The organism is Comamonas serinivorans (genome assembly GCF_002158865.1).
Lineage (GTDB): Bacteria > Pseudomonadota > Gammaproteobacteria > Burkholderiales > Burkholderiaceae_C > Comamonas_E > Comamonas_E serinivorans.
In genome coordinates, this window is sequence record NZ_CP021455.1 from 2,783,610 (window position 1) to 2,896,753 (window position 113,144).

Annotated in this window: 100 protein-coding genes and 1 pseudogene (2 of these 101 cut by a window edge); 52 read left to right on the plus strand and 49 right to left on the minus strand. The window is 68.0% G+C overall.

Going from position 1 to position 113,144, the window contains the following annotated elements; all coding sequences use genetic code 11:
* The 5 genes in view from CCO03_RS11720 to CCO03_RS11740 are tightly spaced (at most 54 nt apart) and all read right to left on the minus strand, a layout consistent with a single transcriptional unit that may run on beyond the window.
* On the minus strand, positions 1 to 2,252 hold the 5' end (the start) of the coding sequence (locus CCO03_RS11720) for a hybrid sensor histidine kinase/response regulator (RefSeq protein WP_087281238.1). 4,183 nt of this gene lie to the left of the window's left edge; only the first 2,252 of its 6,435 coding nucleotides appear in the window; it begins with the start codon at positions 2,250 to 2,252; its stop codon lies beyond the left edge, outside the window.
* A gap of 54 nt (positions 2,253 to 2,306) precedes the next feature.
* Positions 2,307 to 4,529 (minus strand): methyl-accepting chemotaxis protein, encoded by a 2,223-nt coding sequence (locus CCO03_RS11725; protein WP_087281240.1) that lies wholly within the window; start codon positions 4,527 to 4,529, stop codon positions 2,307 to 2,309.
* An 18-nt stretch (positions 4,530 to 4,547) separates the two neighbouring features.
* Positions 4,548 to 5,072 (minus strand): chemotaxis protein CheW, encoded by a 525-nt coding sequence (locus tag CCO03_RS11730; protein ID WP_087281242.1) that lies wholly within the window; start codon positions 5,070 to 5,072, stop codon positions 4,548 to 4,550.
* A 1-nt stretch (position 5,073) separates the two neighbouring features.
* Complete coding sequence (locus CCO03_RS11735; RefSeq protein WP_087281244.1) at positions 5,074 to 5,439, minus strand: response regulator; 366 nt, start codon at positions 5,437 to 5,439, stop codon at positions 5,074 to 5,076.
* A gap of 1 nt (position 5,440) precedes the next feature.
* Positions 5,441 to 5,842 (minus strand): response regulator, encoded by a 402-nt coding sequence (locus CCO03_RS11740; RefSeq protein WP_087281246.1) that lies wholly within the window; start codon positions 5,840 to 5,842, stop codon positions 5,441 to 5,443.
* A gap of 191 nt (positions 5,843 to 6,033) precedes the next feature.
* Between CCO03_RS11740 and thiD the strand changes: the two genes are divergently transcribed.
* From thiD to CCO03_RS11820, 16 genes are all read left to right on the plus strand, one after another.
* The gene (gene thiD, locus CCO03_RS11745) at positions 6,034 to 6,966 is read left to right on the plus strand and encodes a bifunctional hydroxymethylpyrimidine kinase/phosphomethylpyrimidine kinase (protein ID WP_236903790.1); all 933 of its coding nucleotides are present in this window, start codon (positions 6,034 to 6,036) and stop codon (positions 6,964 to 6,966) included.
* Positions 6,967 to 7,113: 147 nt separating this feature from the next.
* Positions 7,114 to 8,412 carry a glutamate-1-semialdehyde 2,1-aminomutase gene (hemL, locus tag CCO03_RS11750; RefSeq protein WP_087281248.1) on the plus strand — a complete coding sequence of 433 codons (1,299 nt, stop codon included), beginning with the start codon at positions 7,114 to 7,116 and terminating at the stop codon, positions 8,410 to 8,412.
* Between the two features lie 69 nt (positions 8,413 to 8,481).
* Positions 8,482 to 9,654, plus strand: a complete 1,173-nt coding sequence (locus tag CCO03_RS11755; protein WP_087281250.1) for an alpha-hydroxy acid oxidase — start codon at positions 8,482 to 8,484, stop codon at positions 9,652 to 9,654.
* 267 nt (positions 9,655 to 9,921) lie between these two features.
* A complete protein-coding gene (locus tag CCO03_RS11760) occupies positions 9,922 to 10,281 on the plus strand; it encodes a hypothetical protein (protein WP_087281252.1) in 360 nt (119 codons plus the stop codon).
* Positions 10,282 to 10,429: 148 nt separating this feature from the next.
* Positions 10,430 to 11,641 carry a Y-family DNA polymerase gene (locus CCO03_RS11765; RefSeq protein ID WP_087281254.1) on the plus strand — a complete coding sequence of 404 codons (1,212 nt, stop codon included), beginning with the start codon at positions 10,430 to 10,432 and terminating at the stop codon, positions 11,639 to 11,641.
* Between the two features lie 451 nt (positions 11,642 to 12,092).
* Positions 12,093 to 14,246 carry an SdrD B-like domain-containing protein gene (locus tag CCO03_RS11770; protein ID WP_157667656.1) on the plus strand — a complete coding sequence of 718 codons (2,154 nt, stop codon included), beginning with the start codon at positions 12,093 to 12,095 and terminating at the stop codon, positions 14,244 to 14,246.
* A gap of 109 nt (positions 14,247 to 14,355) precedes the next feature.
* Positions 14,356 to 14,979, plus strand: coding sequence for a hypothetical protein (locus CCO03_RS11775; RefSeq protein WP_087284609.1), 624 nt, complete (start codon positions 14,356 to 14,358; stop codon positions 14,977 to 14,979).
* Between the two features lie 3 nt (positions 14,980 to 14,982).
* Positions 14,983 to 15,546: a hypothetical protein gene (locus tag CCO03_RS11780; protein ID WP_157667657.1), complete on the plus strand. Its 564-nt coding sequence runs from the start codon at positions 14,983 to 14,985 to the stop codon at positions 15,544 to 15,546.
* Entirely contained in the window at positions 15,543 to 16,031 is a 489-nt protein-coding gene (locus tag CCO03_RS11785; RefSeq protein WP_087281259.1) for a hypothetical protein, read from the plus strand. The genes CCO03_RS11780 and CCO03_RS11785 overlap by 4 nt, the downstream gene beginning before the upstream one ends.
* Entirely contained in the window at positions 16,028 to 16,858 is an 831-nt protein-coding gene (locus CCO03_RS11790) for a fimbrial biogenesis chaperone (RefSeq protein WP_236903791.1), read from the plus strand. Before CCO03_RS11785 ends, CCO03_RS11790 begins: the two co-directional genes overlap by 4 nt.
* Positions 16,855 to 17,550 carry a hypothetical protein gene (locus tag CCO03_RS11795; protein WP_157667658.1) on the plus strand — a complete coding sequence of 232 codons (696 nt, stop codon included), beginning with the start codon at positions 16,855 to 16,857 and terminating at the stop codon, positions 17,548 to 17,550. The genes CCO03_RS11790 and CCO03_RS11795 overlap by 4 nt, the downstream gene beginning before the upstream one ends.
* Before the next feature lie 154 nt (positions 17,551 to 17,704).
* On the plus strand, positions 17,705 to 18,820 hold the full coding sequence (locus CCO03_RS11800; RefSeq protein WP_087281264.1) for a branched-chain amino acid ABC transporter substrate-binding protein: 1,116 nt from the start codon (positions 17,705 to 17,707) through the stop codon (positions 18,818 to 18,820).
* Positions 18,821 to 19,033: 213 nt separating this feature from the next.
* A complete protein-coding gene (gene livH / locus CCO03_RS11805) occupies positions 19,034 to 19,954 on the plus strand; it encodes a high-affinity branched-chain amino acid ABC transporter permease LivH (protein ID WP_087281266.1) in 921 nt (306 codons plus the stop codon).
* Positions 19,951 to 21,225, plus strand: a complete 1,275-nt coding sequence (locus tag CCO03_RS11810; RefSeq protein WP_087281268.1) for a high-affinity branched-chain amino acid ABC transporter permease LivM — start codon at positions 19,951 to 19,953, stop codon at positions 21,223 to 21,225. Before livH ends, CCO03_RS11810 begins: the two co-directional genes overlap by 4 nt.
* The gene (livG, locus tag CCO03_RS11815; RefSeq protein ID WP_087281270.1) at positions 21,222 to 21,986 is read left to right on the plus strand and encodes a high-affinity branched-chain amino acid ABC transporter ATP-binding protein LivG; all 765 of its coding nucleotides are present in this window, start codon (positions 21,222 to 21,224) and stop codon (positions 21,984 to 21,986) included. The genes CCO03_RS11810 and livG overlap by 4 nt, the downstream gene beginning before the upstream one ends.
* An 11-nt stretch (positions 21,987 to 21,997) precedes the next feature.
* Positions 21,998 to 22,699, plus strand: a complete 702-nt coding sequence (locus CCO03_RS11820; RefSeq protein ID WP_087281272.1) for an ABC transporter ATP-binding protein — start codon at positions 21,998 to 22,000, stop codon at positions 22,697 to 22,699.
* A gap of 434 nt (positions 22,700 to 23,133) precedes the next feature.
* On the opposite strand, the gene CCO03_RS11825 is transcribed toward CCO03_RS11820, so the two are convergent.
* The 3 genes from CCO03_RS11825 to CCO03_RS11835 form a co-directional block, all read right to left on the minus strand.
* Positions 23,134 to 23,463 carry a hypothetical protein gene (locus tag CCO03_RS11825; protein WP_087281274.1) on the minus strand — a complete coding sequence of 110 codons (330 nt, stop codon included), beginning with the start codon at positions 23,461 to 23,463 and terminating at the stop codon, positions 23,134 to 23,136.
* Between the two features lie 757 nt (positions 23,464 to 24,220).
* Positions 24,221 to 25,468: an alpha-hydroxy acid oxidase gene (locus tag CCO03_RS11830; protein ID WP_087281276.1), complete on the minus strand. Its 1,248-nt coding sequence runs from the start codon at positions 25,466 to 25,468 to the stop codon at positions 24,221 to 24,223.
* A 268-nt stretch (positions 25,469 to 25,736) separates the two neighbouring features.
* On the minus strand, positions 25,737 to 26,417 hold the full coding sequence (locus CCO03_RS11835) for a Fe2+-dependent dioxygenase (protein ID WP_087281278.1): 681 nt from the start codon (positions 26,415 to 26,417) through the stop codon (positions 25,737 to 25,739).
* 147 nt (positions 26,418 to 26,564) lie between these two features.
* Here CCO03_RS11835 and CCO03_RS11840 point away from each other — a divergent pair, with 147 nt between their 5' ends.
* From CCO03_RS11840 to CCO03_RS11865, 6 genes are all read left to right on the plus strand, one after another.
* Positions 26,565 to 27,212 carry a PepSY-associated TM helix domain-containing protein gene (locus CCO03_RS11840; protein ID WP_087281280.1) on the plus strand — a complete coding sequence of 216 codons (648 nt, stop codon included), beginning with the start codon at positions 26,565 to 26,567 and terminating at the stop codon, positions 27,210 to 27,212.
* 54 nt (positions 27,213 to 27,266) lie between these two features.
* Complete coding sequence (locus CCO03_RS11845; protein ID WP_087281282.1) at positions 27,267 to 27,851, plus strand: DUF2271 domain-containing protein; 585 nt, start codon at positions 27,267 to 27,269, stop codon at positions 27,849 to 27,851.
* A 52-nt stretch (positions 27,852 to 27,903) separates the two neighbouring features.
* Positions 27,904 to 28,719, plus strand: a complete 816-nt coding sequence (locus CCO03_RS11850) for a DUF4198 domain-containing protein (RefSeq protein WP_087281284.1) — start codon at positions 27,904 to 27,906, stop codon at positions 28,717 to 28,719.
* A 153-nt stretch (positions 28,720 to 28,872) separates the two neighbouring features.
* Positions 28,873 to 30,135 (plus strand): FAD:protein FMN transferase, encoded by a 1,263-nt coding sequence (locus tag CCO03_RS11855; RefSeq protein ID WP_157667659.1) that lies wholly within the window; start codon positions 28,873 to 28,875, stop codon positions 30,133 to 30,135.
* Positions 30,132 to 31,520: an NADPH cytochrome P450 oxidoreductase family protein gene (locus CCO03_RS11860; protein ID WP_087281286.1), complete on the plus strand. Its 1,389-nt coding sequence runs from the start codon at positions 30,132 to 30,134 to the stop codon at positions 31,518 to 31,520. The genes CCO03_RS11855 and CCO03_RS11860 overlap by 4 nt, the downstream gene beginning before the upstream one ends.
* A 118-nt stretch (positions 31,521 to 31,638) precedes the next feature.
* Positions 31,639 to 32,214 (plus strand): acyloxyacyl hydrolase, encoded by a 576-nt coding sequence (locus CCO03_RS11865; protein ID WP_157667660.1) that lies wholly within the window; start codon positions 31,639 to 31,641, stop codon positions 32,212 to 32,214.
* A 159-nt stretch (positions 32,215 to 32,373) separates the two neighbouring features.
* Here CCO03_RS11865 and hslO read toward each other — a convergent pair whose 3' ends face one another.
* Positions 32,374 to 33,369: an Hsp33 family molecular chaperone HslO gene (gene hslO, locus CCO03_RS11870; protein WP_087281291.1), complete on the minus strand. Its 996-nt coding sequence runs from the start codon at positions 33,367 to 33,369 to the stop codon at positions 32,374 to 32,376.
* A gap of 133 nt (positions 33,370 to 33,502) precedes the next feature.
* A complete protein-coding gene (locus CCO03_RS11875; RefSeq protein ID WP_087281293.1) occupies positions 33,503 to 34,030 on the minus strand; it encodes a gamma carbonic anhydrase family protein in 528 nt (175 codons plus the stop codon).
* A gap of 92 nt (positions 34,031 to 34,122) precedes the next feature.
* On the opposite strand from CCO03_RS11875, the gene CCO03_RS11880 reads away from it, so the two are divergent.
* From CCO03_RS11880 to CCO03_RS11915, 8 genes are all read left to right on the plus strand, one after another.
* The gene (locus tag CCO03_RS11880; protein ID WP_087281295.1) at positions 34,123 to 35,028 is read left to right on the plus strand and encodes a ferritin-like domain-containing protein; all 906 of its coding nucleotides are present in this window, start codon (positions 34,123 to 34,125) and stop codon (positions 35,026 to 35,028) included.
* A 130-nt stretch (positions 35,029 to 35,158) separates the two neighbouring features.
* Complete coding sequence (locus tag CCO03_RS11885) at positions 35,159 to 36,541, plus strand: glycosyltransferase family 2 protein (RefSeq protein WP_236903792.1); 1,383 nt, start codon at positions 35,159 to 35,161, stop codon at positions 36,539 to 36,541.
* Complete coding sequence (locus tag CCO03_RS11890; RefSeq protein WP_157667661.1) at positions 36,538 to 37,434, plus strand: bactofilin family protein; 897 nt, start codon at positions 36,538 to 36,540, stop codon at positions 37,432 to 37,434. Before CCO03_RS11885 ends, CCO03_RS11890 begins: the two co-directional genes overlap by 4 nt.
* Positions 37,431 to 38,441, plus strand: a complete 1,011-nt coding sequence (locus CCO03_RS11895) for a hypothetical protein (RefSeq protein WP_087281301.1) — start codon at positions 37,431 to 37,433, stop codon at positions 38,439 to 38,441. Before CCO03_RS11890 ends, CCO03_RS11895 begins: the two co-directional genes overlap by 4 nt.
* The gene (locus CCO03_RS11900; RefSeq protein WP_087281303.1) at positions 38,438 to 40,384 is read left to right on the plus strand and encodes a polysaccharide deacetylase family protein; all 1,947 of its coding nucleotides are present in this window, start codon (positions 38,438 to 38,440) and stop codon (positions 40,382 to 40,384) included. Before CCO03_RS11895 ends, CCO03_RS11900 begins: the two co-directional genes overlap by 4 nt.
* The gene (gene wecB / locus CCO03_RS11905) at positions 40,381 to 41,538 is read left to right on the plus strand and encodes a non-hydrolyzing UDP-N-acetylglucosamine 2-epimerase (protein WP_087281305.1); all 1,158 of its coding nucleotides are present in this window, start codon (positions 40,381 to 40,383) and stop codon (positions 41,536 to 41,538) included. The genes CCO03_RS11900 and wecB overlap by 4 nt, the downstream gene beginning before the upstream one ends.
* Before the next feature lie 59 nt (positions 41,539 to 41,597).
* Positions 41,598 to 42,422 (plus strand): YaiO family outer membrane beta-barrel protein, encoded by an 825-nt coding sequence (locus CCO03_RS11910; protein WP_157667662.1) that lies wholly within the window; start codon positions 41,598 to 41,600, stop codon positions 42,420 to 42,422.
* Positions 42,423 to 42,431: 9 nt separating this feature from the next.
* Positions 42,432 to 43,244 (plus strand): hypothetical protein, encoded by an 813-nt coding sequence (locus CCO03_RS11915; protein ID WP_087281309.1) that lies wholly within the window; start codon positions 42,432 to 42,434, stop codon positions 43,242 to 43,244.
* Between the two features lie 72 nt (positions 43,245 to 43,316).
* Here the strand turns inward: CCO03_RS11915 and CCO03_RS11920 are convergent, their stop codons facing one another.
* From CCO03_RS11920 to CCO03_RS11960, 9 genes are all read right to left on the minus strand, one after another.
* Positions 43,317 to 44,858, minus strand: coding sequence for an acyl-CoA synthetase (locus tag CCO03_RS11920; protein WP_087281311.1), 1,542 nt, complete (start codon positions 44,856 to 44,858; stop codon positions 43,317 to 43,319).
* A 102-nt stretch (positions 44,859 to 44,960) separates the two neighbouring features.
* Positions 44,961 to 45,884 carry a Dyp-type peroxidase gene (locus tag CCO03_RS11925; protein WP_087281313.1) on the minus strand — a complete coding sequence of 308 codons (924 nt, stop codon included), beginning with the start codon at positions 45,882 to 45,884 and terminating at the stop codon, positions 44,961 to 44,963.
* A 117-nt stretch (positions 45,885 to 46,001) separates the two neighbouring features.
* Positions 46,002 to 46,595, minus strand: a complete 594-nt coding sequence (locus CCO03_RS11930; protein ID WP_236903793.1) for a nucleotidyltransferase family protein — start codon at positions 46,593 to 46,595, stop codon at positions 46,002 to 46,004.
* Between the two features lie 25 nt (positions 46,596 to 46,620).
* Positions 46,621 to 47,514: a 3-hydroxyisobutyrate dehydrogenase gene (gene mmsB, locus CCO03_RS11935; RefSeq protein ID WP_087281317.1), complete on the minus strand. Its 894-nt coding sequence runs from the start codon at positions 47,512 to 47,514 to the stop codon at positions 46,621 to 46,623.
* A 70-nt stretch (positions 47,515 to 47,584) separates the two neighbouring features.
* Positions 47,585 to 47,872, minus strand: a complete 288-nt coding sequence (locus tag CCO03_RS11940) for a GNAT family N-acetyltransferase (RefSeq protein ID WP_087281319.1) — start codon at positions 47,870 to 47,872, stop codon at positions 47,585 to 47,587.
* Between the two features lie 40 nt (positions 47,873 to 47,912).
* Positions 47,913 to 48,344, minus strand: a complete 432-nt coding sequence (locus tag CCO03_RS11945) for a TfoX/Sxy family protein (RefSeq protein ID WP_087281321.1) — start codon at positions 48,342 to 48,344, stop codon at positions 47,913 to 47,915.
* A gap of 6 nt (positions 48,345 to 48,350) precedes the next feature.
* Positions 48,351 to 48,911 carry an MOSC domain-containing protein gene (locus CCO03_RS11950; protein ID WP_087281323.1) on the minus strand — a complete coding sequence of 187 codons (561 nt, stop codon included), beginning with the start codon at positions 48,909 to 48,911 and terminating at the stop codon, positions 48,351 to 48,353.
* A 52-nt stretch (positions 48,912 to 48,963) separates the two neighbouring features.
* Positions 48,964 to 50,130: an acyl-CoA dehydrogenase family protein gene (locus CCO03_RS11955; RefSeq protein WP_087281325.1), complete on the minus strand. Its 1,167-nt coding sequence runs from the start codon at positions 50,128 to 50,130 to the stop codon at positions 48,964 to 48,966.
* A gap of 115 nt (positions 50,131 to 50,245) precedes the next feature.
* A complete protein-coding gene (locus CCO03_RS11960; protein ID WP_087281327.1) occupies positions 50,246 to 51,769 on the minus strand; it encodes a CoA-acylating methylmalonate-semialdehyde dehydrogenase in 1,524 nt (507 codons plus the stop codon).
* 129 nt (positions 51,770 to 51,898) lie between these two features.
* Between CCO03_RS11960 and CCO03_RS11965 the strand changes: the two genes are divergently transcribed.
* The 3 genes from CCO03_RS11965 (at position 51,899) to CCO03_RS11975 (ending at position 54,821) form a co-directional block, all read left to right on the plus strand.
* The gene (locus CCO03_RS11965) at positions 51,899 to 52,804 is read left to right on the plus strand and encodes a LysR family transcriptional regulator (RefSeq protein ID WP_087284615.1); all 906 of its coding nucleotides are present in this window, start codon (positions 51,899 to 51,901) and stop codon (positions 52,802 to 52,804) included.
* Between the two features lie 254 nt (positions 52,805 to 53,058).
* Positions 53,059 to 53,886 (plus strand): proteasome-type protease, encoded by an 828-nt coding sequence (locus CCO03_RS11970; protein ID WP_087281329.1) that lies wholly within the window; start codon positions 53,059 to 53,061, stop codon positions 53,884 to 53,886.
* A gap of 86 nt (positions 53,887 to 53,972) precedes the next feature.
* The gene (locus tag CCO03_RS11975) at positions 53,973 to 54,821 is read left to right on the plus strand and encodes an alpha/beta hydrolase (RefSeq protein ID WP_087281331.1); all 849 of its coding nucleotides are present in this window, start codon (positions 53,973 to 53,975) and stop codon (positions 54,819 to 54,821) included.
* A gap of 391 nt (positions 54,822 to 55,212) precedes the next feature.
* Here the strand turns inward: CCO03_RS11975 and CCO03_RS11980 are convergent, their stop codons facing one another.
* Positions 55,213 to 59,118 carry a DUF3683 domain-containing protein gene (locus tag CCO03_RS11980; protein ID WP_087281333.1) on the minus strand — a complete coding sequence of 1,302 codons (3,906 nt, stop codon included), beginning with the start codon at positions 59,116 to 59,118 and terminating at the stop codon, positions 55,213 to 55,215.
* Between the two features lie 289 nt (positions 59,119 to 59,407).
* Between CCO03_RS11980 and rpoH the strand changes: the two genes are divergently transcribed.
* The gene (rpoH, locus tag CCO03_RS11985; protein WP_087281335.1) at positions 59,408 to 60,349 is read left to right on the plus strand and encodes an RNA polymerase sigma factor RpoH; all 942 of its coding nucleotides are present in this window, start codon (positions 59,408 to 59,410) and stop codon (positions 60,347 to 60,349) included.
* Positions 60,350 to 60,671: 322 nt separating this feature from the next.
* On the opposite strand, the gene CCO03_RS11990 is transcribed toward rpoH, so the two are convergent.
* A complete protein-coding gene (locus CCO03_RS11990) occupies positions 60,672 to 61,955 on the minus strand; it encodes an MFS transporter (RefSeq protein ID WP_087281337.1) in 1,284 nt (427 codons plus the stop codon).
* A gap of 733 nt (positions 61,956 to 62,688) precedes the next feature.
* On the opposite strand from CCO03_RS11990, the gene CCO03_RS11995 reads away from it, so the two are divergent.
* Positions 62,689 to 63,666: a Bug family tripartite tricarboxylate transporter substrate binding protein gene (locus CCO03_RS11995; protein WP_087281339.1), complete on the plus strand. Its 978-nt coding sequence runs from the start codon at positions 62,689 to 62,691 to the stop codon at positions 63,664 to 63,666.
* Between the two features lie 422 nt (positions 63,667 to 64,088).
* On the plus strand, positions 64,089 to 65,426 hold the full coding sequence (locus CCO03_RS12000) for a hypothetical protein (protein WP_169717469.1): 1,338 nt from the start codon (positions 64,089 to 64,091) through the stop codon (positions 65,424 to 65,426).
* 522 nt (positions 65,427 to 65,948) lie between these two features.
* Here the strand turns inward: CCO03_RS12000 and CCO03_RS12005 are convergent.
* From CCO03_RS12005 to rph, 6 genes are all read right to left on the minus strand, one after another.
* Complete coding sequence (locus tag CCO03_RS12005; RefSeq protein WP_087281343.1) at positions 65,949 to 66,263, minus strand: hypothetical protein; 315 nt, start codon at positions 66,261 to 66,263, stop codon at positions 65,949 to 65,951.
* Positions 66,264 to 66,875: 612 nt separating this feature from the next.
* The gene (locus CCO03_RS12010) at positions 66,876 to 67,595 is read right to left on the minus strand and encodes a Crp/Fnr family transcriptional regulator (protein WP_087281345.1); all 720 of its coding nucleotides are present in this window, start codon (positions 67,593 to 67,595) and stop codon (positions 66,876 to 66,878) included.
* A 233-nt stretch (positions 67,596 to 67,828) separates the two neighbouring features.
* A complete protein-coding gene (gene hemW, locus CCO03_RS12015) occupies positions 67,829 to 69,064 on the minus strand; it encodes a radical SAM family heme chaperone HemW (protein WP_236904134.1) in 1,236 nt (411 codons plus the stop codon).
* A gap of 115 nt (positions 69,065 to 69,179) precedes the next feature.
* Positions 69,180 to 69,800, minus strand: a complete 621-nt coding sequence (locus CCO03_RS12020; RefSeq protein ID WP_087281349.1) for a non-canonical purine NTP pyrophosphatase — start codon at positions 69,798 to 69,800, stop codon at positions 69,180 to 69,182.
* 364 nt (positions 69,801 to 70,164) lie between these two features.
* Positions 70,165 to 70,833, minus strand: a complete 669-nt coding sequence (locus CCO03_RS12030; RefSeq protein ID WP_157667663.1) for a DUF2625 family protein — start codon at positions 70,831 to 70,833, stop codon at positions 70,165 to 70,167.
* A 108-nt stretch (positions 70,834 to 70,941) separates the two neighbouring features.
* On the minus strand, positions 70,942 to 71,673 hold the full coding sequence (gene rph / locus CCO03_RS12035; RefSeq protein WP_087281354.1) for a ribonuclease PH: 732 nt from the start codon (positions 71,671 to 71,673) through the stop codon (positions 70,942 to 70,944).
* 187 nt (positions 71,674 to 71,860) lie between these two features.
* Between rph and CCO03_RS12040 the strand changes: the two genes are divergently transcribed.
* The 3 genes from CCO03_RS12040 to CCO03_RS12050 all read left to right on the plus strand — a co-directional run bounded on the left by CCO03_RS12040 (position 71,861) and on the right by CCO03_RS12050 (position 74,778).
* Positions 71,861 to 72,691 (plus strand): amino acid ABC transporter substrate-binding protein, encoded by an 831-nt coding sequence (locus CCO03_RS12040; protein WP_087281356.1) that lies wholly within the window; start codon positions 71,861 to 71,863, stop codon positions 72,689 to 72,691.
* 652 nt (positions 72,692 to 73,343) lie between these two features.
* Positions 73,344 to 73,997 carry an amino acid ABC transporter permease gene (locus CCO03_RS12045; protein WP_087281358.1) on the plus strand — a complete coding sequence of 218 codons (654 nt, stop codon included), beginning with the start codon at positions 73,344 to 73,346 and terminating at the stop codon, positions 73,995 to 73,997.
* Entirely contained in the window at positions 73,978 to 74,778 is an 801-nt protein-coding gene (locus CCO03_RS12050) for an amino acid ABC transporter ATP-binding protein (protein ID WP_269466882.1), read from the plus strand. The genes CCO03_RS12045 and CCO03_RS12050 overlap by 20 nt, the downstream gene beginning before the upstream one ends.
* Before the next feature lie 297 nt (positions 74,779 to 75,075).
* Here CCO03_RS12050 and CCO03_RS12055 read toward each other — a convergent pair.
* The 6 genes and pseudogenes from CCO03_RS12055 to CCO03_RS12080 all read right to left on the minus strand — a co-directional run bounded on the left by CCO03_RS12055 (position 75,076) and on the right by CCO03_RS12080 (position 81,753).
* Positions 75,076 to 76,226: pseudogene (locus CCO03_RS12055) on the minus strand (ABC transporter substrate-binding protein).
* 63 nt (positions 76,227 to 76,289) lie between these two features.
* Positions 76,290 to 78,161 carry an AMP-dependent synthetase/ligase gene (locus CCO03_RS12060; RefSeq protein WP_087281360.1) on the minus strand — a complete coding sequence of 624 codons (1,872 nt, stop codon included), beginning with the start codon at positions 78,159 to 78,161 and terminating at the stop codon, positions 76,290 to 76,292.
* 2 nt (positions 78,162 to 78,163) lie between these two features.
* Positions 78,164 to 78,937, minus strand: a complete 774-nt coding sequence (locus CCO03_RS12065) for an ABC transporter ATP-binding protein (protein WP_087281362.1) — start codon at positions 78,935 to 78,937, stop codon at positions 78,164 to 78,166.
* On the minus strand, positions 78,934 to 79,776 hold the full coding sequence (locus CCO03_RS12070) for an ABC transporter ATP-binding protein (protein ID WP_087284619.1): 843 nt from the start codon (positions 79,774 to 79,776) through the stop codon (positions 78,934 to 78,936). The genes CCO03_RS12065 and CCO03_RS12070 overlap by 4 nt, the downstream gene beginning before the upstream one ends.
* A 7-nt stretch (positions 79,777 to 79,783) precedes the next feature.
* Positions 79,784 to 80,860 carry a branched-chain amino acid ABC transporter permease gene (locus tag CCO03_RS12075; protein WP_087281365.1) on the minus strand — a complete coding sequence of 359 codons (1,077 nt, stop codon included), beginning with the start codon at positions 80,858 to 80,860 and terminating at the stop codon, positions 79,784 to 79,786.
* A 17-nt stretch (positions 80,861 to 80,877) separates the two neighbouring features.
* A complete protein-coding gene (locus CCO03_RS12080; RefSeq protein ID WP_087281367.1) occupies positions 80,878 to 81,753 on the minus strand; it encodes a branched-chain amino acid ABC transporter permease in 876 nt (291 codons plus the stop codon).
* A gap of 434 nt (positions 81,754 to 82,187) precedes the next feature.
* Here CCO03_RS12080 and CCO03_RS12085 point away from each other — a divergent pair, with 434 nt between their 5' ends.
* Positions 82,188 to 82,655 (plus strand): PaaI family thioesterase, encoded by a 468-nt coding sequence (locus tag CCO03_RS12085; protein ID WP_087281370.1) that lies wholly within the window; start codon positions 82,188 to 82,190, stop codon positions 82,653 to 82,655.
* 219 nt (positions 82,656 to 82,874) lie between these two features.
* Here CCO03_RS12085 and queF read toward each other — a convergent pair whose 3' ends face one another.
* The 3 genes from queF to yaaA all read right to left on the minus strand — a co-directional run bounded on the left by queF (position 82,875) and on the right by yaaA (position 85,535).
* The gene (gene queF, locus CCO03_RS12090) at positions 82,875 to 83,720 is read right to left on the minus strand and encodes an NADPH-dependent 7-cyano-7-deazaguanine reductase QueF (RefSeq protein ID WP_087281372.1); all 846 of its coding nucleotides are present in this window, start codon (positions 83,718 to 83,720) and stop codon (positions 82,875 to 82,877) included.
* A gap of 130 nt (positions 83,721 to 83,850) precedes the next feature.
* Positions 83,851 to 84,744, minus strand: a complete 894-nt coding sequence (locus CCO03_RS12095) for a 2OG-Fe(II) oxygenase (protein ID WP_087281374.1) — start codon at positions 84,742 to 84,744, stop codon at positions 83,851 to 83,853.
* Positions 84,741 to 85,535, minus strand: coding sequence for a peroxide stress protein YaaA (gene yaaA, locus CCO03_RS12100; protein WP_087281377.1), 795 nt, complete (start codon positions 85,533 to 85,535; stop codon positions 84,741 to 84,743). The genes CCO03_RS12095 and yaaA overlap by 4 nt, the downstream gene beginning before the upstream one ends.
* A gap of 499 nt (positions 85,536 to 86,034) precedes the next feature.
* Between yaaA and CCO03_RS12105 the strand changes: the two genes are divergently transcribed.
* The 3 genes from CCO03_RS12105 (at position 86,035) to CCO03_RS12115 (ending at position 87,937) form a co-directional block, all read left to right on the plus strand.
* Entirely contained in the window at positions 86,035 to 86,592 is a 558-nt protein-coding gene (locus CCO03_RS12105) for a cytochrome b (protein ID WP_087281379.1), read from the plus strand.
* A 121-nt stretch (positions 86,593 to 86,713) separates the two neighbouring features.
* Positions 86,714 to 87,283: a YceI family protein gene (locus CCO03_RS12110; protein ID WP_087281381.1), complete on the plus strand. Its 570-nt coding sequence runs from the start codon at positions 86,714 to 86,716 to the stop codon at positions 87,281 to 87,283.
* Between the two features lie 69 nt (positions 87,284 to 87,352).
* Positions 87,353 to 87,937 (plus strand): YceI family protein, encoded by a 585-nt coding sequence (locus tag CCO03_RS12115; RefSeq protein WP_087281383.1) that lies wholly within the window; start codon positions 87,353 to 87,355, stop codon positions 87,935 to 87,937.
* 108 nt (positions 87,938 to 88,045) lie between these two features.
* Here the strand turns inward: CCO03_RS12115 and CCO03_RS12120 are convergent, their stop codons facing one another.
* Positions 88,046 to 88,966 carry a LysR family transcriptional regulator gene (locus tag CCO03_RS12120; protein WP_087281385.1) on the minus strand — a complete coding sequence of 307 codons (921 nt, stop codon included), beginning with the start codon at positions 88,964 to 88,966 and terminating at the stop codon, positions 88,046 to 88,048.
* A gap of 101 nt (positions 88,967 to 89,067) precedes the next feature.
* Between CCO03_RS12120 and CCO03_RS12125 the strand changes: the two genes are divergently transcribed.
* Both CCO03_RS12125 and CCO03_RS12130 read left to right on the plus strand, forming a co-directional pair.
* Positions 89,068 to 90,582: an MFS transporter gene (locus CCO03_RS12125; RefSeq protein WP_087281387.1), complete on the plus strand. Its 1,515-nt coding sequence runs from the start codon at positions 89,068 to 89,070 to the stop codon at positions 90,580 to 90,582.
* Positions 90,583 to 90,746: 164 nt separating this feature from the next.
* The gene (locus CCO03_RS12130; protein WP_087281389.1) at positions 90,747 to 93,707 is read left to right on the plus strand and encodes a valine--tRNA ligase; all 2,961 of its coding nucleotides are present in this window, start codon (positions 90,747 to 90,749) and stop codon (positions 93,705 to 93,707) included.
* Between the two features lie 534 nt (positions 93,708 to 94,241).
* On the opposite strand, the gene CCO03_RS12135 is transcribed toward CCO03_RS12130, so the two are convergent.
* Positions 94,242 to 94,478: a hypothetical protein gene (locus tag CCO03_RS12135; protein WP_087281391.1), complete on the minus strand. Its 237-nt coding sequence runs from the start codon at positions 94,476 to 94,478 to the stop codon at positions 94,242 to 94,244.
* 736 nt (positions 94,479 to 95,214) lie between these two features.
* Between CCO03_RS12135 and CCO03_RS12140 the strand changes: the two genes are divergently transcribed.
* Positions 95,215 to 96,216 (plus strand): Bug family tripartite tricarboxylate transporter substrate binding protein, encoded by a 1,002-nt coding sequence (locus tag CCO03_RS12140; RefSeq protein ID WP_087281393.1) that lies wholly within the window; start codon positions 95,215 to 95,217, stop codon positions 96,214 to 96,216.
* A 56-nt stretch (positions 96,217 to 96,272) separates the two neighbouring features.
* Here CCO03_RS12140 and CCO03_RS12145 read toward each other — a convergent pair whose 3' ends face one another.
* The gene (locus tag CCO03_RS12145) at positions 96,273 to 96,464 is read right to left on the minus strand and encodes a type 2 periplasmic-binding domain-containing protein (protein WP_087281395.1); all 192 of its coding nucleotides are present in this window, start codon (positions 96,462 to 96,464) and stop codon (positions 96,273 to 96,275) included.
* 452 nt (positions 96,465 to 96,916) lie between these two features.
* On the opposite strand from CCO03_RS12145, the gene CCO03_RS12150 reads away from it, so the two are divergent.
* A complete protein-coding gene (locus CCO03_RS12150; protein ID WP_087284621.1) occupies positions 96,917 to 98,536 on the plus strand; it encodes a phosphoethanolamine transferase in 1,620 nt (539 codons plus the stop codon).
* Between the two features lie 26 nt (positions 98,537 to 98,562).
* On the opposite strand, the gene CCO03_RS12155 is transcribed toward CCO03_RS12150, so the two are convergent.
* On the minus strand, positions 98,563 to 99,465 hold the full coding sequence (locus CCO03_RS12155; protein WP_087281397.1) for a LysR substrate-binding domain-containing protein: 903 nt from the start codon (positions 99,463 to 99,465) through the stop codon (positions 98,563 to 98,565).
* Positions 99,466 to 99,540: 75 nt separating this feature from the next.
* Here CCO03_RS12155 and CCO03_RS12160 point away from each other — a divergent pair, with 75 nt between their 5' ends.
* From CCO03_RS12160 to CCO03_RS12175, 4 genes are all read left to right on the plus strand, one after another.
* Positions 99,541 to 100,704 (plus strand): MFS transporter, encoded by a 1,164-nt coding sequence (locus CCO03_RS12160; RefSeq protein WP_087281399.1) that lies wholly within the window; start codon positions 99,541 to 99,543, stop codon positions 100,702 to 100,704.
* 95 nt (positions 100,705 to 100,799) lie between these two features.
* On the plus strand, positions 100,800 to 101,549 hold the full coding sequence (gene dkgB, locus CCO03_RS12165) for a 2,5-didehydrogluconate reductase DkgB (RefSeq protein ID WP_236904136.1): 750 nt from the start codon (positions 100,800 to 100,802) through the stop codon (positions 101,547 to 101,549).
* A 150-nt stretch (positions 101,550 to 101,699) separates the two neighbouring features.
* Positions 101,700 to 102,566, plus strand: a complete 867-nt coding sequence (gene bla / locus CCO03_RS12170; protein ID WP_087281401.1) for a class A beta-lactamase — start codon at positions 101,700 to 101,702, stop codon at positions 102,564 to 102,566.
* A 74-nt stretch (positions 102,567 to 102,640) separates the two neighbouring features.
* Entirely contained in the window at positions 102,641 to 103,363 is a 723-nt protein-coding gene (locus CCO03_RS12175; RefSeq protein WP_157667664.1) for an alpha/beta fold hydrolase, read from the plus strand.
* Between the two features lie 33 nt (positions 103,364 to 103,396).
* On the opposite strand, the gene CCO03_RS12180 is transcribed toward CCO03_RS12175, so the two are convergent.
* From CCO03_RS12180 to CCO03_RS12210, 7 genes are all read right to left on the minus strand, one after another.
* Positions 103,397 to 104,188 carry a crotonase/enoyl-CoA hydratase family protein gene (locus CCO03_RS12180; protein ID WP_087281405.1) on the minus strand — a complete coding sequence of 264 codons (792 nt, stop codon included), beginning with the start codon at positions 104,186 to 104,188 and terminating at the stop codon, positions 103,397 to 103,399.
* A 96-nt stretch (positions 104,189 to 104,284) separates the two neighbouring features.
* On the minus strand, positions 104,285 to 105,292 hold the full coding sequence (locus tag CCO03_RS12185) for an acyl-CoA dehydrogenase family protein (protein WP_087281407.1): 1,008 nt from the start codon (positions 105,290 to 105,292) through the stop codon (positions 104,285 to 104,287).
* An 83-nt stretch (positions 105,293 to 105,375) separates the two neighbouring features.
* The gene (locus CCO03_RS12190; RefSeq protein WP_087281409.1) at positions 105,376 to 106,533 is read right to left on the minus strand and encodes an acyl-CoA dehydrogenase family protein; all 1,158 of its coding nucleotides are present in this window, start codon (positions 106,531 to 106,533) and stop codon (positions 105,376 to 105,378) included.
* Entirely contained in the window at positions 106,530 to 107,786 is a 1,257-nt protein-coding gene (locus tag CCO03_RS12195; protein WP_087281411.1) for a CaiB/BaiF CoA transferase family protein, read from the minus strand. The genes CCO03_RS12190 and CCO03_RS12195 overlap by 4 nt, the downstream gene beginning before the upstream one ends.
* Positions 107,783 to 108,778 carry a Bug family tripartite tricarboxylate transporter substrate binding protein gene (locus CCO03_RS12200; protein WP_087281413.1) on the minus strand — a complete coding sequence of 332 codons (996 nt, stop codon included), beginning with the start codon at positions 108,776 to 108,778 and terminating at the stop codon, positions 107,783 to 107,785. The genes CCO03_RS12195 and CCO03_RS12200 overlap by 4 nt, the downstream gene beginning before the upstream one ends.
* Before the next feature lie 51 nt (positions 108,779 to 108,829).
* Complete coding sequence (locus tag CCO03_RS12205; protein WP_087281415.1) at positions 108,830 to 109,831, minus strand: Bug family tripartite tricarboxylate transporter substrate binding protein; 1,002 nt, start codon at positions 109,829 to 109,831, stop codon at positions 108,830 to 108,832.
* A gap of 54 nt (positions 109,832 to 109,885) precedes the next feature.
* The gene (locus CCO03_RS12210; protein ID WP_236904138.1) at positions 109,886 to 110,332 is read right to left on the minus strand and encodes a MaoC family dehydratase; all 447 of its coding nucleotides are present in this window, start codon (positions 110,330 to 110,332) and stop codon (positions 109,886 to 109,888) included.
* 218 nt (positions 110,333 to 110,550) lie between these two features.
* Between CCO03_RS12210 and CCO03_RS12215 the strand changes: the two genes are divergently transcribed.
* Entirely contained in the window at positions 110,551 to 111,462 is a 912-nt protein-coding gene (locus CCO03_RS12215) for a LysR family transcriptional regulator (RefSeq protein ID WP_087281419.1), read from the plus strand.
* 267 nt (positions 111,463 to 111,729) lie between these two features.
* Here the strand turns inward: CCO03_RS12215 and adk are convergent, their stop codons facing one another.
* Both adk and kdsB read right to left on the minus strand, forming a co-directional pair.
* Positions 111,730 to 112,386, minus strand: coding sequence for an adenylate kinase (adk, locus tag CCO03_RS12220; protein ID WP_087281421.1), 657 nt, complete (start codon positions 112,384 to 112,386; stop codon positions 111,730 to 111,732).
* 157 nt (positions 112,387 to 112,543) lie between these two features.
* A protein-coding gene (gene kdsB, locus CCO03_RS12225; RefSeq protein ID WP_087281423.1) for a 3-deoxy-manno-octulosonate cytidylyltransferase crosses the window boundary here: on the minus strand, positions 112,544 to 113,144 show its 3' portion. Its footprint extends 176 nt past the window's final position; only the last 601 of its 777 coding nucleotides appear in the window; its start codon lies beyond the right edge, outside the window; the stop codon is at positions 112,544 to 112,546.

Consider the following 113,144-nt stretch of genomic DNA (forward strand, 5'->3'; position numbering starts at 1 on the left):
GCTTCCCCGAACTCGTTGAGGCCCACCATGCGCGAGCTGCCCTTCAGGGTGTGGAAGGCGCGGCGCAGATCGCCCAGCAGGTCCTGGTCAGACGGGGCATCGGTCAGCGCGACCACGGCAGCCTGCCCTTGGGCCACGACGTCGCGGGCCTCGTCCAGGAAGATGTCCTTGAGGTCCTCGTCCTCGATGTCTTCGGCCGGCGCCGTGGCAGCCGACAGCGGCGCCGGTTGCGTCACCGGTGCCGTCAACTGCTCCACCTTCTCCAGGGCCTGAGCCAGGGCTTCCGGGTCGTCCAGCGCCGCCGCCTTTGCCGCCTGCTGGGCGCTCGCTGCCAGCTCGGGCTGATCGGCCAAGGCCGCTTGCTGGGCCAGCGCCTCCAACCCCGCGGGACTCACATCGGTGAGCGCGGGCACGTCCGGCACCCGCAAGTCCTCACCGCCATCGTCTGCGTCGTCGCCATCGACCTCGCGCCCCATGATGGCGCGCAGCTCGCCCGACTCGGCATCGAACACGAACAGCTTTTTGGCCAGGGCATGCTGGTAGTTCAGCATGTCCACCATCAAGCCCAGCACGCCCATGCTGTTGCCCAGGGATTCGATCTGCGCCGGGCTGGCCAGACCGGTCAGGTCCTGGTCCTGCGCCTTGCGCTCTTCGGCCTCGGCGATGAAGCCGTCGACCACGTGCCGCATGTGTTCCACGGCCTGTGCGGCCTGGTTCACGCCCAGCACCGACAGCACGCCACGCATCTGCGTGAGCAGCGGCGAGACCTCCGTCAGCTGGCCCACCTCGGTGGGGTTGCGCAAGAACTGGTCCAGGTGGCCTTCCACCTCATCGAGGTTGGCGCGCAACTCGCCCACCACGGTGCCCATGGTCTGGCGGTCGCTGACCCGGCGGTACAGCTCTTCCATCCACCCTGCGATCGGCAAGGCGTGCTGGCCCTCCTGCACGGTGTGCAGGCGTTCTGCCAGTTCCTCGGTGCGGCCCTGCAGGCGCGGATCATCGAGGTCGAAGTCATCGAACGTGGCCTCCAGAAACAGCACCACCGTGGCCACTTCCATGGCCAGCTCGGCATCGGGCGCCGATGCGGCCTGTGCCGTGGCCTGCTGCACGGCCCTCAGCTCCTCGACCAGGCGGGTGGCGCCGGGGCAAAGTTCGGCCAGGCTGTCGGCCACCAGGCCAAGCTGATCGGCGGCGGCCCGGGCGCGCTTCACCTCGCCCGAGGCAAAGGCCGACCAGGTTTCCTTCAGCGATTCGATGCGCTTGCGGGCCTGAACCAGCAGCGCCGGATCGAACTGACCGAAACGCACCCGCGTGTAGTCGACGGGCAGGCTGGCCGGCAGGCGGTAGGCGCGGCGCACGGCGGTCAGCATGACCAGGTCCGGCCGGCTCACCGGGCCTGCCTGGGCGCAGAAGAACAGCAGGTCATGCGCCAGCCGCTCGGACACCACCGCGCTGCCCTTGGCCAGCGATGCGAACTGCAGCAGCACGCGCGAAGCCGCCCGTTTGGCATACAGGTCGGCCGGAATCAGCCTCGCCGACAAGGCGTCGAAAAAGCCGGCGCTGATGGACCAGAACCGCTGGTTGAGGCGATCGGATTCACCATGCGCCAAACCCTGGCTCACCGTGCTGAGCTCGCCAGCCGCACGGCTGCTGCCCTTGCGCATGACCCGCAGCACCTCGTGATCCATGCGCGTGCGCACCGCCGGCACATACGCCAGGGCATCGCCCGACACCGGCAGGTCCACATCGGCCCAGCGCCAGTCCTGCGGCCACAGGTCGGCGGGGTGGATGCGGTCGGCGCCGGCCAGCTCCTGCACGTCCTTGTATTGGGGGAACAGCGTCAACGGCGACACCGAACGCCCCGCCAGCACCTGGCCCAGGTACTCCGTCAACGCGAAGCCGGCTCGCTCGACGGCCTTGACCGCCGCCTTGTCGCAGCGGTCGGGATGGGCCACGAACTGCTGCACCACGGCCTCCATGCCCTTGAGCACCATGGCGGCATGGCCATAGCCCACCATCTCCATGGCCCCCACGGCCTGGTGGATGTGCTGGCGCGCCAGCCGCAGCTGACCGTCGTCCACGGACGCCAAGTCGGTGCCGCGCGCCGCTTCGGTGTCCTTGAGGTAACGCTTGAGCGCCTTCCCCGAACTCTCCAACGACTTGGTCACCTCATCGGCCACCCAGGCCAATGCGCTGATGTCTGTCGGACTCGCGCTCACACGAGATCCTTGCTCGGGGACTTGACTTGGCATGAGGCCCTTCTCTCCATCGTTACTTCCGGGGTGCACCACACGACATCCAGGCGATCAGGAAATCTTGAATCGCGCGACCGACTGGCGCAGCTCGTCGGCCATGCGCGACAGTTCGCGAACCTGGTTGGCGGTCGACCGCGTGCCTTCGCCGGTTTGTTCGGTCACGGCAAAAATGTGCTGGATGTTGCCGGCCACTTCGTTGGCCTGATGCGCCTCTTGCAGGGCTGAATTCGAGATCTGCTGAATCAGCTCGGCCAGGCGCCGCGTCACGCTGTCGATCTCCGTCAAGGCCGCGCCAGCGTTGTCGGAGAGCTTGGCCCCCTCGACCACGCCCACGGTGGACCGCTCCATGGCCGCCACCGCGTCCTGGGTGTCGGTCTGAATGGCCTTCACCAGGGTGGCAATCTGGCGCGTGGCGTCGGCCGAACGCTCGGCCAGACGCTGCACTTCTTCCGCCACCACCGAGAAACCTCGGCCGGCTTCGCCCGCAGAAGCCGCCTGAATGGCGGCGTTCAGGGCCAGCACGTTGGTCTGCTCGGTCAGGTCGGAAATCAGCTCGGTGATTTCGCCGATTTCTTGCGACGACTCGCCCAGGCGCTTGATGCGCTTCGAGGTGTCCTGGATCTGGTCGCGGATGGCGTTCATGCCCCCGATGGTTTTTTGCACCGCGTTCAGGCCGGAATCGGCCGCCAGCAGCGACTGCCGCGCCACCGTGGCCGATTCCTGGGCCTGTGCGGACACCGCGTTGATACGATCGGCCATGTCCAGCACCGACTGACCCGTTTCCCGGATTTCGCGCAGCTGCTGGGTCGAAGTGGCGAGCAGATCGGTCGAGGTGTTTTCGACGCGCGCCGTCGTCTGCGCCACCTTGGTCGCTGTGCTCTGCACGTTGCCCACCAGCGACCGCAGCTCTTCCACCGTGTAATTCACCGAATCGGCGATGGCGCCGGTGATGTCTTCGGTCACCGTGGCTTCCTGCGTCAGGTCGCCTTCGGCCACGGCCTGCAGCTCGTTCATCAGGCGCAAGATGGCCGCCTGGTTGGCGTCGTTGATGCGCTTGGACTCGGCCTGCTGGGCCTCGGCTTCGATCCGCTGCTGCTCGGCAATGACCTGCCGCGTGCGGCTTTCGGCCAGGTAGGTGCGGCTGTACAGCACCGCCACGAACGCCCCCAGCAAGATGCTGAAGATCAGCGCAACCAGCGGGAAGATGCTCAAGCTCGACTGCGAGGACAGCCGGTCCTGCAGGGCCTGGAGTTGCTGCAGCAGCGTCGCGCTGTCTTTTTGGATGGCGAGCTGGGCGTCACGCGCCGCCACCAGCTCGGGCAGGTACTGGGTCAGCTTGTTGGCGTCGCTGCGGGTGTCGCCGAACATCTTGATCAGGGCATCGAGGGCGTCGCGCGTCTGCGGCTCGCGCGTGCCGGACAAGCGCAGCTGCGCGCTGCCGTCCAGCAAACCGCTGGCCGTCGCGCTGAAGCTGGCCAGGTCGCGGCCCAGGATGAACGAGGCATCGGGGCTCACGCCAAACATGGTGTTGTATTCGTTCGCCGACTTGCTGATGCGCTGCGTCAGCATCACCAGCTCGCCTGCAGCGGCCACTTCGGCATTCGGCGCGCCGGCCTGCACCTTCATGGCTTGCACCGCGCGCGTCGCCTCCAGCAAGTCGTTCGACTGGTTGTTGATGCGCTTGAGCAGCGCGCCCGTGTCGATCAATGCATTCTGGTGCTGCAGCACCGTGTCGGCCGAGGTCTGCATGTTCTTGGTCAGCGCACTGATTTCCTGCAGCGCGGGCGCGAACTGCGGGCCCAGCGCCTGCACCCCGATCTCGCCGGTGCCGGTCGCCAGGCCCTTGACGTGCTCGGTCAACAAGCGCGCGCTCTCACGCACCTCGGGAAACGCGCTCGACTGCCCCTGCAAGGCTTGCGACACCGACTTGGCCAGGCGCTGGGACTGCGTCAGCCCCTGACCAGCCGAGGCCACCTGCAAAGCCAGCTGGTTGGCGCTGGTCAAGGCCCAGATGACCGCCAGGATCAGCAGCAACACCGACAGCACCGAGGCCCAGCCCAGGATGCGGCGGTGAGACCCCGCCGTCCGGATGCCCAGCAGCGGCAGGTGGAAGCGTTCAGACCCCGGCGCCATGACCATGAGGCGAGATTGAACCGAATCACCCAATTCGGAGGCGGCATACGACTGGGTCGACGTCGCGAATTCGCTGTATTGCGAATTGCTGACGGCATCGGCAGCCGCGGGATTTCGACGAAAGCGATCGATCAAGGACATGGTTTGCTTGGCTGGAAGCTAGACAGCTTCGGCAATGCTCAAAAATTGTTCCGACAGGGCCAGCTTTTGGAGGTTGATCTCCTGCCAGGATTTCCCGGCCTGATCCGTGTACATGTGGCCGAAATAATCCGGCAGATTCTCGCCAACGCTGGTTGAACGCACGAAATCGCGCCGGGTTTTCAAGCCCATCAGGCGGTCGATGAGCAAGGCCGCATTGATTTGCAACAGGGGATTGAGCGCCACCACCCGCGATTGCGGCCCGGTGTTCGGCGGCACATCCGACGCCACGAAGCCGCCAATGTCCACCACGCCGCACAAGGCGCCGCGCAGGTTGGCCACGCCCACGAACCAGGGTTTGACATAGGGAACGCGCTTGGCCCCTTCAAACGGGAAAATCTCTCCCGCATGGCTGAGGGGCAGCAGCAACAGGCGCCCGTGTGATTCCACGCCCAGCCATGAAGCCCCCTGGGTCACCTGCTCCACGACCTTGAGTTTGTCGGTCAGGCGATTTTGAAGATTTTCAAGCGCTTGTTTATCGGCCATGTCAACTCAGTGCATTGATCTTGGCCAGCAGTTCACTGGCATTGATGGGCTTGGTCAGGTAGTCTTTCGCGCCTTGACGCAAACCCCACACCCGATCGGTTTCCTGATTTTTGCTGGTGCACAGGAAAATCGGGATGCTGGCGTAACGCGCATCGCGCGAAAGCATCCGCGTGAGCTGAAAACCGCTTTGGCCAGGCATCACCACATCCATGAGGATGAGGTCCGGTCGCGCTTCTTCCACGCGCCGCCAGGCCTCTTCGCCCGAATGAGCGGTGCTCACAGTGAAGCCATGCTTGCTCAGCAATTCCGACAAAAACAACAATTCGGTTTTGGAATCATCCACCACCATGACGTGACGCACTGGCATGTCAACCCACCGCCGAAATCGAACCCGACGAGAAGCGGGTCACCGTTTGCAACAACTGATCCTTGGTGAACGGCTTGGTCAGGTATTCCTGCGAGCCCACCATGCGACCACGGGCCTTGTCAAACACCCCGTCCTTGGACGACAGCATGACCACAGGCGTGGCGGAAAACTTGTCGTTGCGTTTGATGATGGCGCACGTCTGATACCCATCGAGACGCGGCATGAGGATGTCGCAAAAAATCAGATCCGGTTGGTAATCCGAAATCTTGGACAAGGCGTCGAAACCATCTTCGGCAAGCACCACCTCATGGCCGCCCTGCTTGAGAAAAATCTCGGCGCTGCGGCGGATGGTGTTGCTGTCGTCAATGACCAGAACCTTGAGCCCGGAAGATTGAGTGCTCAATTTTGCAAACCCCTAGAAAAACATCGTGGGCGCAGGCCGCCGACTTGTTGCTGTGGCAGTGCCAAGGCCCGAGCGCCCCTGAAAATTATTGTATCTAGTTATGACAAATCCACGCGGGAATTTGTCATGCCCCCGCGCCAGGCACCTTCGGGCACGGGTGCCGCCGTTCTCATGTCATGATCGCAGCACCAATGACAGCCCTCCCCGAGACCGATCCCTCCCTCGCCAACGTCGACAACGGCTTGATGTTGGTGTTCAACCACAACGATCCCAGCGGAGCCGGCGGATTGGCCGCCGATGTGCTGGCCGCGGGCAGTGCCGGCGTGCATGTGCTGCCGATCGTGACCGCCGTGCTGGTGCGCGACACCGCCAGCACGCGCGAGCTGCACAACCTGCCGGCCGATGTCATCGAAGAGCAGGTCCGCGCCGTGCTGGAAGACATGCCGGTCAAGGTGGCCAAGCTGGGCTTCGGCGGCTCGGCCGAGGGCCTGGCCACCTTGGCCGAGGTGCTGGCCGACTACCCCGACTGCGTGCTGCTCACCCACCTGCCGGACCTGTCCTGGTGGGATTCCGGCGAAATCGAACGCTACCTGGATGCCCTGCGCGAGCTGGTGCTGCCCCAGTCGTCGGTGCTGGTGGGCAACCGCGACAGCCTGCAGCGCTGGCTGCTGCCCGACTGGCCGAACAGCAGCCCATGCTCGCCCCGCGAACTGGCCGCAGCGGCGGCCGAATCGGGCTGCCCCTTCGTGCTGGTCACCGGCGTCGTCGACGGCGACGACATCGTCAACACCCTGGCCTCGCCCAACAGCGTGATCCTGCAAGCCAGCTTTGAACGCATCGACAGCGCCTTCCTGGGCGCGGGCGACACGCTGAGCGCCAGCCTCGCCGCCCTGCTCGCCCTGGGGGCCAGCGACCTGGCCGAAGCCGCGCAGGAGGCCCTGACCTACCTGGACCGCAGCCTGGCCGCGGGGTTCAAGCCCGGCATGGGCCGCGCGGTGGCCGATCGGCTGTTCTGGGCCAACGACGACGAGGCGGAAGACGACACCGAACCCCAGGAGGGCGAGGCCCAGGATGCCGCAGAGCCGCCCAAGCCCGAGCCAACCAAAACCAGGCTGTCACACTGATGCAGACAACCAGGCAGTATTCGACCCCGCCGATTATTCGGCAAACGGAAAACATCCCATACTGCCGTTAATCGAACTCATCCACAGGCCCAGCCGCGACAGGCAGCTCACGCCTTGGATGCCCTCGCGACCCCAGAACGCCACACCATGACCCGCAACGATCAGCTCTTCAACCGCGCCAAACAGATCATCCCCGGCGGCGTGAACTCGCCCGTGCGTGCCTTTCGCGCCGTGGGCGGCACGCCGCCCTTCATCGCCAGGGCGCAGGGCGCCCACATGTGGGACGCCGACGAGAAACGCTACATCGACTACATCGGCTCCTGGGGCCCCATGATCCTGGGCCACGGCCACGCCGACGTGCTGGCGGCCGTGCGCGCGGCCTGCGAGGACGGCCTGTCCTTCGGCGCCCCCACCGAACGCGAGGTCGAGCTGGCCGAAACCATCCGCACGCTCTACCCCTCGATCGATATGGTGCGCCTGGTGTCCTCGGGCACCGAGGCCGGCATGAGCGCGATTCGCCTCGCGCGCGGCGCCACGGGGCGCAACAAGCTCATCAAGTTCGAGGGCTGCTACCACGGCCACGCCGACTCCCTGCTGGTCAAGGCCGGCTCCGGGCTGGCCACCTTCGGCAACCCCACCAGCGCCGGCGTGCCCGCCGACGTGGTGCAGCACACCCTGGTGCTCGAGTACAACAACCAGGCCCAGCTCGAAGAAGCCTTCGCGCTCTATGGTGACGACATCGCGGGCCTGATCATGGAGCCCATCGCCGGCAACATGAACTTCGTGCGCGCCACGGTCGATTTCACCCGGGCCTGCCAGGACCTGTGCCGGCAGTACGGCGCACTGCTGATCTACGACGAGGTGATGACGGGCTGCCGCGTGGCCCTGGGCGGCGCGCAAAGCCTGTATGCGCAGCAGATTCCGGGTTTTGCGCCCGACCTCACCGTGCTGGGCAAGGTCATCGGCGGCGGCATGCCGCTGGCGGCCTTTGGCGGCAAGCGCGCGGTCATGGAAAAACTCGCCCCGCTGGGCCCGGTCTACCAGGCCGGCACGCTGTCGGGCAACCCCGTGGCTACGGCTTGTGGCCTGGCCACCCTGGCCGCCATCCAGGCGCCGGGCTTCCACGCCAAGCTTGGCGACATGACGCGCCGCCTGATGGACGGTTTGACGCAAGCCGCGCATGACCATGGCCTGCCCTTTTGCGCCGACAGCGAAGGCGGCCTGTTCGGCTTCTTCCTGCTGCCCGAGCTGCCGCAAAACTACACCCAGGTCATGAAGACCGATGGCAAGCGCTTCAACCAGCTGTTCCATGGCTTGCTCGAGCGCGGGGTCTACATCGCGCCGGCGCTGTACGAAGCCGGCTTCGTCAGTGCCGCCCACACCGAGGCCGACATAGCCGCCACCGTGGCCGCCGCGCGCGAGGTGTTTGCGCAGATGGCAGACTGAGTATCCCTCCATGTCCGATGTCGTTTCAACGACATTGACCCCATACTGCAACAACCTCCACAGATCACCGTGAGCGACCTGAGCAAAATCACCTGCATCGAGGACTTGCGCCAAGTGGCCCAGCGACGGGTGCCGCGCATGTTCTACGACTACGCCGACACCGGCAGCTGGACAGCGTGCACCTACCGCGCCAACGAAGCGGACTTCGCACCCATCCAGTTTCGCCAGCGCGTGGCCATCAACATGGAAGGCCGCAGCCTGGCCACCACCATGGTGGGCGAGCCCGTGAGCATGCCGGTGGCCATCGCCCCCACGGGGCTGACGGGCATGCAGCATGCCGACGGCGAGATCCTGGCCGCCCGCGCGGCGCGCGAAGCCGGCGTGCCCTTCACGCTGTCGACCATGAGCATCTGCTCCATCGAGGACGTGGCCCAGCATGCGGGCCCCGGCTTCTGGTTCCAGCTGTACGTGATGCGCGACAAGGCCTTCGTCGAAAGCCTGATCGACCGCGCCAAGGCCGCCGGCTGCGGCGCGCTGGTGCTGACGCTCGATTTGCAGATGCTGGGCCAGCGCCACAAGGACATCAAAAACGGCCTGTCCACCCCGCCCAAGCCCACGCTGACCAACCTGATCAACCTGGCCACCAAGCCGCGCTGGTGCCTGGGCATGCTGGGCACGCGGCGGCGCCAGTTCGGCAACATCGTCGGCCACGTGAAGAACGTGGACGACATGAGCAGCCTGGGCGCCTGGACGGCCCAGCAGTTCGACCCGCGCCTGAGCTGGGACGACGTGGCCTGGATCAAGCAGCGCTGGGGCGGCAAGCTCATCCTCAAGGGCATCATGGAGCCGGTGGATGCACGCCTGGCCGTGAACAGCGGTGCCGACGCCCTGATCGTGAGCAACCACGGTGGCCGCCAGCTCGACGGCGCGCCCTCGACCATCCGGGTGCTGCCCTCCATCGTCGACGCCGTGGGCCGCGACATCGAGGTGCACATCGACAGCGGCATCCGCAGCGGGCAGGACGTGCTCAAGGCCTGGGCGCTGGGCGCCCGCGGCACCTACATCGGGCGCTCCTTCCTCTACGGCCTGGGCGCGTTCGGCCAGGCGGGCGTGGCCAAGGCGCTCAAGATCATCCGCAACGAGCTGGACATTTCGATGGCCTTTTGCGGTCACACGCAGTTGCAGAACGTGACCAAAGACATCCTCGTGCCCGGCACCTACCCCCTGCCTTTCCTTGACTGAGGATCAGGCAGCAGTATGGCGCCATTCCCGTTTCGTGATGAACGGGAATGCATGCATACTGCTTACTCTGAACTGAATGCCTCGGCACCCGGATCAACCCGTCTGGACCGCCACTGAAGCGACAGCCCTGGGCGGCGTCACCCGGATGCGTTATGGTCCCTGGGTGCCGTGCGCCGGGTGTGCGGGCCACCTGGCCGGTCCACCGCGATGCACCCCTTTGTCCACCCTGCGCCCCTTGCGCAGCCTTGTGTTTGAAAAGGAGCTTTCATGACCATGCGAACCCTGAACCTGTTGGCCGCTTCGGTGTTGGGCCTCGGCGCCCTGATGAGCACGTCCGCCTTTGCCCAACCCAAAGCGCAGCGTGCGGCCGCCCCCGTGGAGTGCGGCGCCAACAGCGACCCCGCCGCTTGCCGCAAAGAGGCCGCAGCCGCCCGTGCCGCCGCCCGCAGCGGCGCCCTGACCCAGGGTGACTTCAAGGCCAACGCCCTGGCCCGCTGCGAAGTCGTGCCGCCGGCCGATCGCGACACCTGCCGGCGCCGCGTGGAAAGCGGCCAGTCCAGTGGCAGCGTCGAAGCGGGCGGCACCCTGACCGAGCTGCGCGAGCAGGTCCCCGCCAAGCAGCCCTGAGCCACGCACTCGCCCTTGCTCCAGCCTGCTCTCGCAGGCTTTTTTGTGCCCGCACCCAAAGCCCCGCCGAGGCTATGCTCGCAGGGTGTCTGCCCCCGCCCCGCCCCCTGCCCCACCCGCCCGGCCGCGCCGCATCGCCCACCTCGACATGGACGCGTTCTTCGCGTCCGTCGAGCTGCTGCGCTTTCCGCAGCTGGCCGACGCGCCCGTGATCATCGGCGGCGGCCGGCTCAACGTCGCCGACTGGATGGCGCGCCTGAACACGCGCCTGCCGCTGCACCTGGGCCGCCCCTGGGGCGACGACGGCGAAGGCGGCCAGGCCGACCTGGCCCGGATTCCGCTTGACCAGTTTCCCCGCCTGTCCGATTACAAGGGCCGCGGGGTCATCACCACGGCCACCTACCCGGCACGCGCCTTTGGCGTGGGCTCGGCCATGGGCATGATGAAGGCGGCCAAACTCTGCCCGCAGGCCATCTGGCTGCCGGCCGATTTCGACCGCTACCGCGACTACTCGCGCCGGTTCAAGGCCGAAATCCTGCGCCTGGCGCCCGTGATGGAGAACCGCGGTGTTGATGAGGTGTTCATCGATTTCACCGATGTACCCGGCGGGCAGGACGACGCAGGTGCCGCGCTGGCGCAGCGCCTGCAAGCCGCCATCCGGCAGGCGACCGGCCTGACCTGCTCGATCGGCGTGGCACCCAACAAGCTGCTGGCCAAGATGGCGAGCGAATTCAACAAGCCCAACGGCATCGCCATCGTGCAAGCCGGGGACCTGCAGACCCGCATCTGGCCCTTGCCCTGCCGCAAGATCAACGGCATCGGCCCCAAGTCCGACGCAGCGCTGGCCAGCCACGGCATCGGCACCATCGGCGAACTGGCGGCGGCCGACCCGGCCTGGCTGTGCGAGCGCTTTGGCGAGCGCCACGGCAGCTGGCTGCACCGCGCGGCCTGGGGACGCGATGACCGCCCCGTCGAGACCAGCAGCGAACCCGTGAGCATGAGCCGGGAAACCACGTTCTCGCGGGACCTGCATGCGGTGAACGACAAGGCCGAGCTGGGGGCCATCTTCACGCGCCTGTGCGAACAGGTGGCCGGCGACCTGGCGCGCAAGGGCTTCGTGGGCCGCACGGTCGGCATCAAGCTGCGTTACGACGACTTCCGCATCGTCACGCGCGACCAGAGTCTGCCGCAGCCGGTGCAGGACGCGGCCGCCATTCGCCGCGTGGCCGGCCAATGCCTCAAGCGCGTGGACCTGAGCCGCCGCTTGCGCCTGCTGGGGGTGCGCGTGAGCGCGCTGCGCCGAGCCGACGAGGCGCAGGACGAGGCGGTCGGGCGCGGCGAATCCCTGCCCTTGTTTTGACATGCGGCGCCGGGGGCTGAGTGGCCCGTGCGCCAGCCGTCCCCACGCTTTCACCGAGCCGGATGTGGCACCTTCGCGACACAAAACCCCATGCTGCACGAGGACGTTGGTTCCGCGAGGCCAAAACGGGCGAATTTACAACCGCAGCGGGTACCCACCCCATTGCACTTTCATTACAACGCCAATCTCATCGTACCCCTCGCCCTTGACCTGGGCTTGCGGTGTGCGACAGATGGCGCTCTGGCGGACCGAAGGCCTGGCGCACGCAGAATCCGAAGGTAATTCTTAAGGGCTATATCACAAGCCACGCGGTGTCAGCAATACGTATCAATGCATGCGCATGGAGGGGCGCTTCTCCTACAATTTTGTAAAAATTTTTACATTTGCTGTGCCCGCCGTGCCCTCCCGCAGACCGTCTTCCATGCCGTGGGCTCGTGCTGTGGCATGGGGCATGGGTCCCCTGCTGCTGAGCCCGGTCTCGGCCCTGGCGCAAAGCCCCACGGGAGAGCCTGCGCCACGCATCGAAGCGCTGGACGCCATGCAAGCCGAGCAGGCGCGCCTGCACAAGTTGCTGGCCAACCAACCTGCGGCCTACCAGGACAAGGTCATGGATGCCTCGGCGCTGCCCTCGCTTGAGGGCGCCGGCGATGCGGACAGCGCCCCGGCGCAAGGCTTGCGCCAACAGTGGATCGAATCCCGTTACGGTCTGCTGAACAGCCGCACGGACACGGCCTCCACACGGGATCACCGGCAGGCGCATGAGTTGGGCCTGCGAGCCGAACTGCGGCAAGAAACCCTCAACTGGGGCGAATGGATCCTGCAAGCCGATGCACGCCAGCGTCGGGGCGACTGGCTGAACCTGGGCTCCACCGCACCCGGCGAAGGCGACAGCGGCACCCGCCTCACGCTGCGCAACCTGGGCCTGCCCCTCACCGCGACCACCTGGGCCGATGTGGCCCTGGGCGACCAGGCGGCCGAAGTCACCGACACCCTGCGCCGCAGCTACCGCCTGATGCTGGGCAACAGCGTGATCCGCGGTGCCAGCGCGCGGATCCATGACGGCCAGTCCGAGGTCAGCGCAGGGCTGGGCACACGGGCCGAGCTGACCGGCAACCCCTACCCCACCCATGTGCGCAAACCCGGTCAGCTGGCCTGGCTGGGCGCCAGCCACCGCTGGGCCAATCGGTGGTTCATCGGCGGCCAGCTCAACCACGCCAGCGGCAGCGGCCTCAGCGTGAACAGCGCCTTCAACGACCCCTGGGCCGCCGCCGGCACCAGCGCAGCGCTGACGCTGGGCTTCGGCCCCGAATGGCTGGAGGACGGTGAGCACCGCGTGCGGGCAATCGCCCTGCTCAGCCACGCCGATGGCCTGGCCGACACGCGCCGACGCAGCGCGGCCGGCTTGTACCTGGAAGGCGGGCTGAACCACGGCGGCCATCGCCATGTCTGGGGCTTGTACGCCACCCAACCGCAGCTGTTCTTTGGCGACGCCTACCTGAACACGGACAACCGCGGCCTGTACTGGCGCGTGGACCGCACGCTGAGCCGCCTGAGCTGGGGAGCGGGGCTGGACGTGTCGCAGCTCGCGTCGCGGCAGGGATGGTCGCAGGCCGGCAGCCAGCGGCAATGGACAGCGAACGGCAACGCGCAGTACCGCATCGACCGCAGCAGCAGCGTGGGCTTGAGCGTGAGCGTCAGCCAGACCCGGCAGGACGCGGCCGCCAGCGAGGCACGCCGTGGCCAGCGCTCGCTCTATGCCAGCGGCTTTCTGCAAACCCAGTTCGGCGGCTGGGCACCCACGCGGTTTCGCGTCACCCTGCGCCGCAACCAGACCCTGGTGGTCGACGACGTGAGGGCCACCGGCGAGCAGTACGAATGGGAGCAGGAGTGGGTCACCAGCCAGCAGGACACCCTGCGGCCGGAGTTCACCACCACGCTGGGCTGGGCCCGCGACCGCAGCAGCACCGGGCAGCAGGTCTATCCCACGGCGGGCCTGCTGCTGCGGCAATGGCTGCGTCCCGACTGGCAGGTGAGCGGTAACCTCCACTACACCTCGCGTTCCGGCAACCTGGCGACCAGCCGGGGGCTATCGGGCAGCCTCAGCACCGAGCTGCAGCTGGGGCGAGGCTGGCGCGCGGGCGCCATGCTGCTCATGAACCAGGCGAAAACGCAGACCACCGGCCTGGCCGGCACCAGCACGGCCCAGCTGATCCGCAGCAACGACAAGTCGTTTCATGTCTTCGTGCGCTGGGACGGCAGCGACGGCCAGTCACTGGCACGCACAGGGCAGCCGGGCAGCACAGGTGCCGGCCGCATCGAGGGCACGGTGTACTTCGACGCGAACCGAGATGGTGAGCAACAGGCCAGCGAAGGCGGCGTGGCTGGCGTCGAGGTCTTGCTCGATGACCGCTACCGGACCACCACCGACAGCGCCGGCCGATTCGAGTTTCCCGTGGTGGCCACTGGCCACCACCGCTTGCGCCTGCGCCTGGAAAGCGTGCCCCTGCCCTGGGGGACGGCTCAGGAGGCCGGCCAAGCCATCGAGGTTCCCTTGCGCGGCCTCGCCCAGACACGCATCCCCGTGGTGCGGGTGGGAGGCGAATGAACGCGCCAGGACAACACCGGGGTTGTCTCCCCAACCCCACCAGAATGCAGCCATCCCGGCCTTGCGACTGGTTTTCACCTGCGCCAACGGTCGCAGCAAGGAGTGGACCATGAAAGTACAAGCACGCATCGTTTATGCCGCACTGGGCGTCGCGCTCAGCCTGGGCAGCCAGCTCGCCCATGCCGAGGCCAGCTACGGCTACCAAAGCTCGGGCACCGGCGCCGTCAACGCCAACGCCCGGGTCAGGTTCCAGGTCAATGTGCCCAAGCTGATTCTGCTGCGCGTGGGCGCCGACGACACCACCGTGAACACGGTGGCCTGGGACGTGCGGCCCAACTGGGTCACCGCGCCCGGCAGCCTGACCTCGGGCGCCACGAGCTCGAACACGCCCTGGAACGGCGCCGCGCCGACCTTTACGGCTGCCGCCAATCCGACCAACAGCAACGTGCTGACCGCCTACGCCTGGACCAACGGCTCGGGGGCCACGCTCACGCAGGCCACCAGCACCGCCATGGCACCGACCACCGGCCCCACCATGACCAACATCACCGTGACCAGCACCGGGGCATTGACCCATCCCGGCGCCAACCTCGGCACGGCCAGCCCAACCTCGCTGGCCATTGGCACCGCCTACACCGGCACCTGGACCTACGGCCTGGACACGACCAACGTGGCCAGCTGGCCGGCGGGCACCTACACCGCCACCGTCACCTACACCGCCAGCTCGCTGTAACCCATGGGCAAGCCGTCTGCTGTGCGGACCGGTGTGCTGCTCGCAGCATGGCTGTACGCTGCTCAGGCCGGCGCCGTGTTCTACACCTTCCCGCTGGGATCTCAGGCGCTGACCATGCGCGTGGGGCCCAGCACCGGGGTGGCCGAGGTGAGCTTCACGGTGTCGGGCAGCTCACTCAGCCCCAGCCCGCTGGAGGTCAGCGCCGCCAGCCCCATCGAGGTCGAGGTGATCTGGCAGCGCCCGTTTCTGGGCGGTCTGTTTTCCAGCGCCACGGTGACGGTGGACGCCAGCGCCGGCCTGGCCTGCCAGGCTGGCTCAGGCTGCGGCAGCACCGTGATTCCCTTCAGCGACATCTGCTGGACGACGAGCGATCCGGCCGGCTCGGGCGAAGACCTGGTCAGCAGCTGCTTCACGGGCAGCGCAAGCCAACAGGTGGCCAGTTTCGGCGCCGTCCTCGGGACCAGTCGGGGCATGCGCAACAACCTGACCTTCCGCTACCGCAACACCCGCGTCTACCCGGCCGGCACCTACAGGGGCCGCGTCACCTTCACGGCCACCTTGTTATGAGTTGTCTGCCTTTCCTGCGCGATGCGCGATCGCTCCTGCTCGGGCTGACCTGCACCCTGGCCCTGTGCGCACAGGCACACGGGCAGGCGCAGCGGCTGGATGACAGCGCTTCGCCGCGCCAGCACATCGACCTGACCTGGCAAAGCTCGGCCACCGGCCAGTTGACGGCCGTGTCACAGACCGAATACCGCCTGGCCACCCTGGTCCACGTGGGCCGCTCGGCGCGCATTTACCTCGTGATGCCTGCGTTGATTCCTGGCGTGCTGCACCCCGGCGCGCTGCGCCTGCAGTGGCAGGGCCAAGTCCTGGCACCAGGCCGCGCGCAACCGGGCGATCGCGTGCTGGTGTGGTCGGGCCCCGTCAAAAACCCCTATTTGACCGACACCTTGAGCGTGCGCATCGACGTCGATCCGAATGGCGTTCGCCTCGCCCCCAACCAAGCGTTTCGCTTTGAACCCTATTTTGAGATCGAGGTGTTGCCATGAAGCTCACACGCCCGGTGCGGCGCCTGTCCGTTGGCCTGCTGCCGCTTGCCGCCCTGTGGGTTGCGCTGTGCGCTCCTGCCCAGGCCGCCTTCGAGGTGGCCGTCACGCCGTCGCGCTTTGAACTGGAAGGGCGCAGCGCCCAACGCATGGGCCAGGTGCTGGAGATTCAGAACCTGGGCGGAGCGGCCACGCAGCTGAGCGTGCGCACCCTGGATTGGCGTTACTCGGCAGCCGGCGAGTTGAGCCTGCACGACGAGCTGCTGGACGGCAGCTGCCGTCCATGGGTCACCATCGAGCGCAAGCTGGTGCAGGTGCCCGCGCGCGGCACGGTGCGTTTTCGCTTTCAGATCGACATCCCGGCCGAAGCGCCGCGCAGCGAGTGCCGCTTCATTCTGGCCATCGAAGGCGTGGAACCGGCCCAGCAAGCCGTCATCGACCGGGGCGGCGCCAGCCTGAGCCTGCCGGTCAATGGCCGCATCGCCGTCACGGTCTATGTGGGTGTGAACGGCGCCCAACCCCAGCTGGAGCTGCTGGAACTCGGCCAGCAGGCCGTGAACGGCACGCGCCAGGCCACGGTGACCGTGCGCAACAGCGGTGACGCCCATGGACGCCTGGATGGCAGCCTGGATGCCAAGGATGCCGATGGCATGGGCTTTGAGCTGGTGCCCGAAGGCACGCCCGTGCTGCCCGGCCAGACCCGGGTGCTGCCCCTGCACCCCCGTCGCACCGACGCCAAGTCGCCGCCGGTGCCCCGCTGGCCCATTCGGGCAAGCGGCGCGCTGGACTGGGACCGTGGGGCCTTCAAAATCAACGCGGAGCTCCCGTGAGGGCAAGGGCGACGTCCATCCTGTGGGCCGCCCGGCGCGCGGGTGCCATGCTGGCCGCCTGTGCCATGGGCTGGGCGTTGCCGGATGCCGCATGGGCTGACGCGCAGCAGACCACGGGCTCACCGGCCCGGGCCCAGCTCGATTTCTCGCTGCGCATCGACAAGTTCATCTACCTGCGGGTGGGCTCGGGCAGCAACCCCGGCGGCACGGATGGCGGCAGCGGCCCTGCGGCCAACGCCACGCAGGACACCGTGGTCTTCAACGTCACCCCCACCGTGGCGCCCGCGCCCGCGGCGCTGACGAACGGCAACGACCTGTCTCGATCCTGGAACGGCAGCAGCCCGAGTTTTTCCGGCACGCCCACCGCCACGCTGCCCGTGGCCGTGCGCAGCAACGCGGGGCCGGTCAGCATCGCGGCCCAGGTCAGCGCGCCCTTGAGCAACGGCAGCCACACCATCCCCATGTCGGCCATTGGCGTCACCTCATCCAGCAGCGCCCTGCCGGCACCCGCCCTGCCTGCCGCTGGCACAGGCGCTGCCGTGCTCGTCCCGACCGGCGGTACCGGCACCTCTGCGGCGCCCAGCCTGCTGACCCAGCAGACCGCCAACTGGACCTTCACCTACACGCATCCGCCCGCCACGCCGGCGGGCAGCTACAGCGGCACCGTCACCTTCACGGCCACCGCCCTGTAAGGCCTCCCCCATCGTTCACGAAACCGGGCCAGACCTTGAGCGCTCAGTGCAAACCCCGCCGCGTACCGGCTGGATGGCCTGCTACATTTGGGCGCACCTGAAAGCCGGCACGGGAGGCCGGCTGTTTGTTCACATTGGTAGGAGTATCGACCTCATGAAGTTGCAAGGTTTCACCCAGATCGCCGCCGCTGCCGTGCTCACCTTGGGCGTTGCCCAAGGTGCCATGGCCCAGGGCGTGATCAAGATCGGCGTTGCCGGTCCCATGACGGGCTCGGTGGCTCAGTATGGCGACATGGTCAAGCTCGGCGTGGACGCAGCCGTGGCCGACATCAACAAGGCGGGCGGCGTGAGCGGCAGCAAGCTCGAAGCCGTCTACTACGACGACGCCTGCGACCCCAAGCAAGCCGTGGCCGTGGCCAACAAGATCGTCAACGACAAGGTGAAGTTCGTCGTGGGCCACGTGTGCTCCGGCGCCACCCAGCCCGCCACCGACGTGTACGAAGACGAAGGCGTGCTGATGGTGACCCCCTCGGCCACCGCACCGGCCATCACCGACCGCGGCCAGAAGCTCATCTTCCGCACCATCGGCCTGGACAGCGTGCAAGGTCCGGTCGCCGCCAAGTACATCTCCAGCCACTACAAGGGCAAGACGATTGCCGTGCTGCACGACAAGCAGCAATACGGTGAAGGCATTGCCACCGCCGTCAAGAAGGGCGTGGAAGCCGATGGCGTGAAAGTCGCCGTCTTCGAAGGCATCAACGCCGGCGACAAGGACTTCAACGCCCTCATCACCAAGCTCAAGCGCGCCAACGTCGATTTCGTCTACTTCGGTGGCTACCACCCCGAAATGGGCCTGCTGCTGCGCCAGGCGCGTCAGGCCGGCCTCAACGCCAAGTTCATGGGTCCCGAAGGCGTGGGCAACAAGGAAATCACCGCCATCGCCGGCCCCGCCTCGGAAGGCATGCTGGTGACGCTGCCCCGCGCCTTTGAAACCGACCCCAAGAACAAGGCGCTGGTCGATGGCTTCAAGGCCGCCAAGAAGGACCCCTCGGGCATCTTCGTGATGCCGGCCTACTCGGCCGTGCAAGTGATTGCCGATGGCATCAAGAAGGCCGGACAGGATCCCGCCAAGGTGGCTGCCGCCCTGCGCGCTGGCACGTTCAACACGCCGATCGGCAACATTGGCTTCGACGCCAAGGGCGATGTGAAAAACTTCGCCTTCGTCGTCTACCAATGGCACAAGGATGGCACCAAGAGCGAAGCCAAGTGAGCCCAGGGCTGGGCGCCGCCCGCCCCGGCCTTTGGCCGGTGCGCCAGGCCTGAACGTCCGGCCGAAACAGCAAGCCCACGCCGTGGGCTTGCTTTTTTTGCATTCAAAATTTCCTCGCTGTCAGATGAAGTGAACGGAAAACCTTCATTTTTCTGACGTTGTCAGCGAATTTCTGCACAACAGGATTTCGCCGCAATCTTCGCCCCATACCCCATGGACGCCCTCACCCATTACCTCCAGCAGCTGGTCAACGGCCTCACGGTCGGCAGCACCTATGCGCTGATCGCCATCGGCTACACCATGGTCTACGGCATCATCGGCATGATCAACTTCGCCCACGGCGAGGTGTACATGATCGGCTCGTACATCGCCTTCATCGCCATCGCCGCCCTCATGGCCGCCGGCGTCGACTCCACGGTGCTGCTCATGGGCGCGGCCTTCCTGGCCGCCATCGTGATCACCAGCGCCTACGGCTACAGCATCGAACGGGTGGCCTATCGGCCCCTGCGCGGCAGCAACCGCCTCATCCCGCTGATCTCGGCCATCGGCATGTCCATCTTTCTCCAGAACATGGTGCTGCTGTCGCAGGACTCGCGCGAGAAAGCCATCCCGCAGCTGATCACCGGCTTTGCCGTGGGCAGCCCGGGCGGCGACGGCGTGATGATCTCGTGGATGCAGATCATCGTCTTCGCCACCACACTGGCCGTGATGCTGGGCCTGACCTGGTTCATCTCACGCTCCCGCATGGGCCGTGCCTGCCGAGCCTGCGCAGAAGACCTGCGCATGGCACGCCTGCTCGGCATCGAAACCGACACCGTGATCTCGATGACCTTCGTCATCGGCGGCGCGCTGGCGGCGGTGGCCGCTGTGCTGCTGGGCATGCAATACGGCGTGATCAACCCCAGCATCGGCTTCCTGGCCGGTATCAAGGCCTTCACCGCTGCCGTGTTGGGCGGCATCGGCTCCATTCCCGGGGCCATGCTGGGCGGCTTGCTGCTGGGCGTGGCCGAAGCCTTCGGCGCCGACATCGTGGGCGACCAATACAAAGACGTGGTGGCCTTCAGCCTGCTGGTGCTGGTGCTGCTGTTTCGCCCAACGGGCATCCTGGGCCGTCCCGAGGTGGAGAAGGTATGACGCTCAACACCCCTTTCAAACGCGCCCTGTTCTCGGCCCTGCTGGTGCTGCTGGTGTCCGGGCCCATCCTGGGCCTGAAGCTGCGCACCGTCGGCATCGGGCTGGAGGTGCACAACGCCAACCCACGCGTGTGGTGGGCCATCGGCGCCGCCACCGTGCTCATGTTCCTCTGGCAGCTGGTGCGTGACCGCGTGCCCGTGCCCGCGTTCCTGCGCCCGGGCAGTGTCTCGGCCCCGCAGCCGGGCACCCTGCGCCACCGCCTGACCCTGCCCACCACCCAGCGCTACATCATCTGGGCCCTGGTGGCCGTGGCCCTGGTCGCACCCTTCTTTGCCTCGCGCGGCATGGTGGACATCGCCACCTTGATCCTGATCTACGTCATGCTGGGCATCGGCCTCAACATCGTCGTGGGCCTGGCCGGCCTGCTCGACCTCGGGTACGTGGGCTTTTACGCCGTGGGCGCCTACACCTACGCCCTGCTCGCCGAATACGCCGGCTGGGGCTTCTGGCAGGCCCTGCCCGTGGCCGGCGCCGCGGCCGCGCTGTTTGGATTTTTGCTGGGCTTTCCCGTCCTGCGCCTGCGCGGTGACTACCTGGCCATCGTGACCCTGGGCTTTGGCGAGATCATCCGGCTGCTGCTGCGCAACATGACCGAGGTCACCGGTGGCCCCAACGGCATCGGCAGCATCCCCAAGCCGACCTTGTTCGGCCTGTCGTTCGACCGCCGCGCCCCCGAAGGCATGCAAACCTTCCACGAGTTCTTCGGTCTGGAATACGACCCCGCGCTCAAGGTGGTGGCGCTGTACCTGATCGCGCTGCTGCTGGTGCTGCTCGCGCTGTTCATCGTCAACCGCCTGATCCGCATGCCCATCGGCCGCGCCTGGGAGGCGCTGCGCGAGGACGAAATCGCCTGCCGCGCCCTGGGGCTCAACCCCACGGCCATCAAGCTCTCGGCCTTCACCTTGGGTGCCGCGTTCGCCGGCTTCGCGGGCAGCTTCTTCGCCGCGCGCCAGGGCCTGGTCACGCCCGAATCCTTCACCTTCATCGAGTCGGCCATGATCCTGGCCATCGTGGTGCTGGGCGGCATGGGGTCGCAGCTCGGGGTCATCCTCGCCGCCATCGTCATGGTCATGCTGCAGGAAATGCGCGGCTTTGCCGAGTACCGCATGCTGGTGTTCGGCCTGGTGATGATCGTGATGATGATCTGGCGCCCACAAGGCCTGCTGCCCATGCAGCGCCCCAAGCTGCAGCTGAAAGGAGAGCCGGCATGAGCGCGCTCCTCACGGTCAAGAACCTCTCCATGCGCTTCGGCGGCCTGCTGGCCGTTGACGGTGTGAACCTCACGGTCGAGCCCGGCCAGGTGGTCTCCATGATCGGCCCCAACGGCGCCGGCAAGACCACGGTGTTCAACTGCCTCACCGGGTTTTACAAGCCCACGGGGGGTGACATCCTGCTGCGCGGCGAGCCCGTGCAGGGCCTGCCCGGCCACAAGATCGCCCACAAAGGCGTGGTGCGCACCTTCCAGAACGTGCGCCTGTTCAAGGACATGACGGCGATCGAGAACCTGCTGATCGCCCAACACCGTCACCTGAACACCAATTTCCTGGCGGGCCTGATCAAGACGCCGGGGTTCCGCCGCAGCGAACGCGAGGCCATGGACTTCGCCGCCCAATGGCTGGAGCGCGTGCGCCTCACCGACGTGGCGAATCGCCCTGCCAACACGCTGGCCTACGGCCAGCAGCGGCGGCTGGAAATCGCCCGCTGCATGATGACCAGGCCCCAGCTGCTCATGCTCGATGAGCCGGCCGCCGGCCTCAACCCGCGCGAGACCGACGAGCTGGAGCACCTGATCGCCGAGCTGCGCACGCAACACAACATCACCGTGCTGCTGATCGAACACGACATGAAACTGGTCATGAGCATTTCCGACCACATCTTCGTCATCAACCAGGGTCGGCCCCTGGCGGACGGCACGCCCGAGCAGGTGCGCAACCACCCCGAGGTCATCAAGGCCTACCTGGGCGAATCGTGATGGGAGCGCACATGCTGGAGTTTTCCAACGTCAACACCTTCTACGGCAAGATCCAGGCCCTGCACAACGTCAGCCTGCAAGTCGGCCAGGGGGAAATCGTCACGCTGATCGGTGCCAACGGCGCCGGCAAGTCCACGCTGCTGATGACGCTGTGCGGCGACCCGCGTGCGGCCAGCGGCTCCATCACCTTCGAGGGTGAAGAGCTCGTCGGCCAGTCCACGCCGCAGATCATCCGCAAGGGCATCGCCGTGTCGCCCGAGGGCCGGCGCGTGTTCGCGCGCCTCACCGTCGAAGAGAACCTGGCCATGGGCGATTTCTTCGGCAAAGCCGACGAACGCCAGGCCCGCATGGACCATGTGCTGAGCCTGTTCCCGCGCCTGAAGGAGCGGTTTGCGCAACGCGCGGGCACCATGTCAGGGGGCGAGCAGCAGATGCTGGCCATCGGCCGGGCGCTGATGAGCAAGCCCCGCTTGCTGCTGCTGGACGAGCCTTCGCTGGGCCTTGCGCCCATCATCATCCAGAAGATCTTCGAGACCATCGAGCAGCTGCGGCGCGAAGGCGTGACCGTGTTCCTGGTCGAGCAGAACGCCAACCAGGCGCTCAAGCTGGCCGACCGCGGCTATGTGCTCGAGAACGGCCACATCGTCATGCAGGGCAGCGGCGAAGCGCTGCTGGCCGACCCCCGCGTGCGCGACGCCTACCTGGGCGCCTGAGCCCGCACGGGCCCCGCCCCTGCCCGCATCACCTGCCGCGCATGGCCCCGCCACCGGCCCGGTCCTTCTGCTGGCAGTTCGGTGTATTCGGCATCCTGATCGTCTCCGGGGCCGGCTTGCGTGCGCACGTGCTGCGGCCAGGCGTGCTGCTGCAATGGGCGGCCGCCTGGCTGCCCTGGCCATCCAGCTCCTCACAGGCTGGCGCATCGGCCGCGACTGGACGGGACGCCGCAGCGATCCCGACGACCGGGCCGCAAAGTCGGCGGTGTCGCCCTTTGAGGCCTGGGCTCATGGAGCTGGGCAGCGCTCGCCGCGGGCCTGGGCGGGCTGCTCTGGCCTTGACCGCCACACCGACAGTGCCGGCCACTCGACAACGATACAAGCAGTATCCTTGCATTCCCGATGACCGACAAACGAGGACCCAGCCATACCCCTCACACCAAACGATAAACCGACCCGTACCGCAGGCACCAGCCGTGCTCGCGCATGAGGCTGGCCATGTGCGGGCCCATGCGGCAACGGGCGGGCAAGGTCTGGGCATCCTGCGGGACACCCGGCATGGCGTTGCGCACCGTGACCCGCTCGGTCACGCGGTGCAGGGCTCGCCACACCCCTTGGACCTGCGCCTCCATCGCGGCACCGCTGCGCGCATCGCCATCGGCGCGGTCCCAGGTGATGCCCAAGCCCGAGGCCGGGACCTCGATGAAGTCGCGTGGCCAGGCCGCCAGATCGGCGCCGGGGCCAAAGTCCCGCGCGGGAACCACCCGAGCGGGATGCCCACCGCGGCATTCAGCAGCAACAGGCCCAAGGCGGCCGACGCGCGCTGTGGCGCCTGATGCGCCGCGGCATCGGCGGCAGCCGACAGGTTGCCGTCCGGATCGGTGGAGCGGTGCATCGCGTCGGGGGATGCCAGGGGCAGCTGCGCCGCCGCCTGCTGCAAGTGGGGTGACGGCCCATCACCGTAGCCGCACTGCAGCGCAGCCATCAGCGTGGGATGCGGGCGCGACTGCCCGCGCACCGGGCCAACGTGCGTGCACATCCAGGACAGGCCGGGCAGGCTGGCGCCCAGCGCATCGCTGAAGGCTTGCAGGTCTGTGGCGGTCAGCCACAGCACGCTGGTGCGTGTGACGCATCCGGTGACGGGGCGCGGGGTGGGCATGGGTCGGGTGAAGCCGGGATGCGGCATTGTCGGTCAGCCGCCCGGGCATGGGCTGCAGCCGCGTCGGCTTTGTCTGCACCCGGCGTCGCAACCGGCCTGCCAGGGGCTGACTTCAAACGGCGTGCACTGGGAGGGCTGGCCGCGGCATCAGGCGCGGCTGCGCATTGGGCCGTCGTGCATCCCTTCAGGCCAGCGCAGGACAGTCGGGCAGCGGAACGCCGATCGGCTCCAGGCTCACGCCACGCCGGCACGCCTGACAGCCGCCATCGTCACGCCCTCGCTCAGCTGCGCGCCCGCACCGGCCACGTCGCTTCTGCGCGATGCCGCGAGGCATGGCGGTGCCCATCGCCGGAGGAATGGCATCAGGCCGGCATGAGCAGGTGCGGCCCCGCTTGCGCCAGCTGCGCACAGCCTGCCGTCGCCATGCACAGCTCCAGCTCGGCGCGCAGCAGGTGGATGGCGTGCGCAACCCCCAGGGCGCCGGCCGTGGCCAGCGCGTGGATGTAAGGCCGGCCGATGAGCACGGCGCTGGCGCCCAGGCAGATGGCTTTGAAGGCATCCGTGCCACTGCGGATGCCGCCATCCACCAGCACCGGCGGGCAGCGCGTCCCCTGCGCCTGCGCCCAGTCCCGCACCGCCTGCACCACCGCCGGCAGCATGGCCAGCGTGGGTGGCAGCCCGTCCTGCACGCGGCCACCGTGGTTGGACACGATGAGCCCGTCGATGCCCTGCTCGAGGGCCAGGCGCGCGTCGTGTGCCGTCAAGATGCCTTTGAGGTAGATCGGCAGCGTCGTGTGCGCCCGCAGCCAGGCCACGTCGGCCCAGCCGGGCGCGGCGGCCAGCAAGGGGTGCGAGAACAGCGGGGAATCGGCCAGGCTGGGCACGGGATCCTGCATGCGCGTGTGCTGGCGCAGGTTCGCGGCGTCCACATCGGGCGGCAGCACGAACCCGCGGCGCAGCTTGAGGGGCGCATCCACCGTGACGACCAGCGCGGTGTAACCCGCATGCTCGGCGCGGCGCACCAGGTCCAGGGTATCGGCCAATTCCCGTTGAAAGTAAATCTGAAACCAGGGCATACCGGGCTGATTCGATGCAGCCTCCCCTCCATGCACCGTCTGTGCGCCAGGCGACTCGGGCCAGCCCAAACCCCGGCGCGCGGCGCGGGCCACGTCTTCCAGCGTTTCGCTGGCCTGGGTGCTGACCACGCAGCCTCCGCCCAGGGCCATGGCCGCCTCGGCGCTGGCCAGCTCGCCCTGCGGGTGCGCAAGCCGCTGGTAGGCCACGGGCGCCAGCACGAAGGGGTGCGCCAAACGCTGCCCCAGCAGCGTGACCGCCGTGCTGGCGTCGGCCAGGGGCTGCAGCACGCGCGGCAGCACCCACCAACGCGCGTAGGCCGCGCGGTTGGCCTGCGCCGTGATGCCGGCGCCTGCCACGCCGTTCACGTGCGCCCAGGCATCGGGGGCCATGCGCGGCTCGGCCAGGGCGGCGTAATCGTCCAGCTGATGCACCTGCGGCGGCACCTGGGCCAGCGGCGGCAGCCGCGTGCCGGCCGTGGCGCCAGCGGGAGGAGACACGTCGGTCGGACTCGATGACGGGGTTGGCTGGGTCATGTCGTGCTTCCCGCGCTTGCGGGGCGGTGGCAGGCGGGGGCAAACGCGGGGTGGCTGAGCGTCATGGCTGATGCAGGTGCTGGCGTGAACCGTGCTGCATCGACCGGGTGGCCGCACAGCGTCTGTACCAACCCAGCCGCATGCCGGCGACCTGCGAGGCCGGCTTGGCCAGCGCCTCCTGCACGGTGAACGCAATCCGCGGCACCGGGCGCCCTGAGGTGGACAGCCGTCCTCCTCGCCCGGCACGCCCTGCCCAGCCGGACCCGGCTCAGGTTGTGGACCATTGCCGCAGCAGGTTGTGGTAGACGCCCGTCAGCTGATCGATGGCCGCGTGCTCGGGGTGGTCCGCCGTCAGGCGCTGGATGGCGCGGTCGAGCTCCAGCAGCGTGCGGCGCTGCTCGTCGCTGGCGACCAGGCTTTGCGTCCAGAAAAACGCCGCATAGCGCACGCCACGCGTCACCGGGGTCACGCGGTGCAGGCTGGTGCCGGGGTAGACGATGAGGTCGCCCGCGGCCAGCTTGACGTTTTGCGTGCCGAAGGTGTCTTCGACGACCAGCTCGCCGCCCTCGTACTCATCGGGGCTGGAGAGGAACAGCGTGCTCGAGAGGTCACTGCGCACCTTGATCGCCGTGCCCGGGATGGTGAACAGCGCGTTGTCCACGTGGTTGCCATAGGTGCCACCGCCCTCGTAGCGGTTGAACCGCGGCGGCAGCACCTTGAGCGGCAAGGCCGCGGCCATGAAGTCGGGGTGGGCGCCCAGGCGATCGAGGATGAGGTTGCCGATCTGCCGCCCCACGGCTGAATCCAGTGGCAGCTGCAGGTTGCGTTTGACGCGGGCCGCCAGGTGGCCGGCCGTGGCCTTGCCGTCGGCCCATTCGGCCGCCTCCAGGGCCGAACGGCATTGCCGCACTTCGTCGGCGGTGAGCAACTGGGGAAGGTGGAGCAGCATGAAGGATGGGGGGAGCGCGAGCCAGACAAGGTCGCAGCAGGCCAGCAACGCGGCGGGGCCTCTGGTCGACCGCGAGACTTTACCTGCGCTTCACATCCAATGAAAACCATTCGTGTTTGGCGCCCCTACAATCCGGCGCTTCACACCATGACCGCGCCTGCTGCTTCCAGCCCCCGCCGGGCCTACTGGCTCAAAACCCTGCACGAATGGCACTGGGTGAGTTCAGCCATCTGCCTCCTGGCCATGGTGCTGTTTGCGGTCACGGGTTTCACGCTCAACCACGCGGCCGACATCGAGGCCAAGCCCCGCATCACGCAAGGTGAGACCACAGTACCCGCCGCTTTGCTCGACACATTGAACGCAGAGCAGGCCAAACTCCCCCAAAACGGCGCACACCGCACGCCGGTTCCCGCGGCCTTGGCCCGTTGGCTGGCGCACACCTGGCAGCTGGACGCCAGCGGCCAGGAGGCCGAGTGGTCGGACGGCGAACTCATGGTCTCGCTGCCCCGGCCCGGTGGCGACGCCTGGGCCCGCATCGACCTGGACGCGGGCCAGGCCGAGTACGAGCTGACCGACCGCGGCTGGATTGCCTACTTCAACGACCTGCACAAGGGCCGCCACACCGGCTCGGCCTGGCGCTGGTTCATCGACGTCTTTGCCGCCGCCTGCCTGGTGTTCTGCATCACCGGGCTGTTCATCCTGAAGATGCACGCTGCCAAACGCCCCTTCACCTGGCCCATGGTGGGCCTGGGCCTGGTGGTGCCGGCGGTGCTGGCGCTGCTGTTCATCCACTGACGACCCTCCCGCCGTCCCCCCACCTCTCCCCTTTCCCCTGATCGAAAGTCCCCCATGCAGTTTCGATTCGCTCACCTGTCTGAACGCGGCCTGCCCGTGCCCCCGAACGCCCGACTCCCTCGCCTGGCCTCGCTGCTGCCGCTGGCGCTGGGCGCGGGCCTGGCCACACCGGTGCTGGCCGGCGGGCTGGACCTGTCCCTCGAGCTGCCGCGCCTGAACGTCTCCGAATACCACCGGCCCTATGTGGCGGCCTGGATCGAAAAGGCCGACAACACCGTGGTGTCCACGCTCACGGTCTGGTACCAGACGCGCGAAACCGCCGAAGGCCACGGCACCAAATGGCTCAAGGACATGCGCCAGTGGTGGCGCCGCACCGGCCGCGAGCTCACGCTGCCCATCGACGGCGTGTCCATGGCGACCAAGCCCGTGGGCAAGCACCAGCTCAGTTTCAGCGAAGGCAGCAAGGCGCTGCCCAACCTGGCAGCCGGCAGCTACAAGCTGGTCGTCGAGGCCGCGCGCGAAGTGGGCGGGCGCGAGGTGGTCTCCGTGCCCTTCGACTGGCCGCCCAAGCAGGCCACCACGCTGGGCGCCGCGGGCAAAGAAGAGCTGGGCGACATCCGCCTGACGCTCAAGCCCTGACGCCCATCCACCCCGATTCCCTCACCCACCCCGAAGCCTTCCGGAGGCCTTCATGACGCGTCTTTCCTCATTTCGCCCCGCCCTGCTGGCCCTGGCCCTGACCGCCGCTGCCGGTGTTGCCCAGGCCCACAACGCCTGGCTGTTGCCCGCCAGCACCGTGCTGTCCAAACCCGACTGGGTGAGCGTGGACGCGGCCATCTCCAACTCGCTGTTCGTGGCCGACCACGCCGCCATGCGCCTGGACAAACTCGTCGTCACGGCCCCCGATGGCCGCGCCGTCAAGCCCGAGAACCTGACCCAGCTGAAAAAGCGCAGCGTGTTCGACCTGAACCTGGAACAGGCCGGCACCTACCGCATCAGTGTCGTCAACCAGGGCCTGTTCGCCAGCTGGAAGGACGCGGCCGGCCAGACCAAGCGCGCCCGCGGTTCCGCCGACACGCTGGCCAAGGACATCCCGGCCGATGCCAAGGAGCTGCAGGTCACCGAAAGCCTGGGCCGCAACGAGAGCTTCATCACCGTGGGCAAGCCCTCGGCCCTCAAGCCGCACGGCAGCGGCCTGGAGCTGAGCTTCGTCAACCCCGCCGACGCGACCGACCACGTGCAGGGCGAGCGCACGACCTTCGTGGTCCTGCTCGATGGCCAGCCCGCGCCCGGCATCGACGTGGACATCACGCGGGGCAACACGCAGTGGCGCGACAAACTGGGCGAACGCACGTTCAAGACCGACGCCAAGGGCCAAGTGACCATCGACTGGCCCGAAGCCGGCATGTACTGGCTGGACGCCAAGACCAGCGACGACAAAACCAGCCTGCCCCAGGCCAAGCAACGCCGTCTGAGCTACTCGGCCACGCTGGAAGTGCTGCCCTGAGCATCGGAGCCAGCGGCTTCGCCCCCTAAGGCTGCGTGCGCGGCCCATGCCAGGCTGCACGCCCATCCAAACCGGAGTATCCGCCTACTCCCGTTTTTCAATGAACGGGAACATAGTCATACTCGACATATCCACTTTTTCCCTGCGCCTGCTGTGACTGCCCCCAAGCCCCCGGTGCCCGCCGCACCCGAAACGCCCCATTTCGGCCAGCGCCTGGGCGGCTGGGGCAGCTTGGGGCGCGGGCGCGCAGGCGCCTCCTTCGACGCCGGGTACGGCGCCTACGCCCTGGTGCCGCGCCCACGTGCCGCCGATGCCGCCAGCCTGCAGACGCTGCAGGGCGAGACCATGGGCACGCTGTGGCGGCTGCGCTGGGTCAACGTCGACATGCGCCCCCTGGCCGATGTGCAGGCCCTGGTGCAGGCGCAGCTGGACCTCGTCATCGCCCAGATGAGCCATTGGGAGCCGACCTCGCTCATCAGCCGCTTCAACCGCGCCGCGGCCGGCACCCGCATGGCGCTGCCCCCCGCGTTCGACCACGTGCTGAACGCCGGCCTGCACTGGGCACGGCGCTCGGGCGGGGCGTTTGACCCGGCCGCCGGCCGGCTGGTGGCGCTGTGGGGCTTTGGCCCGCATGCCGCAAGCCAGCTGCCGCCCACACCGGCCGAGCTGGCGGCGTGGCAGGCCGGCCCGCATTGGACGGCCCTGCGGCCCGCGGCCGCATCCTCAGCCGAAGAAGACCCACCGGCCACCATCACCCCGCCTCGGTGTGAAGCGCCACCTGAGGCGATGCCGCTCCCCCACACCTTGGCCACGCCCACCCCGTCGACACCGGGCCGGCAGGCCACGGGCGCCGACACGCCCCTCGAAACGGCTTCGGGTGAGGCCCGCGCTCCCCTCACCCAGCCCGGCGGCCTGTGGCTGGACCTCTCGGGCATCGCCAAGGGCTACGCCGTGGACGCGGTGAGCCAGGCCCTGCAGGCGCACGGCCTGGACCACTTCCTCATCGACATCGGCGGCGAACTGCGCGCCTCGGGCCGCCGGCCCGATGGCCGCTGCTGGCGGGTGCAGCTGGACGCGGGGGACGACACGTCGGCCCCGGAAGTGATCGAGCTGAATCACCGAGCCGTGGCCACCTCGGGCAACCGCTGGCACCGGCACGTTCATGGCGATGACCAGTGGAGCCACACCGTGGACCCGCGTTCGGGCCAGGCCAGCCGCTCGGCATTGCGCGCCGTCAGCGTGCTGCACGCCGAGTGCATGCACGCCGATGCCCTGGCCACCGCCCTCTGGGTGCTGGGCGTGGACGAGGGCCTGACGTTCGCGCAGGCCGAAGGCGTGGCCGCCCGGCTGGTCGACGCGCAGGGGCGCGTGCACCTGTCGGCGCATTGGCCGCGGCCTCAGTCGGGCACGCAATGACCGCCCGCCTCATGCTTGCGCTGGCCCTGGTGCTGGCCTACGCCGCGGTGTGCGCCCGCATCGCCTGGCGCTGGCGTCAGGGCCAGGCCGACCAACGCGCCCGTGTGCAGGCCGTGTCCGATCCGCGGGCGCGCACGCTGGTCGTGCATGGCAGCCAAGGCGGCACCGCCGAACAGCTGGCCCTGCAAACCGCCCAGGGCTTGCGTGCGCAGGGCCAAGCCGTGCGCCTGCTGGCCCTCAATGCCGTCACACCCGCCACGCTGACCGGTCTCGACCAGCTCTGGCTCGTCGTCAGCACCTATGGCGAAGGCGACGCCCCCGATGGCGCCAGCGTGTTCGCCGACGCCGTCATGGGCCAGCCAGACGCGGCCCACGTCGCGCCCTGGCCTGCGCTGCGGTTTGGCGTGTTGGCCCTGGGCGACCGCCAGTACGCGCAGTTCTGCGCGTTTGGCCACCGCGTGCATCGGTGGTTGGGTGCGCGCGGCGCGCAAGCCGCCTTCGCCCCCGTCGAAGTCGACAACGGCGACCCCGCCGCGCTGGCACGCTGGCAGGCCTTGCTGGGCCTGGCCGAGGACGATGTCGGCCTGGCCGGCGCGCCCTTCGCGCGGTGGACGCTGAGCCGGCGCGAGCACCTGAACCCCGGCAGCCAGGGCCACCCGCTGCACGCCCTCACCCTGCTGCCCGCCGACGGGCCGCTGCCCACGTGGCAAGCCGGCGACCTGCTGCAGCTGCTGCCCGAGGGCGACGAGGCGGGTGAGGCGGGCAAGCGACCGCGCGAGTACTCCATCGCCAGCACGCCGGCGCAAGGGAGCGTATGCCTGCTGGTGCGGCACGCGCACCAGCAGGACGAGCAGGGCCAGTGGCACCAGGGCCTGGCGTCGAGCCAGCTGTGCGGGCTGCCGCCGGGCAGCACCTGGCGTGCGCGCATCAAGCCGCATGCCGGCTTCCGCATCGGCCCCAACGCGGAGCGCCCGCTGGTCCTGATCGGCAATGGCTCCGGCCTGGCCGGCCTGCACGCCCACATCCTGGCCCGCGAGGGCCAGGCCGCCCCGTGGCCAGGCATCTGGCTGATCTACGGGGAGCGCCAGCGCGCCCACGACGCCGCATACGCCCCGACCTGGCAAACCTGGCTGGACCAGGGCCTGCTGAGCCGGCTGGACCTGAGCTATTCACGCGACGGCGAGGCTGTGCGCCACGTCCAGGACCTGGTGCGCCAGCAGGCGGACCGGCTGCGCGACTGGGTGGCACGCGACGCCGCCATCTACGTCTGCGGCAGCCTGCACGGCATGGCGGGCGATGTGGACGCCGCCCTGCGCGCCGTGTTGGGCGACGGCGAGGTCCGCCACATGCTGGCGGCGGGCCGCTATCGGCGAGATGTATATTAGGCCGCAGCGACATGTCCACGCCCCCCACGGCCCGGCTCCTGGCCGGCCATGCGGGGTGTTCACATGCCGATGCAACCCAGGCTTGAAACCTGCAACCCGAGTCACACGGCGCCCTGCCATGAAGCACCTTCTGCCCACTCCCCCCCACTCCTCCACCCGCCTCGTTCAGGCCCTGGCCGCGCTCGCCGTGGCGGGCGCCAGCCTGATGCCGACGATGGCGCATGCGCTCGACCTCAGCTTCGTCTACGCCAAGGGCAACCGCCACAGCATCGAGAAATACGGCGTGATCGCCGGCTGGCAGCACCCCAACCTGCTGTGGCAAGGCCAGGCCTGGCAGGTGCAGCTGCGCCACGAGGTGGAGCTGGCGACCTGGCGCACGGACACCGTGCCCGACCTCTATGAATTCGGCTATTCGCCGGTCTTCCGCCTGCAGCGCAACACCGGCAACGTGCCCAGCGGCTTCTACGTCGAAGGCGCGATCGGCGTGCGCCTGCTCTCGCACACGCGCATCCACACCGACACGACCATGAGCACCGCGTTCCAGTTCAGCGACATGATCGGCACCGGCTACCAGTGGGGCGACAACGGCCGCCACACCGTGGGCCTGCGCTACGTGCACCTGTCCAACGCCAGCATCAAAAAGCCCAACCCGGGCATCAACTACACCACGCTGTTCTACCGCTACACCTTCTGACGCCGCGAGGCGGGCGTGCGGGCGGGGTTCAAATCCCCCGCCCAGGCCAACGCCATGGCGCAATGCAGTATGGGCCGGTTTCCGTTCAGATTTGAACTGAAACCGGCCCATACTGCATTCAAACTCGCCGCAGCGCGGCTTCAGGCCCTCAGCGGGTGCTCAGTGCACATCGTCCGAGGTCGGCGGCGTGAATGCCGAATCGGCAAACAGCGCCTCGGCGTCGATGGGGTCGAACACGTACTGCTGACCGCAGAAATCGCAGCCCACCTCGACATGGCCCCGTTCCTCGACGACGGAGCGAATCTCGTCCTGGCCCAGCGAGCGCAGCATGTTGACCACGCGCTCGCGGTTGCAGGTGCACGCAAAGCGCGGACCGGCATCGCCGCCCTGCACGCCCACCTGGGGCTCGAAGCGCAGCACCTGCTCTTCCCAGTACAGCCGCCGCAGGATGGTCTCGGCGTCCAGCGACAGCAACTCGTCGCGCGTGAGGCTGCGCGTGAGCATGGCGATGCGGCGGTAGTGCTCGTCGGGGTCGTGCTCGGGGTCCGGCAAAGCCTGGCCGGCCAGGTTTTTCTCGCCTTCCACGGGCAGGCGCTGGATGAGCAGACCCGCCGCCACCTGGCCGTCGGCCGCCAGCACCAGCGTGGTGTCCAGCTGCTCCGACTGCTGCATGTACTGGCTCAGCACGTCGGCCAGTGCCGGCAGGGGCTCGCCCTCGGCGTCGACCAGGCTCACCACGCCCTGGTAGGGGTGCTGGCCCGGCTGGCGCCCCAGCGGATCGAGTGTGATGGCGCAGCGGCCTGCGGCCGAGCCAGCGCTGACCAGCTCGACGAAGCCGTCGTCGGCCCCCACCGGCCCCACCACCTTGGCGGTGGCGCGAAACGCGAGATCGGGCTGCACGTCGACCACGGCCAGCTGAACCCGGCCATGGCTTTGCACCTGCAGGATCACCGAGCCATTGAACTTGATGTTGCTTTGCAGCAGCACGGCGGCCGCGCTCATCTCGCCCAACAGGCGCTGCACGGGCACGGGGTACGGGCCCGTTTCGGTATTGGCGGCGCGGCGGCTCAGCAATTCCTGCCAGCCATCCGTCAAACGCACCAGCATGCCCCGCACGGGCAAGCCATCAAACACAAACTTATGCAATTCAGACACGCGGGAGTCTCTCGTTAGCGGCGGCCTCACACCCGTGACGCCATCCTCAGGCAAACATGCCAAGCCCGTCCAGGTGAGGCCTGGGCGCGCGATTGCAAGGACCGCCGGGCTTGCGCTCCCGCACGGATCCGTTTCACACGTCCACGCGGCGCAGGCCCTTGGCGAAACGCTTCGCATTGTCCATGTAATGCAGGGCGCTGCGGCGCAGGCCCTCGATTTCCTCGGGCGAGAGCTGACGCACGACCTTGGCCGGACTGCCCAGTATCATGCAGCCATCGGGAAACACCTTGCCCTCGGTCACCAGGGCGCGGGCGCCGACCAGGCAGTTCTTGCCGATGACCGCGCCATTGAGCACGACCGCGCCAATGCCGATCAGGCTTTCGTCCCCGATCGTGCAGCCGTGCAACATGACCTGGTGCCCCACGGTGACGTGCTTGCCCACGGTGAGCGGCTTGCCCCGGTCGGCGTGCAGCACGCTGCCGTCCTGGATGTTGCTGCCCTCGCCCACGGCGATGGTGTCGGTGTCACCTCGCAGCACCGAGCCAAACCACACGCTGGCGTGCGCGTCCAGCCGCACATTGCCCATGACCTGTGCATCGTCGGCCACCCAGGCCGTGTCGGCCACCTCGGGCGTGAGTTCATCCAGTGCGTAAATCGCCATCGCGGGTTCCTCTCAAAAGCGGCAAGCTTACGCAAGCCCGGCGGGGCCCGCTGGCTCGGGCGTGACCGAGCGACCTTTCTAGAATCCCGGCCATGGATTTGCGTCACGCCGCCCTGGCCGCCCTCGCCTGTGCCGACCCCTTTGAAAAAGCCCAGCTGGCCCAGTCGCTGCACACCCGCATGGCACAGGCTTGTGCCGACTCTGTGGCCGATGGTGGCCACGCCGAAAGCGAGATCGAGGCTGGCCTGCCGCTGAACCGGAAGGCCGACCTCTGGGCCCAGGCACAAGCCGGTGATGCCGCGCTGCAGGCGCTGGTGCAGCGCGCACCGGGCCGCCCCGCCCGCCCTGCACTGGTTCACCCAGGCAGAGTACCGCGCCGCTCACCGAATTCAGCCAACGGCAGAGCCGCCTTACTCCATGCCATTTGCCACATCGAATTCAACGCCATCAACCTGGCGCTGGATGCCGTGTGGCGCTTTGCCGGCATGCCGCTGGCCTTTTACCGCGACTGGCTGCGCGTGGCCGCCGAAGAGGCCAAGCACTTTCACCTGCTGCATGCGCACCTGCAGACCACGGGCCACGCCTATGGCGATTTCGACGCCCACGACGGCTTGTGGCTGATGTGCGAGAAAACGGCGCACGACATCACCGCCCGCATGGCCCTGGTGCCGCGCACGCTGGAAGCGCGCGGCCTGGACGCCACACCGCTGATCCAGACGCGGCTGCGCGCCGTGGGCACGCCAGACGCGCTGGCGGCCTGCGACATCCTGGATGTCATCCTGCGCGACGAGGTCGGCCACGTGGCCATCGGCAACCACTGGTTTCGCTGGCTGTGCGCGCAACAGGGTCTGGAGCCGGTGGCGCACTACGGCACCCTCGTTCACCGCCATGCGGCACCGCGCCTCAAGCCGCCGTTCAACCTGGCCGCGCGCCAAGCGGCGGGCTTCACCCAGGCCGAACTCGACTTTCTGCTGGCGGACTTTGGGCCGCCACCGTGACATATCTGCTTTAGACCGCTTTCGATCGCCCTGCATGCGTGTCCGACTGTAATTTCCTGCTCCTTTTGAAGTACCTTCCGCCCCCACCACCGATTACACCTCGGAGGTTTAGGCGTTGGAGTTCGGGAACATGCAGAAAACATGGTCAGTCTGGGGACTGGCAGGAATGGTCGTGGTGGCGGCAGGCGGCTTGCTGCTGGCGGGCCTGGCGCTGGAGGTCACGCTCGGCCTGCTCGCGGTGATCGTGGCCTTGCAGGTGCTCTACACCACACGGCATTACGTCTTCACGCTCAACCGCCTGTTCCACACCCAGCCCTCGCTCTACGCCGCCATCGATTCGGGCGATTGGCCGCACGTGACGGTGTTCATCGCCGCCCACAACGAAGAAGCGGTGCTGTCGGGCTGCATCGAGGCCTTGCTCAAAGCCGACTACCCGGCCGACCGCCTGTGCATCATGCCCGTCAACGACCGGTCGACCGATGGCACGCGCGCCATCATCGACCGCTACGTGGCCCGCCACCCAGGCCGCCTGACCCCGTTCCACCGCGAAAATGGCCCGCCCGGCAAAGCCGCCGCCCTGGCCGATGCCACCGACCTCGTCGTGGTCCGAGGCGACTCCAGCCTCATCGTCGTCTTTGATGCCGATTACCTGCCCGAGCCGCAACTCCTCAAGCAGTTGGTTGCGCCCTTCTTCGACCCCGAAGTGGGCGCCGTCATGGGGCGCGTCGTGCCCCAGAACGCCGGCACCAACCTGCTGACCCGGCTGCTGGACCTGGAGCGCTCGGGGGGCTATCAGGTCGACCAGCAAGCCCGCTACAACCTGGGCGCCGTGGCGCAATATGGCGGCACCGTGGGCGGCGTGCGCCTGGCCGCACTGGCCGATGCCGGTGGCTGGCGCCCCGACGTGCTGGCCGAGGACACGGACCTCACCTTCCGCCTGCTGATCAAGGGCTGGCAGACCGCCTACCTGGGCTATGCCGAGTGCCACGAGGAAGTGCCCGAAAACTGGTCGGTGCGCTTCAAGCAGATCAGCCGCTGGGCCAAGGGCCACAACCAGGTGCTGGCCAAGCAGCTGTGGCCGATGCTGAGCCAGGGCGGTCTGCACTGGACCAGCCGGGTCGACGGTGTGGCCCTGCTCGGTGTGTTCCTCATGTCGCCCCTGCTGGCCCTGGGCTGGCTGGCCACCTCGGCCCTGGTGCTGTTCGGCAGCGATCTGGGCATCAACGCCAACCTGGCCATCTGGCTGTTCATCGGTGCCGCCAGCTTTGCCTGCCTGGGCAACTTCGCGGCGTTCTTCGAGGTCGCGGCGGCCGTGCACCTGGACGGCAGTCGGCAGCGGCTGCGCCTCATGCCCTTCCTGCTGGTCGGCTTCCTGGTCAGCGTCGTGGCCGTCACCAAAGCCACGCTGGACGGCTTCGTGCTCGATCGCCTCTTGCGCAGAACCTTCACCTGGGACAAGACGGTGCGCTACCGCCAGGCCCTGCCGCCCGTTGAGGGCCCCTTGGCACCATGATGGACCTGACCCCGCTGGCCTGGCTCGCTGCAACGCTGCTGACCTTCGCCGTGCCGCTGTGGCCGGCCTGGCGTGAGCTGCGCGAGCGGCACGATGCCGCGCCCCTGGCGGTGGAGGGCCTGGCCGACTGGCCACTGGAGGCCCACCTGGGCCAGGCCAACCGCTGGCCGCTGCTGACGGCCATGCCGGCCGAAGCGGACAGCACCGATGGCCTGGCGACCTTGAGCACCGAGGCGCCGACCCTGGTGGGCCGGCTCAAGGGTGCGACGCGGCTGATCGCCCCGCTGCACGTGCGCGCCCTGGCCTGTGACCAGGCCGTGACGCTGGAGGGCGGTGCCCAGGTCAGTGCCGTGCTCGTGGCCCGGTCCCTCACTTGCCTGGGTCAGGTCCTGCTGCCCCATGTCGTCGAAGTCACCGACACCGCCACCCTGTCGCCGGGCTGCCGCTTCTTCCGACTGAAGGCCCGCCACATCGGTCCCATGGCCCCCGCCGTGCAGGCGCAGCGGATCACGGGCCAAACCCGGCTGCAATCGTTCGGCCCACTGCGCCTGTCCGCGGGGCACGTCCTGGCCCGCGACTGCGTGGTGCATGGCGACGTGGTGCTCGAAGCCGGCGCGCAGCTCATCGGCAGCCTCAAGGCCCATGGGCGCGTGCTGCTCGAAAACGGCGCCCAGGTGCATGGCCACCTCTTCGCCGTGGACGCCATTCAGCTGGGCGAAGGCGCGTTCGTGGCCGGTCACGTGGTCAGCCAGTCCTACCTGCGGGTGGGCGCACACAGCCAACTCGGGACCGACACCAGCCCTGTCACCTGCACCGCGCCGCAGATTCGCCTCAGTGCACTGGCGCGTGTGCACGGCAGCCTGAACGCCACCGGCATGGGGATCGTGCGATGACCCGTTGGACGCACCGACTCTGGAGCCTGGGGCTGGGCCTGCTGCTGAGCGGCAGCAACGCCTTGGCTCAATCTGCCGCCTCGCCAACCGGCACCGAGCCGGCGGGCCCGGCCGCCTTCCGCACGGCCGATGGCGCCTACCAGACCCTCAGAACACCTGAGTCTGCCGAAGGCGCCTCGGTGGACCCCTACTTCGTGAACAAGGCGTTCATCGTCCGCCTGGAAGCGGGGCTGGACGAACGCCAGCCCCTTCGTGACTGGCTGAACTGGCTGTTGCCCCGGCAACGCGCCGACGGCGGGTTCGACCGCTACTGCCGCCGTGACCCGGGCTGGACCGCCTGCCAGAAGGCCGATGCCGACGACAGCATGGCCGCCACCACGCTGCACCTGATCACCCTGGCCCGGCAACGCGGCTGGCTGGACGAGTCGCTGACCCCGCGGGCCAATGCCGCCAGCGCGCGTGCCCGGCAGTTGCTGGCCACCCTGCTGGACCGCCGGACCGGCCTGTACCGCGTGTTTGCCGGGCAGGACCTGTTCCTGCTCATGGACAATGCCGAGGTCTACGACGCGCTGGTCGTCAGCGGCCAGCGGACCGCCGCGTCGGCCCTGGCCACCGCCATGCGCCGCCATTTCCACACCGGGCACGACTGGGCCCCGTCGCTGACGCCCTACGACCGCCGGTCGTTCTACCCGCACGACCTGGCGCCGGCCTACCTGTGGACCAACGGCCTGATTCCTCCGGCCGACGCCGGGGTCGAGATGGCCGCCTGGGTCGCCCAGCACAGCTCAGGTTGGCTGAGCCGCCAGTCCGATGCCTACCCCTGGGGCTTGGTCGCCTGGCAGATTCGCCGCGCCGCGCCGGCCATGGCCGCATGCTGGCGCGCCGCCATCCGGCAGAACCCGCCAAGCGCCACCCACTGGACGCTGCTGGACGCCAGCGTCGACCAGGCCTTGGCGCACATCGGCGTGGGCCAGACCTGTGCGCTGTTGCCCCGGAGCACGCGATGATCACCCGCTGGCGTCTCGTCCTGCTGGCCGTGCTGGCCGGGCTGGTCTCCACCTTGCTGGCCTGGCGCCAGGCCGAGGAGTCGCGATCCACCGTGGACACCGGGCGCCTGGTGCTGTTGCTGCCCTCCGGCGAAGACAGCGCGGCCCCCTGGGTCCAGGTCTGGCGCGATGCCGCCAGCGAACAAGGCCTGCTGCTCACGCCCCTGCCGATCAACCTCTGGGCGCGGCAGGTCAGCTATGGCCGCCATCCCGGCGCCGGCGTCATCCTGCCCGACACCTACCACCGTCGCATGGGCGAAACAGCGGCCGCGGCGCTGGTGCAGTACGTGAAGCGCGGCGGCCACCTCATGCTGGTGCAGGATGGCGGCCTGCGGGACGAACAAGGCCTGTACCTGCAAGGCCCTGCGCGCCTGAGCCAGCTGGCTGGCGTGGAATACGGCAACTACAGTGCGCTGGGCGCGCGCATGGGCGATTTTCTGGAGGTGCGCGGCACGCCCCAGGTCCTGGAATCCCTGCTGATTCCCCCCGGCCGTTACCAGCCCGTGGCCGCCCGCCACCTCGCCGCTGCATCGGACGCCGAGAGGGATGCTGACGACAGCGAAGCCACCCAGCCGGCGCCGAGCGGGTCCGATGTCAGCCCCATCGCCATGCCCACGGCAGCGCAGTGGTCCCAGGCCAAGCTGGCCCAGGTGTCGGGCTACGCCGCCACGGCGGCGCGCTTTCCCATCCTGCGCACCGGCCCTGCGCGAGGCACCCCCTTGCTGACCACGCCCGAGGGGGACGTGGTGGCCCAGCAGTTCTCATCGGGCGCAGGCACCACCTTGTTCGTCAACCTGCCACTCACGCACCTGAGCCAGCAGACCGACGGGCTGTTCCTGCACGGCTTTTTGAAGTACTTCGGGCGCGACCTGCTGGGCCTGCCCTCGCTGGCGCCCACGCCACGCAACCAGGGCATCTTCATCGTCAACTGGCACAACGACGACCGGGCCGCCATCGGCTACCTGAGCACGCTGCAGGCGGCCGGCCTGTTCGACCATGGCCACCAGTCCATGCACTTCACGGCCGGCCCCGACGTCGAGCGCGTCGGCGACGGGCTGGGTATGGACCTGCCCCACAACCCCGAGGCCCAGGCCATGGTGCGCCAACTGGCTGCGCAGGGGCATGCCATCGGCAACCACGGCGGCTGGCGCCACAACGATTTCGGCAAGCATGCCGACACCGAAACGCAGGCGGCGTATGAGCCGCTTCTCGATCAAAACAACAAAGCCATCACCGCCATACTGGGCCATCAACCGATTGAGTATTCCGCCCCTCAGGGCAACAACCCGATCTGGGTCTACGACTGGCTGCAACAGCACGGCAACCTCGCCTACTACACCACCAGCAACATCGGCATGGCCCCCACCCGCCTGTGGATGGGCAACCGCCGCATGGGCGGGGGTTGGGCATTCCCCGTCATGACCAACGGCACCATTGCGTCGCCCGAGGAAGCCTACTTCCAGCGCATGCCGACTGCCGACTTCTCGGCCTGGCTGCAGGAAACGGCCCGGTTCGTCGAAACCGAACGGCTCATGCGGCTGAGCTACTTCCACCCCATCGGGGTCGTGCTGTACTACCTCCAGCCCGTCAAGGACTACATCGACCGCATCCAGACCTGCGCCGATGCAGGCCACTGCCGCTTCATGTCCATGACCGAGGCCGCCCGTTTCATGACGCGGCGCGAGCAGGTCAGCTGGCAGCTGGCCACGCACGGCAAGCAGGTGACGCTCGAGGCGCACCACCCCGACAGCCTGCGCGACCTCGTCTGGCAGATCCCCCGCAACCGCTACACCGCCGTCACGCTGAACGCTGGCGATGCCACGGTCGTGCCAGATGCTCAGCACTTCACGGTGACGGTGCGCGACGGCCGCGACCTGAGCCTCACCTTGACCCCGACACCATGACCCACATGCCTCCCCCTTTGTCGCCCGCCGTTGCGGTCGTGACCGGCACGCGCCCCGAGATCATCAAGATGGCCCCCGTGGTGCACGGCCTGCAGGCCGCCGGCATCCGTGTCGAACTCATCCACACCGGCCAGCACGAAGAAATGGCCTGGCCGATCTACGACTTCTTCGGGCTCACGCCCCAGCACGTGATCCAGCTGGAGCGCAACGAGCTGGGCCTGCCCGGCCTGGCCGCGCAGCTGCAGACGCGCCTGGCGCAGACCCTGCATTGCCTGCGCCCCGCCGCGACGCTGGTGCACGGCGACACCAGCAGCGCGGCCATGGCGGCCCTGGCGGCCGCGTTCAGCCAGATTCCGGTGGGACACGTCGAGGCCGGCCTGCGTTCGCACCGCATCGACGAGCCCTTTCCCGAGGAGATCAACCGCAGCCTGATCGGCCGGGTCGCGCGCTGGCACTTTGCCCCCACCGACCGGGCGCGCGACAACCTGCTGCGCGAGCACGTGCCGGGCGAAATCGCCGTGGTGGGCAACACCGTGGTCGATGCCGTGCACTACGCCGCCGCCCAGGTGCGCGGGCGGGCGCAGCAGGGCCCGGCCATGGCCTGGTGGCAGCGGTCCGGCCTGACGCAGCTGGTGGTGGTCACCGCCCACCGGCGCGAGAACTGGGGCGCCCCGCTGCAAGACATCCTGGCCGCCGTGCAGGCATTGCTGCAACGCCAGCCCCTGCTGGGCGTGGTCTGGCCCGTGCACCTCAACCCCGTCGTGCGCGATGCCGTGCAGGCAGCGCACCGCCAGGCGCCGCCCGATGTGCAGCGGCGCTGGCACCTGTGCCAGCCCATGGACTACCCCGAAATGGTCGAGCTCATGGACGCCAGCACGCTGCTGCTGACCGACTCGGGCGGCATCCAGGAAGAAGGCCTGTCCTTGGGCAAACCCATCCTGGTGATGCGCGAGGTCACCGAACGCCCCGAGGTCATCGACTGTGGCATGGGCCAGCTGGTGGGCACCGACCCCGCCCGCATCGCCCAGGCCTGCGACGCCCTGCTGAACACCCCCCGCTCGCTGGCCACCCCGCCCTCCAACCCGTTTGGCGATGGCACCACCGGCCAGCAGATCGCCCGCCTGATGCACCACGCCCTGTTTGCCACCGCATGAATTCCGTCATGACCCCGACCCGCTGTCTGCGCCCCCTTGCGTTTAGGCGCGCCCTTGCCTTGGCTGCAGCCCTCGCCTGCGCCGCCCCAGCCGTCCTGGCCCAGACCCCAGCGGCCCAGATCCCGGCGGCGCCCGATGCCGCCGCCTCTGCGCCCGAGGCCCCTCTGCGCGGCCGCGTCGACCTGGGCCTGTCCGGCGCCCGACTGACGGCGGGCGAAAGCAACTGGTTTGACCAGTACGCCCGCGGCTTCGTTGTGGTGAAGCCTGGTACCACCGTGAACTGGGACCTGAACCACGAACGCCACTTCGGCGAGCGCGGCACCGTGGGCGCACTGGCGCTCACCCAAGACCTCAGCCCCCGCTGGTACGCCCTGGCCGGCATGAGCTTCGGCTCCGCCAGCTTCCAGGCCAAACGCCGCGTCGACCTGGGGCTGTACCGCAAATGGGGTGCCGACCAGCGCTGGGTGACCGGGCTGGTCTACATGAACAGCCGCAGCAACGACGACATCCACCGCGACCAGGGCCTGACCGCCTCGCTGGCCTACCACGCCCCGCGCAACTGGGTCGCCGAGGGCGGCCTGGTGTTCAACCGCTCCAACCCCGGCTCGGTGACCGGCACGCGCGGCTTCGTTGCCCTGACGCAGGGCCGCGAAAAATCACACTACCTGGTGCTGCGCCTGGACCACGGCAAGGAAGCCTATCTGCCCGAGGCCGCGCTGCAGTCGCCCAGCCAGGGCAACGTGGCCTTCAACTCCACCGAGGCCACGCTGCAGTGGCGCCAGTGGGTTGGCCCCCGCTGGGGTTACACGGCCAGCGTGCAGCACTACCGCAACCCCTACTACCGGCGCCATGGCATCGCCATGGGCCTGTTCTTCGACTTCTGACCCCGCACCATGGCCTTGATGCGCCCCACCCCCGGCCACCGCGGGCTGCACCACTACGTCTGGACCTGGCGCCAGACCGCCGAGGTGCTGGGCCTGTGGCTGGTCCTCAGCGGCCTCACGCTGCTCGCCATCCCCTGGATCACCCAGGGCTGGCTCGGCGTGCTGCAAGCGGCCTGGCCCGCGCTGGGCCTGGGGCCGGCCAGCAGCCTCGGCACCACCGCCGTTTCCCACTGGGGCTTGGTCTGGCCGCACTTCCACATCGACATGCCCACGCCGCTGCCGGCGCGCTGGCAATGGTGGTGCTACGTGCTGGGGGCCTTGTTCGCCCTCGTGGCCTCCAGCCGCATGTCGCGCAACCAGTTGCCCTGGATCTACCTGATGCGCGTGGTGGCCACGCTGTGCCTGCTCAGCGCGCTGGCCTTCGAGTTCCTGACCATCCGCATGGTGTCCAACCCGGGCCACCTGGTGATCGACACGCTGGCTCTGGCAACCTTCCTGATCGGGTTTTTGCCCAGCCTGCATGCCCTGATCCTGTACATCTTCCCGCTGCCGATCCGGATCAAGGTGCTGGCCACGCTGTGCGCCATGGGCTTCGTCGTCGTCAGCGCGCCGCTGCAGGCCGGCTCGCTCGCCCTGCTGGCGCAGCATGGCAGCGCGCTGGCCATCATGCCGCTGTACATGCTGGCCACCGCCCTGCCGCAGCTGCTGGTGCAGCTGGCCATCTACGGCTACTTCATGAGCCTGGCGCCACCGTTCCCCACCGAGCCGCCGCCGCCCGATGACGCCGCCGACAGCCTCTACGGCGGTCGATCCAAAGCATGACGATGGAGTATGACTGCATTGCCGTTGTCATCAAAACGGCATCTCGCCCATACTCCATCAAGCCAGCACACATCATGCCCACTGCTTGCGCAGCTCGCGCTTGAGCAGCTTGCCGCTGGGGTTCTTGGGCAAGGCATCGGTCAAGATGATGCGCTTGGGCACCTTGTAGGTCGCCAGGCGCTCGCGGCAGGCGGCCAGCAGCCCGTCCTCGCTCAGCACGGCGCCCTCCTTGGCGACGATGACCGCCGTCACCATCTCGATCCAGCGCTCGTGCGGCAAGCCGATCACGGCCACCTCGGACACACCGGGGATGGTGTAGATCGCCTCCTCCACCTCGCGGCTGGAGACGTTCTCGCCCCCGGTCTTGATCATGTCCTTCTTGCGGTCGACCACGGTGAGGTAGCCCTCGGCATCCATCACACCCAGGTCGCCGCTGTGGAACCAGCCGCCCGCGAACGCCTTGGCCGTCTGCTCGGGCGCGTTGTAGTAGCCCGTCAACAGCTGCGGCGACCGGTGCACGATCTCGCCCACCTCGCCCTGCGGCACGTCGTTCATGTCGTCGTCCACCAGCCGGGTTTCGATGTTCAGCCCCGGCTTGCCCGCCGAGCCGGCCTTGCGCATCTGGTCTTCGGGCCGCAGCACCGTGGCCACGGGCGCGATCTCGGTCTGGCCGTAGAGGTTCCACAGCCGCAGCTGCGGCGCGCGGCGCTGCAGCTCCTTGAGCACCTCCACCGGCATGATGGACGCGCCGTAGTAGCCCTTGGCCAGGCGGCTCAGGTCGGTCTGGTCGAACAGCGGCGAGCGCAACAGCGAAATCCACACCGTGGGCGGCGCAAAGAACGAGTTGATGCCGTTGGCCGTGATCAGCGCCAGCAGGTTGTCCGGCGTCGGCTTGGCCGTGATGACGCTGGTGGCACCCACGTACACGGCCGGGCCGAAGAAGGCGTCGAGCTGGGCGCAGTGGTACAGCGGCAGCGCGTGCAGCAGCGTGTCACGCTCGTGGATCTCGGCATCGACCAGGCAGGTGACGTATTCGGCGATCACCGCCTCGTGCGTCAGCAGCGCCCCCTTGGGGGCCGACTCGGTGCCGCTGGTGTAGATGATCTGCGCCACCTGGCGGCCGTCCAACTCGCGGGCCGGCGGCGCGGCCTCCAGCAGCAGGTCCTCGAAGCGCCGGGCGTCGGCCACGGGCGCGCTGGGCCCTTCAGAAGGCAGCCACACCCACTCGCGCACCGCGGTGCCCTGGCTGGCCTCGCGGCCCACGGCCGCCATCTCGGTGTCCACGCACAGCACGGTGGCGCCCGCGTGGTCGAGGATGTAGCGCACCTCGCTCGCGTTCAGCATGTAGTTGATGGGCACGATGACGGCGCCCAGCCGCGCCAGCGCAAAGCGCAGCGCCACGAAGGCGTGCGAGTTGCGCGCCAGCACGGCCACGCGGTCGCCCAGCTGCACGTTCAGGCCGGCCAGTCCGGCCGCCAGCCGGTCGCTCACGCGGTCAAACTCGGCAAAGGTCCAATCGGTCTGGCCGCAGCGGACGGCGAGTTTGTCCGGCATGCGCTTGGCGCTGCGTCGCAGCAGGTCGCCCAGGGTCTGGCGGTTGTGGGGTGTGCTCATGGGTCTCCTTGCCCGATCCAACGGTGGTGAAAAATCGGCAAGGTGTCGGCGCCTGTGAATCCAGGTCGAGTATGACCGCCTTGCCGTTATGAAATCAACGGCTCACTCGGCAAACTCCCCCAGCATATCCAGCGTGGGCACAAAGAACAGGCTGCCGGTCACGGCGCGGCTGAAGTCCAGGATGCGGTCCGAGTTGCCGGCCGGCTTGCCGATGAACATGGCCTCGAGCATGTCGCGCACGGTGCCGAAGGTGCTGGCGTAGCCGATGAAATAGGTGCCGATCTCTTGCGTGGCATCGTCGACGAATGGCAGGTTGTCGCGCACGATCTTCCGGTCGTCGCCCACGTTGGACAGCGCGCTGTGCGAGTTGCTGGGCTTGGTGTCGTCGTCCATCTCGATGTCGTCGGCCTTGCTGCGGCCGATGACGTTTTCCTGCTCGGCCACGGGCAGGGCTCGCCAGGCGGTCATGTCGTGGATGTACTTCTGCACGAACAGGTAGCTGCCGCCTTCATAGGCGGCGTCCTCGGGCCCCACCTGGGCGAAGAAATCGCGCTCATCCCCCTGCGGGTTTTCGGTGCCGTCGACAAACCCGAGGATGGAGCGGCCATCCCAGTAGCGAAAGCCCGACACCTGCACCACGCAGTCGGCCACCGCCTGCAGCCGCTGGCGGATCTGCATCGCCATGTCCACACACAGGCTGAAATCGGCGCCCCGCAGGTGCAGGTGCAGGTCACCGGGCGTGGCCACGGCCGTGTGCCGGTCGCCGGCGATGGGGGTGAACTCGACCAGCTCGCGCGGCTGCGGCTGCGGCAGGGCCAGGGCCTGCCAGGCGCGATGGCCGATGCCCAGCACACAGCTGGCCTGTGTGCCCGGAAACCGCGCGGCGGCCGAGTTGTTCAGGTTCTCGACCAGGGCGCACAGCGCCCGAAACGCCGGCTTGGCGTCCACGCCGGCTTTGAGCACCCAGACCATGAACATCGCGTTGTGGTTGGGTTCGTGCGTGGTGGCTTGGGTGTGGAAACTCATGGTGGGTGTGGGTTCAATGTCGGATGCGGCCGCCATGCTAGCGGACCGGTGACGGGCGCCCGAGCGCCGCCCGCGGCCCGCCGTCGCCGGCATCGCCCGACCTGCATCGCCGAACCTTCACGCCGCAAGACGCAGCCATGGCCAGCGCGTGCGGTAGCTGTCGGCCTTGGCCGCGAACAGCTCGGGTTGCGGCGTCAGCGGGTTGAGGCGCAGCACCCCCTGGACCAGCTCATCCAGGCCGTTCGGCGTGTACAGCGCGCCCGTGGCCGCGTCCACGCCCATGCAGGTGCAGGCGACGAGGTAGCGGTCGATGCCCTCACGCGCCGACGAGAGCTGCGGGTAGCCGCCCCCGAAGCGCTGGCGATACCACAGGTGCACACGCGCCTGGTTGCGCACCTCGATGCGGGCTGGCAGATCGGCGAACGCGCGCTCGGCCTGCCGAATCACCGCGTCTTCGGCCGCCCAGCTCACATCGGCCGCGTCGAAATAGAACACGTCGTGGTCGCGCACGCCCCAGTCCACCGCGCGACCCGAGCGCGCATTCCAGACGGCCTGGAACACGCAGCCCGCCACCAGGTGGCATTGCGGCAGGGCCGCGTTGACGGGGTTGCGCCGCACCAGGCGCAGCACGTCGTCGGCGCTCATCGCTGCGGGGCCGCTCAGGGCGCGGTCGCCCGGAGCAGACCCCGTCAGCGATTCAGGCGGTTCCATGCGCGGCCAGCGACACGCCACGGCCTCACGCGTCCTTCTGGAACAAACGCACCACGCTGGAGAAATCCAGCCCGCCGCGCCCCGCGCTCGAGTTCATCGCGTACAGGTTGCGTGCCGATTCGCCCAGCGGGATGGTCGCCCCGGTCTGCAGCGCGGCCTCGACGGCCAGGCCCAGGTCTTTCAGCATCAGGTCGTTGCCGAAGCCGCCCACGTACCCCTTGCTGGATGGCGCATTGGGCAGCACGCCCGGCCAGGGGTTGCACACCTCGGTGGCCCAGCTGCGGCTGGTGCTCACGGCCATCATGGCCGACAGCGCGCCCACGTCCAGCCCGTGGGCCTTGCCCAGGGCCAGCGCTTCGCCCGTGGCCGCCATGATCACGCCCAGGGCCATGTTGTTGCACAGCTTGGCCACCTGGCCTGCGCCGGCGGTGCCCATGTGGAAGATGTTCTTGCCCATCGCCTCGAGCAGCGGGCGCGCGCGGGCCAGGGCCGCATCGTCACCGCCCACGATGAAGGTCAGCGTGCCGGCCTGGGCGCCCGCCGTGCCACCCGAGACGGGGGCGTCGATCATGGTCAAACCCCGCTGGCCCGCCGCCTGCGCCACCTTCTGGGCCGACGCAGGCGCGATGGTCGAGCAATCGATGATGAGGGTATTGGGCGCCACCGATTGCAAGATGCCGGTCTCACCCAGATACAACCCCTCAACATGGCGGCTGGCAGGCAGCATGCTGATCAGCACGGCCGCGCCCTGCACCGCCTCGGCCGCGCTGGCCGCGATCGCCACACCGGCGGCCTTGGCCCGTGCCACGCACTCGGCGCTGAGATCGAAGCCGGTCACGCGGTGACCGGCCTTGACGAGGTTGGCGGCCATGGGGCCGCCCATGTTGCCCAGGCCAATGAAGGCGATGGTGGTGCTCATGTGTGTCTCCTATCGGGTTGAAGTCTGGGACGTGCGGTCACGCGACGCGCACGAATGTCAGGGGCATGGCTCACACCAGCACATCGCGGATGGACGCGTCCTTGTCGAATTGCGCCTTGGCGTAGGGGCACAGCGGCAGCACCCGGGTGTGCGTGGCCCTGGCCCAGGCCACCAAGGCATCCAGCAACCGACGGCCCGCGCCCTGCCCCCGCAGCGACTCGTCCACGTCGGTGTGGTCCACGATCACCATGCTGGCGTTGGTGCGGCTGTAGGTCATCTCGGCCACCCGCTGGCCAGCGTGCTGCATGAAAAACGCGCCCTTGGCGTTGGCCTCTTCGTGTTCGACGGTGTGGGTCATGGTGATCTGCCTGTCTGCATGGTGAGTGAATGGGTGCGCCTCAAGTGGATTTGCGGCGCGTGGGCGTGGACTTGGCGCCAGGCTCATCGGGTTGGAAGGACTCGCGCCGGGCCGCCGGTTTGCGCCGGGGGGATGCCTTGGCGCGCGGGTTGTAGGCCAGCGCTTCGCGCAGCCACAGCTGCCATTGGGCCCGCGTGGCAAAACCATCGGGCTCGACCCAGATGTAGCCCGTCATGCCGCCCCCGGGCGACAACGCACGCGTGCCCGGCATCTCGAGGAATTCGTCATGGCGTTCGGGTGGCAGGCGCACCAGCAGCTCGCCATGCTTCACGCCCAGGCAGAGCTTGCCAGCGACGAAAAAGCAGTCCACGCCAAACATGCGGCGCTCGTCGACATCGTGGCGCGTGCTCAAGGCCTCGCGCACGGCGTCCATGAGCCGCAGGGTTTCGGGCGACAACGGGGGGCTGGGCATGGCGGTCTACACGCGCTCCAGGGCTTGATGTGGTTCTGCCGGCAGCACCGCATGCACAGCGTCACCTGCTTGCACAGCCCCGCCCCGAAGCACCACGCCCATCACGCCGGTTTTGCGCACCAGCTGACCTTGTGCATCCTTGTCCAGCATGGCGGCAAACAGGCCTTTCTCGAATTGGTCAATCTGCACGCAGGGGTTGCGCAGGCCAGTCAGCTGCACCACGGCGCCGCTGGCAAAGTGCAGTTCCGTGTGCAGCGGCAAGCTGATCATGGCTCGCCAGTCCAAACCCGGTGCATCGCTTAGCGTGATGTTTTCGCCCAATTGACCAGGCTGCACGCTGAAACCTTGCTCGGCCACGTGGGCAAGCAAAGATGCGCTGATCACATGCACTTGCCGCAGATTGGGCTGATCAGGATTGGCCTTGACGCGCGAGCGGTGCTGCACGGTGGTATCTGCATGCGCGTCACCTTGCACGCCCAGGCCTTTCAGGAGCTCAATGAAGGGCACTGTGGTTTTGCTGAAGCGGTGTTCGCTGTCGCGGTGCACGGCGAAAACTTGAGTGTGCATGGCTTAGCTCAAAGACACGAGCACCGGACTTTTAACCCGGTGCTCGAAGACCTCAGCGAATCGCCTCGGGCGCATCGCCATCGAGCATGCGGCGCGCGATGATGACCCGCATGATTTCATTCGTGCCTTCCAGGATCTGGTGCACGCGCGCGTCGCGCAGCAGGCGCTCGAGCGGAAAGTCGCGCAGGTAGCCGTAGCCGCCATGCAGCTGCAGCGCCTCGTTGCAGACCTGGAAGCCGGCGTCGGTGGCAAAGCGCTTGGCCATGGCGCAGTAGGTGCTGGCATCGCGCGCGCCGGCGTCCAGCTTGCTGGCGGCCAGGCGCACCATCTGCCGCGCGGCGACGAGCTCGGTCGCCATGTCGGCCAGCTTGAACTGCAGCGCCTGAAAGCTGGCGATGGCCTTGCCGAACTGCTGGCGCTCCTGCATGTACTGCTGGGCCTGGGTCAGGGCCCCTTGCGCCGCGCCAACCGAGCAGGTGGCGATGTTGATGCGCCCGCCGTCCAGGCCCTTCATGGCGATCTTGAAGCCTTCGCCCTCCTGGCCCAGCAGGTTGTGCGCGGGGATGCGCACGTTGTCGAAGCTGATGACCCGCGTGGGCTGGCTGTTCCAGCCCATCTTCTCTTCCTTCTTGCCATAGGCGATGCCGGGCGCGTCGGCCGGCACGACGAAGGCCGACACCCCGGCCGAGCCGGACTGCGCGTCGCCCGTGCGCGCCATCAGCACCAGCACGTCGGTCGCGCCTGCGCCGCTGATGAAGGCCTTGCTGCCGTTGATGACGTACGCATCGCCCACCCGCTCGGCACGCGTCTTGAGCGAGGCCGCGTCCGAGCCCGCACTGGGCTCGGTCAGGCAATAACTGGCCAGCTTGCGGCCGCTGGTCAGCAGCTCGCCCCATTCGGCGCAGGCGGCGTCGGTGCCCCAGCTGCCGAGCATCCAGGTCGCCATGTTGTGGATGGTGATGAAGGCCGTGGTGCTGGGGTCCACGGCCGCCATTTCCTCGAACACCAGCGTGGCATCCAGCCGCGGCAAGGCCAGGCCGCCGATGCGCTCGGGCGCATACAGCCCGCAGAACCCCAAGGCCCCGGCTTGGGCGATCACCGCCTTGGGAAAGTGCCCTTCACGGTCCCACTCCGCCGCGTGCGGCGCCAGCTCGGCCTGGGCAAACTCGCGCGCCGTCTGGGCGAACGCGCGCTGGTCCTCGCTCAATTCAAAATCCATGTCGTCTCCGTGGCGCGGGTGCGCGGCTGGCGCGGCCGTGCGGCCGTCGCCTCATGGCACACGAGTATGCAGCAATTGCCGTTCATTGTTCATCGGGAAGTGCCGCATACTCCGATCACTTGAGCGAAATCGTCGTGTTGACGCCGTGGCTGGTGGTGCTGTCGTCGAACCAGCGCGCCGTGACGGTCTTGGTCTGGGTGTAGAACAGCACGACCTGCTTGCCGTACGGCCCCAGGTCGCCCAGCTTGGACGCGCGGCTGCCCGTGAACGAGAACAGCGGCACCGGCACCGGAATCGGCACGTTGATGCCGACCTGGCCCACGTCGATGTCCTCCTGGAACTTGCGGGCCGCCGCACCCGACTGCGTGAAGATGGCCGTGCCATTGCCGTTGGGGTTGGCGTTGATGAAGTCTATGGCCTGGTCGATGTCGTCGGCCGCGACGATGCACAGCACCGGGCCGAAGATCTCCTGCTCGTAAATGCCCATGCCGGGCGTCACGCCGCTGAAGATGGTGGGGCCGACGAAATTGCCCTGCGCGTAGCCGTCGACCTGGGGCTTGCGGCCGTCGAGCTCCAGCGTGGCGCCTTCGGCCAGGCCGCGCTCGATCAGGCTTTCGACGCGGGCCAGCGCCGCGCAGCTGACGAGCGGGCCCACATCGGTGCCGGGCTCGGTACCCCCGCTCACCTTCAGGGTCTTGGCCTTGGCCACGAGTTCGGGAATCCAGCGCTGCGCCTCGCCCACCAGCACGGCCACCGACACCGCCATGCAGCGCTGCCCCGCGGCGCCGAACGCAGCGCCGGCCAGCGCGTTCAGGGTCTGCTCCTTGTTGGCGTCGGGCATGACGATGGCGTGGTTCTTCGCGCCCATCATGCATTGCACGCGCTTGCCCGCCAGGCTGGCCCGGTTGTAGACGTGCGTGCCCACCTTGGTCGAGCCGACGAAGCTGATGGCCTTGATGTCCGGGTGGTCGCAGATGGCGTTGACCACGTCTTCGCCGCCGTGCACCACGTTCAGCACCCCGGGCGGGATGCCGGCCTCGAGCGCCAGCTCGCACAGGCGCATGGTGACCATGGGGTCTTGCTCGGACGGCTTGAGGATGAAGGTGTTGCCGGTGGCAATCGCCATGGGGAACATCCACAGCGGGATCATGGCCGGGAAGTTGAACGGCGTGATGCCGGCGCACACGCCCAGCGGCTGCATCAGCGTGTAGGTGTCGACGCCATTGGCCACGTTGTTGGCCAGCTCGCCCAGCTGCAGCGTGCCGATGTTGGCGGCGTGCTCCACCACCTCCAGGCCACGGAACACGTCGCCTTCGGCGTCGGGCAGCGTCTTGCCCTGCTCGGCCGTCAGCAGCGCGGCCAGCTCGCCCATGTGCTCGCGGATCAGCTGCTGCAGCTTCAGGAAGATGCGCGCACGCGTGCCGACCGGCGTCTTGCGCCAGGTCTTGAACGCCTCTTTGGCCGTTGCGACGGCGGCCTGCACCTCGTCCGGCGTGGCCATGGGCACACGGGCCAGCACCTGCTGCGTGGCGGGGTTCACCACATCGCGCCACTGGGTGGTGGTCGAATCGACGAACTGGCCGTTGATGAGCAGCTTGACGGCGGGCGCCAGCGTGCTGGCCGATTGGGGGGCGTTCATGGGATGGGTCTCCTGTCGGGTGAAGGCGTGCGCGGCGCGACACGCCGGCTGCATCGGCCACATGGTAGGTCTGCAATTTCGCGCACACAAGACACAGAACTGCACGCACCGTCTGCAAAAATGCAGACCATGGACTGGAATGATTTGCGCGTGTTTCTTGCCGTGGCGCGCTCGGGCACGCTGCAGACCGCGGCGCGCCAGCTGGCGGTGGACCACACCACGGTGTCGCGCCGCATCAAGGCGCTCGAAGCCAGCCTGGGCGCCACGCTGTTCGTGCGGGCCCAGGGCGGGCACGAGCTGACGGCCGCCGGCCTGGACCTGCTGCCGCGCGCCGAAGCCATGGAAAAAGCCGCCCATGCGGCCCTGCAGTCGGCCAACCGCAACGCCGCCCCGCCCGAGCGCGGCGAACTCGCCGGCGTGGTCCGCGTCGGCGCGACCGAGGGCTTTGGCGCCGCCATCCTGGCCGGTGCGCTGGCCCGCCTGGGCCAGGCCCACCCGCGCCTCACCCTCGACCTGCTGGCCGTGCCGCGCGCCCTGCACCTGTCCAAGCGCGAGGCCGACGTCGTCATCTCGCTGGAGCGGCCCTTACGCGGCCCCTATGTGGTGACCAAGCTGTGCGACTACACGCTGCACCTGTACGCCAGCCGCCGCTACCTGGCGCAGCACGGGCCCATCGCCACGCGCGACGACCTGGCCGGCCACGCCTACATCGGCTATGTGGACGACCTGCTCTACTCCAACGAGCTGCACTTCCTCGACGAGCTTTACCGCCCCGAGTCGTTTGCGCTGCGCAGCACCAGCGTGACGGCGCAGCTGCAGGCCGCGCTGGCCGGTTGCGGCATCGCCATCCTGCCGGGCTTCCTCGCGCGCGAACACGGCGAGCTGGTGCGCATCCTGCCCGAGCTGGCCAACTTCCAGCGCCGCTTCTGGATGTCCATGCCGACCGAGAACAAGGCCGTGCCACGCGTCACGGCCGTGTGGCAATACCTCAAGCGCGAAGTCGCCTTGCGCATGCCCGAGCCGCAGGCCCGCTGAGCGCGGCCGGGCCCGGTCGTCGCCATCGCACACGCCTGCGCTTGGATGCGTTCCCGCTCATCAACGCCTGGCTGACGTGTGCAACTGGCCGCGGGGTCATCCTCACCCCACGCCTCGATGGCGCGGCGACCCGCATGAACAGCGCCGGGCCTGTTCGCCATCGCCTCGCGGACGCCCCGCCGCCGGACCATCGGCGCGTGCCGCTTCGGGCGCCCCACTAAAATTTGCGGTTTCGCCCTGCCGCTCTGCCCCCCATGACTTACTGCGTCGCCATCAAATGCAATGCCGGACTGGTGTTCCTGTCCGACTCGCGCACCAACGCCGGTGTGGACCAGATCTCCACCTTCCGCAAGATGATCGTGTACGAGCAGCCGGGCGACCGCTTCATGGTGCTGCTGTCGGCCGGCAACCTCTCCATCTCGCAGTCGGTGCGCGAGCTGTTCCAGCTCGAAAAGCTCACCGACGACGTGACCGGCGAGACCCTGACGATGTGGGACTGCGACAGCATGTTCGACGCCGCGCGCATCCTGGGCGCCACCATCCGCCACGTGCATCGGCGCGATGCCGAAGCGCTGCAGGCTGCGGGCGTGGACTTCAACGTCTCGCTGCTGTTCGGCGGCCAGATCAAGGGCGAGGCCCCGCGCCTGTTCCAGTTCTATTCGCCGGGCAACTTCATCGAGGCCACGGGCGAGACGCCGTTTTTCCAGATCGGCGAGTCCAAGTACGGCAAGCCGGTGCTGGACCGCGTCATCACGCCCGAGGTCTCGCTGAACGAAGCGGCCAAGTGCGCACTGGTGTCCATGGATTCGACCGTGAAGTCCAACCTGTCGGTCAGCCTGCCGCTGGACCTGGTGGTCTACGAAACCAACCAGCTGCAGTCGGACAAGATCGTGGCCATCGACCAGGACAACCCGTACTACCGCATGCTGCATCACGGCTGGGGCCAGCACCTGCGCGAGATCTTCGACCGCGTGGACGACCCGGTGTGGAATGGCGAGGCCACGGCCACGCCGCTGCGCGTGGCCAATTCGCAGGTCAAGCCGCTGCGCAAGCTGTCGTCGCCCGAAGACCGCTTGATCTGAACCTTCAGAATCAGTATCCAGCCCTTGCCGATGCTTGAACAACGGCCAAGGCACCATACTCTGTGAAACTCCCAGTTCCACTCGTCATGCCTTCGCTCGATCAGCCCGCGTCCCCGCGCCCGCGGCCCTTGGTCTTTGCGCATGCCAACAGCTTTCCGGCCGGCACCTACCGACGTTTGCTCAGCGCGTTCGAGGCGCAGGGCTACACCGTCTTTGCCATCGACAAGTTCGGCCACGACGAGCAGTACCCCGTCACCGACCAATGGCCTCACCTGGTCGCGCAGCTGCAGGCCCTGGTGCACCAGGTGCACGCGCAAACCGGCCAGAAGCCCTACCTGGTGGGCCACTCGCTGGGCGGCATCCTGAGCCTGATGTGCGCCGCCCGCCACCCCGAGCAGGTGCGGGGCGTGGTGCTGCTGGACTCGCCCGTGGTGACCGGCTGGCGGGCCGGTGCCCTGCGCATGGTCAAGCGCAGCCCGCTGCTGCGCCGCCGCTTCATGCCCAGCGCCGTCAGCCAGCGGCGGCGCACCGCCTGGGCCAGCCGCGACGAAGCCAGCACGCATTTCGCGGCCAAGCGCCTGTTTGCACGGTGGCACCCCGAGGTGCTGCGCGACTACGTGGAGGCCGGCCTGGCCGAGGCGCACGATGAGGGCGGCGTCACGCTGAGCTTTGACCGCGGCGTGGAAACGCGCATCTACGACACCCTGCCGCACGGCCTGGGCCGGCTGCTGCGCCTGCACCCACCGCGCTGCCCCGTGGCCTTTGTGGGCGGCACGCGCTCGCGCGAGCTGCGCCAGGCGGGGCTGTCGGGCATCCGCCGCCTGCCCGACGTGCGCTTGCGCATGGTCGAGGGCACGCACCTGTTTCCCATGGAAAAGCCGACCGAAACGGTGGCCGTGGTCTCCGAGCTGCTGGGCGCGATGCACGGCGGCTGAAACCGCTCTGCACCAGACGCCAGGGGGCGAACGGTCACGCGGCCTGATCCGCCGCGGCCAGGCGAACATTCAGGGGCTGGTCGGCGCCAGCGCCTGTCAGGGCATCTTCCCGCCCGGGCGAATCACGCCCTTGCTGGAGCTTGGGCACAAATGGGCGCCAGCCCATTCCCCTCACACCCACTCGCACTCGACGCCGGCGGCGTTGACCCGATGAGGCAAAATGATCAAGGGGTATAGACCTGTTCACGTTTTTAACCAACGAGAACCCACCCATACCCCATCAAAGTCACACGCACTCGACGCCGGCAGCGACGTCGACCGTGCAGGCGACAGAACCCGTGCAGGCGTCAGCTCGCGTTGTGGCCACACCGCAAACCGACCCCAACCCACCTCACACCAGCACGCGCTCGATGCCGCCGGCGTTGGCCTTGGCCACGTAGTCCTGCAGCCAGGTTTCGCCCAGGATGTGGCGCGCCATCTCGATGACGATGTAGTCGGCCTCGAGCAGCCCGTTCTGCAGGTCGCCCTGGTAGCGCGACAGGCCCTGCAGGCAGCTGGGGCAGCTGGTCAGGATCTTGACGTTGGCCTTCTCCCCCACAGCCCCGGTGTCGCGCAGCGCGGCCACGCCCTTGCGGATTTCCTCTTCCTTGCGGAAGCGCACCTGCGTGGAGACGTCGGGCCGGGTCACGCCCAGCGTGCCCGATTCGCCGCAGCAGCGGTCACTTTTCAGCACGCCATCGCCCAGCAGCGCCTTGACGGTCTTGGTGCTGTCCTGCAGCTTCATGGGGTTGTGGCAGGGCTCGTGGTAGAGGTAGGCGCCTTGCTCCGCCGCCGGCAAGGTGATGCCTTTTTCGAGCAGGAACTCGTGGATGTCGATGATGCGGCAGCCCGGGAAGATCTTGTCGAACTGGTAGCCCTGCAGCTGGTCGTAGCAGGTGCCGCAGCTCACCACCACGGTCTTGATGTCCAGGTAGTTCAACGTGGTGGCCACGCGGTGGAACAACACGCGGTTGTCCGTGATCATCTTGTCGGCCTTGTCGAACTGGCCGCTGCCGCGCTGCGGATAGCCGCAGCACAGGTAGCCCGGCGGCATCACGGTCTGCACGCCCGCGTGCCAGAGCATGGCCTGGGTGGCCAGGCCGACCTGGCTGAACAGGCGCTCCGAGCCGCAGCCGGGGAAGTAGAACACCGCCTCGCTTTCCACCGTGGTGGCCTGGGGGTCGCGGATGACGGGCACGTAGTCGCGGTTCTCGATGTCGAGCAGTGCGCGCGCCGTCTTGGTCGGCAGGCCACCGGGCAGCTTCTTGTTGACGAAGTGCACGACCTGCTCGCGGATCGACGGCGTGCCCACAGTGGCCGGCGGGTGCGCCGTCTGGCTCTTGGCGGCCGGCTTCAGCAAATCCGCCATCACGCGCTGGGCCTTGAAGCCCACGCCCGTCATCACGGCGCGCGTGGCCTTGATGGTCGACGGCTCGGTCGCGTTGAGGAAGAACATGGCCGCCTTCGCACCTGGGCGGAAGCTCTTCTTGCCCATTTTGTTGAGCAGGTTGCGCATGTTCATCGACACGTCGCCGAAGTCGATCTTGACCGGGCATGGCGTGTAGCACTTGTGGCAGACGGTGCAGTGGTCGCCCACGTCCTCGAACTCCTGCCAGTGCCGGATGGACACGCCGCGGCGGGTCTGCTCTTCGTACAGAAAGGCCTCGACCAGCAGCGAGGTGGCCAGGATCTTGTTGCGCGGGCTGTACAGCAGGTTGGCACGCGGCACGTGGGTGCTGCACACGGGCTTGCACTTGCCGCAGCGCAGGCAGTCCTTGACCGAATCGGCAATCGCGCCGATGTCGCTCTGCTGCATGATCAGCGACTCGTGCCCCATGAGCCCGAAGCTCGGCGTGTAGGCGTTGGTCAGGTCGGCGTAGATGGGCTGACCATCCTGCAGGAACAGCTCGGGGTTGCGGATCAGCTTGCCCTTGTTGAAGCGGCCCTGCGGATCGATGCGGTTCTTGTAGTCGGCAAAGGGCTGGAGCTCTTCGTCGGTCAGGAACTCGAGCTTGGTGATGCCGATGCCGTGCTCACCCGAGATCACGCCGCCCAGGCTGCGCGCCAGGTCCATGATGCGTGCCACGGCCTCGTGCGCCGTGGTCAGCATCTCGTAGTCGTCGCTGTTCACGGGCAGGTTGGTGTGCACGTTGCCGTCGCCCGCGTGCATGTGCAGGGCCACGAACACGCGGCCGCGCAACACCCGCTGGTGGATGGCACCCAGCTCGTCGAGGATGGGCTGGTAGGCCGCACCACTGAAGATGCCCTTGAGCGGCGCACGCAGCTGGCGTTTCCAGCTCGCGCGCAGCTCGTGCGTCTGCAGCTGGGGGAAATGCGTCCCCACGTGGGTCAGCCAGTCCTGCCACTGCGCCCGCACCTCGCGCACCAGCGTCAGGGCCTGGGCCAGGCGGGCCGGCAGCAGCTCGGCCGCCGACGAGCCATCTTCGGCAGTATCAGGCACCGCCGTCAGCTTGTGTTGACCATGGAGCAGATACTGCTCGATTTCATCGGCCAGCTTGAGCTTGTTGGCCAGCGACAACTCGATGTTGATGCGCTCGATGCCGTTGGTGTAGTCGGCCATGCGCGGCAGCGGGATCACCACGTCTTCGTTGATCTTGAAGGCGTTGGTGTGGCGGCTGATGGCGGCGGTGCGCTTGCGGTCGGCCCAGAAGGTCTTGCGCGCCTCGGGGCTGATGGCGATGAAACCCTCGCCGTTGCGCGAGTTGGCGATGCGCACAACCTCGCTGGTGGCCCGCGCCACGGCGTCGGCGTCGTCGCCCACGATGTCGCCCACCAGCACCATCTTGGGCAGGCCCCCGCGCTTGCTCTTGGTGGTGTAGCCCACGGCCTTCAGGTAGCGGTCGTCCAGGTGCTCCAGACCGGCCAGCAGCACCGGCGGCAGACCCGCTTCGGCATTGCGCTTTTGCAGGTCGAACATGAAGTCCTTGATCTCGACGATGCTGGGCACGGCGTCCTTGGCGTCGCCAAAGAACTCCAGACACACCGTGCGCGTCTGGCTGGGCATGCGGTGCACGACCCAGCGCGCGCTGGTGATGAGGCCATCCGTGCCCTCTTTCTGCACCCCCGGCAGCCCGCTCAGGAACTTGTCCGTGACGTCCTTGCCCAGGCCTTCCTTGCGGAACATGCGGCCCGGGATGTCCAGGCGCTCGGTGCGCAGCGGGGTCTTGCCGTCGGCCGCGAAATAGCGCAGCTCGAAGCTGGCCATCTCGGCGTCGTGGATCTTGCCGAGGTTGTGGTCCAGGCGATGCACCTCCAGCCATTCGGCATCGGGGGTGACCATGCGCCAGCTGGCCAGGTTGTCCAGCGCCGTGCCCCAGAGCACGGCCTTCTTGCCGCCCGCGTTCATGGCGATGTTGCCGCCGATGCACGAGGCTTCGATCGACGTGGGGTCGACAGCGAACACGTAGCCGGCGCGCTCGGCCGCATCGGCCACGCGCTGCGTGACCACGCCGGCCTCGCTCCACACCGTGGGCACGGCGTGGTCGACACCGGGCAGCGACACCATCTCCACCTCGCTCATGGCTTCGAGCTTCTCGGTGTTGATGACGGCGCTCTTCCAGGTCAGCGGCACGGCGCCGCCGGTGTAGCCGGTGCCGCCCCCGCGCGGGATGACGGTGAGGCCCAACTCGAAGCAGCCGCGCACCAGCTCGGCCATCTCGGCCTCGGTGTCCGGCGTCAGCACCACGAAGGGGTACTCCACGCGCCAATCCGTGGCATCGGTCACGTGGCTCACGCGCGAGAGGCCGTCGAACTTGACGTTGTCGTGCCGCGTCAGCTTCTTGAACACCTGCTCCGCGCGGTGGCGCAACTCGGTGATGCGGTCGAACTTGTCGTTGAACGCCTGGACGGCCTGGCGCGCCAGGGCCAGCAACTCGGCCACCAGCGCATCGCGCTCGGGCGCCTGGCCCGGCGTGCGCCGCTGGTCCACCTCGGACAGGCGGTGTGCCAGCGCCTCGACCAGCTGAGCGCGACGCTTGGGGTTGTGCAGCAGGTCGTCCTGCAGGTAGGGGTTGCGCTGCACCACCCAGATGTCGCCCAGCACCTCGTACAGCATGCGGGCCGAGCGGCCGGTGGAGCGCTCGGTGCGCAGCTGCTCGGCCAGGTCCCAGGCGCGTTGCCCCAAGACCCGCAGCACGATTTCCCGATCGGAGAACGAGGTGTAGTTGTAGGGGATTTCACGCAGACGCGTGGGCTCGGCCTGCGTCAACAAGGCGGCCAGTTCAGTGGGTGCGTTCATGGGTGGGCGCGGGGAGCGCGAAGGCGTTGGCCCAGCGGGCCTGATCGTCTTCTTGCATCGTGGCTTTTCAAGGCGCAGATTTTACCGGCCCCGGGCACGGCGCTTGCCAGCCGAGCGAGGCAGGCCTTCCTTAAGCCATCCCTAAGCCTGCCCCCAGACAATGGCTTCAACCACCCTTCCCCATCGTCTGACCGCTGGTTTGGATCGGGAAAAGGGTGTGAACTTTTTGGTTAGCACTCCCTCCAATGGAGTGCTAATATAGAAAATCAATGAAGAAAGGAACTCTGGTATGAAAACTCAAACTGCGAGCTCCTCCACTGCCGTCGCCCTGGCGAACCCGTGGAGCATGGTGCCCCCCGTGGGGAACCTCGATGCCTACATCACGGCCGTGAACCGCATGCCCATGCTGACGCTGGAGCAAGAACAACAGTTCGCGCGCGAGTTGCGCGACCAGAACGACCTGGAAGCCGCCGGCAAGCTGGTGATGTCGCACCTGCGTCTGGTGGTGTCCGTGTCGCGCCAATACATGGGTTATGGCCTGCCGCAGGGCGACCTGATCCAGGAAGGCAACGTCGGCCTCATGAAAGCCGTCAAGCGCTTCGACCCCGAACAGGGTGTGCGCCTGGTGAGCTACGCCATGCACTGGATCAAGGCAGAAATCCATGAGTACATCCTGAAGAACTGGCGCATGGTCAAGGTGGCGACCACCAAGGCCCAACGCAAACTGTTCTTCAACCTGCGGTCCATGAAGCAAGGTTTCAAGGCCGAAGCCGTGGAGGCTGGCAGCGACACCTACCGCCACTCGCTGTCGGACGCCCAGGTGGCCACGGTGGCCCAGGAGCTCAAGGTCAAGCCCGAAGAAGTGCGCGAAATGGAAATGCGCATGGCTGGCGGCGACGTGCTGCTGGACCCCACGCCGAGCGACGATGAGGACCACGCCTTTGGCCCCATCGCCTACCTGGCGGACGTGAACCACGAGCCCACGGCCCAGCTCGAAACCGAGCAACGCGAACGCCTGGCCACCGAGGGCATCGCCGAAGCCATGCGTGGCCTGGACGACCGGAGCCGCCGCATCGTGACCGAGCGCTGGCTGAACGTGAACGACGACGGCTCGGGTGGCATGACGCTGCACGAGCTGGCCGCTGAGTACGGCGTCTCGGCCGAGCGCATCCGCCAGATCGAGGTCGCCGCCATGAAGAAGATGAAGAAGGCCCTGGCCGAATACGCCTGACGCCTGCTGACGGGCCTGAGCCTGACCCGCCGGGTCGGGGCCTGACAAGCCCTCATGCCCAACGCCGCACACCCGTGCGGCGTTTTGCTTGAAGGCGGCGCACTCGGCCGTCCAAGCGCCAAACCCAAGCCGTGCCGCAGGCCCGCGGCCCCGGCAGCGGCACGCCGGCTCAACGCGCGGTGCGTGATGGCCCGACGGACAGGGATGCGGTCATGCCTGGGCCCCTTGACGGTCACGCTCACCTTCCGGCTCATTCATGAACAGGGTATCACCCCAAATCCGATGAAAATTCATCGGAAATACGACCATACCCCATCCATGTTCAGGCGTCTGACGCCGCATGCTGCAACGCCGCCATGGGCGACACCGTGCGGCTGCTCACCCAGGCCAGCGCCGCGGCCAGGGCCGTGCTCGCCGCACTGATCGCAATCGGCCACACGTAGCTGTGGGTGGCGTCGAAGGCGTAGCCCACGGCCGTGGGGCCCAGCAGGGTGCCCAGCGCCACGCTGGTGTACAGCACGCCGATGATGCTGCCCACATGCCGGCCGCCAAAGTGCTCCGCCGTCACGGCCGGGATCACCGCCACCCAGCCGCCATAGAACACGCCAAACACCGCGGCCACCAGCGCCAGCGCCCAAAAACCGTGCGACACCGCCCACAGCGCCAGCGCCACGGCCACGCCCAGGCTCATGGCCATCAGGAAGCGGTCGCGGCCAAAGCGGTCGGCCAGCGCGCCCAGGAAAAAGCGGCCCAGCGTGCTGCCCACCCCCACCACACCCAGCAGCAGCACCGCGTCGTGGGCCGGCACACCCTGATCCAGCGCATGCGGCACCAGGTGCACAAAGGGCACGAAGATGCCAAAGGCCGCCACCGAACAAGCCGCGTACAGCCAGATGAAGCGCGGCGTGACCATGGCTTCGCGCAGGCTCAGCCCCTGCGGGGTGACCGAGGCAGGCGTGGCGGGCTCCCCGTCCGGCCCTGTGCCGTACGCGTGCGGGTCGTCGGCGATCAGCAGCGCGGCGCCCAGGCCCAGCACCAGCGCGCCCGCCCCAAGGACGAGGTAGGCCTGTCGCCAGCCCAGCCACTCGATCAGCCCGGCCGCCAGCGGCGGCACCAGCAGCGTGCCGACCCCGATGCCGCTGACCGCCAGGCCCGAGGCGAAACCGCGCCGCTTGAGGAACCAGCGCTGCACCGCGCCCAACCCCGGCACATACGACAGGCCCACGCCGAGCCCGATGCCGATCCCGTAGGCCCAGTACACCTGGCCAATGGACTGCGCGCGACTGGCCGCTACCATGCCCAGGGCCACCAAGGCCATGCCCGCCGCCGTCACGCCACGCGCGCCCCAGCGGTCGGCCATGGGGCCGGACACCACCCCCAGCCCGAAGTACAGGCAGCCGGCGATGGAAAACACCAGCGAGACCGAGCCACGCGACGCGCCGAACTCCCCCTGCAACACCGCGATGAAGGAGCCGAAGCTGTAGGCACAGCCAAAGCCCACCAGCGTCACCATGAACACCGCCGCGACCACCACCCAGCCGTAAAACCCGCCAAATGGCGCTTGGCGCAGCCCGGCCTTGGGCACCGCCCCCGTGTGTTCCACCATGACGCATCTCCTTGTGTCACCGCTTGCCGAGCGGTTGCGGGCGCTCCATCGCCAGGCTGCCGGCCGCCATCCGGCCAGCCCGGCCGTGGCGCGCGCCAGGGGCCGAGTCTGTCACGGCCGTGGCGTGCACAGGGGCCAAGCCGCCGGCGCGCGGACGTGCTGCGCAGCGTTCTCTGCACCGCACGCTGCACGACAGATCCGAGTACACCTCAAATGCCGTCTGCATAGAGATCGCGTCAGCGGCATACCGCCACTTGAATCTCAGGCAGCCCTGTGAATCCAGCACAAACCATCAGGCGGTTTGCGGTGCGCCCCAGCAGCATCGCCGGTGCGCTTCATGCATCCCTGCGGTGCGGTGTGGCCTGCCGCGCAACAGGCGGTCTGATGGGATGCGACCTGGGGCGCCTGCTGAGCACCCCCTCGCCTCGCCGCACCGGTGTCTGGTCCGGTCCAAAACGAAGGTGGCGCGGTAGCCGCTGGCGCCCTGCAGCAGGTGCTTGCCGCCACCGCCGTTCGCAACACCGTTTTCCAGGCCAGCTCACGCAGCGGCCATCGGTGCACTGGCGCCAACCGCATGCCGGCGGATGGTCTGGAGAACAGCGCCCTGCCGGCCGCCAGCCAGCGCAGGCACGTCGCGCCGGCTGCCGCGTCCCGCGTGCACGCCAACGGGCGTCACGCCCTCGCCGCGCCAGCGACTACAGTCGGAGCTGTTCCTGACCTTCAAGCTGCCACCATGACCCTCACCCGTCGCCATGCCCAGGCTTGGCTGGCCGGCGCCATCGCCGCGCCGCTGCTGCCCGCAACCGCTCACGCCCAGGCCCCGTGGCCGCACCAGCCCGTGCACCTGCTGGTGGGCTTCCCGGCCGGTTCGTCGCCCGACCTGACGGCGCGCGCGCTGGCCGAGCCGCTGGAAAAAGCCCTGGGCCAGCCCGTCATCGTGGACAACAAGGTGGGCGCGGGCGGCAACATCGCGGCGCAGGCCCTGGCGCAGGCACGCGACGGCCACACGCTGTCGGTCATGATCAACGGCAACATGACCATCGCCAAGCTGCTGAACCCCGCCGTGCGCTACGACCCGCTCAAGGACCTGGCGCCGGTCAGCCTGATCGGCGTGGCCCCGCTGGTGCTGGTGGCGCCGGCCAGCGCGCCCTCGGGCCACGCGTTCTTCGAGGCCGCGCGTCAGTCCGGCAAGGCCTGGAACTACGGCTCGCCCGGCGTCGGCACCGTGGGCCACCTGGGCATGGAGCTGCTCAAGGCACGCGCCGGCATCGCCCCACAGCACGTGCCCTACCCCGGCTACCCACAGGTGTTCAACGCCCTGGTGGCGGGCGACCTGCAACTGTCCATGCTGCCACCCGCGCTGGCGTTGGCGCAGATCGCGGCCGGCAAGCTCCGGGGCATTGGCGTCACCTCGGCTGGCCGCAGTCCGCTGGTGCCCGATCTGCCCAGCCTGAGCGAGCTGGGCATTGCGGGCCTGGACCTGGAAATCTGGAACGGCATGGCCGCGCCGGCATCGCTGCCCGCCGCCCACATCGCCCGCGTGGCCGACACGGTCAGCCGCATCGTGCGCATGCCCGACATGCGCCGCAAGCTGGCCCTGCAAGGCTGGCAGGCCGTGGGCAGCTCGCCCGAAGGCCTGCGCAACCGCATCCAGGCCGACGTGGCCAGCCTGGGCGCCATCATCCGCAGCCAGGGCATTCGCGCGCAATGAGGCTCGCCGGAAGGCTTGCCGTGAGACACGCCGTAAGGTTCACCATAAGGCCTGCTGCAAAGCCCGCCGGCCAGGGATAAGGGCCGGCCAAACCCCAAGCGCCGGGCAGACAAAGCGGCTGATGGCATTCACCGCTTCTGGCCTCACCGGACCTGTGCCGCGCGCAGGGTGACCGGCGCCGCGTCGATCCATGCCGCGAGCGGGACGACGACAGGGCCTGCCCCTGCCCACCCGCTTCGCGCGAAGCCTGCTCATCCAACCGCCGGTCCCAGAACAGATCTCATGGGCACAATCCGACGCTTTCCGAATCAGCCGCCGCCGCCTCTGCGGCCAGCCACCCCGCCGATGCGCCCGTGCGCCCTCGCCAAGCCACGGCGCGGGCCAACTGGCACGAACTTCGCTGAAGCAAGCGCATGCCCGACATGACCCCGCCCCTCGCCCGCCTCGTCCACGACCTGCAATCGCCCAGCGGCTGGACCCGCGAAGCAGCCTTGAAGCAGCTGGCCGACGGTCTGCAGCCCTACAGCCCCGCGCTGCTGCCGCTGCTGATGCGGCGGCTCAACGACTGGGTGGGCCCGGTGCGCCGCGCGGCCGAAGTCACGCTGGCGCGCTGGGAGGCCACCCTGCCGATCGCCGATCTGCTGGCCTGCGCCGATGCGCTGGACGCCCTGGCCCGCGGCGGCCGGGCCGACCCGCGCTGGGCCCAACGCCTGCGCGCCCGGCTGACCGACAGCGCGCAGGCCCTGCCCCGGCTCAAGCACATGGTTCAGCACAGCCCGACCCAGGCCGTGTTCGCCTGGCAATGCCTGCGCCGCGCACCCTCGGTCGAGGTGGGCGAGCTGGCGCTGCTGGGCCTGAACAGCCGCAGCCTGGGTGTGGTGATGCAGGCCACGCGCCTGCTGCCCTCGCTGCACAGCCAGCCCGCGCTGTGGCTGGCCTGCTTGCAGCGCGCCCTCACCCACCGTCAGGGCAGCGTGCGCGCCCAAGCCCTGCGCAGCGTGCCGGCGGACTGGCGGGTCAGCCTGCCGCCCCACCTGCACCAGGCGCTGCGCGGCCTGCTGCACCCCAGCGTGCTGGACACGAGCGCGTCGGCCCGCTGGTTGGCTGTGGCCCGCCTGGACCTGCCTGCCGACGAACTGTGCCAGGCCACGCTCGCGCAGTGGCCCGACCTGCCACCCCGACGCCAGGCCGGTGCCCTGCAGTTGCTGGCCGACCTGGCGCAGCCCACCGGCCACGCGCAGCAGTCCACTGCGCTGCAAGCGCAAGTGCTGGCCGCGCTGGATGCGCAGGCGGTGGCCGTGCGCCAATCGGCCCATGTGGCGGCGCTGCGCCTGGGGGTGCTGACGCCCGCGGCCGCCCTGGCGCGATCCGTGCACGACGGCAACCGGGTGTACCGCGCGGTGTGGCACTGGTGCCGGCGCGGCCACCTGCTGTCGCGCAGCGACCTGGAGGCCGCCGGCCTCATCGACGCCGACTGGCGCGCCGTCGACCGCAACGCGCGCGTGCAGGCCCTGCTGCAAGAGCTGGACCCGTGGGAAGCGCTGCTGGGCCTGTTGCAGCAACCCGCCGATGGGCACGACCTGCGCCACCACGACCCCCAGGCACTGGCGCAGCGCTGGCTGCTGCGCCACAACCGGGGCAGCGTGCGCCCCACGCCACGCCAATGGGCCGACATCCAGGCCCTGCTGGCCGCAGGCCGCTGGGGCGCCTTCACGCACACGCGGCCAAGTTTGCAATTCGTGCTGGACGCGTGGTCGTGAGGCCGGCCTGACCCGAGGCCCTTCGCTTCGCGTCATGCGTGGCCGCCGAAGGGGCCGCACCTGGCTCGGGAGCGGCCCTTCGCTGCTGCCAGGCCCGAACACTGGCCCCAATCCTCGCCCGAGCATCCGCCGGGTCTTCGCCCCCGGCCGCCTCTCTGGCCTGGCGCGCATCCTGACCCACCTTGCCAGCCCGATGCGCGCCCTGACCGGGCCGCTTGCGGTGTGGCCGCACGGCCGACCCGCTGGTCTGATGAGGACAGCCTTGGCTGCTTGCTCAGTCGGTCCGACCTATCGGCAGCATGCACACAGTATGGCGGCTTGGTCGTTTCTTGATGAACGGCAAATGCCTCATACTGCCTTTTCTTTGCATGGTCAGGCCAGCGGAAGAACCCACCGAGGGCGATCGGGCACCCCAAACGCAACACAGCCCCGCGAGGTCATCGCGGGGCTGTGCGCTTGCGCGGCCAGCGCAGGGGTTCAGCAGGCCTCAGCCAGAACGCAGGCCAAGGGCTGGGCCAAGGCTCACTCGGCAGCTTGGGCGCCACCGGCCTTGCTGGCCAGGGCGGTGTCGCCGCTCAGGCGGGCTTGCACAGCGGCCACGTACTGCGGGCTGTTGCGCAGCTCTTGGTACTTGCGGAACTCGGGCGTCTGGCTGGCGTCGCCGATTTCCCACTGGCCTTGCACGTGGTGCATGCCGGCGGCGTACCACATGTCCAGGTCAGCCAGCACTTCGGCGCGCTTCAGGACGTCGGGGCTCACGTTGGCAGCCGATTGCGCCATGGCGGGCAGCACGGCAGCGGTGGCGAGAACAGCAAGGGCGATTTTCTTGAACGACATTTTCAAACTCCGTTGGTTGCACAGACCGTCATCGGTGCCTCAACTGTCGGGTTTGGCGGGCCTGGCTGCCAGGGTCTTGCGACCAACTGCGCCTGGGCGGTGCCAACGGTGACCTGAGCCGATGACTGTGCGCCTGTAGGAAGCCGGCGCACGCTGCATGACCCGAAGGATCTCATCCGGCCGCCTGTTGCGCTGTGAGTTGGCTCACATTTCCGAAAATATTTTATTTTTCTTGTCAAGTGGGTTTACCCACCTGGTATTGACCCTCGGTCGCCAGTGGGTCCAGGCCCCTGGCCTGCATGCGCCCCAGGCCAGCCGCAGCGCCAGCCAAGCCCTGTTTGCCGCGCCCCGGCGACGCGCGCCTCGCCGACTGCTCCGACGTGGCTGAGGCCGCCATGGAAGGCGATCGCCGGCTCGATCGCGGGCAGCACCATGTGTCGGCGCAGCACAGCCGGCATGCGCCAGCGGATGGGCTCGGTCAGGACGTCGTCCAGCCGCTGAATGTCCTCACACGAGGCTGTGCCACCTCATCGCGCCGCGGCGGAATGTCGCGGTTGTCCTGGGTCGGCACGCCTTGGCGCCAGGCGTTGCGCGCCTGCGCCGCCAAGGCCGTCAGCGGTCGGTCACGCCCACCGAGGCCCGCAGGGCTTGCACATCGGTCAGGATCAGCTGGCCGGATTCGCGGCGCAGCCACCCCAGCCGCTTGAGCCGCGCCATGTCCCGCGCCACCTCTTCCCGGCTGCAGGCCAGCAGCGCCGCCAGCTGGGTCTGGCGCGGCGCCGGGTTCAACACGGCCTGGTTGTGCTGCACGCCGGCCTGCAGCGCCAGGCTGAGCAGGTGCACGCGCAGGCGATCGGCCACGTTCAGTGCCCCCAGGCTCAGCACGCGCGTGACCAGCATCCAGGCCGCGTCCTGCACCAGCTGCATCAGCGCCATCAGCACCTGCGGCTCGCGCAGGCACACGGCCTCCATCTCGTCATGCGGGATGCGCGCCACCACGGTGTCGGCCTCGGCCACCAGGGTCAGGTGCAGGCCCAGCGCCTTCATCGGCTGCACGTTGCGCAGCAGGCGGCCTTCGCTGAGCTGGCCCAGCTGCAGCTCGCGCCCGTTGCTGCCAAAGAAGAATAAGCCCAGCGCGCCGCGCACCACCAAGTTCACGGCGTCGTCTTCGGCGGCGTCCACCAGCGTCTGGCCGGCGCCCAGGCGCATCCAGCGCACATGGGCGGCCAGATCCTGCAATTGCGCATCGGACAGGGCCTGGAACAGGGCCACGGGACGCAGGTCGCGCCAGTCCAGGGGTTGGCGCGTGGGGAAAGGGGGATCCAGGTGCATGGGCAAGGGGGCAACAAGCGAGGCACGGCGGTCACGGATTCAGGAACCAACCGCATCCCCGTCTGCCGCCGATTGTGACCAATCGTTTGCATGCGTCACGTCAACCCGGCGCGCGACGCCGCGCTCGGTCACCCTCAGCAGGGCGCGCGCGGCGGCCTTTTTGATGTGTTATGCCACAGTATGGGCCTACTCTCTTTTAAATCAAAACGGAAACCAACCCATACCCCACACCCTCACTCGGACAGGAACAGCTCCTGCAGGTCGCTGAGCAGGTCAAACCCACGCGCCGTGGGCTGGATGTGGTTGACGCGCCGCTCCAGCAAGCCCTTGGCGACGGCCTCGGCCAGGGGTTTGGCCACGGCGCTCTGCGGCAGGCCGGTGCGATCGGCGAAGTCCTGCAGGTTGAAGCCTTCTTGCAGGCGCAGTGCATTGAGCATGAACTCGAACGGCAGCGCCTTGCGCGCGACCTCGTGTTCCTGCGCCACGGCGTTGCCGGCCTCGGCCCGGGCCATGTAGAGCTGCGGGTTGCGCACGCGCACCTGGCGCACCACCCGGTGGGCAAAGCTGAGCTTGCCGTGGGCCCCGGCGCCAATGCCCAGGTAGTCGCCAAAGCCCCAGTAGTTGAGGTTGTGCACGCAGCCATGGCCCGGCTTGGCGTAGGCCGACACCTCGTAGCGGCGCATGCCCGCACCCGCCGTGGCCGCGGTGATGGCGTCGAGCATGTCCCAGGCCAGGTCTTCCTCGGGCAGGGTCGGCGGGTGCTTGGCAAACCAGGTGCCCGGCTCGATGGTCAGGTGGTAGACCGACAGGTGCGGCGGCGCAAACGACAGCGCCTGCGCCAGATCGTCCTGCAGCTGCGCCAGCGTCTGGCCCGGCAGCGCGTACATCAGGTCGATGTTGAAGGTGTCGAAGCACGCCGCCGCCTCGCGCAGCGCGGCCCGGGCCTGATCGGCGCTGTGCACGCGGCCGATGCGCTGCAGGGCCTCGTCCGAAAAGCTCTGCACCCCCACCGACAGCCGCGTGATGCCGGCCTGGCGAAAGCCCCGGAAGCGGTCGGTCTCGAAGGTGCCGGGGTTGGCCTCCAGCGTGATCTCGCAGGTCGGCGTCAGTGGCAGGCGCGCGCGAATCGCGCTCACCAGCCGGTCGATGCTGGCGGGCGAAAACAGGCTGGGCGTGCCGCCGCCGAAGAACACGCTCTGGATGGGCCGGCCCCAGATCAGCGGCAGGCTGGCCTCCAGGTCGGCGATCAGCGCGTCGACGTAGCGCTGCTCGGGCAGGTCCTGCGTGCGCGGCGTCAGCTCGCCCTCGCCCACCACGGCGAGTGGCGAGGCCTTCTGCGGCGCGGCACCCGCCGTCAGCCATTCGTGCGAGTTGAAGTCGCAATACGGGCATTTGCGCAGGCACCAGGGCAGGTGCACGTAGAGCGACAGCGGCGGCGACGCCGGAAGCATGAGCGTGCCGGGCCGCATGTAGTGCTGGATGTCGTGGCGCGCGGCCACCGCCTCGTCAGGCTGGGCGGCGATCACGCGGCCACCGGAGGCCGTGCCGTCGCCCGCGCCGGACGGGTCGTGTGCGGGGGGCAACTCAGCCATGGAACCAACGCTCGCGCATCAAGGCCAGCATGGCGCGCGACGACTGGCCGCGATGGCTGATGCTGTTCTTCACCTCGTTGGGCAGCTGCGCAAAGGTCTTGCCTTGTGCGGGGATGAACATCACCGGGTCGAAGCCGAAGCCACCCTCGCCCACCGGCTGCTCGGTGATCAGGCCCTGGGCGCGGCCCACGGCGATCAGCGGCTCGGGGTCGTCGGCGCTGCGCAGCGCCACCAGGGTGCTGACCATGGCGGCGCGGCGGTTCGCCTGGCCCTGCAGCTGCTCGAGCAAGGCCTTGACGTTGTTGGCATCGCTCTTGGGGTAGCCAAACTGCGTGCAGTAGTAGGCCGTATCCACCCCGGGCAGGCCGCCAAAGGCCTCCACGCACAGCCCGGCGTCGTCGGCCAGCGCCGGCAGGCCGCTCTCGCGGCTGGCGTGGCGCGCCTTGGTCAGCGCGTTTTCGACGAAGGTGCGGAACGGCTCGGGTGCCTCGGGGATGCCCAGCTCACTCTGGCGCACCAGCGTCACGTTCAAGGGCGCGAACATGGCCTGCAGCTCGGCCAGCTTGCCCGCGTTGTTGGACGCAAGCACGATCTTCTTCAGGGGTTCGGTCATGTCATAGTCCTGGGGTATCACCTCAATCCCGTCATCATCAAAACGGAAATCGAACCATACCCCTTCATTCATGCACATCATCGTGGCCGTGCACAGTCACGGCAGAGCGCCATTGTCCAACAGCGGCGCGATCGGGTCCGCCAGCACTGCCGCGGCGTCCGCCCCGGGCCTGCGGCCTTCACGCCCGCACCGGGTCACAGCCGGCGCGACGCGGGGCTTGCAGCGGACCGACGCACAGGCCTGCCTTGCGTGGCCTGTCTGCCACAGGAGGAGCGTGCTCAGGTGCGCCTCGATCATCACCAGCTTGCGGATCTTGCGCACTTCGTGCCCGCGACTTCGGCCAGCCGAGCTGTGGTGGCGTACGTCACCCGCCCAGGCCCATCAGCGACAGGCGCAGGCCCAGCACCTCGTTCGCCGGGACGACGCGGGCATCGGCCGCCGCCTGGCCTTCGGCCGTCCACAGCCACGGCGCGAAGCTCCAGCTCTGGTCAAAGGCCGGGGCGGGCTGCGCCAGGGCAGCAGCGGCCGCGGGCGCCTGCACGCTGGCATAGAGAGCGTCCCACTCGCCCGTCAGGCACCAGCTGACGAAGGCGCTGTGCCCCACCTCCAGGTCGCACCAGGCCATCTCGTCGGGTGGCAGCCAGAAGACATGGCCCAGGTGGTCGGCACCCAACGCGCCGCCATTCAGGGCGAACATGCCGCCCAGCACGTCGTCGGCCACCACAAGCAGACCGGGCGGCGACGCTGCCTCCAGGCGCAACCCCAATGCGATGTTCACGCCCAGCAGCGAACGCGCGGCGTCACCGCCGGACCCCAGCAGCCGAAGCCGGCCGTCGAAGGCGCTGATACCGCCCGTGCCATGCACCTGCGCGCCCAGCATGGCGCGGGTGCTGACCTGCAAGGCCAACAGGCTGCGCGCAGCCAGGGACTCGTCCACAGGCCACAGCGCGTTGCGCGGCGACTGGGCGGCCAAGGCGCGCAACGCGTCAATGGCGGGATCGGCATTGGCCGTGAGGTCGTCCAGGGATTTCAAGGCGGGGGATGGCAGACAGAAACATGGATGAGGGTATACAGCCTTTCTCGTTGAGCGATGAATGAGAACTGCTGCATACCCCCTGGAATAGGGCGCGAAGGATGACGCTCAGCCCGCAACGGCCGCCGACTGCGCCTGCATGAGCTGGCGGATGCCGGCCTCGGCCAGATCCAGCAGGGCGTTGGCCTCGGCGCGCGAAAAGGGCTGGCCTTCGGCCGTGCCCTGCACCTCGACCAGGCCCCCGTTCGAGGTCATGACCACGTTCATGTCGGTCTCGCAGCCCGAGTCTTCCTCGTAGTTCAGGTCCAGGTGCGGCTGGCCGCCCACGATGCCGACCGAGATGGCCGCCAGCTGCGCCGTGATGGGCGAGGCCTTCAGCGTGCCGTTCGCGATGAGGTGCTGCACGGCGTCATGCACGGCCACCCAGGCGCCGGTGATGCTGGCGCAGCGCGTGCCGCCGTCGGCCTGAATCACGTCGCAATCGACGGTGAGGGTGCGCTCGCCCAGCGCCTTCAGATCGACCACGGCCCGCAGCGACCGGCCGATGAGGCGCTGAATCTCCTGCGTGCGGCCGCTTTGCTTGCCGCGCGCGGCCTCGCGGCTGCCACGCGTGTGCGTGGCGCGCGGCAGCATGCCGTATTCGGCCGTGACCCAGCCTTCGCCGGTGCCGCGCTGGTGCGGCGGCACGCGCTCTTCGACCGATGCCGTGCACAGCACGTGGGTGTGACCGACCTCGATCAGCACCGAGCCTTCGGCGTAGCGGGTGTAGCGGCGCGTGATGCGCACCGGGCGGATGGCGTTGAGCGCGCGATCGGCGCGCACGTAGGGGGTTTGACTCATGGGCCGGCATTGTGCCTGCGGCCCTGCGCGCGGGCAGGCCAGCCCGGCTGGCCGCGCGCAGGCTGCGCCAGGCGCGCCCGCGCCACCGCGGCGGGGCTGACCCGAGGCATGCAGCCCGCCCGCATGGCGCTACCATCGCGGGTTGCCCAGCACCGCTGGTTCATCCCTTCATTCGCCGATCATCACCATGACCGTGTTCTCCCGCCGCCTGCTCATCACCGCCGCCGCCAGCGCCCTGCTGCTGGGCTGCAGCAAGACCGAAACCCCTGCCCCGCAAGCCTCGGCACCGGCGGCAGACCCGGCGGCCGCGGCGCCTGCGCCGGCGCTGCCGGCCAAGATCGTCATCGGCCTGGACGACAACTTCCCGCCCATGGGCTTCAAGGACGAGAAGGGCCAGCTGGTCGGTTTCGACATCGACATGGCCCGCGAAGCCGCCAAGCGCCTGAACATCGAGGTCGAGTTCAAGCCCATCGACTGGAACGCCAAGGAAGCCGAGCTCAAGGGCAAGCGCGTGGACGCGCTGTGGAACGGCCTGACCATCACCGATGAGCGCAAGCAGAACATCGCGTTCTCGGCCCCCTACATGGAAAACCACCAGATCATCGTGGTGAAGGCCGACTCGGCCATCAAGACCAAGCCGGATCTGGCGGGCAAGGTGGTGGGCGTGCAGGACGGCTCCAGCGCCGTGGACGCCGTGAACAAGGACGCCGAGCTGGCCGCCAAGTTCAAGGAGCTGAAGAAGTTCGGCGACAACGTGACGGCGCTGATGGACCTGTCGGCCGGTCGCCTGGACGCCGTGGTGGTGGACGAAGTCGTCGGCCGCTACTACGTGGCCAAGAAAGCCGCCGAGTACAGCGTGCTGGACGACAACTTCGGCACCGAAGAGTACGGCGTGGGCTTCCGCCTGGACGACAAGCCGCTGGTCGAGGCCTTCGACAAAGCCCTGGGCGAGATGAAGGCCGACGGCTCGGGCGCCAAGATCGCCGAGCAGTGGTTCGGCAAGAACATCTTGAAGTGATTCACTTTTACAGGAGTATGGTGCAATTTCCGTTGATCAATGAACGGGAACTGCTCGATACCCCCACTCATGAGTCAGCCAGATTCGCCAGACGCCGCGCGCACCGTGCCGCGCTGACCTGCGCATGACGGACAACGCCACCTGCGGGTGGCGTTGTCGTTCAAGGCGCTGCGTCGCGCCTGCCCCTGGCGCGCAACCTGGTGCTGCGCGCCACCCCGGCCTTCCACGACGCGGCCTGCGCCCTGCTGGAGGCGCCTTTGCCGGTCGCCGGTCATGCCCTGACCCGCCGGGCGCGGCAATGGCTGCACACCTTCTACAGGCCCGACGTGCGCCAGCCCCTTCCGGGTCGCCAGCCCGCAGGACTGGCTGCGCAAGCAGGACGCCGAAGCCGCTCAGCGCTTGGACGACACGCTGGCTGGGCCAGGTGCCGTGAACCGCGCCTGGCGCCATCGGGCTGCGCCTCAGGCACGGCAGACGTGGGGCGGGCTGGCGGCTGGCGCGATAAAATCGCGGCTCGTTGCAACGCCGCCAGCAATGCTGGTGGCGTTCTTTTTGCCTGTCGCACGCGCCCATGCCCTGGCTTGCGCTGCCGTGCGTCACCCTGCTTTTTCTTTGCCCTGCCGCCCCGCGCGGCACCCAACCTGCGCAAACAATGGACTACGTCGTCGGCATCCTGCCGCAGCTTGCCCAGGGCGCCACGGTCACCCTCAAGCTGTTCTTCATCACGCTGGCCCTGGCCGTGCCGCTGGGGCTGGCGCTTGCGCTCATGCGCGTGTCCGGCATCCGGCTGCTCGACTGGGCCGTGAACGGCTACATCTGGCTGATGCGCGGCACGCCGCTGATGCTGCAGATGCTGTTCATCTACTACGCGCTGCCGTTCCTGCCCGGTTTCCCGATCCGGCTGCCCGACTTTCCTGCCGCGGTGGTGGCCTTTGCGCTGAACTACGCCGCCTATTTCGCCGAGATCTTCCGCGCCGGCATCCAGTCGGTGGACCGCGGCCAGTACGAAGCCGGCAAGGTGCTGGGCATGAACTACGGCCAGACCATGCGCCGCATCGTGCTGCCGCAGATGGTGCGCCGCGTGCTGCCGCCGCTGTCCAACGAAACCATCACGCTGGTCAAGGACACCTCGCTCATCTACGTGCTGGCCCTGAACGACCTGCTGCGCGAGGCGCGCGGCCTGGTGCAGCGCGACTTCAACATCACGCCCTTCGTCGTGGCTGCAGGCTTCTACCTGGTCATGACGCTGGTGCTGACCTTCGTGTTCCAACGCATGGAAAAACGCTATGCCCTCCATGACCAGTGAGGCCACGAACACGGCCCCCCAGCCGCCCATGATCTGCGCCACCGACCTGCACAAGCGCTTTGGCAGCCTGCAGGTGCTGGGCGGCGTCTCGCTGTCCGTGGCGCCGGGCGAGGTCATTGCCGTCATCGGCCCCTCGGGCTCGGGCAAGTCCACCCTGCTGCGCTGCCTGAACCACCTCGAGCACATCGACCGCGGCACCATCCAGATCGGCGGCGACACGCTCGCGCAGTCCCACGGCGGCGCCGCCGCGCACTACGCCCCGCCGCGCGAGGCACGCCGCATCTGCCAGCGCATGGGCATGGTGTTCCAGCACTTCAACCTGTTCCCCCACCTCACGGTGCTTGAGAACCTCATCGAGGCCCCGCTCACCGTCAAGGGCCTCAAGCGTGAACAGGTCGTGCCCGTGGCCGAGGGGCTGCTGCGCAAGGTCGGGCTGATCGACAAGCGCGACAACTACCCGGCGCGCCTGTCGGGTGGTCAGAAACAGCGCGTGGCGATCGCACGCGCCCTGGCCATGCAGCCCGACATCATGCTGTTCGACGAGCCCACCTCGGCCCTGGACCCCGAGCTGACCGGCGAGGTGCTGCGCACCATGCGCGAGCTGGCCCAGGAACGCATGACCATGCTGGTGGTCACGCACGAGATGGCGTTCGCGCGCGAAGTCGCCCACCGCGTCATCTTCATGGCCGATGCGCAGATCGTCGAAGACCGCCCGGCCCGCGACTTCTTTGCCGACCCGCACCACCCGCGCGCGCGCGCCTTCCTCGAACACATGCTGTGAACCCGGAGGGGCGGCTCGCCATGCCTGAGCCTGCCTGACAGTCCGCACGGGCGACGACAGCGCCGCAGACTTGCACGGGGCGCCTGCGACAAGCCGTCGCGAACGGCCCGGCGCCCAAACACCGCAGGCCCATGACCACGGCATGGTGAGGCCAGGTGCGTCACTGGGTGCCTGGGTCTGGGCCACGATCATTCAAAAGCAGTATGGCCTGATTGCCGTTCAAATTTGAACGGCAATCAGGCCATACTGTCTGACGGCTTGTGACATCACCGAGCCCGAGTCGGGCTCGGTGCCGCATCACTTCTGGTAGTCCTTCACCACCTTCCAGCGGCCATCCACGATCTGCGACACGCGCGTGCGGTTGTTGCCCAGGTGGTTGGTCGGCGAGAACTTCAGGGGCGGCGAGCCGAAGTAGTCGGTGCCGAAGCTGGCGTTTTCCATCTGCTTGACATAGCTGTCGGTGGTCAGGCCGGTACCGGCCTTGGCAGCGATCTGGGCGAAGTTGTCGATCAGCACATAGCCGTAGACCGAGAACACGGCTGCGTCTTCCTTGAACTGCTCCTTGTACTTGGTGGCCCAAGCCCGCAGCTCGGGGTTGGCGTGCTCGTCGATGTACGGGTTCTCCTGCATCATGGACGCATAGATGCCGTTCATGGGTGCGCCGCCCAGCTTGTGGATGAGGTCGGTGTAGGCCGCGCTGGTGCCGAAGAACACGGGGTCGAAGCCCGTCTTGCGCGACTCGGCCACGGTGCCGATGGTCTCGCGGATGATGGTGCCCAGGAACACGAAGTCGCAGGCCGCCGCCTTCATCTTGGCGACCTGGCTGCTGAAGTCCGTCGCCCCGCGCTTGAACGAGGTTTTCTCGGTCAGGCTCATGTTCATCTCTTTGAGGCCGGCTTCCGCCCCCGCAACACCTCCAGGCCGAACTCGTCATCCTGGTAGATGATGCAGGCCTTCTTGGCGCCCTTCTCCTTGATCAACACCGGCCCCGTGAGGCGGGCCTGGTCGTAGTAGGTCGGCGAGCTCGAGTACTTGAGCTTGTGCAGCGGCTCGTACATTTCGCGCGCTGCCGTGATGGGGAACCAGTTGATCACGCCTTTGCTGAACTGGATGGGCATGGCCGCCATGTTGGGCGCCGTGCCCATGTGGCCCGCCATCAGGAAAATCTTGTCCTGGTTCACCAACTTCTGCGCCGCCAGTACGGCCTTCTTGGGGTCATACCCCGAGTCCTCGACGATCAGCTTGATCTTGCGGCCATTGATACCGCCCTTGGCGTTGATCTCGTCGACCCGCATCTGCATGCCATTGCGCGCCTGTTTGCCAAACCCGGCCAACGGGCCGGACAGGTCCTGGATGGTGCCCACGCGAATCTCGTCTTTGGAGACGCCCTGCGCCTGTTGCGCCAGCGCCCAGGGGCTGGCCAGCAGGCAGGCCCCCACCAAACCCATGCGAATCCAGTTGCTCATGAAAATGTCTCCTTGGTGTTGACAAAACGGCGGGTGAAATCGCCTTCAGCGGTACATGGCCTCGATCTGCTCGGCGTACTTGGCTTGCACCAGCTTGCGCTTGAGCTTCATCGTGGGGGTGAGCTCCTCGTCCTCGGCGGTGAGCTGGGTGTCGAGCAGGAAAAACTTCTTGATCTGCTCGACGCGCGCGAACTTGGCGTTCACACGGTCGATTTCGGCCTGGATCAGCTCCTGCACCTCTCGGGTGCGGGTCAGGCTGGCGTAGTTGCTGAAGGGCACGTCGTGGTCCTGGGCAAACTTCTCCACGTTCTCCTGGTCGATCATGATGATGGCCGTGAGGTATTGCCGCGCATCGCCGATCACCACGGCATCGGTCACGTAGGGGCTGAACTTGAGCTCGTTCTCCCACTCGCTGGGGGTGATGTTCTTACCCCCCGCCGTGATGATGATGTCCTTCATGCGGTCCGTGATGCGGAAAAACCCGTCTGCATCCACGCTGCCCACATCGCCCGTGTGCAGCCAGCCGTCGGGGTCGATGGTTTCGGCCGTCTTCTCGGGCAGGTTCAGGTAGCCCATGAAGACGTTGGGGCCGCGCACCAGCAGCTCCTGCGTCTGCGGGTCCAGCTTGACCTCGTTGTACGGCGTGGCCGGCCCGATGGTGCCGGGCTTGATGCACTGCACCGGCACGGCGGCCGACGCGCCGCAGGTTTCGGTCATGCCCCAGACCTCGAGCATGGGGATGCCCAGGGCCATGTACCACCGCAGCAAGTCGGGTGAAATGGGCGCAGCGCCGGTGACCAGGTAGCGCGCCCGGTGGATGCCGATGAGTTTGCGCACGTTGTCCAGGGCCAGCAGGCGCGCCAGTCGAAAGCGCAGCTTCTGCCCCGCCCCGACGGGCTTGCCGGCCAGCACGGACTCGACGACGCCCACGCCCTGGGCGATCGACCAGCGGTAGATGGCCTGCTGCAGGCGGCTGGCCTCCTGCACGCCCAGCATCACTGCGGAGTAGAACTTCTCCCACACCCGGGGCACGGCCAGGGCCACGGTGGGCGCGATTTCGCGCACGTTTTCGGCCACGGTGTCGGGGTTCTCGACGAAATTCAGGCGCGTGCCGGTGTACATCCCCAGGTAGGCGCCACCCAGGCGCTCGGCCACGTGGCACAGCGGCAGAAAGCACATGCGCTCGTCCTGATCGGTCTGCTCCATCACCGCGTTGTAGCCGCGGGTGCTGTAGACCAGGCCGGCGTGGCTGTGCATCGCCCCTTTGGGCTTGCCCGTGGTGCCCGAGGTGTAGATCAGGATGGCGAGGTCCTGCGGCTTGACCGCGCTGGAGCGCGCCCGCAGGGCGCCCGCATGCTGGGCCGCGTGGGCTCGGCCGCGTTCGCGCAGCGCATCGAGCGACATGACCTGGTCATCGCGCAGGTGGCGCAAGCCCTTCATGTCGAACACCACGATGTGACGCAGCATGGGCAGGCGATCGCGCACGGTCAGCGCCTTGTCCAGCTGCTCCTCGTCCTCGACGAACAGCACCACCGACGACGAGTCCGCGCTCAGGTGCTCGACCTGGTCGGCCGAATCGGTGGGGTAGATGCCGCTGCTGACGCCGCCCGCGCTGAGGATGGCCAGGTCGCACCACACCCATTCGATGACGGTGTTGGACAGGATGGACACGCGCTCGCCCGGCGCCAGGCCCAGCGCCATCAAGCCGTGTCCGATCTCGGTCACGGCCTCTGCCGTCTGGTTCCAGGACCAGCTGCGCCAATACCCCAGCTCTTTCTGGCGCAACCAGACCGCCTCCCCGCGTTGGGCAACAGCGTTCCAGAAGATCTCCGGCACGGTTTCGCCGGGCACGGTCACACCCGTGGCGGGCTTCAGGTCGGCCACATCCCACAGGCCAACGGGCGCATGTCTTGCCATGGCTATCTCCAGGTTTTCTTCTTTTTCCAGCGCCGCTCCCCGCGCACGCTGTCGGCCTGCATGCCCAGGTAGAACTCCTTGATGTCGTCCTTGTTGCGCAAACGCTCGCAGGTATCCTCCATCACGATGCGGCCGTTCTCCAGCACGTAGCCGTAGTCGGCCGCATTCAGCGCCATGTTGGCGTTCTGCTCGACCAGCAGGATGGTGGTGCCGCGCTCGCGGTTGATGCGCACGACGATCTCGAAGATCTCTTTGGTCAACTTGGGCGACAGGCCCAGGCTGGGCTCGTCGAGCAGGATCATCGACGGCTTGGCCATGATGGCGCGCGAGATCGCCAGCATCTGTTGCTGGCCGCCCGACAGCAGCCCGGCCTCTTGCTGGGCCCGCTCTTTCAGGATGGGGAAGTAACCGTAGACGGCCTCCATGTCGCGCGCCACGCCATCGCGGTCGCGCCGCGTGTAGGCGCCCATGACGAGGTTGTCGTGCACGCTGAGCAGCGGGAACACCTCGCGCCCTTCAGGCACCTGCACCAGGCCGCGCCGCACGATGTCGGTGGGATCGTAGGCCGTGATGTCCTCGGACTCGAACACCACGTTGCCCTTGTTGGGATCGATGATGCCCGAGATGGTCTTCAGGATGGTGGTCTTGCCCGCGCCATTGCTGCCCAGCACGGTGCTGATTTCACCCTGCCTCACCGTGAGGCTGACCCCCCGGATGGCCTTGATGGGCCCATACGCGCTCTCGACATTGAGCAGTTTCAGGTGTTCGTCGCTCATGGCGCCACCTCCGCCGGGTTGGCCTGCGGCGTGCGGCGCAGGCTGCTGACGTCATCCACCGTGCCCAGGTAGGCCTCGATCACGCGGGCATCCTGCTGCACCTCGCGCGCCGTGCCCATGGCCAGCACCTCGCCCTGGTTCATGGCCAGCACCCGGTCCGACACCTTGGACACCAGCGTCATGTCGTGCTCGACCATGAGCACCGAGATGCCCAGCTCCTGCTGGATGTCCTGGATCCAGAATGCCATGTCGGCGGTCTCCTCCACGTTCAGGCCCGACGACGGCTCGTCGAGCAGCAGCAGCTTGGGTTCGGTGCACAGGGCCCGGGCCAGCTCCACCACCTTGCGCACCCCGTAAGGCAGCCCGGCCACCATGGCATCGCGGTGGTGCTGCAGGTCGAGCAGCTCGATGACCTCCTCCGCCTTGCGCCGCGCAGTCAGCTCGGAACGCCGCGTGGCCGGCGTGAAGAACAGCCGGCTCCAGAAACCGGTGGTGGCATGGCAGTGGTAGCCCACCAGCAGGTTGTGCAACACGCTGGCATGCTCGAACAGTTCGATGTTCTGGAACGTGCGGGCAATGCCGAGGTTGGCAATCCGGTGCGGCGCCTGCTGGGTCAGGACCACGGGCCCACCCTGGGGCTCACCGTGCCAGACGATCTGGCCCGACGTCGGCTGGTACAGCCGGCTGATGAGGTTGAACACCGTGGTCTTGCCGGCGCCGTTGGGGCCGATCAAGGTGAAGACCTCCCCTTGGCGCACCTCGAAGCTGACCTTGTTCACGGCCAGCACGCCGCCAAAACGCACACTCAGGTCCTGGGCTGAAAGCAGCACGTCACCCATGTTCACCTCACTTGAGCCGATCGGACTTGCTGAAAGACTTCTGCCGCTTGAACATGCCTTTGCGGTAGAACGGAAACAGCTGCAGGTAAGTCCGGATCTTCAGCCAGCGGCCATAAAGGCCCAGGGGCTCGAACAGCACGAAGCCGATCAGGATGATGCCGAACACCAGGCTCTGCAGACCCGGGGCCTGGCCGATCGCTTCGGGCAGCCAGGCTTTGGACAGGTTGATCAGCTGCGGCATCGCGATCAAAAAGGCGGCCCCGAGGAACGCGCCATGCACCGAGCCCAGGCCCCCGATGACGATCAGCATCAGCAGGTCGATGGACTGCAGGATGCCAAACTGGTCGGGCGAGATGAAGCTGAGCTTGTGGGCATACAGCGCGCCGCCCAGGCCGGCCAATGCCGCCGACACGGCAAAGGACAGGGTCTTGTAGCGCGCCAGGTGGATGCCCATGCACTGGGCCGAAATTTCCGAGTCACGGATGGCCACAAAGGCCCGCCCCGTGGCCGAGCGCAACAGGTTCAGGATGCCCAGCGTGCACAGCACCGCCACGACGAGGCAGACAAAGTAAAAGCCGTTGCCGCTGCTCAAGTCCCAGCCGAACAGCGTGGGCGAGTTCACGCTCAGCCCGGCATTGCCCTTGGTGACCGACTCCCAGCGGGCAAACACCTCTTCCACGATGAAACCGAACGCCATGGTGGCGATGCCCAGGTAGATGCCCTTGAGCCGCAGCGCCGGCATCGCCACGATGACGCCGACCAGCGCCGACAGCGCGGCGGCCGCCAGCAGCGCCAGCCAGAACGGCGTGCCCGCGTTGACCAGCACGGCCTGGGTGTAGGCGCCCGTGCCCAGGAACGCCGCATGACCGATCGAAAACTGCCCCGTGTAGCCGGCCAGCAGCATCAGCCCCAGGCCCACGATGCCGTAAATCAGCATGAAGCTCAGCTGCGACAGCCAGTATTCGTCCAGCAGCCAGGGTGCCACCACCATGAACAGCAGCAGCAGGCCATACCAGAACACGTGCCCGCCATGTTTGGCCAGGCGAATGTCCTGCTCGTAACTCGTCTTGAATATGAAACGCATGCCCAGGCCTTTTCAGATCAAACCTTTTTGCGCAGCTTTTCGCCGAACAAGCCATAGGGTTTGACCATGAGCATGATCAACACCACGATATAAGGCGCAATGTCCTTGAAACCGTCGGGCAGATAAAACCCCGAAAAGGACTCCACCACGCCAATCACCAAGCCACCGACGATGGCGCCGGGCAAGCTGCCGAAACCGCCCACCACGGCAGCGGGAAATGCCTTGAGGCCGATCAAACCCATATTGGCGTGCACAAAGGTGATGGGGGCCAGCAAAATGCCGGCAATGGCGGCGACGGCCGCCGCCAGACCCCAGACCAGCCCATTCAGGCGCTTGACCGGGATGCCCATGTAATAAGCCGCCAGCTGGTTCTGCGACGAGGCCTGCATGGCGATGCCGAGCTTGCTGTAGCGGAACATGACGAACAGCCCCGCGCACAGCACCGCCGTTGCCCCAATGACCACCAGTTGCGCCATGTTCATCACCAGGTCACCCATTCGGATCACCTGGTCCTTGTAAGGTACCGCCAGCACATGGGTTTCGGTGCCAATGGCCGGCACCATGGTGATCAGGCCGCGCAACACGTAGCCGATGCCGAAGGTGACCATCACGATGGAAAACTGGGGCTGGCCCAGGATGGGCCGGATCACCACGCGTTCCAGCAGCATGGCAAAACCCAGCAAGGCCACCACCGCCAACACCGTGGCCAGCCAGAACGGCATGTTGAAACTGGCCATGCAGACGAAGGCGACAAAAGCCCCCAGCATCATCAGGTCACCCTGGGCGAAATTCACCGTCTCTGTGGCTTTGTAAATCAGCACAAAGCCCAGCGCGATCAATCCGTAAATGCATCCCTGAGCAATACCGGATATCAAGAGTTGAATCCACTGCATGCGCAATCATCCCCTGAACAAAATGGGTCGATGATTCAGACTTGCGCCATGTCGAAAGGCCGGGATACCGGATCTTTCTACCTGCACATTACTGCTTGCCGAATCGTCAAAAACGAATTGCGGGATGCTAACCAAAGGGATTGATTTCAACGCGCAGTGCTAACCCTAGCTTTGCCGGCTTGCCCGAGACCAGACTTACCCTGACTGGTCGCAGCCCATGTTTTCGGTTAGAGCGCACTCCAAATTCGCGATCCAGGCGGTTGACTCGAGGGTATCCAAAGGAATTACAGATTCGTGCACGGGCTGATTCGCCGTACTCCCCACGCCCGTCCGCCGGATGCCGCCGGGCACGAACCAGGCCGCAGCCGAACGTCGACTCACCCCACGCCTCGCCACCGCCCCTGTCGCGAGCTTCACATGGCGCGGACGCCGGCATGCGTACCCTCACTGCCATGAACCTCTCCGACGACCCCAGCACCGCCCGCATGCTCGAGACCATCGGCTTTGAGCGCCTGGTCCACACCGATCCCAGTGGCGTGGCCCATGTGCGCTTTGCGGCACGCCCCGAATTCGCCCACAGCCGAGGCACCACCGTGCAAGGCGGCTTGATCGCCGCCTGGCTGGACAACGCCATGGCGCACGCGGTGCGCGCGCGGGATGCCGCCGTGGGCATCAGCACGCTGGAACTCAAGCTCAGCTACCTCGAGCGCGTGGGCGTGGCGCCCATGGAAGCCCGTGCGCGCGTGTTGCGCTGGGGCGGCAGCGTGGTGTTCCTGGAAGCCGATCTGGTGGACGAACAAGGCCAGGTGCTGGTCAAGGCCAACTCCACCGGCAAGCTGCTGCGCCCCAAGCCGGCCGCCGCGGTCAAGCCAGCCAATCCGGTTGAGGTTGCGCAGCCCTGAAGGGATTCCCCCGCGGTGGGGTTTGCTGTCAACTCACTTCATCCTGGGGCTGTCGCTGAGATCGTCTAGGCGCCCATTCCCTGAGCGTGACGTCGCCCCCAGCTGCCAATGGCCTTGCGGCGTCCGAAGCCTGCGCGAGGTCCGGTCCGGTGGTGTTGCCGATGGGCGCTACCGGCAAGCACACCGGCGAGCGACGTGTGCCGGGGCTCAGCCCGTCCGTCACTGCCGCGCGGTGCGCACGTTGACCGGCACGGGGCCGGGGTGGCTGGTGCGGAAGGGGTTGATGTCCAAGCCGCCGCGGCGCGTATAGCGCGCGTAGACCGTGAGGCGCTGCGGCTTGCAGCGCTGCCAGATGTCCATGAACATGCGCTCCACGCACTGCTCGTGAAACTCGGTGTGCTGGCGGAAGCTGACGATGTACTGCAGCAGGCCCAGCTGGTCAATCTGCGGGCCCGTGTAGCGCACCTGCACACTGCCCCAGTCCGGCTGACCCGTGACCAGGCAATTGCTCTTGAGCAGCCGGCTGATCAGCGTCTCCTCGACCGGCGCCTCATCCAGCGCAGCACTCAGGCGCTCGGGCGCAGGGTGGTAATCGCTGCACTCGGCGTCCAGGCGGTCCAGCAGCACGCCATCGAGTTCGTGGATGTGCTGGGCGTCGAACGCGTCGGGGTCGATCAGCGTGACCGACACGGAGGCCCGCACCGCGCCGCCACCCCAGGCCGCCTGCGACAGGTCCCGCACCAGGCAGTCGCGCACGGTCGCCGCGCTGTCGAAGCGCGTCTGGTTGAAGCTGTTCAGGTACAGCTTGAGCGACTTGCTCTCGATCAGGTGCGTGGATTCGGCCGGCACCAGGAATTGCGCCATGGCCACCTCGGGCTTGCCGCGCGGCCCCAGCCAGGACAGCTCGTAGGCCGTCCACAGGTCGGCGCCAAAGAAGAGCGGCCGCGCGCCCACGCCAATCGCCTCGCGGTTGGCCTGGCGGGCGATGGGGCACAGCAGCGCGGGCGTGTACTGGTCCACATAGGCGGACACCTTGCCCAGCGGCGATTGGGACGTGTCGCTCACGCCGCCTCCTGGCCGGTGTGTGCCGTCTGCCGCTGGCAAGTGCTCAGGGCGCCAAATTGCAAATTCTGAAAATCCACAGGAGTATCAGCCATTCCCCTTTGTGAAATAAACGGGAACATCGTCATACTCCTCAATTGAATTCCCCTTCGCGCAACCACTTGGTGGCCACCCACTTTTCACCGGCGATCACCGGGGTGCCGCCGTGCAGGCTCTTGGTGCTGGGGTGCGGGCGCTCGTAGCTGAAGAACACCGCGTGGCCCCGCTTGGGCGCAACCTCGAATCCGCCCGCATCGGGGAAGACGGTGCCGCCGCCTTTTTCCGGGTCGTTCAGGTACATGAGCAGCGTGCCCACGCGCTGGCCGCCGCGCTTGAGGATGGTCGAGGTGCCGGGCTGCGCCGGGTCGAAGTAGTCGTAATGCGGCTTGTACTCGGCGCCCGGGCGGTAGTGCAGCACCTGCAGGCCCTCGCCGTTTTCCACCGGCCAGCGCAGCAGGCGGGCGATGCGGGCCTCGATGCGGCGCACGACCTCGGTTTCGCCGCGCTGGAAGAACATGCCGTCGCTGGTGCGGTCGGCGTGCACCTCTTCGCCGCCCGTGGCGTTGGCCACCGTCATCGACCGCGCCATGCGGGGCCGCGCCGCCGCCACCAGCGCGTCGCACTCCTCGCCGCTCAGGAAGTCGCCGAAGACCACGATGCGGGGCTTTTGCATCACGCTGAGCACCGCCACCCGGCGGTCGCCGGTGTCCACGAACAAGGGCGACTGGCCCAGGTCGGCATCGGGCACCCGCGAGGCGGGCGGCATCTGGTTGGCGGCGGCCTGGGCACGTTTGCCGGCCGGCATCTCTTCGAGGTGGGCCCGCAAGGTGGTTTCCATGGCCTCGATGGCCACCTCTTCCTGCCAGCCCGCGGCCAGCATGCTGTCGAGCACGGCCTGCGCGGTGTGGCCGGACTGGGCCTGGGCCACGATCCACTCGCGCAGCTCGGGCGTGATGGTCTGGGGCAATGCCTGCTGCGATTGATTCATGCCTTTTCCTTTCGTCGAAACACCAGCCGGTCGGCCGACGAGGCCGCGGCATGCCAGTGGTAGCCGTCCACGTCAAAGCCTTTCAGGCCGTCGGGCTGATCCACCCCTTGCGCGGCAGCCCAATGCAGCATCAGGCCCCGGGCACGCTTGGCGAAGAAACTGATGATCTTGTAGTCGCCGTTTTTCTCGTCCTGAAACACGCACTCGACCACCCGCGCGCGCAGGGCCTTGCGGTCCACGGCGCGGAAGTACTCCTGCGACGCCAGGTTCACCAGCACGGCGTTGCCGGCGTCGGCCCCGGGCTGGGCCGCCAGGGCGGCGTTCAGCGCCTTGGCGATGCGATCGCCCCAGAAATGGTAGAGGTCGTCCCCGCGCTCGGTCTGCAGCTTGGTGCCCATTTCGAGGCGGTAGGCCTGCAGGTTGTCCAGCGGCCGCAACACGCCATACAGGCCGCTGAGGATGCGCGCGTGCGCCTGCAGCCACTGCAGCTGGGCCAGGGGCATCTGCCGTGCGGCCAGGCCGTCGTACACGTCGCCATCGAAAGCGAACACGGCCGGGCGCACGGCGCCGGGCTGCGGCTTGGCGCGCCAGGCGTCATAGCGTGCGACGTTCAGCGCGGCCAGCTTGTCGCTCAAGCCCATGAGCTGCGCGACCTCGAGCGGCGACTTGCGGGCCAGCACACCGATCAAGGCTTTGGCCTGGCTCTGGAACTCGGGCTCGGTGGCCACCGCCGCCGTGGCAGCGGGGCTGGCGTAGTCCAGCGCCTTGGCTGGAGAGATGACATACAGCATGTCGAATGTTGACTTGAACGGAGAAGCGGGCGCCATGCCGCCCGACGATGCGCAGGCGACGCCACGGATCGGACACAAACCGCGCATTATTCCAGTGCCATCCCGGGCGCCGGGTGCCAGCGCCAAAAGTCCCGACGACCATCACGGCCGTCGCCAGGTCCAGCACCGGCTCGCCATCGGCCCAACATCAACCTCAGCCTGACCTCGTGCCAGCTTCATCCTGGCCCTCCTGCCCCTGCGTGTCGCCCCCTCGATTCCTCCAAAACCCGCTGCGCAGTGCCCAGGGTTGGCGCCAGGGCTCCGGGATCGAACGCCCCGAGGGCGGCGCGAAGCCGGATCCGTGCAAGACCGCACGCCACCGCCGCCGGTCATTCAAATTTTTTGAACTGCCACCACAAATCCCCTGAACTTCTGGCGCACAACCGCCTCGTAAACTGCGCGCCACACCGGCCGGTTCGCGCCGCCAACCCGGCAGCGCGGCCCTTTCACACCCACGCCCATGCCCACACTCGATCGCCCCACCAGCTACACCGGCACGGCCAAGGCCCTGCACTGGCTGCTGGCCGTGTCCCTCATCGGCCTGATCGCCTTTGGCTGGTACATGACCGGCCTGCCCATCTCGCCCACCAAGCTCAAGTTCTACAACTGGCACAAATGGGCCGGCATCACCATCCTGGTGCTGTCGGTGGCGCGCCTGCTGTGGCGCCTCACCCACCGCCCGCCTGCGCTGCCCGATGCCATGCAGGCCGCCATGCCAGCCTGGCAGCGCGTGGCCCACCACGGCGTGCACCACCTGATGTATGCGCTGTTCTTCCTCGTGCCGCTGATGGGCTGGGCGATGAGCTCGGCCGCCGGCTTCCCGGTCGTCTGGTTCGGCGTGCTCGAGCTGCCCGACTTCGTCGCCAAGAACCCCGAGCTGGCCGAGGTGCTCAAACCCTGGCACGGCCGGCTGGCCTGGCTGCTGACCGCCCTCATCGTGCTGCACGTGGCCGCCGTCATCAAACACCAGCTCATCGACCGCGACGGCCTGCTGGGCCGCATGCTGCCCGGCCGCTGAGGCCGTCGCCGCCTGCGCATCGTGCTCATATCACAGGAGTATGCAGCCATTTCCGTTCTTGAAACATCGAGAGCCGCCGCATACTCCATTTACCCCAGTCACCGTTTTTTAAGAGGTTTCCATGTCCAAGGTTGTTTCGCTGCCCCGCACCCTCGTCGCCCTGGGCCTGGCCGCGGCCTGTGCCGGCAGCGCCTGGGCCCAGCAGGCGCTGGTGCCGGCGCAAAGCCAGATCGAGTTCACCGCCAAGCAGATGGGCGTGCCCATCAAGGGACACTTCAAAAAGTTTGATGGCAAAGTCGCCTTCGACCCCGCCAAGCCCCAGGCCGGCAGCGTGCAGATCGGCATCGACATGGGCAGCGCGACCATGGGCGTGAAGGAAAACGACGCCGAGCTGCCCAAGGCGGACTGGTTCAACGTGGCGAAGTTTCCGCGCGCCGAATTCCAGTCCACGGCCATCAAGCCCCTGGGCGGCGACAAGTATGAAGTGAGCGGCAAGCTCAGCATCAAGGGCGCCAGCCAGAATGTGCAGCTGCCGGTGACCATCGCCAAGTCCGGCGCCAACCTGGTGGCCACCGGCACCCTGCCGATCAAGCGCACCGCGTTCAAGGTGGGCGATGGCGACTGGGCCGACACCTCCATGGTGGCCGACGAGGTCAGCGTGGCCTTCAAGATCACCACAGCATCCAAGTGATTCCGTTTTTGATCAACGGAAACTCACCCGTACTCCCCTCAACCAACACTGCAAGGAACTGAACCGATCATGATCACCACCCGCCTGAGCCTGGCCGCCGTCGCCGCCGTTGCTGCCCTGGGAGCCGCCGCCCCCGCCATGGCCGCCAGCTACGCCATCGACCCCAGCCACACCTACGTGACCTTCGAGATCGACCACATGGGCACGACGACCAACCGCGTGCGCTTCGACAAGAAGGAAGGCACCGTCGAGTTCGACCGCGCCGCCAAGACCGGCAAGGTGGACATCAGCATCGACACGGCCTCGGTCAACTCGGGCCTGGCCGCCTTCAACAAGCACCTGGCCAGCGCCGACATCCTCGACGCCGAGAAATTCCCCAAGGCCCGCTTCGTGGCCGACACCTTCGTGTTCGACGGCGACAAGGTCAGCGAAGTGCAAGGCCAGCTGACGATCAAGGACAAGACGGCCCCCGTCACCCTGAAGGCCAGCAAGTTCAACTGCTACCCCAGCCCCATGCTGCAAAAGCGCGAAGTCTGCGGCGGCGACTTCAGCGCCACCATCGACCGCTCGCAATGGGGCGTGAACTACGGCAGCAACTTTGGCGTGCCCAAGGACGTGCGCCTGGTGGTGCAGATCGAAGCCGTCAAGCAGTGATGGCTTGAGGCGTCACTCCCTGGCGCCTGCACCCACCAAGACCCGCCGCTGGCGGGTTTTGTCGTTTTTTGGGGTATCCGGTCATTGCCGTTTGAAAATCAACGGCAATCAACCCATACTGCCGTCACCCTCGGTGAGCAGCTGCGCCAGGCGTTCGGGCAGCCACAAGGCGGCCTCGCTCAGCGCCGCGCCCTGCAGGCTGAGCATGCGCACGGCCAGGGGCGGCAGCCGCAGCTCGGGACAATCCAGCGCCACGATGCGCGGCTCGATGTCGGGCGTCTGCGCGATGTTGCGCGGCAGGATGCCCCAGCCGATGCCGTCGGCCAGCATGTCCGCCAGCACGTAGACGCTGCCCGAGCGCCAGATGCGCGGGCTGACCACGGGGTCCTCCACGCCCTCGATGTGCATCACCAGCTGGCGATGGCGCGCCAGGTCGTCGCGCGTGACCTGCGGCTGCGCGGCCAGCGCATGGTGGCGCGCCACACACACCACCTGCGGCACGCTGGCCACGTAGCGCTGGGCAAACGGCGCCGCGGTGAACCCGTCTGCGGTCGCGCCCGCGCGGCCCGTCGGCCCCCGATCGAACTGAAACGCCAGCGCGGCGCGGTGCGACTGCACGTCGTCCGCCACTTCGGCCGCCGTGCCATTCAGCAAGGTCAGGTCCAGCGACGCATACCGCTGCGACAGCTCGAGCAGCAGCCGCGCCAGCGGCGGGTAAGGCAAGGCCTCGTCCAGCGCCACGCACAGCTTGGGCGACTCGCCCGCCGCCAGCGCCTGGGCCCGCACATCCAGGGCCTGGGCCTGGCCCAGCAGCGCGCGCGCTTCCAGCAGCATGACTTCGCCAGCCGGCGTCAACGTCACCGCGCGCCCCGCGCGGTGGAAGAGCAGCAGGCCCAGGTCGGCCTCGAGCAGGCCCATGGCCATGCTGACGGCCGATTGCGCCCGGCCCAACCGGCGGGCCGCCTGGGTCATGGAGCCGCAATCGGCCACGGCGACGAATTGGTTGAGGCGTTCCAGCGTCCATTCCATTCATCAATTTTATTGATTCATTTAAACTTTTATCAAATCAAAAATTGATTGATCATCGCGACCACCGTTCACGAAACCGGCCGCCCTGAAAAGAGGTCTGCATGTTGTCCCCCGCCATTCCTGGCACCCCGCCCACCGCCGCGCATCCCGGTCGCTGGCTGGTGCTGGCCATCGTCTCCGTCGCGCTGCTGCTCATCGTCATCGACATGACCGTGCTGTACACCGCCCTGCCCCGGCTCACCCATGACCTGGCCGCCAGCGCCTCGGCCAAGCTCTGGATCATCAACGTCTATTCGTTGGTGGTCTCGGGCCTGCTGCTGGGCATGGGCACGCTGGGCGACCGCCTGGGCCACAAGCGCCTGTTCATCGCCGGCCTGGCGGTGTTTGGCGTCGCTTCGCTGGCCGCGGCCTTTGCGCCCGGCACCGGCCTCTTGATCGCGGCCCGCGCCGTGCTGGGCGTGGGCGCGGCCATGATGATGCCGGCCACGCTGTCGCTGATCCGGCTGAACTTCGGCGACGACCGCGAACGCGCGCTGGCCATCGGCATCTGGGCCTCGGTCGCGTCCGGCGGCGCCGCCTTCGGCCCCGTGGTGGGCGGCGTGCTGCTCGAGCATTTCTGGTGGGGCTCGGTGTTCCTCATCAACGTGCCCATCGTGCTCATCGCCCTGCCGCTGGCCTGGCGCTGCATTCCGACCCATGCCGGCCACCCCAGCCGCCCCTGGGACCTGCTCGGTTCGCTGCAGGTGATGGTGGGGCTGGTGGCCTGCACCTTTGCCATCAAGGAATTGGGCAAGCCCGCGCCGGACGGCCTGCTGGCCGCCGCGGCCCTGGCGTTGGGCGTGGGCGCCTTGTGGGTGTTCGTGCGCCGCCAGCGTCGCATGGCCCATCCGCTGCTGGACCTGAACCTGTTCCGGCACACAGGTTTCAGCACGGCCGTCATGGCCGCCCTGGTGGCCTCGGCCACGCTGCTGGGCATGGAGCTGGTGTTCAGCCAGCGCATGCAGCTGGTGCTAGGCCGCAGCCCGCTCGAGGCCGGTCTGGCCGTGCTGCCGCTGCCCATCGCCGCCTTCGTGATCGGCCCGATTGCGGGCCGGCTGCTGCCGCGCTGGGGCGCCGGCCGCTTGCTGACCCTGGCGCTGCTGGCGGCGGGTCTGGGCATGGGCGGCTACCTGGCCCTGCACCAGGCCCCGGCCCTGTCGCAGGCCCTGAGCCTGGCCCTGCTGGGGGCCGGTGTGGGCGCGGCCATGACGGCCGCCTCGGCCACGCTGCTGATGAGCGCGCCCGCCGACCGCGCCGGCATGGCAGCCTCGGTCGAAGAGGTGTCGTACGAGTTGGGCGGCGCGCTGGGCGTCACCGTGATGGGCAGCCTGCTCTCGGCCGTCTACACCCGCACGCTGGCTCTGCCCCCGACCTTGCCCGCGTTGCCTGTGCCAGTGTCGGTGCACGACAGCCTGGACGACGCGCTGCGGGCTGCCGAGCAGCTGCCCGATGCCGCTGCCCTGGCCCTCACTCAGGCTGCCAGCACGGCGTTCGACCATGGGTTCGCGGCTGTCCTGCTGCTGGCCACCGCGCTGCTGCTGGCGATGGCCTGGGGCGTGAAGCGGCGCATGGGCTGACCGTCGCCCGACACGCCGATCTCGGCGCTCAGGCCCTCGGCCGCGGCATGGCCTGCGTCGGGTCTGCTCAGGGGGCTCGCTAAAATTGGCGCCATTTCGCGCTGCGCCCGCCCCGGGCAGCGCCGCACCCTGATCGGCACCTCGCGTGCCCTTTTCATTTCGCCATGAGCACGACACCCACCCAGCCCGGCCTCGACAGCCTCTCCAAGTCCTTCGAACCCGCCGAGATCGAGCGCACCTGGGGTCCGTTCTGGGAAGCACACGGCGTCGGCCGCGCCGGCTACCGCGGCACGGGTGAGCCCAACGCCGCCGAGGCCGCCGCCGGCCACAACTTCGCCATCCAGCTGCCGCCGCCCAACGTGACCGGCACGCTGCACATGGGCCACGCCTTCAACCAGACCATCATGGACACCCTCACGCGCTACCACCGCATGCAGGGCTTCAACACGGCCTGGATTCCCGGCACCGATCACGCCGGCATCGCCACGCAGATCGTGGTGGAACGCCAGCTGCAGGAACAAGGCAAAAGCCGCTACGACTTCGGCCGCGAGAACTTCGTCCAACAGGTGTGGGCCTGGAAGGAACACTCGGGCAACACCATCACCACGCAGATGCGCCGCATGGGCGACACGGTGGACTGGAGCCGCGAGTACTTCACCATGGACGACAAACTGTCCCGGGTGGTCAACGACACCTTCGTGCGCCTGTACGAGCAAGGGCTGATCTACCGCGGCAAGCGCCTGGTGAACTGGGACCCCAAGCTGCAATCGGCCGTGTCCGACCTCGAGGTCGAGAGCGAGGAGAAGGACGGCTCGCTGTGGCACATCGCCTACCCGCTGGTCGATGCCGACGGCAGCCTGAAGGCGGCCGGTGCGCCGGCCCAGCTGGTGGTGGCCACCACCCGCCCTGAAACCATGCTGGGCGACGTGGCCGTGATGGTGCACCCCGACGACGAGCGCTACCAGGCGCTGATCGGCCACACCGTCATGCTGCCGCTGTGCGGGCGCGAGATCCCCATCATTGCCGACGACTACGTGGACCGCGAGTTCGGCACCGGCGTGGTCAAGGTCACGCCCGCGCATGACCACAACGACTACGCCGTGGGCCTGCGTCATGGCCTGCCCATCGTGCCGGTGCTGGACCTGCAGGCCCACATCCTGGGCAACGCGTCGGCTGACGCCGCCTCGGATCCGGCCACCGACCCGGCCGTGCTGCGCGCCCAGCAGGCCATCCCGGCCGCCTACCGCGGGCTGGACCGCTTTGCCGCGCGCAAGGCCATCGTGGCCGACCTGGACGCCCAGGGCCTGCTGATCGAGACCAAGAAGCACAAGCTCATGGTGCCGATCTGCACGCGCACGGGCCAGGTCGTCGAGCCCATGCTGACCGACCAGTGGTTCATGGCCATGAACAAGGTGAGTGAGCAAGACCCCACGGGCAAGTCCATCGCGCAAAAAGCCATCGACGCCGTGAGCAGCGGCGCCGTCACCTTCTACCCGGAGAACTGGGTCAACACCTACAACCAATGGATGCACAACATCCAGGACTGGTGCATCTCGCGCCAGCTGTGGTGGGGCCACCAGATTCCGGCCTGGTACGACGAGAACGGCCAGGTCTACGTGGCGCGCAGCGAAGCCGAGGCGCAGGCCCAGGCCGGTGCCGGCGCTAAGCTGACGCGCGACGAGGACGTGCTCGACACTTGGTACTCGTCGGGTTTAGTGCCTTTTTCGACCATGGGATGGCCTAATCCAGACGATACCCCCACATCAGACTACAACCTCTACCTGCCCAGCACCGTGCTGGTCACGGGCTACGACATCATCTTCTTCTGGGTCGCCCGCATGATCATGTTCACCACCCACTTCACGGGTCAGGTGCCGTTCAAGCACGTCTACATGCACGGCCTGGTGCGTGACGCGCAGGGCAACAAGATGAGCAAGTCCGAAGGCAACGTGCTCGATCCCGTCGACCTGATCGACGGCATCGCGCTCGAGCCCCTGCTGGACAAGCGCACCACCGGCCTGCGCCGCCCCGAAACCGCCCCCAAGGTGCGTAAGCAGACCGAGAAGGAGTTCCCCGACGGCATCCCGGCCTACGGTGCAGACGCCTTGCGCTTCACCTTCGCCTCGCTGGCCTCGCTGGGCCGCAGCATCAACTTCGACACCAAGCGCTGCGAGGGCTACCGCAACTTCTGCAACAAGCTCTGGAACGCCTCGCGCTTCGTCTTGATGAACTGCGAAGGCCACGACGTGAACCCGGCTGGCGACAGCTCGGCTGCGCGCTCGGCCGCCGACCGCTGGATCGTCTCGCGCCTGCAAAAGGTCGAGGCCGAAGTGACCAAGGGCTTTGCCGACTACCGGCTGGACAACGTCGCCGGCACCCTCTACGACTTCGTCTGGAACGAGTACTGCGACTGGTACCTGGAAATCGCCAAGGTGCAGATCCAGACCGGCACGCCCGAGCAGCAAGCCGCCACGCGCCGCACGCTGATCCGCGTGCTCGAAGCCATCCTGCGCCTGGCCCACCCCATCATCCCCTTCGTCACCGAAGCGCTGTGGCAGGTGGTGGCCCCCATCGCCGGCAAGTCGTCGGGCCAGGCCGGCGCCACCATCAGCGTGGCCCCTTATCCCCAGGCCCAGGCCGAGTACATCGACGAGGCCGCCGAAGCCGAGATCGCCAAGCTCAAGTCCTTCGTCGATGCCTGCCGCACGCTGCGCGGCGAGATGGGCGTGTCACCGGCCCAGCGCCTGCCCCTGCTCGCCTTTGGCGAACAGGCCTTCCTGAGCGGCAACGCCGAGGTGCTGAAGGCTCTGGCCAAGCTGCAGGACGTGCAGTGCTTCGCCGACCAGGCCGCCTGGCAGGCGGCCGCCCAGGCTGCGCCGGTGGCCGTGGTGGGCGAGGCCCAGCTGGCCCTGTTCATGGAGGTGGACAAGGACGCCGAGCGCGCCCGCATCGCCAAGGAAATCAAGCGCCTCGAGGGCGAGCTGACCAAGGCCCAGGCCAAGCTGGGCAACGAGGCCTTCGTCGCCAAGGCCCCGCCTGCGGTGATCGAGCAGGAGCACAAGCGCGTGGCCGAGTTCGGTGCCGCGCTGACCAAGCTGCAGGACCAGCTGCAGCGCCTGGGCTGATGGCCAAGGAGTATGGTGACGTTCCCGTTATACAAATAACGGGAACAGCACCATACTCCATCATATTCAACACTTGAATCGCACCCATCCACGTCGTCACCGTCTGCTGGCGGCCGCAGCGCTGGCCATCCGTGCTGACGCGGAAACGCAGGTTGACGCATGCGCCGGGGACAGCGCGTGGAGAAACCAGCCGTCGTCATCCAAGCGGCTTGAGCTCGGGCACCACGACGCTGGCGGTCACGCGATGGATCGGCAGAGCGACGGCGGTCGATCACCACATGCCGCCCGGCGCCGTGGCCAGACATCGGCTCGACATCTCGCTGAACAGCGGCCCATGACCCGGGCGCGCCACGCCTTCCCGGCCCCAACAGGCTGCTCAGCCGCCTGAGCGCCGCCAGGCCAACGGGTGGCGCCGAGGGAGGTTGCGCAGAACCTTGGGCCAGGTGCGTGTCCACCTCGGCAATGCCTCGACACGCAAGTCGAGTGCCGCGTGGGTATCGGGGCGCCCCCCCTCGGCGCCAAGCGACGGCCACTTCACCCCAGGTGCGCGGTGCTGCGGTAGCGGTGCGAGCCCGCCAGCGATTCCTGCAGCAAGGCATCGAGCACGCAGACCGAGAGCTCACCCCCATGCGAGAAGGTGTCGAAACTCAGGGGCACGCGGCGCAGGTCCGGCCCCACGTCGTCGTCGTCGCGCCAGGCCGGGGGCAGTTCAGGGTCCAGGCCCAGCCAGGCGGCTGCGGTGGTGGCGAGGATTTTGTGGCGCGGGGTCATGGCAAGTCTCCGGTGGCGGCGCCTGGCCTGAAGCCCGAGGTGCCGGTGTGGCGGGCGTTGCGCAGCGCACAACGAACAGGGCGCCATTGTTGGCAGCGGTCACGCGGCTGACAACGAAGCAAGTCGCAGCAGCGCATGCGGTTTGCGCATATCGGCACCCCGGTGCACCACGCGCCGCCCATGGTGCGCGCGATCGTGAGCCCCTGCTGCCGCGGGGCTGTGGCGCCTGGTGCTGCTCGGTGTGTCCGACCACGGCATGAGACCACGAGCCAGCTGCAGCCGATTGCCCGGACGCCAACGCCGGGTTGGCGTCGATGGGACCTGTCCCCGCGGGATGGGCGCAGGCCCAGCGTGTCGCGCCCATTCGGCTGCCGGTGACGTTGGCCCGGTGCCGCAAACCCGCCTTCGCTTGACGGGCAATCCATGCCGATGCGCCTCGAACAGGCATGGGCCGATGGGCTTGGAATCGCTGGCGGCCATCCCCCCGTGCGGCCTCCACCCAACCTGGCGCGCACACCAGCATGTCATGACACTTGCAGGTATCCCCCTTTTTTCGTCTGACATGCAAGACCACTCAGTGCTTACTCCATCACCTTTTGAGATGCCAGCGCACCACCTCTCGACAAACGCATATCCAAACGCGGATTTCTTCGTTCCGTTTCGAGCCACCGCTGCCTAAGGTTCAGGGCTCACGGTGGGACCACCCGCCTGTCCTCCACACATCGCCACCAAGACCATGAACCGATTCCTCCAACGTGCCCCCGTGCGCCGCGCCCTGCTGGCGCTGGCCGCCCTGCCCTGGCTGTTGCCGCTGGCCACCACCCCGGCCCAGGCCGACACCTGGCCCAGCAAACCCATCAAGCTCGTGGTGCCGTTTCCGCCCGGCGGCGCGGCCGACGTGATCGGCCGCTACTACGCCGAACAGCTGACGCAGGCGCTCGGCCAGCCCGTGCTGGTCGACAACAAGCCCGGCGCCGGCACCGCGATTGCCGCCGAGTACGTGGCCCGCGCCACGCCCGACGGCTACACGCTCTCGCTCGCCACGACCGGCCAGCTGACCGTGCTGCCCCACCTCGAGCCCAAGCTGCGCTTCAACGCCTTGAAGGACTTCACCCCCGTTTCGCTGGTGGCCGAAGTACCCAACGTCGTCGCCGTCAACGCCAACTTCCCGGCCAAGTCCGTGCGCGAGCTGGTGGCGCAGGCCAAGGCGCAGCCCGGCAAGGTGGCCTATTCCTCATGCGGCACCGGCACGCTGTGCCACCTGACCGGTGAGCTGCTGCAGAGCCTGACCGGCACCGACCTGCTGCACGTGGCCTACAAGGGCAGCGCGCCCGCGGTCACGGCCGTGATCGGCGGAGAGGTGCCTGTGGCCGTGGACACGCTGACCGTGCTGGCGCCGCAGATCCAGGCCGGCAAGCTCAAGGGCCTGGTGCTCACCGCGAACAAGCGCTCGCCCCTGCTGCCCGACGTGCCCACGGCCAGCGAAGCCGGCCTGCCGGGCTTCGCGGCGGCAGGCTGGTTCGGCATCGTGCTGCCCGCCAACGCCCCGGCGCCCATCGTGAAGCGCCTGCAGACCGAGATCCACGCCATCGCGCACCATCCCAAGACCACGCAGGCCCTGCAGGCCCGCGGCATCACCGTCGAAGCCAACACGCCGGCCGAGTTCGCGGCGCTGATCCAGGCCGACCACGCGCGCTGGGGCAAGCTGATTGCCCAGAACCAGCTGCAAAGCCAGTGAGAGCTGCCGCTGCCAAGCTCGCCCCCTGCCCCCGCCCCGGGTCAGGCGCTGACAGGTCATGACGGGCCCGGCATGGGGCGACGCGAGCGCAGGCGCGTGAGCCCGTAGCGCCCCACATCCACCTCGAGGTCCACCACCGGCACCAGCAGGCCGGCCTGCACGTCGCGCTGGAACAGCCGCGTGGGCAGCCAGGCCACGCCCAGGCCCTGCGCCACCGCGTCGGCGAGCCTCTGCGAGGCATCGAACACCGATGCGTGTCAGCACGGGCCAACGCCGGAGCGGACATCAGGACGACGGCCACTGGACCTTGGCGCAACGGGCGGCCGCAGGGCCACGGCGATGGCCCGGCTGCGCAGGTGTCAGACAACCAGGTGCCAGGGGTTGGCCGGACACGCCATCCACCTCGCCACGTACCAGGCCGGCAATTTCAGCGCATTCCCGCCCATCGCGATCTCCCTCGTCCGGCCCACCGAATACCGCTTCACCCCAGAGCGGCCCTCTGATACGCTTCGCGCTTTTTGCCGCCTCTTGGGTGCAACCAGCGAGGGTTTGGGCCGCACCCCAAACCGCCTGCATGCTTTTCATGGTTGCCTGCTGGCAAGCAGCTGCGCTCCGTGGCCTGCATGGCGGTGTGTATCGCCAGTCGCCATGAGCGCCTGGTGTTTCGGAAATTCGCGTGCTTTTCTCTTCGAACATGTCCATGCGTCCCTTCGCACGGCAGGGGCAGGTGGTGTCCTGGCCGGCGCTGGCTGTCCTGGGGGCATTGGCCCTGGTCTTCATCGTCCTGGGCCATGACGGCCGCAGGGTCTGGCAGGTCGCGCTGCTGATCCTGGCGGTCTTTGCCTGGATGCGCTGGCCGCTGCAATCTCCCGTGTGGGCAGGTGTGCGCCGCGTGGCGGCCTTTGTCACCGTCATGCTGTGCGTGCTGGACGGCAGCGTGCGTGCCTACCTGTGGGCGCTGTATCAGGCTGCGCCTGACAGCTCGTTGGTGCTGGCAGCGGTGGCCAACACACATGTCCGCGAGAGCGAGGAATACCTGGCCATGAACTGGCGCATGGCAGCGCTGATGCTGACCGCATGGCTGGTGCTGGGCGGCGGCATCTGGTACTGCACGGGCAGGACCCTGCGCCAATCCATGGCGCAGGGTGCGCGGCACATGGCGGTCTGGGTGCTGATCGTGGTGGTGTGCACGGCCGCCTATGGGAGCAAGCCCTGGCGCCGCCTGCATCCTCTGAATTTCTGGGTGTACTGGATGCTGTCCGTGGACAAAATGCAGGACGACTGGAGCAACCTGGAAGGCATGCGCCAGCACGCGCTGACGGTGGCACGCCATGCCCAGCCCATGATCGCGAGCAGTGGCGCGTCCACCGTGCTGGTGGTGCTGACCGAAAGCGTGGTGCGCGACAACCTTTCGCTGTACGGCTATCCGCGCCCGACCACACCGGACCTGCAGGCCCAGCAGCAGGAACTGGGCGATCAGATGCTGGTGCTGCGCAATGCCTGGTCGGTGAATGCCAGCACACTGCCCGCGGTCAACAACCTGTTCTGGTTCGGCGCGCCGGGCCAGCCCGACGCCCTGCACCTGGTGGCACTGGCCCGCGCGGCCGGCTACAAGACCTGGTGGATCAGCAACCAGGCCGACATCGCCCTCGAACACCAGCACGCGCGCCAGGCCGATGTCTTCCAGATGATCAACCGCACACGTGGCCGCTCCACCGCCATGCTGGACGAGGAGATGCAGGACGAGCTGGGCCAGGCGCTGCAGGCCCCCGAGGCGCGCAAGTTCATCGTGGTCCACATGCAGGGCGCCCACCCGCATTACCGCCTGCGCTTTCCCGAAGGCCGCCATCCCTTCGACGAGATGGAGGACAGCGTGGACGCCGATCTCGAGCGCCAGGGCCGCTATCCCTGGGTGAGGAGCATGCGCAACGACTACGACGCGGCGGTGCATTACAACGACGCCGTGGTCGCCCGCATGATGCAGATGACCCGCGAGGCGACGGGCCGCGGCAAGGCGGCTGTGGTGTACCTCTCCGACCATGGCCAGGACGTGGGACACACCAGCAACCATGTGGGGCACAGCCCCACCACGCCCCAGGGCTATCGCATCCCGGCGGTGATCTGGCAATCAGGCTTTCTGCCCGCCCTGCCGCAGGACGTGGGTGCGAGGCCGTTCCGCGCGGATTGGGGTGCCTGGACCATTGCCCGGCTGCTGGAGCTGCGGTGGCGGGGCCAGGATGCCAGCCGCGACGTGCTGAGCACGCAATACCGTTGGGAAGCGCCCACGCTGCCGGTCAAGGTGAAGTCCTTCACGGACTGAACCACCGCCTGGGCCGAGCCTCGGCATCAGGCATCGAAGGGCTGTTGGCCCAATGCCTGGGCCACATGGTCCACGAAACAGGTGATGCGTGCGGCCAGGGCCGTGTTGCGGTAGTAGACGGCGTTGATCGGCTGGCGCACATCCAGTGTCTGCTTCGGGAAAAGCTGCAGCAGATCGCCATGGCGGCGGTCTTCGCGCGTCATGAAATCCGACAGGCAGACGATGCCCAACCCCGCCAGGGCCATGTGCCGCAGCGTTTCACCGCTTGACGAGGTGATCGTCGGCCGGATGTGCAAGGCGTTTCCCTCCGCGTCGCGCAGCGGCCAGTCGTTCAGCGTCTCGGGCTGGGTGAAGCCCAGCAGTGCGTGCCGTCCAAGCTGGTCGGGGCTGGCCGGCTTGCCATGGCGTTTCAGGTAGGCCGGACTGGCAAGCACCCGCACGCGGCTGGTGCCCATGGGACGGGCGTGCAGGGTAGAGTCTTTCAGTGCCCCGATGCGGAAGGCCACATCCGTGCGTTTTTCGAGCAGGTCGATGATGCCTTCGTTCGAGTTCAACTCCAGCACCACGTCGGGATAGCGGGCGCGGAAGCCTTCGAGCAGCGGCACCAGCACGTGCAGCATGAACGGGGTCGCCGCGTCGATGCGCAGCCGTCCAGCGGGGCGCATGCGCCGTGCCGCCATCTGCTCTTCCGCTTCATCGACCGATGCCAGGATGGCACGGGCGTGCTGCAGGAAGGCAGCGCCCTCCTCGGTCAGTTCCAGCCGCCGCGTGGTGCGACGCAGCAGCGTGGTTTGCAGCTTCTCCTCCAACCGTCCCAGCGTGCGGCTGGTGGCCGAGATCGTCAGGCCAAGCAGATCCGCCGCCGCCGTGATCGAGCCGGAGTCCACGACGGCCACGAAGGCGTGCAGTTCATCCAGGGTGGTTTTCATTGTTGAGTTCAAATCAATGAATTTTGTACGATACAGGGCTTAATCAGCAAATATCAAACCGGCACACTGCGGTCCATGAAATCCTCTGCTGCCTTGCTCGCCCTGGCCATTGGCGCCTTCGCCATCGGCACCACCGAGTTCGCCCCCATGGGCTTGCTGCCCGTGATCGCCGACGGTGTGCAGGTGAACATCCCCACCGCCGGCATGCTGGTGTCGGCCTACGCCGTCGGCGTCATGGCCGGCGCACCGGTGATGACGCTGCTGTTCAGCCGCTTCGGCAAGCGCGCGGCCCTGATGTCGCTGATGCTCATCTTCACCATCGGAAACCTGCTGTCGGCGTTCGCGCCGAGCTACGCGACCCTGCTGCTGTCGCGCCTGGTCACCAGCCTCAACCACGGGGCCTTCTTCGGCATCGGCGCCGTGGTGGCGGCGAGCGTCGTGCCCAAGGAGAAACAGGCCAGCGCGATCGCGGCCATGTTCATGGGCTTGACCGTGGCCAACATTGGCGGTGTGCCGGCCGCGACCTGGATCGGGCAGCAGGTGGGCTGGCGCCTGGCCTTCGGTGGCACGGCCCTGCTGGGCCTGGTCACCATCGCTGCGCTGTGGCTGGCGCTGCCCAAGGGCGAGCCGGGCACGCGCCCGGACGTGCGCCGGGAGCTGAAGGTGCTGACCCGCCCCGACGTGCTGCTGGCCCTGGGAACCACGGTGCTTGGCGCCGGGGCCATGTTTGCGCTCTACACCTATGTGGCGCCGGCGCTGGCCGACATCACCCAGGCCAGCCCGGGCTTCGTGGCTTTCGCGCTGGTGCTGATCGGCATCGGCTTCACACTGGGCAACAGCCTGGGCGGGCGGCTGGCCGATTGGTCGCTGGATGGCGCCACCCAGCTCATCCTCGCCGCGCTCGCCATCGTCATGGCCCTGCTGCCGCTGGCGATGACCACCCATGTGGGGGCTGCCATCGGGCTCGTGGTCTGGGGCGCCGCCGCCTTCGGCATCGTGCCGCCGGTGCAGATGCGCGTCATGCAGGCGGCGGCGCAGGCACCGGGCCTGGCCTCGTCCGTCAACGTCGGCGCGTTCAATCTCGGCAACGCCGTGGGCGCTGCCCTGGGCGGGGCCGTCATCGGCCAGGGGCTGGGCTATGCCGCCGTGCCCCTGGTGGGCGCGCTGCTGGCCTGCGGCGGCCTGGTGCTGGTGTGGCTGGGCCAGGCCGGCCGCCGATGCGTGACACAAGGTGCGTGATTCCTTTCCGCTTCTTCCATCTGATTTCGGAGTTTTTTGTGAGCAACATTCCTTCCTTTGGCGTCGGCACCTTCCGCCTGACCGGCCAGGCCGCCATGGATTCGGTGCGCAATGCATTGGACGTGGGCTATCGCGCCATCGATACCGCGCAGATCTACGGCAATGAAGCCGACGTTGGCCAGGCCATCGCCGAGAGCGGCGTGAAGCGGTCCGACCTGTTTGTCACCACCAAGATCTGGACCGACAACCTGGCCAGGACCAAGCTCGTGCCCAGCCTGCGCGAGAGCCTGGAGAAGCTGCGCACCGATCACGTCGACCTGACGCTGATCCATTGGCCCGCGCCAGGCAACGGCGTGGCGCTGCCCGAGTACATGGAGGCACTGGCCGAAGCCAAGGCGCTGGGCCTGACCCGCCAGATCGGCGTCTCCAACTTCAACATCGAACTGACCAGGCAGGCCATCGACGTGGTCGGCAACGGCGAGATCGCCACCAACCAGATCGAGTTGAGTCCCTACCTGCAGGGCCGCAAGCTGACGGCGTTCCTCCAGGAGCAGGGCATCACCGTCACCTCGTACATGACGCTGGCCTACGGCAAGGTGCTGAAGGACGCCGTGCTGGCACAGATCGCGGCCAAGCACCGGGCCACGGTGGCGCAGGTGGCGTTGGCCTGGGCGCTGCAGCTGGGCTACGCGGTGATTCCCTCGTCGACCAGGCGCGAGAACCTGGCCAGCAACCTGCTGGCTCGGGACCTGGCGCTGGACGCCGACGACATGGCGCTGATCGGCACGCTGGAGCGCAACGGCCGCGAAGTCGATCCCGAAGGATTGGCCCCGGTGTGGGACTGAGCGCCGTGCCTGCGGACCGGAGCGACCGGCCAACCTGAAAGGCAACGCTGAACAAGTCCCTCGCGTGCGGCGACTTGTTCAGCCTCGCCTTGAATGCTTGGCACAATTTTCACCTTCCCTGTCGCCCGACGTTCGACGCCGCAAACCGCCATGCCCACACGCAGACATGTCCACCACTCGGCCCTGTGGGCCATCGCCGGCCTGGCCGGATGCCAGGCATTCGCAAGGTCACCCAGCGGCCTGGCCGCCGACCTGCAAGCGTTGGAGCGGCAGGCCAACGGCCGGCTCGGCGTGCAGGTGGTGGACACCGGCACCGGCCGCGAAGCCGGCTACCGGGCCGACGAGCGCTTCATGATGCTGAGCTCGCACAAGCTGCTGGCGGCCGGCCTGGTGCTCTACCGGCACGACCAGCGCCAGGATTCGCTGGCGCGGCGCATCCGCTTCACCCGTGCCGACCTCGTCAGCCATTCACCCGTGACCGAACGCCACGTGGGTGGACAGGGCATGACCCTGGCCGAGCTGTGCCACGCCACGCTCACCACCAGCGACAACACGGCCGCCAACCTGATCCACGACAGCTATGGCGGCCCGCAGGGGCTGACGCGCTTCCTGCGCGGCCTGGGCGACGACATCACCCGGCTGGACCGCCGCGAAACCGCGCTCAACGTGCCGCAGGCCGGCGAACCGCTGGACTCGACCAGCCCGCGCGCCATCACGCGCAGCATGGGCAAGCTGGTGCTGGGCTATGTGCTCACGCCCGCATCGCGCCGGCAGCTGCAGGACTGGCTGGTGGCCAACACCACCGGCGGCAGGCGGCTGCGCGCCGGCCTGCCCACCGGCTGGCGGGTGGGCGACAAGACGGGCACGGCCGAGGTCGGCGCCAATGACATCGGCGTGGCTTGGCCGCCGGGCCGCGCGCCCCTGCTGCTGTCGGTTTACCTCGAGGCGCCCCCCACGGCGGCGCGCGACGAGGCCATCGCCACCGCCGCCCGCCTGGCCGTGGCCGCACTGGCCTGAGCGCCCCCCGGCGTGGACGCCTTGCCCCATCCATCACGCGGGTATGACACTACCGCCGTAGGGCAATTCAACCCATGCGTTTGATACTCATGCCTGGCATGGACGGCACCGGACTGCTGTTCGAGCCCTTCATCCGGGCCTGGCAGACGGCGGCCGGCCCCGCCGAGCTGCAGGTGATGCGTTATCCGGACGACCAGGCCTGGGGCTACGACGCGCTGCAACGCTGGCTACAGGGCCGACTGCCGCGTCAGGAGCCGCTCGTGCTGCTCGGCGAATCGTTCTCGGGGCCACTGGCCGTGCGACTGGCCGCGGACCCTGGCCTGCAGATCCGGGGGCTGATCCTGTGCGCCAGCTTCGTGCAATGCCCCCGGCCCAGCCTGCGCGCACCCGCGGCCCGGCTGCCCGCGCGCCTGCTGACGGGCCGGCCGAGCCTCGAGCTGGCGCAACGCGCCATCTTGGGCACGCGAGCCGATGCCGGCCTGCGCGACCTGTTCGCCCAGGCGCTGGGCCAGGTTTCGCCAGAGGTGCTCAAGACCCGGTTGATGGCGGTCATGCAGCTGGACCCCTCGATCGCCCGCCACTGGGCCAGCCTGCAGCGCCCCACGCTCAGCCTGTGCGCCTCGCGCGATTGGCTGGTGCCGGCCAGCGCCAGCCGTGCCCTGCAACGCCTGCGCCCCGGTGCCGACCTGCGCTGGCTGCCGGCCCCGCATGGCGTGCTGCAGACCGCGCCGCAGCAGGCCGCCACCGCCGTGGCGGATTTCGTGCGGGGCCCAGCCACCTGCGCGGGGCGGCCATGATGGGTCATGGCAGCGCCAGGCTGCCACGGCGCATCACTGGAACTTGGGCTTGCGCTTTTCGACGAAGGCGCGCACGGCTTCCTCGTGGTCGGCGGTCTGGTGGGCGATGGCCTGGTAGGCGGCCGAGATCTCGAGCGTGGAGGCCAGCGAGTTCTCCTGCCCCTCGCGGATCAGGCGCTTGGTCATGCGCAGCACGCCACCGGGGTTGGCGGCGATCTTGCCGGCCAGTGTCTTGGCGGCGTTCAGCAGCTCGTCGGGTTCGACCACGCGCGAGACCAGGCCGCAGGCCAGGGCTTCCTGGGCGTTGATGGCCTCGCCCGTGAACGCCATTTCGCTGGCCTTGGACAGGCCCACGACGCGCGGCAGCAGCCAGGCGCCACCGTCGCCCGGCACGATGCCGACCTTGACGAAGCTCTCGGCAAAGGTGGCGTTGCTGGCGGCGATGCGCAGGTCGCACATGCAGGTCAGGTCCAGGCCCGCGCCGATGGCCGGGCCGTTGATGGCCGCGATGGTGGGCACGTCCAGGTTGTAGAGCGCCAGCGGCAGGCGCTGGATGCCGTTGCGGTACTCGTCCTTCACGGTGTCCGAATCAGGCGGCGTGCCGGTGAAGTACTTCTGCATGTCCTTCACGTTGCCGCCCGAGCAGAACACGGGGCCGGCGCCGGTCACGATCATGGCGCGCACCGACTTGTCCTTGCGCACCTGGGCGCACAGCTCGACGAACTCGTCCACAGCGGTGTTGCCGGTCAGCGCGTTGCGCGTCTCGGGCTGGTTCATGGTGGCGATCAGCACGTTGCCGTCGCGTTCGATTTGCAGAAAGCTCATGGCATTCCTTCCAAATGGGTCTAGGACAAATGACAGAGGTATGAGGCAATTACCGTTATTGAATGAACGGCAAACACCCCATACTGCGCGCTCACATCACACCGACGCTTCTGCGTCGGACACGCGGCGAATCAGGTCCAGCGCCAGCGGGCTGGGGTCGGCGAGCAGCGCTTCGCCCGCCACGTCGTGCCAGTGGCTCTCGCTGCCGGCCGTCACGCGCCAGTGGTGCAGGCGACGCGTGTAGAGCTGCAGGTCAAACTCGGCCGTGAAGCCGATGGCGCCGTGGATGGAGTGGCTGAAATCGGCCACCACGACCACGGCTTCGCTGGTGCGTGCCTTGCCCACGGCCACCCGCACCGGGTCCGGCGTGAGCGTGCGGCTTTCGCAGGCGATCTGCGCCGCCATGCGCGACGAGAAGGCGTGTTCCGAAATCTGCGCCAGCTCGTGCTGGATGATCTGGAACTTGCCGATGGGCCGGCCGAACTGCTGGCGTTCGTTGGCGAACTGCAGCGTGCGCTCGAAGCAGGTCATCAGCGCGCCCGACAGCAGCGCGGCATACACCATGGCCTGGGCGACCTGCAGGTCGCCGGCGCCGGGCACCACGGGCGCCGCCGTCCAGACGGCCTCGGGCCAGCTCAGGCCGGCGTCCAGCGGGAACACGGCGGGGGTCTGGCTGGCTGCGGCTGCGGCCAGCAGGCGGGTCTCCCCCCCCAGCTCGACCGCCACCCACTGCGCCACCTTGGCGCAGCGCACACCGACCGCGCTGACCTGACCGCCAGCCTGCCTGGCGCGCGGCGCCATGGCGATGGCGCCCTCGGGCAGGCTGGCGCCGGCTTGTGCCAGCCAGCCGCGCACGAGCATGGTTTCGGCCAGCGGCAGCGGCAGCGCGTGGCGGCCGATCAGCTCCCACAGCGCGCAGGCGTCTTTCAGCACCATGCCAGCGCCGTCGGCGGACTCGGGCACCAGCGCGTCGGCAAAGCCCGACTCGGCGATCTGGGCCCACAGCGCGGCGGCGTCGGCGCCGCCTTCGATCTGGCGCACCACGGCGGGCGTGCATTGCTCGGCCAGCAGCTGGCCCAGGGCATCGCTAAACATGTTGTCCATTGTGTGACTCCTTGTCGGCGTATCAAGCCATTCCCGTTGTCTTTAAAACGGCAACAACCCCATACCCCATGAATTTCTGTGAATCAACGCAGTCCCAGGCCGCGGGCGATCATGCCCCGCAGGATGGAGCGCGTGCCGCCGCGCAGCGTGTAGCACGGCGCGATGTGGGTCACGTAGGTGAGGGTCTGCATCAGCTCGAACGGGACATCCGCCTCGTCGCGCGACAGCAGGTCATCGGCGATGGCCGCCGGGATGTACTGCTCCAGCACCGTGCCCTGGTCCTTGACCAGCGCGGCCTCGACGATGGGGCTTTCGTGGCGCGCCAGCTTTTCCTGGATGGCGATGGACATGGCGCGAAGCGGGGCCATGCGCGTGAGGATCTGCCCGGCCAGGCGGGTGGATTCGGGGCGCTTGCCGGCGGGCGTGCGGATGTAGGCCAGCCACTGGTCGAACAGCACGACCGACGAGAAGATGCGCTCGGGGCCGCTGCGCTCGAAGGCCAGCTCGGCGTTCACCTGCTCCCAGCCCTGCCCTTCGTTGCCCACCAGCGCGTCGGCGCTGAGCTGCACGTTGTCGAAGAACACCTCGCAGAAGTGGCTGTCGCCGGCCAGGTCTTCGATGGGGCGCACGGTGATGCCGGGCAGCGACAGGTCGACCAGCACCTGCGACAGGCCCTTTTGCCGGTCTTCGGTGGTGCCCGAGGTGCGCACCAGCGCGATCATGTAGTGGCAGTGGTGGGCGTTGGTGGTCCAGATTTTCTGGCCGTTGAGCAACCAGCCCTGGTCGTTCTTCTCGGCGCGCGTTTTCACGCTGGCCAGGTCAGAGCCGGAGTTGGGCTCGCTCATGCCGATGCAGCAGTACAGCTCGCCCTGGGCGATCTTGGGCAGGATGGTGCGCTTTTGCTCGTCGGTGCCGTACTTCAGCAGCAGCGGGCCGCTCTGGCGTTCGGCGATCCAGTGCGAGCCCACGGGTGCGCCGAAGTTGAGGAACTCCTCGACCAGCACGTAGCGCTCGAACGCCGTGCGGCCGCCACCGCCGTATTCCTTGGGAAAGGTCATGCCGAGCCAACCCTTGGCGCCCAGCGCCTTGGAGAACTCGGGGTCGAAGCCCGACCACGACTTGGCGCGGATGTGCGCCGGGATCTTGGCCGTGGCCTCGGTCAGGAAGGCGCGCACCTCGGCGCGCAGCGCTTCGGCCTCGGCCGGGATCTGCGTGATGGTCAGTGAGGCGATGGAGCTCATCCGAGCACTCCTTGGGTCGTGAGGTCGTCGATCTGGGCGTCGCTCAGGAACAGCGTGTCCTTGAGCACTTCGCGCGTGTGGTAACCGAGGGGCGGCGGTGCCGTGCGGTACTGCACCGGGGTGTCGGAAAAGCGCATGGGGCTGGCCACCAGCGGGATCTCGCCGCCAACGGGGTGCGTCATGCTGATCTGCATGCCGCGCGCCTTCACGTGCGGATCGGCGAACACGTCGGCCAGCGTGTTGATCGGGCCGCACGGCACCTGGGCCTTTTCCAGGAACTCGACCCATTCCTTGGTCGTTTTGGTGACCGTGAGCTGACGCACCATGGCGATCAATTCGGTGCGGTTGACGATGCGCGCGGCATTGGTCTTGAACTTGGGGTCGTCGCTCCAGGGCTTGCCGGTGGCTTTGCAGAAACGCGCGAACTGGCCGTCGTTGCCAATGGCCACGATCATGTAGCCGTCCGAGGTTGGGAAGTCCTGGTACGGCAGCGTGTTCGGGTGGGCGTTGCCCATGCGCTGCGGGTTCTCGCCCGAGTACAGGTAATTCATGGCCTGGTTGATCATGCAGGCCACGCCCACGTCCAGCAGCGCCATGTCGATGTGCTGGCCGCGCCCGGTGATGTTGCGTGCCTGGATGGCCGCCAGAATCGCCGTGCTGGAAAACAGGCCCGTCAGCACATCGGTGATGGCCACGCCGGCCTTCATGGGGCCGCCGCCCGGCTCGCCATCGGGCAGGCCAGTCACGCTCATCAGGCCGTCCATGCCCTGGATCAGGAAGTCATAGCCGGGGCGCGGCGCGTACGGGCCGGTCTGGCCGAACCCGGTCACCGAACAGTAGATGAGGCGCGGGTTGACGACCTTGAGGCTGTCGTAGTCCAGCCCGTACTGCTTGAGGTTGCCGAACTTGAAGTTCTCGATCAGCACATCGCACTGCTTGGCCAGCTCGACGATGAGCTGCTGCCCTGCCGGCTTGGCCATGTCCACCGCCACCGAGCGCTTGTTGCGGTTGGTGCAGAAGTAATAGGCGGCGTCGGTGGTGGTGTTGCCCTCCTTGTCCTTCAGGAAGGGCGGGCCCCAGGTGCGCGTGTCGTCACCCGAGCCGGGGCGCTCGATCTTGATCACCTCGGCGCCCAGGTCACCCAGCGTCTGGGCGGCCCAGGGGCCCGCCAGCACGCGGGACAAATCCAGCACCCGGATGCCCTGCAGGGCGGCCACGGGTGCGCCCGTCGGGGCAGCAGTCTGTTCGGTCATTGCAATTCAACTCCAGCGATCTTGGCGATGCGTTTCCATTGTTCGATTTCCTTGAGCTGGAAGGCCGCGAACTCGGCCGGCCCGCCCTTGGCGGCTTCGGCGCCCAGCTTCTCGTAGAAGGCCTTGGTTTCAGGCAGCTGCACGATCTTGGTCATCAGGTCGGCCATCACCTTGGTCTCGGCGGCCGGCACCTTGGCCGGCATCATGGCGCCCACCCAGGCGTAGGCTGTGAAGCCCGGCAGACCGGCTTCGGCCGCCGTGGGGATGTCCTTGGCCGCGGGCACGCGCTGGGTGTGCGCCAGCGCCAGGCCGCGGGCCTTGCCCGAGTTGATGAGCTCGAGCGCCGAGGTGATCTCGACGAAGCTGAAGTCGATGGTGTTGGCCACGATGGCCTGCATGGACTCGCTCGCGCCCTTGAACGGGATGTTGGTCGTCTTGACCTTGGCCTGCTCGTTGAACAGCTCGGCCATCAGCTGGTAGCCGGCCGAGCCGGCGCCGTAGTTCAGCTTGCCGGGGTTGGCCTTGGCGGCGGCGATCAGGTCGGCCATGGTCTTGTATTTGGAGCCCGCAGGCGTGGCCAACACGGCCGGCGTCAGCACCGACAGGCTCAGCGGCTTGAAGTCCTTGACCGGGTCGTAGGGCAGCTTCTTGAACAAGGCGGCATTGACGGCCAGCGTGGAGTTGCTGCCGAAGAAGACGGTGTAGCCGTCGGGCTTGGCATTGAGCGCCGCGTTCACGGCGATGAAGCCGTTGCCGCCCGGGCGGTTGTCGATGACCACGGCTTGACCGGTCAGGTCGGTGAGCTTCTTGCCGAAGTAGCGCGCCGAGGTGTCCGTGGCCGAACCTGGCGGAAACGGCACGATGAAGGTGACGGTGCGGTTGGGGTAGGCCTTGTCAGCGGCATGTGCAGGCCCGGCCAGGCCCGCGCCCAGCAACACGGCGGCGCCCACGGTGGCGCTCATGGCGCGGCGGGTGAAGGAATTCGATTTCATGCAGTATCTCCCGTTTATCGTTGAAAAATCATCGAGCAAACAACCATACTGTCAATCAAGCGACACGCCCGTGTCCTTGATGACGCCCGCCCAGCGCTTGATCTCGGCGTCGATGTAGGCGCCATACTCGGCCGGGGTGGACCCCAGCGGCACCGCGCTTTGCAGCTTGAGCTTGTCCAGCACCGCCGGGGTGTTCAGGGCCTTGGTGAACTCGGCGTTCAGGCGGTCCACGATGGGCTTGGGCGTCTTGGCCGGCACCATCACGCCTTGCCAGGCGCCGACATCGAAGCCCTTGAGGCCAGCTTCGGCCAGCGTGGGCGTGTTGGGGAAGTTGGCCAGGCGCTTGCCGGTGCTGACGGCCAGCAGGCGCAGCTTGTTGTCGGCGATGAAGGGCGCGACCGAGTTGATGGTGTCGGTCATGAAGTCGATGTGGCCGGCAACCAGGTCGGCATCGGCCGGGGCGCTGCCCTTGTAGGGTACGTGGCGCGTGTCGAGGCCAAAGCCCTGCCCCATGCGGAAGGCCGTGAGGTGCGTGGTGTTGCCCGCGCCGGCCGAGCCGTAAGTCAGCTTGCCGGGGTTGGCCTTGGCGTGGGCCACGAACTCGGCCACGTTCTTGACCGGCATCTTGGGGTGCACGACCAAAGCCATGGGCACGGTGGCCGTCAGCAGCACCGGCGCCAGGTCCTTCTTCACGTCGTAGTTCAGCTTTTTGTAGAGCGAGGGGCTGAGCGCGATGGACGAGGTGTTGTAGAGGATGGTGTAGCCATCGGCCGGGGCCTTGGCCACCAGCGCGTTGCCGATGTTGGCGTTGGCGCCGGGCCGGTTGTCCACCACGATGGTCTGGCCGATCTGCTCGGACACCTGCTGCGCCAGCACCCGACCCACCATGTCGGTCGGCCCACCGGGCGGGAACGGGATCACCAGGGTGATGGGCTTTTGCCGGGGCCAGTCATCGGCCGCCTGGGCCGCAGGGGCCAGCAGGCCCAAGCCCAGGGTCATGGTGAGCGCGGCCAGCACAGGGCGGCGCGCGCAAGGCGTGGCTTGCAAAGGCATGGGAAGTCTCCTTGTGAATCGTGGGTGGGCGGCTGCCCACGGGCACATCATGGCTCAGGTCTGCCCCTCGCCCGCCAGCAGGCGCGTGGCCACGTAGCGCATCACCTGGGTGCCAGACTGGTTGAACACGTCCACGCGCGAGGTGACCACGGCGCGGCCGCTCTGGCTGGTCGGGCGGATGTCGGTCACCTCGACCAGGGCCTCGATGGAGTCGCCCACGCACACGGGCGCCAGGATCTGCTGGTGCAGCTCCAGCATGGCCAGGCCCGTGCCCTGGATCATGGACTGCAGGATGAAGCCTTCGATGAAGGTGTAGGTGAGCGCGCCGGGCACCGGGCGGCCCCGCATGGCCGCGCCTTCAAAGGTGGTGTCCAGGAAGATCGCCTCCAGCATGCCGGTGGCGTTGACGAAGTTGACCAGGTCCGCCTCGGTGATGGTGCGCCGGAAGGTGCGCAGCTGCTGGCCCACCTGCAGCTCTTGCCAGACGAAGCCACGCCCCATGCGGGGCACCTGCGCGTAGCCGGGCTGCCCCGGTTTGAGCGCCGCAGAGGCAGGCGGCGCGGGCGGCTTGCCCGTGGCCGAGGAAGAGCTGGTCATGGTGTCTCCTGATGCGGCCGGCGGGGTCTGTGCCGCCCATGCTCGTCCGCTGGTTCGACGCCGATTATTGAAAACTCGCCTTAAACTTGTCTAGTATTCATTTGGTCTTCTGTGATAGCACCATGATATCAACCGATTTTCGCCAGCTGCGGCATTTCGTGGTGCTGGCCCACACGCTGAACTACCGCAAGGCCGCCGAACAGCTGCACATGGCGCAGCCGCCGTTGTCGGCCTCCATCCGCCGGCTGGAAGAGCGCCTGGGGGTGCAACTGTTCGAGCGCGACCGGCGCGGCACGGCGCTGACCGCCGCCGGCCTGCTGGCCCTGCCCCATGCCGAGCAGGCCTTGCACCACGCGCAGGCCTTTGCCACGGCTGCGCAAGCCGCCGCCGTGGGCGAGCGCGGCCACCTGCACATCGGCTTTGTGGGCTCGACCACCTACGAGCTGCTGCCCCGCCTGGTGCAGCTGGTGCGCGAGCGCCTGCCCCAGGTCGAGCTGGAGTTGACCGAAAGCCCCAGCAGCGACCTGTGCGCCATGCTGCGCCAGGGCGCGCTGCATGCAGCCTTGCTGCGCTACCCGGTCACCGTGGCCCAGGGGCTGAACCTGCAACCCCTGCACGAAGACAGCCTGATCGCCGCCGTGCCCGCCGGCCATGCCCTGGCCGCGCGCAAACGCGTGGCGCTGGCCGAGCTGCAGGGCCAGCCCTTCATCCAGTACAGTCCCACGCAGGTGCCCGGCCTGCACGCACTCATCGAAGCCGCCTGCCAGCGCGCGGGCTTCCAGCCCCGCTCCCAGCAGCATGCGACGCAGGCGCAGACCATCCTGAGCCTGGTGCAGGCCGGCCTGGGCGTGGCGCTGGTGCCCGCTGCCATGGCGCGCACCGCCACGCACGGCGTCCACTTCCTGCCGCTGAACGACGTCGGCCACATGTCGGCCACCGGCGTCGCCCTGGCCTGGGAGCCCGAACGCGACACCCCGCTGACCCAGCGATTTCGCGAGCTGCTGATGCAGGCCCTGCCGGGATGGGCGCTGTGACGGACGGGGGCTCCGCGAAGCGCAAGTCGCACCGGGGGCCGGGCGTCACGTCCTCAGGACTGAACCGGCCACGCTTCGGCAAGCCAGGTGCCCCGAACGGTCTGCAATGGAGTATCGCCTCATTCTCGTTATTGATCCAACGGAAAGCGAGGCATACTCCTAAGGCAATAAAAAAGCCGGTGCAGACACCGGCTTGAGTGACAGGGCCCCGCAGGACCGGGACAGGCCCGCACGCCAAGGCGCAGGCCGGTCGTGACCCGCGCGGGGTCAGCTGGCCAGCGCAGCCAACGCGCGCTGGGTGATCTCGTCCACCGAACCGGTGCCGCTGATCTTGCGGTACTTGGGTGCAGCGGCCGCGTCGGCAGCCGCCCAGTTGCTGTAGTAGTCGACCAGCGGGCGCGTCTGCTTGCTGTAGACGTCCAGGCGCTCGCGCACGGTGGCTTCCTTGTCGTCGTCGCGCTGCACCAGGGGTTCGCCGGTCACGTCGTCCTGGCCCTCGACCTTGGGGGGGTTGAACGTGACATGGTACGTGCGGCCCGAGCCGGGGTGGCTGCGGCGGCCGCTCATGCGCTCGATGATGGCGTCGAACGGCACGTCGATCTCCAGCACGTAGTCGAGCTTGACGCCCGCGGCCTTCATCGCGTCGGCCTGCGGGATCGTGCGCGGGAAACCGTCGAACAAAAAGCCCTTGGCGCAGTCAGGCTGGGCGATGCGCTCTTTCACCAGGTTGATGATGAGGTCGTCGCTCACCAGCTGGCCCGCATCCATCACGGCCTTGGCCTGCAGCCCCAGCGGCGTGCCGGCCTTGACGGCGGCGCGCAGCATGTCACCCGTCGAAATCTGGGGAATGCCGTACTTCTCGCAAATGAACGCCGCTTGCGTGCCTTTGCCAGCGCCAGGCGGGCCAAGAAGAATGAGCTTCATGATGAATCCTTGTCAGTTTTGAAAATCGTCGCGCCTGTGCAGCCACAGGCCCTGGAATGCAGCGGGCCCAGGCAGTGCCGGGGCCAAAACGGCACGCAGGATAGCACGCACCTCCGTGGCGCTCCGGGCGCACGAGACAATGCGTTACGAGCCCCTCTCAGCGGCCCTCGCCCGCCCCCGCGGCAAAGGTGGCCTGCACGTGCTTCAGGTCCTCGGGCGTGTCGACCCCACGACCGGGCGCCTCGGCGGTGACGTGCACCGCGATGCGGTGGCCGTGCCACAGCGCCCGCATCTGCTCCAGCGATTCGCAGCGCTCGATGGGCGCCTGCGCCAGCGTGGGAAACGCACGCAGAAAGCCGACCCGATAGCCGTAGATGCCGATGTGCCGCAGCGGTGCAGGATCGGTCGGCAGCGCCTGCACGCCGTCGGCGAACCCATCGCGCCACCAGGGCATGGGGGCGCGGCTGAACGACAGGGCCAGGCCATGGCGGTCGGTCGTCACCTTCACGACATTCGGGTTGACGAAATCGGCCAGCGTGTCGATGGCGTGCGCGGCGGTGCTCATGGACGCCTGCGGATGACGGACCAGCAGCTCCGCCACGGCGTCGATCAGCGCCGGGGCGATCAAGGGCTCGTCGCCCTGCACGTTGACGACACAGGCTTCATCGGCCAGACCCAGGGCCGCGCAGGCCTCGGCCAGGCGGTCGCTGCCGCTGGGGTGGTCGGCGGCGGTCAGCACCGCCCGCACGCCGTGGGCC

Excerpts from the sequence above, each read along its gene's own strand:
- CCO03_RS11725 (WP_087281240.1), bottom strand. The coding sequence starts at position 4,529 with ATGTCCTTGATCGATCGCTTTCGTCGAAATCCCGCGGCTGCCGATGCC.
- CCO03_RS11730 (WP_087281242.1), bottom strand. The coding sequence starts at position 5,072 with ATGGCCGATAAACAAGCGCTTGAAAATCTTCAAAATCGCCTGACCGAC.
- CCO03_RS11735 (WP_087281244.1), bottom strand. The coding sequence starts at position 5,439 with ATGCCAGTGCGTCACGTCATGGTGGTGGATGATTCCAAAACCGAATTG.
- thiD (WP_236903790.1), top strand. The coding sequence starts at position 6,034 with ATGACAGCCCTCCCCGAGACCGATCCCTCCCTCGCCAACGTCGACAAC.
- hemL (WP_087281248.1), top strand. The coding sequence starts at position 7,114 with ATGACCCGCAACGATCAGCTCTTCAACCGCGCCAAACAGATCATCCCC.
- CCO03_RS11760 (WP_087281252.1), top strand. The coding sequence starts at position 9,922 with ATGACCATGCGAACCCTGAACCTGTTGGCCGCTTCGGTGTTGGGCCTC.
- CCO03_RS11765 (WP_087281254.1), top strand. The coding sequence starts at position 10,430 with ATGGACGCGTTCTTCGCGTCCGTCGAGCTGCTGCGCTTTCCGCAGCTG.
- CCO03_RS11770 (WP_157667656.1), top strand. The coding sequence starts at position 12,093 with ATGGGTCCCCTGCTGCTGAGCCCGGTCTCGGCCCTGGCGCAAAGCCCC.
- CCO03_RS11775 (WP_087284609.1), top strand. The coding sequence starts at position 14,356 with ATGAAAGTACAAGCACGCATCGTTTATGCCGCACTGGGCGTCGCGCTC.
- CCO03_RS11780 (WP_157667657.1), top strand. The coding sequence starts at position 14,983 with ATGGGCAAGCCGTCTGCTGTGCGGACCGGTGTGCTGCTCGCAGCATGG.
- CCO03_RS11785 (WP_087281259.1), top strand. The coding sequence starts at position 15,543 with ATGAGTTGTCTGCCTTTCCTGCGCGATGCGCGATCGCTCCTGCTCGGG.
- CCO03_RS11790 (WP_236903791.1), top strand. The coding sequence starts at position 16,028 with ATGAAGCTCACACGCCCGGTGCGGCGCCTGTCCGTTGGCCTGCTGCCG.
- CCO03_RS11800 (WP_087281264.1), top strand. The coding sequence starts at position 17,705 with ATGAAGTTGCAAGGTTTCACCCAGATCGCCGCCGCTGCCGTGCTCACC.
- livH (WP_087281266.1), top strand. The coding sequence starts at position 19,034 with ATGGACGCCCTCACCCATTACCTCCAGCAGCTGGTCAACGGCCTCACG.
- CCO03_RS11810 (WP_087281268.1), top strand. The coding sequence starts at position 19,951 with ATGACGCTCAACACCCCTTTCAAACGCGCCCTGTTCTCGGCCCTGCTG.
- livG (WP_087281270.1), top strand. The coding sequence starts at position 21,222 with ATGAGCGCGCTCCTCACGGTCAAGAACCTCTCCATGCGCTTCGGCGGC.
- CCO03_RS11820 (WP_087281272.1), top strand. The coding sequence starts at position 21,998 with ATGCTGGAGTTTTCCAACGTCAACACCTTCTACGGCAAGATCCAGGCC.
- CCO03_RS11830 (WP_087281276.1), bottom strand. The coding sequence starts at position 25,468 with ATGACCCAGCCAACCCCGTCATCGAGTCCGACCGACGTGTCTCCTCCC.
- CCO03_RS11835 (WP_087281278.1), bottom strand. The coding sequence starts at position 26,417 with ATGCTGCTCCACCTTCCCCAGTTGCTCACCGCCGACGAAGTGCGGCAA.
- CCO03_RS11840 (WP_087281280.1), top strand. The coding sequence starts at position 26,565 with ATGACCGCGCCTGCTGCTTCCAGCCCCCGCCGGGCCTACTGGCTCAAA.
- CCO03_RS11845 (WP_087281282.1), top strand. The coding sequence starts at position 27,267 with ATGCAGTTTCGATTCGCTCACCTGTCTGAACGCGGCCTGCCCGTGCCC.
- CCO03_RS11850 (WP_087281284.1), top strand. The coding sequence starts at position 27,904 with ATGACGCGTCTTTCCTCATTTCGCCCCGCCCTGCTGGCCCTGGCCCTG.
- CCO03_RS11860 (WP_087281286.1), top strand. The coding sequence starts at position 30,132 with ATGACCGCCCGCCTCATGCTTGCGCTGGCCCTGGTGCTGGCCTACGCC.
- CCO03_RS11865 (WP_157667660.1), top strand. The coding sequence starts at position 31,639 with ATGAAGCACCTTCTGCCCACTCCCCCCCACTCCTCCACCCGCCTCGTT.
- CCO03_RS11875 (WP_087281293.1), bottom strand. The coding sequence starts at position 34,030 with ATGGCGATTTACGCACTGGATGAACTCACGCCCGAGGTGGCCGACACG.
- CCO03_RS11880 (WP_087281295.1), top strand. The coding sequence starts at position 34,123 with ATGGATTTGCGTCACGCCGCCCTGGCCGCCCTCGCCTGTGCCGACCCC.
- CCO03_RS11885 (WP_236903792.1), top strand. The coding sequence starts at position 35,159 with ATGCAGAAAACATGGTCAGTCTGGGGACTGGCAGGAATGGTCGTGGTG.
- CCO03_RS11890 (WP_157667661.1), top strand. The coding sequence starts at position 36,538 with ATGATGGACCTGACCCCGCTGGCCTGGCTCGCTGCAACGCTGCTGACC.
- CCO03_RS11895 (WP_087281301.1), top strand. The coding sequence starts at position 37,431 with ATGACCCGTTGGACGCACCGACTCTGGAGCCTGGGGCTGGGCCTGCTG.
- CCO03_RS11900 (WP_087281303.1), top strand. The coding sequence starts at position 38,438 with ATGATCACCCGCTGGCGTCTCGTCCTGCTGGCCGTGCTGGCCGGGCTG.
- wecB (WP_087281305.1), top strand. The coding sequence starts at position 40,381 with ATGACCCACATGCCTCCCCCTTTGTCGCCCGCCGTTGCGGTCGTGACC.
- CCO03_RS11915 (WP_087281309.1), top strand. The coding sequence starts at position 42,432 with ATGGCCTTGATGCGCCCCACCCCCGGCCACCGCGGGCTGCACCACTAC.
- CCO03_RS11920 (WP_087281311.1), bottom strand. The coding sequence starts at position 44,858 with ATGAGCACACCCCACAACCGCCAGACCCTGGGCGACCTGCTGCGACGC.
- CCO03_RS11925 (WP_087281313.1), bottom strand. The coding sequence starts at position 45,884 with ATGAGTTTCCACACCCAAGCCACCACGCACGAACCCAACCACAACGCG.
- CCO03_RS11930 (WP_236903793.1), bottom strand. The coding sequence starts at position 46,595 with ATGGAACCGCCTGAATCGCTGACGGGGTCTGCTCCGGGCGACCGCGCC.
- mmsB (WP_087281317.1), bottom strand. The coding sequence starts at position 47,514 with ATGAGCACCACCATCGCCTTCATTGGCCTGGGCAACATGGGCGGCCCC.
- CCO03_RS11940 (WP_087281319.1), bottom strand. The coding sequence starts at position 47,872 with ATGACCCACACCGTCGAACACGAAGAGGCCAACGCCAAGGGCGCGTTT.
- CCO03_RS11945 (WP_087281321.1), bottom strand. The coding sequence starts at position 48,344 with ATGCCCAGCCCCCCGTTGTCGCCCGAAACCCTGCGGCTCATGGACGCC.
- CCO03_RS11950 (WP_087281323.1), bottom strand. The coding sequence starts at position 48,911 with ATGCACACTCAAGTTTTCGCCGTGCACCGCGACAGCGAACACCGCTTC.
- CCO03_RS11955 (WP_087281325.1), bottom strand. The coding sequence starts at position 50,130 with ATGGATTTTGAATTGAGCGAGGACCAGCGCGCGTTCGCCCAGACGGCG.
- CCO03_RS11960 (WP_087281327.1), bottom strand. The coding sequence starts at position 51,769 with ATGAACGCCCCCCAATCGGCCAGCACGCTGGCGCCCGCCGTCAAGCTG.
- CCO03_RS11965 (WP_087284615.1), top strand. The coding sequence starts at position 51,899 with ATGGACTGGAATGATTTGCGCGTGTTTCTTGCCGTGGCGCGCTCGGGC.
- CCO03_RS11970 (WP_087281329.1), top strand. The coding sequence starts at position 53,059 with ATGACTTACTGCGTCGCCATCAAATGCAATGCCGGACTGGTGTTCCTG.
- CCO03_RS11975 (WP_087281331.1), top strand. The coding sequence starts at position 53,973 with ATGCCTTCGCTCGATCAGCCCGCGTCCCCGCGCCCGCGGCCCTTGGTC.
- CCO03_RS11980 (WP_087281333.1), bottom strand. The coding sequence starts at position 59,118 with ATGAACGCACCCACTGAACTGGCCGCCTTGTTGACGCAGGCCGAGCCC.
- rpoH (WP_087281335.1), top strand. The coding sequence starts at position 59,408 with ATGAAAACTCAAACTGCGAGCTCCTCCACTGCCGTCGCCCTGGCGAAC.
- CCO03_RS11990 (WP_087281337.1), bottom strand. The coding sequence starts at position 61,955 with ATGGTGGAACACACGGGGGCGGTGCCCAAGGCCGGGCTGCGCCAAGCG.
- CCO03_RS11995 (WP_087281339.1), top strand. The coding sequence starts at position 62,689 with ATGACCCTCACCCGTCGCCATGCCCAGGCTTGGCTGGCCGGCGCCATC.
- CCO03_RS12000 (WP_169717469.1), top strand. The coding sequence starts at position 64,089 with ATGACCCCGCCCCTCGCCCGCCTCGTCCACGACCTGCAATCGCCCAGC.
- CCO03_RS12005 (WP_087281343.1), bottom strand. The coding sequence starts at position 66,263 with ATGTCGTTCAAGAAAATCGCCCTTGCTGTTCTCGCCACCGCTGCCGTG.
- CCO03_RS12010 (WP_087281345.1), bottom strand. The coding sequence starts at position 67,595 with ATGCACCTGGATCCCCCTTTCCCCACGCGCCAACCCCTGGACTGGCGC.
- hemW (WP_236904134.1), bottom strand. The coding sequence starts at position 69,064 with ATGCGGCCCGGCACGCTCATGCTTCCGGCGTCGCCGCCGCTGTCGCTC.
- CCO03_RS12020 (WP_087281349.1), bottom strand. The coding sequence starts at position 69,800 with ATGACCGAACCCCTGAAGAAGATCGTGCTTGCGTCCAACAACGCGGGC.
- rph (WP_087281354.1), bottom strand. The coding sequence starts at position 71,673 with ATGAGTCAAACCCCCTACGTGCGCGCCGATCGCGCGCTCAACGCCATC.
- CCO03_RS12040 (WP_087281356.1), top strand. The coding sequence starts at position 71,861 with ATGACCGTGTTCTCCCGCCGCCTGCTCATCACCGCCGCCGCCAGCGCC.
- CCO03_RS12045 (WP_087281358.1), top strand. The coding sequence starts at position 73,344 with ATGGACTACGTCGTCGGCATCCTGCCGCAGCTTGCCCAGGGCGCCACG.
- CCO03_RS12050 (WP_269466882.1), top strand. The coding sequence starts at position 73,978 with ATGCCCTCCATGACCAGTGAGGCCACGAACACGGCCCCCCAGCCGCCC.
- CCO03_RS12060 (WP_087281360.1), bottom strand. The coding sequence starts at position 78,161 with ATGGCAAGACATGCGCCCGTTGGCCTGTGGGATGTGGCCGACCTGAAG.
- CCO03_RS12065 (WP_087281362.1), bottom strand. The coding sequence starts at position 78,937 with ATGAGCGACGAACACCTGAAACTGCTCAATGTCGAGAGCGCGTATGGG.
- CCO03_RS12070 (WP_087284619.1), bottom strand. The coding sequence starts at position 79,776 with ATGGGTGACGTGCTGCTTTCAGCCCAGGACCTGAGTGTGCGTTTTGGC.
- CCO03_RS12075 (WP_087281365.1), bottom strand. The coding sequence starts at position 80,860 with ATGCGTTTCATATTCAAGACGAGTTACGAGCAGGACATTCGCCTGGCC.
- CCO03_RS12080 (WP_087281367.1), bottom strand. The coding sequence starts at position 81,753 with ATGCAGTGGATTCAACTCTTGATATCCGGTATTGCTCAGGGATGCATT.
- CCO03_RS12085 (WP_087281370.1), top strand. The coding sequence starts at position 82,188 with ATGCGTACCCTCACTGCCATGAACCTCTCCGACGACCCCAGCACCGCC.
- CCO03_RS12095 (WP_087281374.1), bottom strand. The coding sequence starts at position 84,744 with ATGAATCAATCGCAGCAGGCATTGCCCCAGACCATCACGCCCGAGCTG.
- yaaA (WP_087281377.1), bottom strand. The coding sequence starts at position 85,535 with ATGCTGTATGTCATCTCTCCAGCCAAGGCGCTGGACTACGCCAGCCCC.
- CCO03_RS12105 (WP_087281379.1), top strand. The coding sequence starts at position 86,035 with ATGCCCACACTCGATCGCCCCACCAGCTACACCGGCACGGCCAAGGCC.
- CCO03_RS12110 (WP_087281381.1), top strand. The coding sequence starts at position 86,714 with ATGTCCAAGGTTGTTTCGCTGCCCCGCACCCTCGTCGCCCTGGGCCTG.
- CCO03_RS12115 (WP_087281383.1), top strand. The coding sequence starts at position 87,353 with ATGATCACCACCCGCCTGAGCCTGGCCGCCGTCGCCGCCGTTGCTGCC.
- CCO03_RS12120 (WP_087281385.1), bottom strand. The coding sequence starts at position 88,966 with ATGGAATGGACGCTGGAACGCCTCAACCAATTCGTCGCCGTGGCCGAT.
- CCO03_RS12125 (WP_087281387.1), top strand. The coding sequence starts at position 89,068 with ATGTTGTCCCCCGCCATTCCTGGCACCCCGCCCACCGCCGCGCATCCC.
- CCO03_RS12130 (WP_087281389.1), top strand. The coding sequence starts at position 90,747 with ATGAGCACGACACCCACCCAGCCCGGCCTCGACAGCCTCTCCAAGTCC.
- CCO03_RS12135 (WP_087281391.1), bottom strand. The coding sequence starts at position 94,478 with ATGACCCCGCGCCACAAAATCCTCGCCACCACCGCAGCCGCCTGGCTG.
- CCO03_RS12140 (WP_087281393.1), top strand. The coding sequence starts at position 95,215 with ATGAACCGATTCCTCCAACGTGCCCCCGTGCGCCGCGCCCTGCTGGCG.
- CCO03_RS12150 (WP_087284621.1), top strand. The coding sequence starts at position 96,917 with ATGCGTCCCTTCGCACGGCAGGGGCAGGTGGTGTCCTGGCCGGCGCTG.
- CCO03_RS12155 (WP_087281397.1), bottom strand. The coding sequence starts at position 99,465 with ATGAAAACCACCCTGGATGAACTGCACGCCTTCGTGGCCGTCGTGGAC.
- CCO03_RS12160 (WP_087281399.1), top strand. The coding sequence starts at position 99,541 with ATGAAATCCTCTGCTGCCTTGCTCGCCCTGGCCATTGGCGCCTTCGCC.
- dkgB (WP_236904136.1), top strand. The coding sequence starts at position 100,800 with ATGGATTCGGTGCGCAATGCATTGGACGTGGGCTATCGCGCCATCGAT.
- bla (WP_087281401.1), top strand. The coding sequence starts at position 101,700 with ATGCCCACACGCAGACATGTCCACCACTCGGCCCTGTGGGCCATCGCC.
- CCO03_RS12175 (WP_157667664.1), top strand. The coding sequence starts at position 102,641 with ATGCGTTTGATACTCATGCCTGGCATGGACGGCACCGGACTGCTGTTC.
- CCO03_RS12180 (WP_087281405.1), bottom strand. The coding sequence starts at position 104,188 with ATGAGCTTTCTGCAAATCGAACGCGACGGCAACGTGCTGATCGCCACC.
- CCO03_RS12185 (WP_087281407.1), bottom strand. The coding sequence starts at position 105,292 with ATGGACAACATGTTTAGCGATGCCCTGGGCCAGCTGCTGGCCGAGCAA.
- CCO03_RS12190 (WP_087281409.1), bottom strand. The coding sequence starts at position 106,533 with ATGAGCTCCATCGCCTCACTGACCATCACGCAGATCCCGGCCGAGGCC.
- CCO03_RS12195 (WP_087281411.1), bottom strand. The coding sequence starts at position 107,786 with ATGACCGAACAGACTGCTGCCCCGACGGGCGCACCCGTGGCCGCCCTG.
- CCO03_RS12200 (WP_087281413.1), bottom strand. The coding sequence starts at position 108,778 with ATGAAATCGAATTCCTTCACCCGCCGCGCCATGAGCGCCACCGTGGGC.
- CCO03_RS12205 (WP_087281415.1), bottom strand. The coding sequence starts at position 109,831 with ATGCCTTTGCAAGCCACGCCTTGCGCGCGCCGCCCTGTGCTGGCCGCG.
- CCO03_RS12210 (WP_236904138.1), bottom strand. The coding sequence starts at position 110,332 with ATGGGGCGTGGCTTCGTCTGGCAAGAGCTGCAGGTGGGCCAGCAGCTG.
- CCO03_RS12215 (WP_087281419.1), top strand. The coding sequence starts at position 110,551 with ATGATATCAACCGATTTTCGCCAGCTGCGGCATTTCGTGGTGCTGGCC.
- adk (WP_087281421.1), bottom strand. The coding sequence starts at position 112,386 with ATGAAGCTCATTCTTCTTGGCCCGCCTGGCGCTGGCAAAGGCACGCAA.